General features: G+C 37.8%; 125 protein-coding genes, 3 pseudogenes and 1 other annotated feature (1 of these 129 running past the window's edge). Of the genes and pseudogenes, 97 read left to right on the top strand and 31 right to left on the bottom strand.

Going from position 1 to position 114,148, the window contains the following annotated elements; all coding sequences use genetic code 11:
• The first annotated feature begins 204 nt into the window (after positions 1–204).
• Complete coding sequence (locus ACN6NE_RS26730) at positions 205–663, top strand: hypothetical protein (protein WP_474328300.1); 459 nt, start codon at positions 205–207, stop codon at positions 661–663.
• A gap of 41 nt (positions 664–704) precedes the next feature.
• Here the strand turns inward: ACN6NE_RS26730 and ACN6NE_RS26725 are convergent, their stop codons facing one another.
• Positions 705–1,925: a DUF418 domain-containing protein gene (locus ACN6NE_RS26725; protein WP_474328298.1), complete on the bottom strand. Its 1,221-nt coding sequence runs from the start codon at positions 1,923–1,925 to the stop codon at positions 705–707.
• 165 nt (positions 1,926–2,090) lie between these two features.
• On the opposite strand from ACN6NE_RS26725, the gene ACN6NE_RS26720 reads away from it, so the two are divergent.
• The 6 genes from ACN6NE_RS26720 (at position 2,091) to odhB (ending at position 10,431) form a co-directional block, all read left to right on the top strand.
• Positions 2,091–2,987, top strand: a complete 897-nt coding sequence (locus tag ACN6NE_RS26720) for an NAD-dependent epimerase/dehydratase family protein (RefSeq protein WP_025751263.1) — start codon at positions 2,091–2,093, stop codon at positions 2,985–2,987.
• Between the two features lie 123 nt (positions 2,988–3,110).
• Positions 3,111–3,557 carry an OsmC family protein gene (locus tag ACN6NE_RS26715; RefSeq protein ID WP_129710340.1) on the top strand — a complete coding sequence of 149 codons (447 nt, stop codon included), beginning with the start codon at positions 3,111–3,113 and terminating at the stop codon, positions 3,555–3,557.
• A gap of 138 nt (positions 3,558–3,695) precedes the next feature.
• Complete coding sequence (locus tag ACN6NE_RS26710; protein ID WP_474328295.1) at positions 3,696–5,240, top strand: MDR family MFS transporter; 1,545 nt, start codon at positions 3,696–3,698, stop codon at positions 5,238–5,240.
• A 66-nt stretch (positions 5,241–5,306) separates the two neighbouring features.
• Complete coding sequence (locus ACN6NE_RS26705; protein WP_129710338.1) at positions 5,307–5,894, top strand: PadR family transcriptional regulator; 588 nt, start codon at positions 5,307–5,309, stop codon at positions 5,892–5,894.
• 363 nt (positions 5,895–6,257) lie between these two features.
• On the top strand, positions 6,258–9,119 hold the full coding sequence (gene sucA, locus ACN6NE_RS26700) for a 2-oxoglutarate dehydrogenase E1 component (RefSeq protein WP_129710336.1): 2,862 nt from the start codon (positions 6,258–6,260) through the stop codon (positions 9,117–9,119).
• A 16-nt stretch (positions 9,120–9,135) separates the two neighbouring features.
• A complete protein-coding gene (odhB, locus tag ACN6NE_RS26695) occupies positions 9,136–10,431 on the top strand; it encodes a 2-oxoglutarate dehydrogenase complex dihydrolipoyllysine-residue succinyltransferase (RefSeq protein WP_474328292.1) in 1,296 nt (431 codons plus the stop codon).
• Positions 10,432–10,472: 41 nt separating this feature from the next.
• Here the strand turns inward: odhB and ACN6NE_RS26690 are convergent, their stop codons facing one another.
• Positions 10,473–11,081, bottom strand: a complete 609-nt coding sequence (locus tag ACN6NE_RS26690; protein ID WP_129710334.1) for a TetR/AcrR family transcriptional regulator — start codon at positions 11,079–11,081, stop codon at positions 10,473–10,475.
• A gap of 197 nt (positions 11,082–11,278) precedes the next feature.
• On the opposite strand from ACN6NE_RS26690, the gene ACN6NE_RS26685 reads away from it, so the two are divergent.
• The 8 genes and pseudogenes from ACN6NE_RS26685 (at position 11,279) to ACN6NE_RS26650 (ending at position 19,085) form a co-directional block, all read left to right on the top strand.
• Positions 11,279–12,454 (top strand): YhgE/Pip domain-containing protein, encoded by a 1,176-nt coding sequence (locus tag ACN6NE_RS26685; RefSeq protein WP_474328290.1) that lies wholly within the window; start codon positions 11,279–11,281, stop codon positions 12,452–12,454.
• 35 nt (positions 12,455–12,489) lie between these two features.
• Positions 12,490–14,004 carry an FAD-dependent monooxygenase gene (locus ACN6NE_RS26680; protein ID WP_240702727.1) on the top strand — a complete coding sequence of 505 codons (1,515 nt, stop codon included), beginning with the start codon at positions 12,490–12,492 and terminating at the stop codon, positions 14,002–14,004.
• A 131-nt stretch (positions 14,005–14,135) separates the two neighbouring features.
• Positions 14,136–14,828 (top strand): response regulator transcription factor, encoded by a 693-nt coding sequence (locus tag ACN6NE_RS26675; protein WP_474328518.1) that lies wholly within the window; start codon positions 14,136–14,138, stop codon positions 14,826–14,828.
• Entirely contained in the window at positions 14,825–16,294 is a 1,470-nt protein-coding gene (locus tag ACN6NE_RS26670; RefSeq protein WP_474328287.1) for a sensor histidine kinase, read from the top strand. The genes ACN6NE_RS26675 and ACN6NE_RS26670 overlap by 4 nt, the downstream gene beginning before the upstream one ends.
• A gap of 25 nt (positions 16,295–16,319) precedes the next feature.
• The gene (locus ACN6NE_RS26665; RefSeq protein ID WP_474328285.1) at positions 16,320–16,775 is read left to right on the top strand and encodes a hypothetical protein; all 456 of its coding nucleotides are present in this window, start codon (positions 16,320–16,322) and stop codon (positions 16,773–16,775) included.
• 53 nt (positions 16,776–16,828) lie between these two features.
• Entirely contained in the window at positions 16,829–17,386 is a 558-nt protein-coding gene (locus ACN6NE_RS26660; protein WP_474328283.1) for a TolB family protein, read from the top strand.
• Between the two features lie 161 nt (positions 17,387–17,547).
• A pseudogene (locus tag ACN6NE_RS26655) lies at positions 17,548–18,298 on the top strand (M15 family metallopeptidase).
• A gap of 115 nt (positions 18,299–18,413) precedes the next feature.
• On the top strand, positions 18,414–19,085 hold the full coding sequence (locus ACN6NE_RS26650) for a DUF421 domain-containing protein (RefSeq protein WP_047932399.1): 672 nt from the start codon (positions 18,414–18,416) through the stop codon (positions 19,083–19,085).
• A gap of 30 nt (positions 19,086–19,115) precedes the next feature.
• On the opposite strand, the gene ACN6NE_RS26645 is transcribed toward ACN6NE_RS26650, so the two are convergent.
• The 3 genes from ACN6NE_RS26645 to corA all read right to left on the bottom strand — a co-directional run bounded on the left by ACN6NE_RS26645 (position 19,116) and on the right by corA (position 22,319).
• Positions 19,116–19,850: a polysaccharide deacetylase family protein gene (locus tag ACN6NE_RS26645; RefSeq protein WP_474328281.1), complete on the bottom strand. Its 735-nt coding sequence runs from the start codon at positions 19,848–19,850 to the stop codon at positions 19,116–19,118.
• Between the two features lie 83 nt (positions 19,851–19,933).
• The gene (locus tag ACN6NE_RS26640; RefSeq protein ID WP_474328279.1) at positions 19,934–21,211 is read right to left on the bottom strand and encodes a polyamine aminopropyltransferase; all 1,278 of its coding nucleotides are present in this window, start codon (positions 21,209–21,211) and stop codon (positions 19,934–19,936) included.
• 145 nt (positions 21,212–21,356) lie between these two features.
• On the bottom strand, positions 21,357–22,319 hold the full coding sequence (corA, locus tag ACN6NE_RS26635; RefSeq protein WP_474328277.1) for a magnesium/cobalt transporter CorA: 963 nt from the start codon (positions 22,317–22,319) through the stop codon (positions 21,357–21,359).
• 130 nt (positions 22,320–22,449) lie between these two features.
• Between corA and ACN6NE_RS26630 the strand changes: the two genes are divergently transcribed.
• The 15 genes from ACN6NE_RS26630 to ACN6NE_RS26560 all read left to right on the top strand — a co-directional run bounded on the left by ACN6NE_RS26630 (position 22,450) and on the right by ACN6NE_RS26560 (position 31,036).
• Positions 22,450–23,325 carry an STAS domain-containing protein gene (locus ACN6NE_RS26630; protein ID WP_474328275.1) on the top strand — a complete coding sequence of 292 codons (876 nt, stop codon included), beginning with the start codon at positions 22,450–22,452 and terminating at the stop codon, positions 23,323–23,325.
• Between the two features lie 221 nt (positions 23,326–23,546).
• Positions 23,547–24,617: an FMNH2-dependent alkanesulfonate monooxygenase gene (gene ssuD / locus ACN6NE_RS26625; RefSeq protein ID WP_129710314.1), complete on the top strand. Its 1,071-nt coding sequence runs from the start codon at positions 23,547–23,549 to the stop codon at positions 24,615–24,617.
• A 120-nt stretch (positions 24,618–24,737) separates the two neighbouring features.
• Positions 24,738–25,511, top strand: coding sequence for an alpha/beta hydrolase (locus ACN6NE_RS26620; RefSeq protein ID WP_129710312.1), 774 nt, complete (start codon positions 24,738–24,740; stop codon positions 25,509–25,511).
• A 79-nt stretch (positions 25,512–25,590) separates the two neighbouring features.
• On the top strand, positions 25,591–25,791 hold the full coding sequence (locus ACN6NE_RS26615; protein ID WP_013057578.1) for a DUF6501 family protein: 201 nt from the start codon (positions 25,591–25,593) through the stop codon (positions 25,789–25,791).
• A 280-nt stretch (positions 25,792–26,071) separates the two neighbouring features.
• Entirely contained in the window at positions 26,072–26,311 is a 240-nt protein-coding gene (locus tag ACN6NE_RS26610; RefSeq protein WP_013057577.1) for a YiaA/YiaB family inner membrane protein, read from the top strand.
• A gap of 123 nt (positions 26,312–26,434) precedes the next feature.
• Positions 26,435–26,956: a hypothetical protein gene (locus ACN6NE_RS26605; protein WP_129710310.1), complete on the top strand. Its 522-nt coding sequence runs from the start codon at positions 26,435–26,437 to the stop codon at positions 26,954–26,956.
• A gap of 109 nt (positions 26,957–27,065) precedes the next feature.
• Entirely contained in the window at positions 27,066–27,284 is a 219-nt protein-coding gene (locus ACN6NE_RS26600) for a spore germination protein (RefSeq protein WP_013083687.1), read from the top strand.
• A gap of 8 nt (positions 27,285–27,292) precedes the next feature.
• Positions 27,293–27,496 carry a hypothetical protein gene (locus tag ACN6NE_RS26595; protein WP_129710308.1) on the top strand — a complete coding sequence of 68 codons (204 nt, stop codon included), beginning with the start codon at positions 27,293–27,295 and terminating at the stop codon, positions 27,494–27,496.
• A gap of 185 nt (positions 27,497–27,681) precedes the next feature.
• The gene (locus ACN6NE_RS26590; protein ID WP_013057574.1) at positions 27,682–28,023 is read left to right on the top strand and encodes a DUF1033 family protein; all 342 of its coding nucleotides are present in this window, start codon (positions 27,682–27,684) and stop codon (positions 28,021–28,023) included.
• 97 nt (positions 28,024–28,120) lie between these two features.
• The gene (gene sigY / locus ACN6NE_RS26585; protein WP_129710306.1) at positions 28,121–28,651 is read left to right on the top strand and encodes an RNA polymerase sigma factor SigY; all 531 of its coding nucleotides are present in this window, start codon (positions 28,121–28,123) and stop codon (positions 28,649–28,651) included.
• Entirely contained in the window at positions 28,648–28,968 is a 321-nt protein-coding gene (locus ACN6NE_RS26580) for a YxlC family protein (RefSeq protein WP_129710304.1), read from the top strand. The genes sigY and ACN6NE_RS26580 overlap by 4 nt, the downstream gene beginning before the upstream one ends.
• The gene (locus ACN6NE_RS26575) at positions 28,968–29,168 is read left to right on the top strand and encodes a hypothetical protein (RefSeq protein ID WP_013057570.1); all 201 of its coding nucleotides are present in this window, start codon (positions 28,968–28,970) and stop codon (positions 29,166–29,168) included. Before ACN6NE_RS26580 ends, ACN6NE_RS26575 begins: the two co-directional genes overlap by 1 nt.
• Complete coding sequence (locus tag ACN6NE_RS26570; protein ID WP_057235575.1) at positions 29,169–29,360, top strand: PLD nuclease N-terminal domain-containing protein; 192 nt, start codon at positions 29,169–29,171, stop codon at positions 29,358–29,360.
• A 12-nt stretch (positions 29,361–29,372) separates the two neighbouring features.
• Entirely contained in the window at positions 29,373–30,263 is an 891-nt protein-coding gene (locus ACN6NE_RS26565; RefSeq protein ID WP_474328267.1) for an ABC transporter ATP-binding protein, read from the top strand.
• On the top strand, positions 30,260–31,036 hold the full coding sequence (locus ACN6NE_RS26560) for an ABC transporter permease (protein ID WP_129710300.1): 777 nt from the start codon (positions 30,260–30,262) through the stop codon (positions 31,034–31,036). Before ACN6NE_RS26565 ends, ACN6NE_RS26560 begins: the two co-directional genes overlap by 4 nt.
• A 27-nt stretch (positions 31,037–31,063) precedes the next feature.
• Here the strand turns inward: ACN6NE_RS26560 and ACN6NE_RS26555 are convergent, their stop codons facing one another.
• Both ACN6NE_RS26555 and ACN6NE_RS26550 read right to left on the bottom strand, forming a co-directional pair.
• Entirely contained in the window at positions 31,064–31,867 is an 804-nt protein-coding gene (locus tag ACN6NE_RS26555; RefSeq protein ID WP_474328265.1) for a lipid II flippase Amj family protein, read from the bottom strand.
• Positions 31,868–31,975: 108 nt separating this feature from the next.
• Positions 31,976–32,122 (bottom strand): YuzK family famiily protein, encoded by a 147-nt coding sequence (locus ACN6NE_RS26550; RefSeq protein ID WP_014459567.1) that lies wholly within the window; start codon positions 32,120–32,122, stop codon positions 31,976–31,978.
• A gap of 243 nt (positions 32,123–32,365) precedes the next feature.
• Here ACN6NE_RS26550 and ACN6NE_RS26545 point away from each other — a divergent pair, with 243 nt between their 5' ends.
• The gene (locus ACN6NE_RS26545; protein WP_043981572.1) at positions 32,366–33,013 is read left to right on the top strand and encodes a VC0807 family protein; all 648 of its coding nucleotides are present in this window, start codon (positions 32,366–32,368) and stop codon (positions 33,011–33,013) included.
• 132 nt (positions 33,014–33,145) lie between these two features.
• Positions 33,146–33,418: a hypothetical protein gene (locus ACN6NE_RS26540; protein WP_240702726.1), complete on the top strand. Its 273-nt coding sequence runs from the start codon at positions 33,146–33,148 to the stop codon at positions 33,416–33,418.
• A gap of 59 nt (positions 33,419–33,477) precedes the next feature.
• Here ACN6NE_RS26540 and ACN6NE_RS26535 read toward each other — a convergent pair whose 3' ends face one another.
• Entirely contained in the window at positions 33,478–35,178 is a 1,701-nt protein-coding gene (locus ACN6NE_RS26535) for an L-lactate permease (RefSeq protein WP_129710294.1), read from the bottom strand.
• A gap of 381 nt (positions 35,179–35,559) precedes the next feature.
• Here ACN6NE_RS26535 and ACN6NE_RS26530 point away from each other — a divergent pair, with 381 nt between their 5' ends.
• The 7 genes from ACN6NE_RS26530 to ACN6NE_RS26500 all read left to right on the top strand — a co-directional run bounded on the left by ACN6NE_RS26530 (position 35,560) and on the right by ACN6NE_RS26500 (position 45,136).
• Positions 35,560–36,885, top strand: a complete 1,326-nt coding sequence (locus ACN6NE_RS26530) for an FAD-binding oxidoreductase (RefSeq protein WP_474328262.1) — start codon at positions 35,560–35,562, stop codon at positions 36,883–36,885.
• Entirely contained in the window at positions 36,886–38,247 is a 1,362-nt protein-coding gene (locus ACN6NE_RS26525) for a (Fe-S)-binding protein (protein ID WP_129710290.1), read from the top strand.
• A complete protein-coding gene (locus ACN6NE_RS26520; protein ID WP_129710288.1) occupies positions 38,231–39,682 on the top strand; it encodes an FAD-linked oxidase C-terminal domain-containing protein in 1,452 nt (483 codons plus the stop codon). Before ACN6NE_RS26525 ends, ACN6NE_RS26520 begins: the two co-directional genes overlap by 17 nt.
• Before the next feature lie 171 nt (positions 39,683–39,853).
• The gene (locus ACN6NE_RS26515) at positions 39,854–42,031 is read left to right on the top strand and encodes a malate synthase G (RefSeq protein ID WP_474328259.1); all 2,178 of its coding nucleotides are present in this window, start codon (positions 39,854–39,856) and stop codon (positions 42,029–42,031) included.
• A 106-nt stretch (positions 42,032–42,137) separates the two neighbouring features.
• Entirely contained in the window at positions 42,138–42,914 is a 777-nt protein-coding gene (locus tag ACN6NE_RS26510; protein WP_474328257.1) for a fumarylacetoacetate hydrolase family protein, read from the top strand.
• A gap of 51 nt (positions 42,915–42,965) precedes the next feature.
• Positions 42,966–43,760: an IclR family transcriptional regulator gene (locus ACN6NE_RS26505; RefSeq protein ID WP_013057552.1), complete on the top strand. Its 795-nt coding sequence runs from the start codon at positions 42,966–42,968 to the stop codon at positions 43,758–43,760.
• 143 nt (positions 43,761–43,903) lie between these two features.
• Positions 43,904–45,136 (top strand): aminopeptidase, encoded by a 1,233-nt coding sequence (locus ACN6NE_RS26500; protein ID WP_129710281.1) that lies wholly within the window; start codon positions 43,904–43,906, stop codon positions 45,134–45,136.
• A 151-nt stretch (positions 45,137–45,287) separates the two neighbouring features.
• Here the strand turns inward: ACN6NE_RS26500 and ACN6NE_RS26495 are convergent, their stop codons facing one another.
• Positions 45,288–45,668, bottom strand: a complete 381-nt coding sequence (locus tag ACN6NE_RS26495) for a DUF4183 domain-containing protein (protein WP_129710650.1) — start codon at positions 45,666–45,668, stop codon at positions 45,288–45,290.
• 134 nt (positions 45,669–45,802) lie between these two features.
• On the opposite strand from ACN6NE_RS26495, the gene ACN6NE_RS26490 reads away from it, so the two are divergent.
• On the top strand, positions 45,803–46,165 hold the full coding sequence (locus ACN6NE_RS26490) for a DUF4183 domain-containing protein (protein ID WP_240702725.1): 363 nt from the start codon (positions 45,803–45,805) through the stop codon (positions 46,163–46,165).
• Between the two features lie 57 nt (positions 46,166–46,222).
• Here the strand turns inward: ACN6NE_RS26490 and ACN6NE_RS26485 are convergent, their stop codons facing one another.
• Together ACN6NE_RS26485 and ACN6NE_RS26480 are read right to left on the bottom strand one after the other, a co-directional pair.
• On the bottom strand, positions 46,223–46,357 hold the full coding sequence (locus tag ACN6NE_RS26485; RefSeq protein ID WP_165351756.1) for a DUF4184 family protein: 135 nt from the start codon (positions 46,355–46,357) through the stop codon (positions 46,223–46,225).
• Between the two features lie 80 nt (positions 46,358–46,437).
• Complete coding sequence (locus tag ACN6NE_RS26480) at positions 46,438–46,929, bottom strand: hypothetical protein (protein ID WP_028409022.1); 492 nt, start codon at positions 46,927–46,929, stop codon at positions 46,438–46,440.
• A gap of 407 nt (positions 46,930–47,336) precedes the next feature.
• Between ACN6NE_RS26480 and ACN6NE_RS26475 the strand changes: the two genes are divergently transcribed.
• From ACN6NE_RS26475 to ACN6NE_RS26465, 3 genes are all read left to right on the top strand, one after another.
• Complete coding sequence (locus ACN6NE_RS26475) at positions 47,337–47,756, top strand: hypothetical protein (protein ID WP_129710279.1); 420 nt, start codon at positions 47,337–47,339, stop codon at positions 47,754–47,756.
• Between the two features lie 72 nt (positions 47,757–47,828).
• Positions 47,829–48,845 carry a glycine-rich domain-containing protein gene (locus tag ACN6NE_RS26470; protein ID WP_474328252.1) on the top strand — a complete coding sequence of 339 codons (1,017 nt, stop codon included), beginning with the start codon at positions 47,829–47,831 and terminating at the stop codon, positions 48,843–48,845.
• 126 nt (positions 48,846–48,971) lie between these two features.
• Positions 48,972–49,550 (top strand): HAD-IA family hydrolase, encoded by a 579-nt coding sequence (locus ACN6NE_RS26465; RefSeq protein WP_129710275.1) that lies wholly within the window; start codon positions 48,972–48,974, stop codon positions 49,548–49,550.
• Positions 49,551–49,552: 2 nt separating this feature from the next.
• Here the strand turns inward: ACN6NE_RS26465 and ACN6NE_RS26460 are convergent, their stop codons facing one another.
• From ACN6NE_RS26460 to ACN6NE_RS26450, 3 genes are all read right to left on the bottom strand, one after another.
• Positions 49,553–50,149 (bottom strand): mechanosensitive ion channel family protein, encoded by a 597-nt coding sequence (locus ACN6NE_RS26460; RefSeq protein ID WP_129710273.1) that lies wholly within the window; start codon positions 50,147–50,149, stop codon positions 49,553–49,555.
• An 844-nt stretch (positions 50,150–50,993) separates the two neighbouring features.
• A complete protein-coding gene (locus ACN6NE_RS26455) occupies positions 50,994–52,016 on the bottom strand; it encodes a hypothetical protein (protein WP_129710271.1) in 1,023 nt (340 codons plus the stop codon).
• A gap of 969 nt (positions 52,017–52,985) precedes the next feature.
• Entirely contained in the window at positions 52,986–54,449 is a 1,464-nt protein-coding gene (locus tag ACN6NE_RS26450; RefSeq protein ID WP_025751313.1) for a hypothetical protein, read from the bottom strand.
• A gap of 325 nt (positions 54,450–54,774) precedes the next feature.
• Here ACN6NE_RS26450 and ACN6NE_RS26445 point away from each other — a divergent pair, with 325 nt between their 5' ends.
• The 14 genes and pseudogenes from ACN6NE_RS26445 (at position 54,775) to ACN6NE_RS26380 (ending at position 69,361) form a co-directional block, all read left to right on the top strand.
• Positions 54,775–55,656, top strand: a complete 882-nt coding sequence (locus tag ACN6NE_RS26445) for an HAD family hydrolase (protein ID WP_474328249.1) — start codon at positions 54,775–54,777, stop codon at positions 55,654–55,656.
• Between the two features lie 566 nt (positions 55,657–56,222).
• Positions 56,223–57,047 carry a pyruvate, water dikinase regulatory protein gene (locus ACN6NE_RS26440; RefSeq protein WP_474328247.1) on the top strand — a complete coding sequence of 275 codons (825 nt, stop codon included), beginning with the start codon at positions 56,223–56,225 and terminating at the stop codon, positions 57,045–57,047.
• Between the two features lie 120 nt (positions 57,048–57,167).
• Entirely contained in the window at positions 57,168–58,670 is a 1,503-nt protein-coding gene (locus ACN6NE_RS26435; protein WP_129710265.1) for a malate:quinone oxidoreductase, read from the top strand.
• Positions 58,671–58,920: 250 nt separating this feature from the next.
• Positions 58,921–59,580 carry a 2OG-Fe(II) oxygenase gene (locus tag ACN6NE_RS26430; protein WP_129710264.1) on the top strand — a complete coding sequence of 220 codons (660 nt, stop codon included), beginning with the start codon at positions 58,921–58,923 and terminating at the stop codon, positions 59,578–59,580.
• A gap of 420 nt (positions 59,581–60,000) precedes the next feature.
• The gene (locus tag ACN6NE_RS26425) at positions 60,001–60,825 is read left to right on the top strand and encodes a thermonuclease family protein (RefSeq protein ID WP_129710262.1); all 825 of its coding nucleotides are present in this window, start codon (positions 60,001–60,003) and stop codon (positions 60,823–60,825) included.
• Between the two features lie 368 nt (positions 60,826–61,193).
• Positions 61,194–61,748, top strand: a complete 555-nt coding sequence (locus ACN6NE_RS26420) for a GNAT family N-acetyltransferase (RefSeq protein ID WP_129710258.1) — start codon at positions 61,194–61,196, stop codon at positions 61,746–61,748.
• Positions 61,749–61,945: 197 nt separating this feature from the next.
• Positions 61,946–62,506 (top strand): hypothetical protein, encoded by a 561-nt coding sequence (locus ACN6NE_RS26415; protein ID WP_474328244.1) that lies wholly within the window; start codon positions 61,946–61,948, stop codon positions 62,504–62,506.
• 199 nt (positions 62,507–62,705) lie between these two features.
• A complete protein-coding gene (locus tag ACN6NE_RS26410; RefSeq protein ID WP_129710254.1) occupies positions 62,706–63,536 on the top strand; it encodes a YitT family protein in 831 nt (276 codons plus the stop codon).
• A gap of 312 nt (positions 63,537–63,848) precedes the next feature.
• Positions 63,849–64,261: pseudogene (locus tag ACN6NE_RS26405) on the top strand (DUF4395 domain-containing protein).
• Positions 64,262–64,507: 246 nt separating this feature from the next.
• On the top strand, positions 64,508–66,031 hold the full coding sequence (gene nikA / locus ACN6NE_RS26400; protein WP_129710252.1) for a nickel ABC transporter substrate-binding protein: 1,524 nt from the start codon (positions 64,508–64,510) through the stop codon (positions 66,029–66,031).
• A 2-nt stretch (positions 66,032–66,033) separates the two neighbouring features.
• On the top strand, positions 66,034–66,975 hold the full coding sequence (nikB, locus tag ACN6NE_RS26395) for a nickel ABC transporter permease (protein ID WP_474328241.1): 942 nt from the start codon (positions 66,034–66,036) through the stop codon (positions 66,973–66,975).
• Entirely contained in the window at positions 66,972–67,778 is an 807-nt protein-coding gene (gene nikC / locus ACN6NE_RS26390; RefSeq protein WP_129710248.1) for a nickel transporter permease, read from the top strand. Before nikB ends, nikC begins: the two co-directional genes overlap by 4 nt.
• A 5-nt stretch (positions 67,779–67,783) precedes the next feature.
• Complete coding sequence (locus ACN6NE_RS26385) at positions 67,784–68,581, top strand: ABC transporter ATP-binding protein (RefSeq protein WP_129710246.1); 798 nt, start codon at positions 67,784–67,786, stop codon at positions 68,579–68,581.
• 9 nt (positions 68,582–68,590) lie between these two features.
• Positions 68,591–69,361 (top strand): ABC transporter ATP-binding protein, encoded by a 771-nt coding sequence (locus ACN6NE_RS26380; protein WP_129710244.1) that lies wholly within the window; start codon positions 68,591–68,593, stop codon positions 69,359–69,361.
• A gap of 65 nt (positions 69,362–69,426) precedes the next feature.
• Here ACN6NE_RS26380 and ACN6NE_RS26375 read toward each other — a convergent pair whose 3' ends face one another.
• Entirely contained in the window at positions 69,427–69,723 is a 297-nt protein-coding gene (locus ACN6NE_RS26375) for a hypothetical protein (RefSeq protein ID WP_057244640.1), read from the bottom strand.
• 133 nt (positions 69,724–69,856) lie between these two features.
• Here ACN6NE_RS26375 and ACN6NE_RS26370 point away from each other — a divergent pair, with 133 nt between their 5' ends.
• On the top strand, positions 69,857–70,363 hold the full coding sequence (locus ACN6NE_RS26370; protein ID WP_129710242.1) for a P-loop NTPase family protein: 507 nt from the start codon (positions 69,857–69,859) through the stop codon (positions 70,361–70,363).
• Between the two features lie 37 nt (positions 70,364–70,400).
• Here ACN6NE_RS26370 and ACN6NE_RS26365 read toward each other — a convergent pair whose 3' ends face one another.
• Entirely contained in the window at positions 70,401–70,691 is a 291-nt protein-coding gene (locus tag ACN6NE_RS26365; RefSeq protein WP_474328237.1) for a hypothetical protein, read from the bottom strand.
• Positions 70,685–71,719 carry a DUF2254 domain-containing protein gene (locus tag ACN6NE_RS26360; RefSeq protein WP_474328235.1) on the bottom strand — a complete coding sequence of 345 codons (1,035 nt, stop codon included), beginning with the start codon at positions 71,717–71,719 and terminating at the stop codon, positions 70,685–70,687. Before ACN6NE_RS26360 ends, ACN6NE_RS26365 begins: the two co-directional genes overlap by 7 nt.
• A 174-nt stretch (positions 71,720–71,893) precedes the next feature.
• On the opposite strand from ACN6NE_RS26360, the gene ACN6NE_RS26355 reads away from it, so the two are divergent.
• Complete coding sequence (locus ACN6NE_RS26355) at positions 71,894–72,340, top strand: DUF4385 domain-containing protein (RefSeq protein WP_025751329.1); 447 nt, start codon at positions 71,894–71,896, stop codon at positions 72,338–72,340.
• On the opposite strand, the gene ACN6NE_RS26350 is transcribed toward ACN6NE_RS26355, so the two are convergent.
• Complete coding sequence (locus tag ACN6NE_RS26350; RefSeq protein ID WP_129710240.1) at positions 72,341–73,654, bottom strand: hemolysin family protein; 1,314 nt, start codon at positions 73,652–73,654, stop codon at positions 72,341–72,343.
• 269 nt (positions 73,655–73,923) lie between these two features.
• On the opposite strand from ACN6NE_RS26350, the gene ACN6NE_RS26345 reads away from it, so the two are divergent.
• Positions 73,924–75,957 carry a Na+/H+ antiporter gene (locus ACN6NE_RS26345; RefSeq protein WP_129710238.1) on the top strand — a complete coding sequence of 678 codons (2,034 nt, stop codon included), beginning with the start codon at positions 73,924–73,926 and terminating at the stop codon, positions 75,955–75,957.
• Positions 75,958–76,004: 47 nt separating this feature from the next.
• Here the strand turns inward: ACN6NE_RS26345 and ACN6NE_RS26340 are convergent, their stop codons facing one another.
• On the bottom strand, positions 76,005–76,541 hold the full coding sequence (locus ACN6NE_RS26340; protein WP_474328232.1) for a histidine phosphatase family protein: 537 nt from the start codon (positions 76,539–76,541) through the stop codon (positions 76,005–76,007).
• Positions 76,542–76,804: 263 nt separating this feature from the next.
• On the opposite strand from ACN6NE_RS26340, the gene ACN6NE_RS26335 reads away from it, so the two are divergent.
• Positions 76,805–77,686 (top strand): M23 family metallopeptidase, encoded by an 882-nt coding sequence (locus ACN6NE_RS26335; protein WP_129710234.1) that lies wholly within the window; start codon positions 76,805–76,807, stop codon positions 77,684–77,686.
• A 30-nt stretch (positions 77,687–77,716) separates the two neighbouring features.
• On the opposite strand, the gene ACN6NE_RS26330 is transcribed toward ACN6NE_RS26335, so the two are convergent.
• Positions 77,717–78,175: a hypothetical protein gene (locus ACN6NE_RS26330; RefSeq protein WP_129710232.1), complete on the bottom strand. Its 459-nt coding sequence runs from the start codon at positions 78,173–78,175 to the stop codon at positions 77,717–77,719.
• A gap of 178 nt (positions 78,176–78,353) precedes the next feature.
• Here ACN6NE_RS26330 and ACN6NE_RS26325 point away from each other — a divergent pair, with 178 nt between their 5' ends.
• Positions 78,354–78,581, top strand: coding sequence for a hypothetical protein (locus tag ACN6NE_RS26325; protein ID WP_474328229.1), 228 nt, complete (start codon positions 78,354–78,356; stop codon positions 78,579–78,581).
• Between the two features lie 30 nt (positions 78,582–78,611).
• Complete coding sequence (locus ACN6NE_RS26320; RefSeq protein ID WP_129710230.1) at positions 78,612–78,971, top strand: hypothetical protein; 360 nt, start codon at positions 78,612–78,614, stop codon at positions 78,969–78,971.
• Between the two features lie 44 nt (positions 78,972–79,015).
• Here the strand turns inward: ACN6NE_RS26320 and ACN6NE_RS26315 are convergent, their stop codons facing one another.
• The gene (locus tag ACN6NE_RS26315; RefSeq protein WP_013057513.1) at positions 79,016–79,246 is read right to left on the bottom strand and encodes a hypothetical protein; all 231 of its coding nucleotides are present in this window, start codon (positions 79,244–79,246) and stop codon (positions 79,016–79,018) included.
• A gap of 263 nt (positions 79,247–79,509) precedes the next feature.
• Here ACN6NE_RS26315 and ACN6NE_RS26310 point away from each other — a divergent pair, with 263 nt between their 5' ends.
• Positions 79,510–80,022 carry a P-loop NTPase family protein gene (locus ACN6NE_RS26310; protein ID WP_129710228.1) on the top strand — a complete coding sequence of 171 codons (513 nt, stop codon included), beginning with the start codon at positions 79,510–79,512 and terminating at the stop codon, positions 80,020–80,022.
• Positions 80,023–80,099: 77 nt separating this feature from the next.
• On the opposite strand, the gene ACN6NE_RS26305 is transcribed toward ACN6NE_RS26310, so the two are convergent.
• Positions 80,100–80,771, bottom strand: coding sequence for a glyoxalase (locus ACN6NE_RS26305; RefSeq protein ID WP_129710226.1), 672 nt, complete (start codon positions 80,769–80,771; stop codon positions 80,100–80,102).
• 39 nt (positions 80,772–80,810) lie between these two features.
• Entirely contained in the window at positions 80,811–81,212 is a 402-nt protein-coding gene (locus tag ACN6NE_RS26300; protein ID WP_474328225.1) for a hypothetical protein, read from the bottom strand.
• 129 nt (positions 81,213–81,341) lie between these two features.
• Between ACN6NE_RS26300 and ACN6NE_RS26295 the strand changes: the two genes are divergently transcribed.
• Together ACN6NE_RS26295 and ACN6NE_RS26290 are read left to right on the top strand one after the other, a co-directional pair.
• On the top strand, positions 81,342–82,580 hold the full coding sequence (locus tag ACN6NE_RS26295) for an MFS transporter (RefSeq protein WP_474328223.1): 1,239 nt from the start codon (positions 81,342–81,344) through the stop codon (positions 82,578–82,580).
• Positions 82,577–83,005, top strand: coding sequence for a GNAT family N-acetyltransferase (locus ACN6NE_RS26290; protein WP_474328221.1), 429 nt, complete (start codon positions 82,577–82,579; stop codon positions 83,003–83,005). The genes ACN6NE_RS26295 and ACN6NE_RS26290 overlap by 4 nt, the downstream gene beginning before the upstream one ends.
• A gap of 123 nt (positions 83,006–83,128) precedes the next feature.
• On the opposite strand, the gene ACN6NE_RS26285 is transcribed toward ACN6NE_RS26290, so the two are convergent.
• Positions 83,129–84,040, bottom strand: a complete 912-nt coding sequence (locus ACN6NE_RS26285) for a DMT family transporter (protein ID WP_129710220.1) — start codon at positions 84,038–84,040, stop codon at positions 83,129–83,131.
• Between the two features lie 167 nt (positions 84,041–84,207).
• Positions 84,208–84,354: a hypothetical protein gene (locus ACN6NE_RS26280; RefSeq protein ID WP_165351754.1), complete on the bottom strand. Its 147-nt coding sequence runs from the start codon at positions 84,352–84,354 to the stop codon at positions 84,208–84,210.
• Positions 84,355–84,579: 225 nt separating this feature from the next.
• Here ACN6NE_RS26280 and ACN6NE_RS26275 point away from each other — a divergent pair.
• Together ACN6NE_RS26275 and ACN6NE_RS26270 are read left to right on the top strand one after the other, a co-directional pair.
• Positions 84,580–84,751: pseudogene (locus tag ACN6NE_RS26275) on the top strand (helix-turn-helix domain-containing protein); the annotation flags it as partial.
• A gap of 15 nt (positions 84,752–84,766) precedes the next feature.
• Positions 84,767–85,111 carry a hypothetical protein gene (locus ACN6NE_RS26270; protein ID WP_438616527.1) on the top strand — a complete coding sequence of 115 codons (345 nt, stop codon included), beginning with the start codon at positions 84,767–84,769 and terminating at the stop codon, positions 85,109–85,111.
• A gap of 36 nt (positions 85,112–85,147) precedes the next feature.
• Here ACN6NE_RS26270 and ACN6NE_RS26265 read toward each other — a convergent pair whose 3' ends face one another.
• Positions 85,148–85,480: a hypothetical protein gene (locus ACN6NE_RS26265; RefSeq protein ID WP_129710218.1), complete on the bottom strand. Its 333-nt coding sequence runs from the start codon at positions 85,478–85,480 to the stop codon at positions 85,148–85,150.
• 198 nt (positions 85,481–85,678) lie between these two features.
• Here ACN6NE_RS26265 and ACN6NE_RS26260 point away from each other — a divergent pair, with 198 nt between their 5' ends.
• The 6 genes from ACN6NE_RS26260 to ACN6NE_RS26235 all read left to right on the top strand — a co-directional run bounded on the left by ACN6NE_RS26260 (position 85,679) and on the right by ACN6NE_RS26235 (position 90,146).
• Complete coding sequence (locus ACN6NE_RS26260) at positions 85,679–86,140, top strand: hypothetical protein (protein WP_474328217.1); 462 nt, start codon at positions 85,679–85,681, stop codon at positions 86,138–86,140.
• Between the two features lie 22 nt (positions 86,141–86,162).
• Positions 86,163–86,726, top strand: a complete 564-nt coding sequence (locus tag ACN6NE_RS26255; RefSeq protein ID WP_474328215.1) for an EAL domain-containing protein — start codon at positions 86,163–86,165, stop codon at positions 86,724–86,726.
• Positions 86,727–86,898: 172 nt separating this feature from the next.
• Positions 86,899–88,143 carry a YeeE/YedE family protein gene (locus tag ACN6NE_RS26250; protein ID WP_474328213.1) on the top strand — a complete coding sequence of 415 codons (1,245 nt, stop codon included), beginning with the start codon at positions 86,899–86,901 and terminating at the stop codon, positions 88,141–88,143.
• Positions 88,144–88,439: 296 nt separating this feature from the next.
• The gene (locus ACN6NE_RS26245; RefSeq protein ID WP_474328211.1) at positions 88,440–89,546 is read left to right on the top strand and encodes a CapA family protein; all 1,107 of its coding nucleotides are present in this window, start codon (positions 88,440–88,442) and stop codon (positions 89,544–89,546) included.
• A 92-nt stretch (positions 89,547–89,638) separates the two neighbouring features.
• Complete coding sequence (locus tag ACN6NE_RS26240; RefSeq protein ID WP_050690497.1) at positions 89,639–89,824, top strand: DUF4083 family protein; 186 nt, start codon at positions 89,639–89,641, stop codon at positions 89,822–89,824.
• A gap of 100 nt (positions 89,825–89,924) precedes the next feature.
• A complete protein-coding gene (locus ACN6NE_RS26235; protein ID WP_129710210.1) occupies positions 89,925–90,146 on the top strand; it encodes a hypothetical protein in 222 nt (73 codons plus the stop codon).
• Here the strand turns inward: ACN6NE_RS26235 and ACN6NE_RS26230 are convergent.
• Positions 90,143–90,565, bottom strand: coding sequence for an RrF2 family transcriptional regulator (locus ACN6NE_RS26230; protein WP_474328208.1), 423 nt, complete (start codon positions 90,563–90,565; stop codon positions 90,143–90,145). The two genes, ACN6NE_RS26235 and ACN6NE_RS26230, sit on opposite strands and share 4 nt — an antisense overlap.
• Before the next feature lie 194 nt (positions 90,566–90,759).
• On the opposite strand from ACN6NE_RS26230, the gene ACN6NE_RS26225 reads away from it, so the two are divergent.
• From ACN6NE_RS26225 to ACN6NE_RS26210, 4 genes are all read left to right on the top strand, one after another.
• Positions 90,760–91,236: a cysteine dioxygenase gene (locus ACN6NE_RS26225; RefSeq protein WP_129710206.1), complete on the top strand. Its 477-nt coding sequence runs from the start codon at positions 90,760–90,762 to the stop codon at positions 91,234–91,236.
• A 51-nt stretch (positions 91,237–91,287) separates the two neighbouring features.
• Entirely contained in the window at positions 91,288–92,721 is a 1,434-nt protein-coding gene (locus ACN6NE_RS26220) for a 4-hydroxyphenylacetate 3-hydroxylase family protein (RefSeq protein WP_474328206.1), read from the top strand.
• 170 nt (positions 92,722–92,891) lie between these two features.
• Positions 92,892–93,377: a GNAT family N-acetyltransferase gene (locus ACN6NE_RS26215; protein WP_129710202.1), complete on the top strand. Its 486-nt coding sequence runs from the start codon at positions 92,892–92,894 to the stop codon at positions 93,375–93,377.
• 126 nt (positions 93,378–93,503) lie between these two features.
• Entirely contained in the window at positions 93,504–94,835 is a 1,332-nt protein-coding gene (locus ACN6NE_RS26210; protein WP_014459643.1) for a TIGR00366 family protein, read from the top strand.
• Positions 94,836–94,905: 70 nt separating this feature from the next.
• On the opposite strand, the gene ACN6NE_RS26205 is transcribed toward ACN6NE_RS26210, so the two are convergent.
• Positions 94,906–95,745: an SDR family oxidoreductase gene (locus tag ACN6NE_RS26205; RefSeq protein WP_474328202.1), complete on the bottom strand. Its 840-nt coding sequence runs from the start codon at positions 95,743–95,745 to the stop codon at positions 94,906–94,908.
• Positions 95,746–95,975: 230 nt separating this feature from the next.
• Between ACN6NE_RS26205 and ACN6NE_RS26200 the strand changes: the two genes are divergently transcribed.
• The 3 genes from ACN6NE_RS26200 to ACN6NE_RS26190 all read left to right on the top strand — a co-directional run bounded on the left by ACN6NE_RS26200 (position 95,976) and on the right by ACN6NE_RS26190 (position 99,119).
• Positions 95,976–96,938, top strand: coding sequence for a carbohydrate ABC transporter permease (locus tag ACN6NE_RS26200; protein ID WP_047750673.1), 963 nt, complete (start codon positions 95,976–95,978; stop codon positions 96,936–96,938).
• Positions 96,938–97,765 carry a carbohydrate ABC transporter permease gene (locus tag ACN6NE_RS26195; RefSeq protein WP_013057493.1) on the top strand — a complete coding sequence of 276 codons (828 nt, stop codon included), beginning with the start codon at positions 96,938–96,940 and terminating at the stop codon, positions 97,763–97,765. The genes ACN6NE_RS26200 and ACN6NE_RS26195 overlap by 1 nt, the downstream gene beginning before the upstream one ends.
• Before the next feature lie 70 nt (positions 97,766–97,835).
• A complete protein-coding gene (locus tag ACN6NE_RS26190; protein WP_129710197.1) occupies positions 97,836–99,119 on the top strand; it encodes an ABC transporter substrate-binding protein in 1,284 nt (427 codons plus the stop codon).
• Between the two features lie 82 nt (positions 99,120–99,201).
• Here ACN6NE_RS26190 and ACN6NE_RS26185 read toward each other — a convergent pair whose 3' ends face one another.
• Positions 99,202–99,525 (bottom strand): YnfA family protein, encoded by a 324-nt coding sequence (locus ACN6NE_RS26185; protein WP_129710194.1) that lies wholly within the window; start codon positions 99,523–99,525, stop codon positions 99,202–99,204.
• A 311-nt stretch (positions 99,526–99,836) separates the two neighbouring features.
• Between ACN6NE_RS26185 and ACN6NE_RS26180 the strand changes: the two genes are divergently transcribed.
• Positions 99,837–100,823, top strand: coding sequence for an MBL fold metallo-hydrolase (locus ACN6NE_RS26180; protein ID WP_129710192.1), 987 nt, complete (start codon positions 99,837–99,839; stop codon positions 100,821–100,823).
• A 42-nt stretch (positions 100,824–100,865) separates the two neighbouring features.
• Here ACN6NE_RS26180 and htpX read toward each other — a convergent pair whose 3' ends face one another.
• Positions 100,866–101,738, bottom strand: a complete 873-nt coding sequence (htpX, locus tag ACN6NE_RS26175; RefSeq protein ID WP_013057489.1) for a protease HtpX — start codon at positions 101,736–101,738, stop codon at positions 100,866–100,868.
• Positions 101,739–101,988: 250 nt separating this feature from the next.
• On the opposite strand from htpX, the gene ACN6NE_RS26170 reads away from it, so the two are divergent.
• The gene (locus tag ACN6NE_RS26170; protein ID WP_013057488.1) at positions 101,989–102,327 is read left to right on the top strand and encodes a PadR family transcriptional regulator; all 339 of its coding nucleotides are present in this window, start codon (positions 101,989–101,991) and stop codon (positions 102,325–102,327) included.
• A complete protein-coding gene (locus tag ACN6NE_RS26165) occupies positions 102,317–102,994 on the top strand; it encodes a DUF1129 family protein (protein ID WP_013057487.1) in 678 nt (225 codons plus the stop codon). The genes ACN6NE_RS26170 and ACN6NE_RS26165 overlap by 11 nt, the downstream gene beginning before the upstream one ends.
• A 182-nt stretch (positions 102,995–103,176) precedes the next feature.
• Here the strand turns inward: ACN6NE_RS26165 and plsY are convergent, their stop codons facing one another.
• Positions 103,177–103,764 (bottom strand): glycerol-3-phosphate 1-O-acyltransferase PlsY, encoded by a 588-nt coding sequence (gene plsY / locus ACN6NE_RS26160; RefSeq protein ID WP_129710188.1) that lies wholly within the window; start codon positions 103,762–103,764, stop codon positions 103,177–103,179.
• Positions 103,765–104,298: 534 nt separating this feature from the next.
• Between plsY and ACN6NE_RS26155 the strand changes: the two genes are divergently transcribed.
• The 13 genes from ACN6NE_RS26155 to ACN6NE_RS26095 form a co-directional block, all read left to right on the top strand.
• Positions 104,299–104,487 carry a hypothetical protein gene (locus ACN6NE_RS26155; protein WP_474328196.1) on the top strand — a complete coding sequence of 63 codons (189 nt, stop codon included), beginning with the start codon at positions 104,299–104,301 and terminating at the stop codon, positions 104,485–104,487.
• Between the two features lie 305 nt (positions 104,488–104,792).
• Complete coding sequence (locus tag ACN6NE_RS26150; RefSeq protein WP_013057484.1) at positions 104,793–105,104, top strand: hypothetical protein; 312 nt, start codon at positions 104,793–104,795, stop codon at positions 105,102–105,104.
• Between the two features lie 128 nt (positions 105,105–105,232).
• A complete protein-coding gene (locus tag ACN6NE_RS26145) occupies positions 105,233–105,973 on the top strand; it encodes a glycoside hydrolase family 25 protein (protein ID WP_474328515.1) in 741 nt (246 codons plus the stop codon).
• A 34-nt stretch (positions 105,974–106,007) separates the two neighbouring features.
• Entirely contained in the window at positions 106,008–106,334 is a 327-nt protein-coding gene (locus tag ACN6NE_RS26140; protein WP_129710184.1) for a nucleoside triphosphate pyrophosphohydrolase, read from the top strand.
• A 38-nt stretch (positions 106,335–106,372) separates the two neighbouring features.
• On the top strand, positions 106,373–107,347 hold the full coding sequence (locus ACN6NE_RS26135) for an HNH endonuclease (RefSeq protein WP_474328193.1): 975 nt from the start codon (positions 106,373–106,375) through the stop codon (positions 107,345–107,347).
• Positions 107,348–107,485: 138 nt separating this feature from the next.
• On the top strand, positions 107,486–108,430 hold the full coding sequence (locus ACN6NE_RS26130; RefSeq protein WP_026106623.1) for a sugar-binding transcriptional regulator: 945 nt from the start codon (positions 107,486–107,488) through the stop codon (positions 108,428–108,430).
• Positions 108,431–108,435: 5 nt separating this feature from the next.
• Positions 108,436–108,759, top strand: a complete 324-nt coding sequence (locus tag ACN6NE_RS26125; protein WP_474328191.1) for a hypothetical protein — start codon at positions 108,436–108,438, stop codon at positions 108,757–108,759.
• 182 nt (positions 108,760–108,941) lie between these two features.
• Positions 108,942–110,243, top strand: a complete 1,302-nt coding sequence (locus ACN6NE_RS26120; protein ID WP_474328189.1) for a pyrimidine-nucleoside phosphorylase — start codon at positions 108,942–108,944, stop codon at positions 110,241–110,243.
• Between the two features lie 21 nt (positions 110,244–110,264).
• Entirely contained in the window at positions 110,265–110,939 is a 675-nt protein-coding gene (gene deoC, locus ACN6NE_RS26115; protein ID WP_474328187.1) for a deoxyribose-phosphate aldolase, read from the top strand.
• 59 nt (positions 110,940–110,998) lie between these two features.
• Positions 110,999–111,397: a cytidine deaminase gene (locus tag ACN6NE_RS26110; protein WP_013057475.1), complete on the top strand. Its 399-nt coding sequence runs from the start codon at positions 110,999–111,001 to the stop codon at positions 111,395–111,397.
• Positions 111,398–111,416: 19 nt separating this feature from the next.
• Positions 111,417–112,598 (top strand): NupC/NupG family nucleoside CNT transporter, encoded by a 1,182-nt coding sequence (locus ACN6NE_RS26105; RefSeq protein WP_129710178.1) that lies wholly within the window; start codon positions 111,417–111,419, stop codon positions 112,596–112,598.
• Positions 112,599–112,746: 148 nt separating this feature from the next.
• Positions 112,747–113,361 (top strand): AmiS/UreI family transporter, encoded by a 615-nt coding sequence (locus ACN6NE_RS26100; RefSeq protein ID WP_474328184.1) that lies wholly within the window; start codon positions 112,747–112,749, stop codon positions 113,359–113,361.
• 41 nt (positions 113,362–113,402) lie between these two features.
• Positions 113,403–113,647: a binding site (T-box leader), on the top strand.
• 67 nt (positions 113,648–113,714) lie between these two features.
• A protein-coding gene (locus tag ACN6NE_RS26095) for an MFS transporter (RefSeq protein ID WP_474328183.1) crosses the window boundary here: on the top strand, positions 113,715–114,148 show its beginning. It continues 796 nt past the right edge of the window; 434 of the gene's 1,230 nt are visible here — the first part of the coding sequence; the start codon lies at positions 113,715–113,717; the stop codon falls past the right edge of the window.

Here is a 114,148-nt window from a genome sequence, read left to right as displayed (position 1 = left end):
AAGTCTTGTATTTTGTCTTTATTTCGATTATGATAAGTTTACACCCTTCGTATTCACTTCTTTGGAGGTCAGTACCTCTATTTTTACAGTACAGAAAAGAGGTGAAGCTATTTCTTCAGTTTTCCTGCTAGCCTGCATACTAACCCTTTTAGCTATTTTATTTAGTAGCAACTACCCTCAAAATTAAAGGAGAGATCCGCGCTTATGTCAAAAGCTCCTGTAAAAAACGATATTGAACTTCAACTATCTGAAACGCACTTTTTTCAACTGCTTAATTTAATTTATTTAGGTAACTGGATGGTCACAGCATGTTCTGGAGTGGAAGATGAGCATGCCCAAGAATATACGGATGTAGAAAAACAAATGTTTTCTCACGCAGAGCCTTTCCTTGAAAAAGGACCTTTTCACATGCTAAACAGTGAGGTTATGTTTACAGAAGAACATGAAGATTCTCTTCAAGATATTATTGGAGAATACGATAACGAAGTGTTTTGGGAAGCGCTAGCCTATCGCATGGCTAAACGAGATGTAATAGAACAAATAGGACCCATTAAAGAAATAAAAAATGAAGTTTTTATGCAAATTTTCCATCGAGAAATGGATTATATACGAGAGTTTGAGACAAATGGAATTAAACGAATAACCATACCGCCTTTGCAGTAAAGGAGACAAATCGGCTTTCAAACTTGAAGGCCGATTTGCTGTTAAGCTGAAGCTTTTCTATTCCGTCTGAGAGGCCGGAAAGATCGGTATGTAAAGCTCCGCCATAACCATTCACACGGACCGTAATAGAAATAATAAAGCCACCACTTATTTAAAAAAAGCTGGAGTGTATATATAATGAGACAAATAATCGTGCTTTCTGTTAAGGTAAGAATTCCGTATAAACCAAAGGCTCGAACCATCCACAGGCAAATTAAAGTTTGGCTAAGGTAAGTTGTTAATGCCATTGTTCCACTATACTTAAAAAGACCCAGCATCGAAGCGTAAGGAGAAAATTGCAGGAATAACAGTAAGGTGGTAAGATAAAAAAAACATAGAAAAATGCCGCTCAAACTTGTAAAAAGGTGAATGGCTGCCTGCTGATAAAGTCCATATTTTAAAATTTCTAGTTTTAAGATAGCAAGAATGATAGTTAAAGTAAAACCTGCTGCGCCCGTTATTAACTGAATTTTCTTAAAAAAAGAACGATTTTGTTCGATACTATGTACTAATCCTTTTTTAGCGCTATATAAGCCAAATAAAAACATAGAAAATACGGGAAAGATAGAAAACGGTAGATTTAATAGCATAGGCACCACTTCAACATTCAAACGATAAAACAGCCAAGATAAATAGTCTGCTTGCCTGTAGGTGGATAAATATTGAGTTAAAGCATGTTCATGTAAAACCTTATACTTCAACTGAGCCTCCTGCAAGACGTGGACCGGAATAAAAAACTGCATGCAAGCCAAAAGATAAAAAAAGCATAGCAAGCCTATTGCCCAGAGCAAAATCGTCTTGGTTTTTCGATTATAAAAAAACAACACTAAAAAACCGCCGACAGCATACACATGCAAAATGTCTCCATACCAGAAAAAGACAAGATGAAAAAGCCCGATTAATAGCAAAGAAGCCATTCTTCTTGACCATAAAGCAGCGGCAAAGTAATGCTTTTCTTCAGCTCTACGCAAAAAGATTCCGCACCCAAGTCCAAATAAAAAAGAAAAAATCGTAAAAAATTTTCCTTGAACAAACAGCAGCAGGAATAAATCAATATAAATATCAATTCCTTTATATTCATAAGGAATATCGTACAGCTGAAAAATAAATATCGGAGAAGCAAAAGCAGGGATATTTACTAAGAAAATGCCTAGCAAAGCAATGCCCCGAATAATATCAAGAACAACAAGGCGTTCGTTGAGGAGAAGTGGAGAAGGCTTCATCACTGTCACTCCTTTTTGTTAGATATGTACATCTTAACACGACAGTGGCGAAAAAATAGGTAGGAATATAAAAAAATAAGCGGAAAGATTCATAGCTTTATGAACAAAAAAGTTGGATAATAATGGTATGGTTATCCATATCAAATACGAAAGGTGGAGAAAAGGATGAAAACAGCACTTGTGTTAGGTGGAACTCGTTTTTTTGGAAAAAATTTAGTCCAGACATTGCTCTCTAAAGGAGTTAAGGTTACGTTAGCAACGCGAGGTAAAACACCAGATGATTTCGGCGACCGAGTTGAGCGAATTTTTCTGGATCGTGTAGAAAAAGATTCTGTAATCGAAACAACACGAGGAAGAAAATGGGATGTTATCTTCGATCAAATATGCTATTCTTCACACGGCGCAGCTGTGGCTGTTGAAGCTTTTCGTCATAGTACGAGTCACTATGTACTCACCTCGACTCTTTCAGTATACGGTTCTTTAGAAAAAACGTGTTATGAAGAAGATTTTGATCCATACAAGTATCCTATTTCATATACACGCCGTGAAAATATTTCCTACCAAGAAGGAAAACGCCAAGCTGAGGCGGTTTTTTTTCAAAAAGCACCGTTTTCGGTAACGGCTGTCCGTTTTCCAATTGTAATGGGAAAAGACGATTATACGGATCGCTTACGTTTTCACGTAGAAAAAATTATGCATGAAGAAGAAATTGGTGTACCGGCTATTGAAGCAGAAATGAACTTCATTTCACAGGAAGAAGCAGGTGAATTTTTAGTCTGGTGTGCAGAACAGAAGCTAAAAGGGCCGATTAACGCTTGTTCAAATGGTACTATTTCACTCAAAAATTTATTTTCATATATTGAACAAGCAGCGAATAAAACAGCAAAAACAACTTCTCGTTTAACAGATGAAAATAGTTCTCCTTACGGAGTAGATCATTCTTGGACGATGAGCAATGAAAAGGCTAGCTTTTGGGGATATTCATTTACAAACCTGCAGGACTGGCTGCCATCATTAATCAAAGCTTTCGTTGAAAGCGAAAAGAAAGTGCCTTTAAGCTAAGAAAAAAACAAAGACTGCACCGTTTAGCAGTCTTTTTGCTGTGACAAGCAGAACATTTTTATTTTATACATAAAAAGGGTACGCTAGGTACACATCATTATATAGAAGGAAGAAGGATAAACTATGGCAAAACATCACTTTCATTTGCAAGCAAATTGGCCAGGAGGCCGAAATGAAGTAGGTACAATTGAATCAGGACAATTAAAAACAAAAATTTCTATTCCACCAGAAATGGACGGGCCAGGAGTGGGAACAAATCCAGATGAAATGCTGCTAGGGGCAGCAGCCACTTGCTACATCATCACGCTTGCAGCGATGTTCGAAAGAAGCGGAATCCGTCAGGAGGCTTTAACGATGGAATCAGAAGCTATTGTGGACGTGACGAACGGTGTATTCACATACGAAAAAATTATTCATAAACCTCATGTTATCATCACATCTGAATTTGCGGCTCAAGAAGAAAAAATCAATCGACTTATAAAAAAAGCAGAAACATCCTGTATGATTTCAAGAGCAATTCAAGGAAATGTTGAGATTGAATTAGAGCCTCAGCTCACAGTAAAAGTGTAATGGACCCATTACGCTTTTCTTATGCTTATTTCTAAAAAAAGCACATTTAAGATTGTAAAATACTCAAATTTGAATATAATAATTTAAGTAGCTATCATTTCTGTTCATCAAAAAGATGGCGCGAAAGGAGGAACTGAAATGGTTTCATCAGAAAAAAATATTCGTTTTATCGTAGCAGGATTGCTGCTCGGTATTTTTATGTCAGCCATGGATAATACCATCGTAGCGACGGCTATGGGGAAAATCATTTCTGATCTAGGCGGGTTAGATAAGTTTGTTTGGGTTACGTCCGCCTATATGGTTGCCGTGATGGCAGGTATGCCGATATTTGGTAAACTATCTGATATGTACGGCCGTAAACGGTTTTTTATTTTTGGATTGACGGTATTTTTACTGGGATCTGCATTGTGTGGCCTAGCGCAAAGCATTGTGCAGCTAAGTATTTACCGGGCGATTCAAGGAATTGGAGGAGGAGCGCTTCTTCCGATTGCTTTTACCATTGTATTTGATATTTTCCCTCCTGAAAAACGCGGGAAAATGACGGGATTATTAGGTGCCGTTTTTGGTTCAGCAAGCGTATTTGGTCCGCTTCTTGGTGCATACATTACGGAATACATCAGCTGGCACTGGGTGTTTTATGTGAACGTGCCGATTGGACTTTTATCATTATTTTTTATTGTGCGCTTTTATAAAGAATCAACAAGTCATAAAAAACAAAAAATTGACTGGGCTGGTGCAGCCACTCTTGTAATTTCAGTAGTCAGTTTAATGTTTGCTCTTGAACTTGGAGGGAAAGAGTACGATTGGTCTTCTCCGCAAATTTTATCTCTTTTTGCTATCTTTGCTGTGGCGCTATCACTCTTCTTTTTTGTGGAAAAACGCGCGCAAGAGCCGATTATTTCATTTTGGATGTTCAAACGCCGTTTATTTGCAACATCACAAATTCTCGCTTTCTTATACGGAGCAACATTTATTATTTTAACGGTATTTATTCCTATTTTCGTTCAAGCTGTCTATGGAGGTTCTGCTACAAATGCAGGTTTAATTTTAACTCCGATGATGTTAGGCTCGGTAGCAGGAAGTGCTATCGGCGGGATTTTTCTTACAAAAACAAGCTTTCGAAACTTAATGATTATGTCCGTTTTTTCATTTGCAGTAGGAATGTTTTTATTAGGAACAATGGAACCTGATACACCTCGTTGGATGCTAACGGTATTCATGATTTTGACTGGGTTTGGCGTAGGATTTAGCTTTTCTCTTTTACCAACTTCGTCAACGCATAAGCTGGATCCACAGTTTAGAGGTTCCGCCAACTCCACGAACTCATTTGCGCGTTCCTTAGGAATGACGCTGGGGGTTACGATTTTTGGAACGATTCAAAGCAATACATTTACAAATGAGCTGCAGCGCAATTTTCAAGGTATGGGAAATGGATCACAAGGAGCATTTTCTCAAATAGGAGATCCGAGTGCAGTTTTTCAATCAAGTGCCCGAAACAGCATTCCGCCTCAAATATTAGATAAGATTGTTGATGCTATGTCCACATCGATCACGTATGCATTTATGCTTGCTCTTATTCCGATTGCAGTAGCTATCATTACTGTCTTTTTAATGGGAAATGAACGAGTGGAAGTTCCCCCTAAAAAGCGGATAGAAGCTAAGGAACCTGCAGCTCAAAAATAGAAAAAGCACGAAGATGTTCGTGCTTTTTTTACTAAATAAGATGCATGTCAAGAGGTGAAAGGTGTTATGAGTGTTAAATTAGTCATATTGGGTTTATTAATGGAAGGAAATAAGCACCCTTATGAAATTCAGCAAACCATTAATGAAAGACAAATGAAGCACTATATTAAACTTGCAAGCGGCTCTTTATATTATGCTTTTGATACGCTTGAAAAAAATCAGCTGGTGAAAGTAGTAGATGTGATTCGAGAGACGAACAGACCTGAAAAGACCGTTTATTCTATCACGGATGCAGGAAGAGAAGAATTTGAGCGCCTTTATTTTGAACAGCTATTAAAAAAAGAGCATATGCATAGACCAGTTTATGCTGCTCTTTCATTTACTTCTTACGTCGATCAAAAAAAAGTGGCTTCTGCTTTAGAAAAAAAGATTGAGGAAACGGCTGCTTATTTAGAAAAAATGCAAAATTTGTACCAAGTTAAAAAGGTGGATCATTCCATTGCAAATCTGTCGATCATTATGCGCACGATTATGCATTTGAAAGTAGAACTAACTTGGTTCACTCATTTGCTCGAAGCGGCTAAAAGCAACAAGCTTACAGAAGTAGATGATGGTTATTTTGAAGACGTTGAAAAAATCGTAGATGAGTTTTAAAAAAGAAGCAAAACGCTGCTTCTTTTTTTTAATAGCCATAAAATATATTTTAAACAATTTAATTTTGCCAAAAGCTAGGTCAATAACAATTAATTAACACCTGATTCGACCTTTAATCAGCTTTACTTATAAAACGCTTTCAAAAAGTAGTAAGACTATTAAAAAAGTAAAAAAAATTAAAGAAATATAGCGATTTCATTTTGATTGACGAGTAAAAGAGTGGTAAAATATAAGCAGATATCAGATACACACGCAGTGAGATTTATCACTCGTTGTAAAGATGTCAGACGATAAGGTAATCGACATTCAAAATGGAAAGATTGTTGAGTACGACAATTATTATAACTCGTTGGGGGTTTTATCATGGGTAACGAAACGTCGAATAGAGGGGAGCCTTGGCAAGGATTTTTGGGTCCGAACTATGGCTATGTATTAGAACAGTATGAGTTATATGAAGAGCAGTCAGATCTAGTAGATCCAGAGTTAAAAGAATTATTTGATTATTGGGGTGCTCCTCCATTAAACGAAAGTGAGCAAGTTCAGCAAGCTGAATACGCACAGGCTGCACCTTCAGCTAACACATCTAAAATTGCATCGGCTATTAAGCTAGCGGAAAACATCCGTGCTTATGGTCATCTATACGCATCAATTAAGCCTCTTGAAAGCGAGAAGAAAGATCCTGTCTTGCTTCACTTGGAAGATTACAATTTAACGCAAGAAGATTTAAAATCAATTCCGGTTGATATTTTATGTACGAATGCGCCATCACACGTCAAAAATGGTTTAGATGCAATTAACTATTTAACAGATGTCTACACAAAAACCATTGCGTTTGAATTCCATCACGTACATAACATGGAAGAGAATAAGTGGCTGACTGATATGGTCGAGTCAGGTTCTATTTTCCAACCTCTTTCAAATGAGAAAAGAACTTCTGTATTAAAGCGTTTAACAGAAGTAGAAGGCTTTGAACAATTTTTACACCGTACATTTGTCGGACAAAAACGCTTTTCTATTGAAGGCGTAGATATGTTAATTCCACTTGTAGATGAACTGATTGCACGCTCAGTGGAAACAAGCCCAAAAACGGTTAATATCGGTATGGCTCATCGTGGACGCTTAAATGTATTGGCACACGTATTAGGCAAGCCGTATGAAATGATTTTTGCAGAATTCCAGCATGCACCTAACAAGGAATTAGTTCCTTCAGAAGGTTCAATCGGTATCAACTACGGCTGGACGGGAGACGTAAAATATCACCTGGGTGCCGACAAACAAATTAAAGCAGAGAACACAGTTCGAGCTCGTTTGACATTGGCTAGCAACCCTAGTCACTTGGAGTTTGTTAATCCGGTTGTGGAAGGGTTTACAAGAGCGGCTCAAGATGAGCGTGATGTGAATGGATACCCAAAACAAGATGTAAAAAAATCGTTCGCGATTTTAATTCACGGAGATGCTGCGTTCCCTGGTGAAGGTATTGTACAAGAAACGCTGAACTTAAATCAATTGACTGGTTATCAAACAGGTGGAACAATCCACATTATTGCTAACAACATGATTGGATTTACAACAGAAAGCGTCGATTCTCGTTCAACGAAATATGCAAGTGACTTAGCAAAAGGGTTTGAAATTCCAATTGTTCACGTAAATGCGGATGATCCGGAAGCCTGTTTAGCTGCTGCTTACTTTGCTTATGAGTATCGCAGACGCTTTAACAAAGATTTCTTGATTGATTTAATTGGATACCGTCGATTTGGCCACAATGAAATGGATGAACCGTCTGTAACGCAGCCGAAGATGTATGAAATTGTGACAAAACGTCCAACGGTTCGTGCTATGTATGCAAAGCAGCTTGAAGAACAAAACGTGATTCAAAGCGGCCAAGCAGATCAAATTAATGAAGAGTTACAAGCGAAGTTAAAAGCAGCTTATGAGAAAGTACCGCCAAAAGCTGAAAAGCAACATAGAATTATGGAAATGCCACAAGCAGTCTTCAAAGGAATTTCAGATATTGATACATCTGTTACAAAAGAAGAGCTGTTTGAAGTGAATCAAGAGCTAGTGAAATACCCTGAAGGATTTAACGTATTTCCAAAACTTGATCGCATCTTATCTAAACGTGCCAAAGCGTTTGAAGAAAATGAAAGCGTAGATTGGTCATTGGGTGAAGCATTTGCATTTGCTACGATTTTAAGAGACGGCACGCCAATTCGTCTTACAGGCCAAGATTCTGAACGTGGTACATTTGCACATAGACATCTTGTTCTTCATGATCATAAGACAGGGGATGTTTACTCACCACTACACGCAATGAAGAACGTAAGCGCTTCCTTTGATATTCGTAACAGTCCATTATCAGAAGGATCCGTTCTTGGATTTGAATACGGCTATAATGTATTTGCTCCTGAAACGCTTGTTCTTTGGGAAGCACAGTTCGGTGATTTTGCCAATGCAGGTCAAGTTATTATTGATCAGTTTATTGCAGCAGGCCGTGCTAAGTGGGGACAAAAATCTGGAATGGTCTTATTGCTGCCACACGGCCATGAGGGTCAAGGACCAGAACACTCAAGCGCTCGTCTAGAACGTTATTTACAGCTAGCTGGAGAAAACAACTGGACAATCGCAAACGTAACAAGCGCTGCACAATATTTCCACTTACTTCGACGACAAGCTGCCATTTTACAGCGCGAAGAAGTAAGACCGCTAGTAGTTATGACACCAAAAAGTTTGCTTCGTAATGCTTTTAGTGTGTCAAACCTTGAAGAGTTTACAAAAGGCTCTTTCCGCTTAGTAGTAGAACAGCCTGGATTAGGCAAAAAAGAAGATGTAGTTGAACGAATCGTTCTGTGCAGCGGAAAAATCAGCAGTGAATTAACGGAACGCTTAAACAAAGCAGAAGATGATAAAGATTGGCTACACGTCCTTCGTCTAGAACAAATTTATCCGTTCCCAAGACGCGTAATTGCTGAAATCTTTGCTCGCTATAAAAATTTAAAAGAGATTGTCTGGTTGCAAGAAGAGCCGGAAAACATGGGCGCATGGAACTATGTAGAAGATCGACTGCGTGAAGTAGCACCAGAAGGAGCTACGGTTGACTACATCGGCCGCACAAGACGCTCAAGTCCAGCTGAAGGAGATCCAACAGTTCACAGACAAGAACAAGAACGTATTTTACAAGATGCATTAACTAAAAATGAAATTGCTAACGACGTTGTTACACGATAAGGAAGGGGAATGAACCATGGGAGAGATTAAAGTACCGGAATTAGCAGAATCAATTTCTGAAGGAACAGTTGCACAGTGGCTAAAACAAGTAGGAGATTTCGTTGAAAAAGGCGATTATATCGTTGAACTTGAAACAGATAAAGTTAACGTTGAAATTACAGCTGAAGACTCTGGTGTGCTAACGGAACTTCTTGCTGGCGAAGGCGACACAGTGCAAGTTGGTGAAACAATTGCACGTCTTGAAGCGAAAGAAGGAGCTTCAGCACCAGCAGCACCAAAAGCTCAAGAAAAACCAGCAGAGGAAGCACCAAAGCAAGAAGCGGCTCCAGCTCAGCAAAAAACTGTTGAAGAAGTAGCGCCAGCAGCTGAAGCGCCTCAGCAAGGAAATCAAAAACAATGGCTAATTGCTTCTCCTGCAGCTCGCAAAGCAGCAAGAGAACGCGGGATTAAGCTAGATCAAGTGCCAACTACTGATCCTCTTGGCCGTGTGCGCAAACATGATATTGATTCGTATGCAGACAAAAAATCAAATGAGCAAAAGCAGCAGGCACAAGCAAGTAAGCCAGCTAACCCGGTATCTCCGTCTCCAGCGGCAAGTGAAAATAGCGACAAACCTGTTGAACGCGAACGTATGTCACGTCGTCGTCAAACAATTGCCAAACGTCTTGTTGAAGTTCAGCAAACAGCGGCTATGCTAACAACGTTTAACGAAGTAGACATGACTGCTGTTATGGCTCTTCGCAAACGACGCAAAGACAAATTCTTTGAACAGCACGACGTAAGACTTGGCTTTATGTCATTCTTTACAAAGGCAGTAGTAGCAGCACTTAAAAAGTATCCGTTATTAAATGCTGAAATTCAAGGAAACGAGTTATTAATTAAAAAATTCTATGATATCGGTATTGCTGTGTCAGCTCCAGACGGCCTTGTTGTTCCAGTTGTACGTGATGCTGACCGCAAAACATTCGCTGGTATCGAAGGATCTATCGTTGATTTAGCGAAAAAAGCGCGCGACAACAAATTAGCATTAAAAGATTTACAAGGTGGAACGTTCACAATTACAAACGGCGGCGTATTCGGTTCATTAATGTCTACACCAATCCTAAACGGGCCTCAAGTTGGTATTTTAGGAATGCACAAAGTTCAGCTTCGTCCGGTAGCAATTGATGAAGAGCGCATCGAAAATCGTCCGATGATGTATATTGCACTTTCTTACGATCACCGTATCGTTGACGGCAAAGAAGCCGTAAGCTTCCTAGCTACTGTTAAAGAACTATTAGAAGATCCAGAATCTTTATTACTAGAAGGTTAATAAAAAGAACCTGCTATTCTCTTAGAGAATAGCAGGTTCTTTTATGTTCGCTTAATGCCTGCAACATAAGCAGGGCCCAAAAAAGTCATGCTAGCGAGTGTCAGGGCCATTTCTCGCGGTGACTGCTTCATACCTTGTTCTAACCAGTGCTGAATAACTCCAAGATGTGCTGACGTTACGTAAGACATTAAATGTTCAAGTGGAACAAGCGGAGGCGTTTTATTATCAATGAGCTCTAATTTTTCGAGCATATTGGTTTTCATAACTTCTTTAATTTTAAGATGAAAGCCAGGGTTGCCTTTTGGACCAAGCATAACCTGCATAAAACGTGCATTTTCTTGAATATATTCAAAAAGTGCAATAATAAACGGCAAAGGCTGTTCTTTTAAATTAGCAGACACGATCTCATTGGGATTTGCCTTTTTGATAAATTCTTTTACTTCTTGAATAACTTCATTTTCGCTTTTTTCAAGCAAATCGTATTTATCTTGGTAGTGTAAATAAAAAGTTCCGCGATTAATATCCGCTTTTTGTGTTAGATCTCTGACCGTTACGCCTTCAAACCCTTTCTCTTCCATTAATTCTGTCAAAGCATCTCGGATAAATCTTTTCGTTCGAATAATTCTGCGATCTGTTTTTGAATTCCCCAAAGCTTTTAAACACCTACTTTTTTCTTTAATAATGAACAGTTATATGCTTTGTGTTAAGTAATCGACATTCCCGCTATTATTGCATATTGAGAATACAGGTAAATTCATTATAATTTACATAGTGATCACTAATCAACATCATGTACATTATCTTTTCGTTAACGTGTATATCCTTAAAACAAAAAGGAGAGATCTATATGAAATTAGGTAATCAAAAGCTTATATATTTTTCACCAATTATAGTAGTAGCTGTTATTTTTATCTTTATTCTAACCTTAATTCCTTCGGCAAGCTCAGCACCTAAGAATTTGCCAATCGCATTCGTAAATGCTGACAAAGGAATGACAGTTCCAGCAAAGGGTAATGTAAATATAGGAAATCAAATGGAACAAAATATGAAGCGGGCAAGTACTGAACAATCTTTAGTTAAATGGATTTTTGTCTCAAATACTAAAGAAGTTGAAAAAGGATTAAATAATCAAAAATACTATGGGGCGCTCATCATTCCAAAAAATTTCACCAAAAAACAGGCGACTCTTCAGACGGCTCAGCCTGATGCACCTGCTATTAAATTATTAGTGAATCAAGGAATGAATACAGCTGCTTCAACCCTAGCAAGTCAAGTGCTAAACGGGGCAGTTGATAAAATGAATGAAAATATGCGCTTGCAGCTAGTGAAAAGATTTGAACAAAACGGAACGCAACTAAGTGCAAACCAAGCATTAGCACTCGCTGCACCGATTCAAAAGACAGTGATAAACGTAAACGAAACAGGGACTCATAGTGTCAACGGAAATGCACCCGTTTCATTATTTCAGCCGCTGTGGATGGCAAGTATAGCCGGTGCTGCAATGGTCTTCCTCAGCATTCAAAAAATCACGTTTTCTTCTCGTAAAGAGAAAATCATTAACCAAGTAGGATTCGTAATCATCGGGGTTATACTTGCTTTAGCTGCAGGTTTCGGGCTCGTGTGGCTGGCTGAAGTAGTTGGAATAAGCGTTCCTTCATTCTTGGATACAGCACTATTCTTAGCTATTGCTTACTTCAGTTTTTTCACCTTGATATCAGCCGTACTTTCATGGCTAGGACTAAAGGGACTTCCAATTTTCGTTATTGTTCTATTTTTTGGCGCACCTTTGCTTTCAATGGCCCCAGAAATTATGCCTGATTTTTATAGAGAGTGGATTTATCCATGGCTGCCAATGAGATTTATGGTAGATGGCGTAAGAAAACTATTTTTCTTTGGAGAACATCTGACATGGAATCCTTCTGTATCTGCTCTAGCTCTTATCTCTTTAATAAGTTTGTGTGCTCTGTTTGCTTCTGCTTTACCTGCAGCTTCTGTAAAAAAAGAGAAGTCTCGCTCAATATAAAAGATACTGTAACTGAATGAAAAGGAGAGATGATGATGAATCCACAAATCCTAATCGTTGGTGCCGGCCCTACTGGCCTCGTTATGGCCTACAATTTAGCCAGACATAACATTCCTTTTCGAATTATTGATAGAAGCGGCGGGCCTGGGCAAGCCTCCCGGGCAATGGCTATTTTACCGCGAACCCTTGAATTTTATCAGCAGTTCGGCTTTGCAGATGAAGTCATAGACCGCGGGATTAAGATGGAAGATGTATACGTCCGAGTAAAGAATAAAATAAAAGCAAAAGTTCATCTAGGATCTTTAGGAGAAGGATTAAGTCCTTTTCCTTTTGTTCTTACATTTCCACAGGACGACCACGAGCGGTTTCTGCTTGAAAAATTAAAAAATCTTGGGATTGAAGTAGAATGGAAGACGGAGTTACTATCTCTAGCTGAACACGGAGAAAGGGTAAAAACTTTATTAAAAGCCCAACAAGAGGAAATGGCTTATTTTAAGTATATTTGTGGATGTGACGGAGCACACAGTACAGTTCGCAAGCAAATGAATATAGAGTTTAAAGGAGAAAAATATAAACAGCATTTTTATGTGATGGATGTTCACGGATCTGGTGAAGTGATGAAGGATCAAAAAATCAGTATTTCATTTAGCAATGAAGAATTTTTGATTTGTATGCCTGTTAGAAGTAAAGGAACGTATCGAATGATCGGCATTATTCCTTCAGCTTTTGGGGATCAAAACGATGTAAAAGCTGAAAACATTCACGCTTTTATTCAACGAACATTTGGTGCTCAGGTTGAGGGTATAAATTGGTTCTCGACATATCATATCCATCACAGAGTAGCAAGTCGTTTCCGACAGGGGCGTATTTTTCTAAGTGGAGATGCAGCCCATATTCATAGTCCTGCAGGCGGACAAGGAATGAACACAGGAATTGGAGATGCAATCAACCTTTCCTGGAAATTAGCAGCTGTCCTTCAACGCAAAGCGGCACTTTCCATATTAGATACATACGAAGAGGAAAGGCTGCCTTTTGCAGAGCTGCTTGTAAATACAACTGATCGCGCTTTTAAGCGAATGGTGGCACGAGATAAAACGAGTCAATTTTTTAGAAAGCATATCTTTCCGCCTGTACTATCCTTTTTATTTCGTTTCCCTTATCCCCGTCACAAAGCATTTACGATTTTATCTCAAATCCGTATTAAGTATCGAAATAGTGACCTAAGCAGCGGGCAAGGGACAAATGTGCAAAGTGGTGATCGATTACCTTATGTAGAAGGGAATTTTGAATCTTTACAGTCTTTAAACTGGCAAATACATGTCTATGGAACAGCAGCAGAGAAGCTAAAAAAGAGCATGCAAGAAAAAGACTTCTCCTTGCACGAGTTTTCTTGGAACCCTTACTTGAAGAAAGCAGGGCTTCAAAAAGATGCTCTATACGTTATTAGACCGGATGGATACATTGGTTTTATTAGCAGCGAGCAGCGTATAGATCTGCTTCATCAATATTTGCATACGCATAAAATCCTTCCTTTTACAAATGAATATTAAATCTTAAAAAACGCCATCTTATGTGGTGTTTTTATTTTTGTTTACAATTTCGAAACAACTTGGAGATGTTTTTGGGAAAGCTGTTTGATAAGATAGACGAATAGAAATATCAAATGAAAGTACGTGATACATTGAATAAAAGGATTTTAGTAGTTGATGATGAAAAAAGTATTGCTACAGCGGTATCTTATGCTTTCAAGCGCGAAGGATATATTGTAGACACAGCATCTGACGGTGAAGAAGCACTTGAAAAAGTAAAAAGCTTTCGACCTGACGTGATGATATTAGATGTGATGATGCCAAAATTAACCGGCTATGAAGTATGCCGAAAACTTGAGAATCGACGAGGAATGGGGATTATCTTGTTAACGGTTAAAAATGATATCGTCGATAAAGTTCTAGGCTTAGAGTTAGGCGCAGATGATTACATGACCAAGCCGTTTGATGTAAGAGAACTTGTAGCTAGAGCTAAAGCACTTGTTCGGCGAATAAAAAAAAATGAAGCTCCTGAAGCTGTGGGAGAAATCACAGTGGGAAAAGTGAAGGTGAACTTAATTCAGCGCACGTTACATGTTGCCAATGAGTTAGTTAAGCTTACACCAAAGGAGTTTGATCTTATTGCTTTATTACTTGCCAATTTAGAGAGAGTGTACACACGAGAAGATTTACTAGATCTTGTCTGGGGGATGGATTATGCAGGCGGTACACGTACGGTAGACATTCACATGCAGCGCCTTCGAAAAAAAGTAGGAGAAGCAGAGCCTTATTTGCTTCAAACGGTATATGGCGTTGGATATAAAGCGACAGCAGGGATCAATGAATGAAAATCAGCCTAAAAGCTAAGATGGGGCTCGTTCTTGCTTTTTTAATTATTTTAACAGTAACCGTACTGAGCGTACTTGTGTTAAAAGGAATTGAGACAAATCAGCGTGATCAGCTAGAAAGTGAACTTATTCAAAAAAGCAAAGCAGCCGAGCAAACAATTCATCAAAGTTATGTAACCGGTGACCCGTCTCTGAATACAGATTCTTTTCTTCAGCAAAAAGGACAGCGCCTTGCATCTTCGATTGCATCACAAAGCGGAATGCAAACAGTCCTGTATAATCAAAAAGGACAGGAAGCAGGAAGCTCTATTCCCATCGGCCAAAAAGATGTGGATGTTTCTGATACGCTTAGCTATGCTTTGAAAGGAAAAATAGCCTATCAAACCTCGGGTTCTTCCCTTATTTACTTCGCACCTGTGTCAATCGATAATCAATTTATTGGAACCATTCGTTTTGACCATTCCCTGAAAAATAATCAGCAGTTTATAGCTGACATTAGGCACTTATTTCGTATGGGAGGAACGATTGCAGCAGCAGCAGCTTTTTTAATTGGCTACGCTTATTTTTACCGCATTGCTTCGCTCATCGCTACGCTTCAAAAAACTTCACAGCAGATTCGAAAAGGCTATTATTTAACTGATGTGCCGTTCAAACGACGCGATGAACTTGGAGAGCTTAGTCAAGGCTTGTTTTTTATGAGTACGTCGATTGAAAAAAATATCGATCAAATGAATGAAGAAAAAAGAAAGCTTGAGTTCGCTATTTCGAAACTGAAGTCTCTTGAACAGCAGCAAAAGCAGTTTATCGGTAACATCAGCCACGAATTTAAGACGCCTTTAACATCGATCAAAGCTTATGTTGACTTACTTGATATGTATCGAGATGATCCTCAGCTTATGGAAGACGGTGTGCAGAATATTCGTAAAGAAACGAATCGCCTTCATGAAATGGTAGATAAAATCTTAAAGCTTTCAGCTCTTGAGAAATATGATTTCGAGCAGCGGCCAGAGCAAGTTGAATTGAAGCGGCTTCTAGAAGACATATGCGATCGTATGAAAGGAAAAGCAGCTAAATTTGATTTGACTCTTCATACAAATATCAAAGAAGCAGTTGTTTGGGCTGATCGTGAAAGCTTAATACACATTTTTATCAATTTAATTGACAATGCTATTAAATATAATGAACCAGGCGGAAAAGTGGAAGTAACGTCTTACACTTTAGAGAATTCTATTATTGTGGATGTAGCTAACACCGGAATAGGGATTCCACCCGAAGCAGAAGAGAAATTATTTCAACCATTTTTCACCGTAAATAAAGATCGGTCGCGTTTATCCGGAGGTACAGGCCTTGGCTTAGCATTAGCCAAAGATTTAACTGAAAAACAAAAAGGCGTTATCAAGCTGCATCATTCTGACTCTAAATGGACGATTTTCAAAGCGTCGTTTCCTTTGAAAACAGAGAAATGAGTTAGCTAAAAGGAGTGAACCGTTATTGAAACGGTATAGATTAATGATATGTATAGCAAGCACTTTTCTTATTTTAACATCATGCGGACAAGAAGAAAGCCATAGAGAAACCGTTGAAAAACCCGACAAGAAAATTACTGTATTGGACCAAGTAGATAAAGATGGAAAAATAGAAGTGAAAGACGTTCAAAATATTAACGGCGTAAGGGCATTTCAATTTTTCAACGAAAACACAATAATTGTTAGTAAAGAAAATAAACAATTTCGTTCGCACGATTTCGGTCCTAAAGAGGTATATACACAGAATCTAGCTACTTATAATCTAAAAGACAGGTCTACTTTTGTGTTGCATCCAAGCAATGAAATTCACCATGCGGCGAAGCTTTCTCCGAATGGTGAATATCTTTTTTATAAAGTAGCAAAAGGCGAAGATACATTTGGTTATATAATGAACCTTCAAACAAAAAAACAGTTAAAATAAAGAATGTTCTTCTCTATCCATCAAGCGGAGAGTGGCTTAATAATTCAGAAGTAATGTTTATTACAATGGAAGGAAAGCTTTCTAAAGCAAATGTAAAAGGAGAAGCAGAACCTCTGTTGCACAGAAACCATCGAATCTTAGATGCAGTTAAAGGAATAGGTGGCATTTATTATATTGGTGTAAACAACCAGCTTTTTTTTCTTCATAACGAACAGACGGACCCTGAAAAAATCCGAGATAATGTGGTTTCTATTATCCCGTCTCCAAACGGAAAACAATTAGCGCTCGTTCAGCAAAAAGATGCCCAAACGAGAACGCTGTCTATCACAGATTTAAAAGGATCAGAAGCCTTTCAGCTTGCTCTGTCCACTCAAATTTTTGGTGTAAGCTGGTCTCCCGACGGTTCGAAATTAGCTTATAACTTTATTTCTGAAAAAGAGGGAGATAAAGGGATATTCATAGCAGATGGATTAACAGGAGATGTTACACACTTAAACGTAAATTTAGACTATGCCGCTGATCAGCTTGCTTGGAGTCAATCAGGAAATAAACTAGTTGCATCGAGCTTTACGCAAAATCAAGTTCATACGTATATTGTCTTTTTGGAATAGACTGCTTAGGCAGTCTATTTCTATTTTTTTCACACCTTAAATTTTTTTAGAGTGTTTACAAGTTTGAAACAACTGAATAACAGACAGAAACATTTATATTTTATCCTTTCTTTATAGGCTTTTGTAGCGCATCAAAAGCCGTTTGAAAGGAGTAAGACATCATGAAATACTTTTTATTTATTTGTTCTTTAACTTTTACGCTGATGATAGCAGGGTGCGGAACAAGCAATTCTTCATCAAAGCCTGCCAGAGAATTCACAAAAAATGGACAGCCTCAAAAACTAGAAAGCTCATCAGCTTCTTCATCTTTAACGAAATCTAATGTAGACGAAACAGTGGTAATAGCCAATCCAGAATCGGTTACGGCTTTAGTTAATAAAAAGCATCAGCTTCCTGAATCCTATCAGCCTTCTGATTTAGTCTATGCCGACGTTCCGTTTATCTTTAACGAAAAAATAGAAAAACGAATGCTTAGAAAGCCTGCGGAACAAGCACTTGAAGAACTTTTCCGAGATGCTGAAAAAGAGGGAATCAGCTTACGGTTATCGATCCCACGAGCGTCAAAAAGAGCTTTTTGCATTTTATGCAAAGCGAGACGGTGAAGAACAAGCACGCACCTATAGCGCCTACCCTGGAACAAGTGAACACGAAACGGGACTAGCAATCGATGTCACGGGAGGAAGTGGAATGTGTGCTGCAGCGGACTGCTTCGCTGATACACCAGAGGCTCATTGGCTTTCAAAAAATGCGTATCAATACGGATTCATTATTCGATACCCTGAAGGTGAAGAGCAGGTTACCGGCTATAAATACGAACCATGGCACCTTAGATATGTAGGGAAAAAAGCAGCCGCATCCATTTTTAATCAATATGCAACGTTAGAAACCTATGCAAGTAAGAAAAAAGCTTAATCAAAAGTTCTATAACTGGAGAAAGAAGGAAAGAAAAATGAAAAGTCAGGTTTATCACTCTCACATATGATACAAACTGATACTATAACATGCTTGCTATAGAGGAAGGGTATCGATGTATAAAGATATTGCGATTGAACTGATATGTGGATTTTTAGCGCTATTTATTATGCTGAAGCTTTTAGGTAAGACGCAGTTTGCTCAAATCACTCCGTTTGACTTTATTACCACGCTTGTCCTGGGAAATATTGTGGGAGATGCAGCTCTTGAAAAAGGAGTAGAGTTAACTGAAATTCTGTACAGCGTTTTGATTTGGGGGCTTCTGATCTACGCAGTGACAAAGCTCTCTCAAACTTTTACAGGGTTTAGAGGAATTCTTGAAGGAAAGCCTTCAATGATTATTTATAAAGGGAAAATCCTTTATAAAGAGCTTAAGAAAAACAACTTGGACTTGAATCAGCTTCAGCATCTGATGAGACAGCAAGGGTATTTTTCACTATATGAAGCAGAATACGTCATTTTAGAAACAAATGGAGAGGTGAGTGTCGCTCCTAAACACGAATTCGGCCCTCCGACGAAAAATGATTTAAACATCCCTTATTCTCAAACCAATTTACCTATTGCTTTAATCATGGATGGAAAAGTAGTGCCTGATAATTTGAAAGAAGCAAACGTAGATGAAAAATGGTTAAAAAAACAGCTTGCAATCAAGAAAATTAAAAAATACAGCGAAGTTTTTTATGCTGAATGGCAGCAAGAGCGAGGACTAGAAATAACAAAATTCTAAAAAACCCTTTCCTTTTAAGGAAAGGGTTTTTTAGCTTTCTTTTAATAGCTTAGCAAAATCTTCAATCGTTGTAGAATACGTAACGTACAGACGCGGAATAAGATAGTTTTCATTCTTTTGTCCGCTTTCAGTGAAAAATTTTGGAATCGTTGAAAGACCAAATGTATAATTCTTTTTTGTTTCTTCCACTACGCGGCTATTGACCTTTCCATAGGGGTAAGCAAGAGCAATAACGGGCTGGCTCGTAATGGCTTCAATTTTTCGTTTTGAATCAGCTAGCTCATAGGATAAATTTTTCGTCTTAGTTAAATCCGGATGAGTAGCGGTATGAGACTGAATAGAAAAAAATCCTGAATCAACAAATTTTTTTAAATCCGCTGGCGACAAACGGTTGGGACGACCGATAAAATCTGAAATCACAAAAATTGTAGCAGCTGGATGAAATTGAGGACTCGCTGCTCGTTGAAAAATAGGCAAGATAGTAAGATTATTTTTATATCCATCGTCAAATGTAATAAATATAGGTTTTTTCACACGCTTTAGTTCCTGCCATTTTTCAAATCTTAGCGGCGTATATCCTTGCTTTTTAAGATAATGAAGTTGTTTCTCAAAATTTTCAGGCGTCACATACAGTTCTTTTTCCCCGTGGCCTGTGTAGGCATCAATAGAATGGTAAATCAGAACAGGCACTTTCACTTGGCTAAAAGCGGGGGAAGGGAAAATAACAGTTAGCAATAAGATAACAAAAACCGAAATTTTTCTCATAACAATCCTTTCTGTTGCACAGTGGTGACGAGACTGTTTTAGTATGTCAAAAGAAAAGGAATGTATAAGCCAAGCTTTCTTTTTTACAAATATAAGCCTTCTTTTTTAAATATTTTATGCAGAACCAAATGCTCAGCAGAGTTCACAACTGCAAACTGTTTTTTAGAAAGAGAATGGGGAGAAAAACGTATTAGCTTAGTAAAGTCTGATGGCAGCGTAGTAGATGAAACATCAGTAGAGAGTATAGGGGCAGACAAAGGTGTTTTCGAGCCGATGTGAAACCCCCAATCTCCAAAAGAGGGAATAATGGTGTGGTAGCTCAACGTATAAAACTGAGAAGCTTTCATCGTCTTATTGATGCTCCAAAAAACGATAGGTGTGTCTCTAGGGAAATTTGACTGACATACGACCAAGCCGCTGCGCGATAGTGAACGTTGGAGAAGTACGTAAAATTCTTTTGTATAAAGAGCACTTATTTTTTTGTTAGTAGGATCAGGAAAGTCGATAATGATAATATCATAACACGCTGAATTCAAAGAGAGGTAGTCAACAGCATCTTGGATATGAACGCTGACACGAGAATCTTCAAATGAGCGTTGATTTAACTTCTTTAATTCTTCTACATTCATCGCAGCATTTACAACGTCAGCATCTATTTCCACAAGGTCTATTTCTTTAACTTCTTTATATTTAAGGACTTCTCGTAAAGCTAAACCATCTCCACCGCCTAGAATAAGAATGCGGTGAGGACGTAAGGAAGCTGCAAAGATAGGGTGTACAAGAGCTTCATGGTACGCATGTTCATCCAATGAACTAAATTGCAGCTGTTCATCCAAATACATTCGAATATCAGGTGCTTTAATCAGCTGAATATCTTGAATACGATTTTTTTGATGAAACAAAATATCATGCTGGCCTGATAAGATCTGCTGTAGACTAACGTGATCTGAGTCATCTCCACGATTGAGAAGGCCCGTTCTCCTCGCATGCTGACGATTCTTTATTGACATTTCAGCGTTTTGAATTCCGCGAGAAATCGAATACACAACAGCTTTTTTTGCAGCTAATTGCTTCAGCAACGCATAACCAATTTCAATTATTTCTTTGTCTCCGCACGTATAAAAATCTAATGAAGCATAGTTTTCTTCAGGCCAAGTATGAATAGACAAGTGAGAGGTAGCTAATACGAGAATGCCTGTAATGCCTTGGGGCGTAAACTGGTGAAAATAACAGTGCAAAACTTCCATCTCTGCATCTAGGGCAGCTTCAATAAGAATTCGCCTTAAAAGTGAGGGGTCATTTAATATCACTTCATCGCATTCGAACGCATCCATTAGCAAGTGTTCGCCTTTAATATCCACTAATTCAGCCTCCTTTCTGAGCATTATTTTCATCATCTTATGAATTTTTTTATAAAAGGGAAACGCGAGTATGTTATTTTATAAATATTTTCGGGAAATAAGTAGTTATCGTCACATAGAAAAGCACCTCTGTTTGAGAAGTGCTTTATTCTTTATCCGCATTAAACCAGCCTTTTCGCTTGAACCATAGAATTAATCCAAGCGTTATCAGTCCCATGAAGCTAAGCACAAAGAAATAGCCATAGTGCCACTTTAGCTCAGGCATATTTTCAAAATTCATTCCGTATACGCCAACGATAAAGGTAAGGGGAATAAAGATAGATGAAATAACGGTCAGTGTCATCATGATTGAATTCATCCGGTTTGAATTAAGAGAAAGATAATTATCGCGCATATCAGATGTCATTTCCCGATTTGATTCAATCATATCGGCTAATTTTAATAAGTGGTCATAGACATCTTTAAAATATCTTTTTTGTTCAGGATGAACATCTAGGCGTTCAGAGTTTATAACACGGTACAATAAATCGCGCATAGGCAAAATGGTTCTTCTGATTTTCAGCAAATCACTTCGAAGTTTGAATACATCTTCCATTAAAACAGAGATGGATTTTTTTGCATCTATGTTTTCTATATCATTCAGCTCATCTTCAATCTGATATACAGTGGGGAAATATTCATCTACCACTTTATCCATCACAGAATACGCAAGATAGCTTATCCCTTTTTCTTGAATCGAAGGTGTATGAAGCAGCTTTTCCCATACTTTATCAATTGCAGCCGACGGGTGAAAATGAAAAGTAACGATATAGTTTTCTCCGATAAAAAGGTCAACTTCTTCAGCTTCTAATGTTTGACGATTTAACGAATGAAGGACAAAAAAACTGTATCCTTCATAATAATCGAGTTTTGGACGCTGCAGAAAATGAAAGCAATCTTCAATCGCTAACGGATGAAATTGAAAGGATGATTGAAGCAGCAGCGCTTCTTCTTCAGAAGGGCAGTTAAAGTCAATCCAATAGTACTGAATAGAGGGATCATGAATCTGATCTAATTGTATACCTTTCACAAGTTTATGATTGTTCGTAAGAGCTAACGTTCGTATCATTTGAAAACTCCTTTGTGTTTTTATAGCTATTTTCAATGTAGCATAAAATCATAAAATACACGTATTTTTTAAAAAAATTTTCTCTCTTCTCTTTTTATAAAACTAGTAAGGGTGAAAAACTTGAATTATAATGACAGTAGTAGCTCGTATGGAAAGGGGAATCGTTTTGAATAAAAATGAAGCACTTCGAATGTTTTTTTTAAAACATGCAGATCAACTAACGGAAGAATGGTATGAAAGCATTGAAGACAATGACCCAGAATCGGTTTATGCATCTACTCATCCGGAAGTCATTTCAGTATTAAAAGATCAAAATAATGAATTTCATTTATACATAGCCGATGTATTTATAAAAAGTGAAAAAGAATTTTTTGATTCATTTGAAACGTGGATTTTAAAGATTGCGAAAGACGGAGAGCATGTAAGAACGCCTATTCATTATATTATTCGAGAATTTTTCCGAGTTAGAAAACAGTATTTAATGTATTTAAATCAATTTGTAGAAGAGTACGAGAAAGATATTATGCAAGAAGAACTAGACGAATGGAACGAATTGATTGTACGTGTATTTGATATCACCGTTTATAAATTTGTAGAAGAGCATCATCAGCATTCAAAGCGTTTGCTTGAGGCTCATAAAGAGCTAATCAATGAGCTGAGTTCCCCAGTTATTCCATTAAGCGATCATATTGCAATTCTTCCGCTTGTTGGGGATATCGACACGGCAAGAGCGCGTCGAATTTTAGAAAATACGTTAACTCGCTGCGCTGAGCAGCAAGTGAATCACCTTTATATTGATATTTCGGGAGTGGTTATTATTGATACGATGGTTGCTCATCAGATTTTCCAGCTGATTGATGCTTTAAAATTAATAGGGGTAGAATCAACTATCTCTGGGGTACGTCCTGAAATCGCGATTACAGCTTCTCATCTAGGTTTATCATTTGAAAATATATCAACAAAATCAACCCTTGCAAATGCGATGGCTTCACGTATGAAAAAATAAAAAAAACAAGAATTACTTATAATTCTTGTTTTTTTTTATTTTAATTCAGACTTGACATATAGGTTAAAACGGCATTATGATTTTACTAATTTAATAAATAAAAAGAGTAGTATTACATACGCTAAGATAAAAATGTACATCTGTAATTAGCGGACAAGAATTGAACAAACAATATGAAAACGCTTTATATAGAATACGAGAATATTTAGGAGGAAATAGAAATGAACATCTTATGGTTTTTCCCTACAGCAGGCGACGGACATTATCTAGGCACAACCGAAGGAAGCAGAACAAGCGACATTCACTACTTAAAGCAAATCGCACATGGGCTGGATTATCTAGGATATGACGGCGCTTTGTTGCCCACTGGTTCAAATTGTGAAGATTCATGGGTGATTGCGTCGGCACTTGCTTCCGTTACGAATCGACTGAAGTTTTTAATTGCACTTCGCCCGGGTGTAATGTCTCCAACACTTTCAGCACGGATGGCTTCGACATTCGATCAAATGTCAAACGGCCGACTTATGTTAAATATTGTGACGGGAGGAGATCCCGTAGAGCAAGCAACGTACGGTAACTATTTAAGCCACGATAAACGCTATGAGTTAACAGATGAATTTTTAACGATTTGGCGAGATGTAATGGAAGGAAAAAAAGTGGATTATAAAGGAGAACATGTTGATGTAACAGGTGCGTACATTCCATCGCCTCCTGTCCAAAAACCGTATCCTCCGCTGTACTTTGGTGGATCTTCTCCAGCAGGAAAAGAAGTAGGAGCAAAGCATGCAGATGTATATTTGTTATGGGGAGAGCCGCCCGCAGTGATTAAAACAAAAATTGATGAGATGAAAGAAAAAGCTGCAAACGAAGGTCGGGACATTCGCTTTGGTATTCGCCTGCACGTTATTGTAAGAGAATCGGAAGACGAAGCGTGGGAATCTGCAGATAAATTAATTAAACATGTTAATGATGATACGATCAAAGCGTTTCAAGATAAGTTTGCGTCATTTGACTCCACTGCCCAAAAAACACAGTCAAGTTTGCACAGCGGCACAAAAGATCGAGGTGCACTAGAGATTGCTCCGAATCTATGGGCTGGAATTGGCTTAGCACGAGAAGGAGCTGGAACCGCTCTTGTTGGAAGTCCTGGAATTGTAGCGGATCGTTTAAAAGAGTACAAAGAGCTAGGAATTGATACATTTATTTTATCAGGTTACCCCCATCTAGAAGAAGCATATACGTTTGCTGAGCTAGTATTTCCACATATTCAAAAAGAAAGAAGCAAGAGATAATTCTTGCTTCTTTCTTTTTGAATGATAAAAAACAAATACCCCAGTTGACTCATAGGAATTATAGGTGTATTATAAAGATAGTTCATTTAGTCAGAAAATTTTTGATAAAGGGTGAAGAAAATGGAACGTTATGACGTAATTCAAGGCGCAGAATCTTTTTATTATAAAGGCAGCGACATTGGTATACTTGTTTCTCATGGATTTATGGGGACTCCTCAAAGCATGGAATATATCGGAAAAGAATTAGCTAAAAAAGGTTTTACTGTGTACGGTTTGCGACTAACGGGACATGGTACTCACTACTATGATATTGAACAAACAACGTATGAGGAATGGAAGCAAGACTTTTTAAATGGGTATCAGCGTTTGAAGCAAGAATGCCGTCATGTATTTATCTTGGGTCAGTCCATGGGAGGCACTCTTACCTTTCATACAGCGAGTCAAGGACTAGATCTTGACGGAGTTATTGCAATCAATCCGGCTATGACGTCAATTCCTTCAATGGAGCCTTATCGTTCTCGTCATACGCCTCGTTATTTAAAAGAAGATCATCCTGATATTAAAGATCCAAACGTACATGAAATTACGTATGATAAAGTACCCGTGCGCTCTATGCGTGAGCTACTTTCTTTAATGGACGAAACAAAAGAACGCTTATCTCACGTAACATGCCCGGCTTTAGTACTAACATCAACCGTGGATAACGTAGTACCGCCTGAGAATTCAGCTTATATCTTAAACCATATTCAATCATCAGAAAAAAGACAGCATATGCTTCGAAACTCTTACCATGTTGCATCAATGGATTTTGATAAAGATACAATTGTTGCGCAAACAGCACAGTTTGTACAAGCAACGGTTGCCAAAAAAAAAGTGCATGAGCGAATTTTTTAATTTTTAAATTCGCTCCGTTTCTTTTTTACTTCAAGTAAGATAAAATGAATCTTGAATGAAAACAAAGGAGTGTACATACATGATTCATTTAGAATGGAACGATCGTCCAACAATTAAACAAGTAAAATGCATACATACAGATGCGAAAAAATTCGTGGTTGAAAATGTATTAACAGCAGGAAAAACATATGATGTAAAAAACGAAACAGAAGAGTTTTATTTTGTTGTTGATAACACTGGCCAAGTCGGCGGCTTTTATAAAGAATACTTTGAAGGCTAAACAAAAAATCATCGTCTCGGCGATGATTTTTTTTATTGCAATAATTACCTGGAGCTTTTCTTAATAAAAACGAATGAACATACTTCTAAAGAGAAATTTCATATATCTAATCATTTCGAAAAAAAAGCTTTATGACAAAAATAGAATGTAAGACCTAAATTCTTCCGTTTCTTGTTCTGATTAAAAGGGTAACTGACCATAAATACCCATGACAACAATTATTTTACAATGTAAAATGAAAGCGACGCTTAACAGAAAAAGGAAAAGAGGAGGTCATACGATGAAAAAGCGTAATACAGCAGCTTTTACATTTTTAGCATGGACAGCTTTTATTACCGCACTATTAGCTATGTTTATAGGAATTTATACCTTAGATGCATCATTACCGGTAAAAGGTTATTATGCCGTTGGAACACTATACTTAACGATGTCTGCTTTCGTGCTCCAAAAAACCATCCGTGATAACGAAGAAGATACGGCGCACGAACGCAAATATGACAAAGCAGAAGAAGAATTGTAAGACGAAAAAAGCATTTTTCTAGCTCTTTGAAAAACATCCCCATTTTTGGGAGATGTTTTTTTATATAAAAAAACAGGGAACTTGTCACTCCATGTCGTATTAATAAAGAAGGAGGCGATTGAATTGACACAACTAATGATTAATAACGTGAGCTTTCACGTTGATATGTTTGAAGAAAAAATGATTACTGATGCGAATACAGGTGAAGAGTTGAAAAGGCTAAACTTTTCTTTTTCGGTTGTAGGCAAAGCAGCTTATGATAAATATGATGCATTTTTTGAAGATCCGTACTTTGAAGTAACAAATATGGAGACAAAAGAAACGCTGACACTAAAAAACATTTCGCACAGCACATTTTATCAGTCACCTGAAATTACAGATCATACAAATATTGTTTTCAGAGTGAAGCTGCAGCAAGAACCTGTTAAAGTAAAAGAACAAATAAAAAATGAACAGTCAACAGAGAGCACGGTAAACGAAATGCTTTTATCTAGAATAAAGTTTAAGGCTCTTGTCGAAATACTTGAAGAAAAAGGACTTCTAACGGAGAATGAATTGTATACTAAAATTGAAGAAGTAGCAGAACGAGATTTTGATATTCTGCGAGATGAATTAAGTCATTCGAAAAAAGAGGTAAAAGCGTAAAAATACCCCACTCTGCAGGGGGATTTTTTATTTATATCCATTAATGTATAACCCTTTTGATAAATCGTTCATATATTACATCACGATGAAAATAAAAAGGGTGAGGATAATGCCGATTGTTATTAATCATGTAGTGATTCCAAACGTTACAGGAGGAGTCGTTACGTTTGGCGATACGTACTATGTTTCTCCAAAAAGTAACAGTAAAACTGCACAAGGTTCAGGGTCTTCAAATACAGGAATTTGTGTAAATACAAATTCAGGACTTTCTAATACAAATACGCTCGATCCCGATGGTTCTGATCAAAACGGCTTCGGAAACGGATAAGGAGAGAGATGTTTTACTCTTCTTTCTATACGCCTTTTCAGTATTCGTTCTATCCGTATTTTATGCCTTCGTTTGCACGTCCAATTGGATTTGTCGTTTCACCTGATGGAGCGATGGACAACTGGTGGGGCAAAAAACCATCTTGGTGGGGAAAATCACGCCTTCAGCAGGCGTTTTCCCTCCCATTACCCAGTATTATACGGGCAGTTTAGTTCCTTATAGTTTAAGGAGCTATTATTAATATAAAAAAAGGAGTTTAGATTAAGCTACCTTGTTGGCGCCTATTTCCTGAAAATAGGCGTTTTTTTCCGTTTTACTTGATTCAAAGTTATTTTTGCTGAATAATAAGGAAAAGAGAAATTTTAGAAGTAAGCTGTAAGTAAGGAGATGTTCAATCATGACAGATAAATGGAGAGTTCATAAAATAAAAAGTGATTGTGAACCTTGGCTGTTTTTAGAAGGCTGGGAAAAAGATATTATTGAAACCATTGAATTTGAAAAAAAAGAAGAAGCGCTTCGCTACTACGCGATGATGATTTATGAATTTCATCAAAAATACGCAAGCGTACGAAGTGATGAACTAGCGCTCTTTAGCTTTTGGAACGAAGGCGAAAAGGAATTTTGCGAGGCCTGTGATGATGATCTTCAAATCTTCCACGGTGTTTTATTCGCTAAAAACGATGAAGTCTATTCATTAGAAGAAGATGAAGAAGGATTAAAAATGCTTCGTACTAAATAAAAACGTCCTGCGGGGCGTTTTTTTTATATAAAAAATGAACGATTTCAATCGCTAAAGCGTCATATAGGTGATGAAACAAAAAGGAGGGGTGACCGCTTTGGAAGAAGATGATTTCATCCTTGTCCAAAAAGCATTACAAGGTGATGATGATGCCTTTTCATTATTATTTCAGCGCTATCATTCATTTTTATATAAATACCTTTTAAAGCTGACATTAGATGAGGACTTATGCAGTGAATTGTGTCAGGAAGCAATGATAAAGTGTTACGTAAATCTTTCTTCATACAAAAATGAAGCAAAGCTTTCGACTTGGATGATATCCATTGCTTCAAGACTGTACATGGATTATTTGCGTAAGCAAAAACGTGAAAAAAGCAGTCTCCAGCGAATAAAGCAGTCTTTATCGCATCAGCTTCAGTGGAAAGCTAAATACAAAGGAGTGGAATGGAGCGAGATGTTTTCCGATTTTAATGAACTCGATTCGCGCTTTCGAATTCCTGTCTTGCTTCGACATTATTACGGATATACATACGATGAGATTGCCCATATGCTGAATATGCGAGCAGGAACGGTCAAATCAAGAGTAAATAAAGGAGTAAACATACTGAGAAAGGAGTGGAAAGAATGAAAGAAGAAAATGACAATCAGTCCTTACATTCTTTAAAAAAAGATTGGGAGCAGCTAGAGAGTTTAGCAAGTCATGAACGTATTTCTCTTCATGTAATTCAAGAACAGCTTCTCATTCAAAAACAAAAGCAGAAAAAAGCTTTCCGGAAAGAGTTATGCTTATTTACATTAACAGCACTTGTTATTTTAACGGTAATGGCAACAGCTATTTTACAAATACCTGCCTTATTTATCGCCATTGAAGTAATTGGGATCATTGTTGCTCCTATTTCTTTTATCGTTTTTCACTATAAACGAAAAAAGGAGATGTTTTTATAATGAATGAAAAATGGATTCTTGTGCTGTTTATTTCACCATTTCTCCTTCTTCAAAGCTTTCTACTTTTTATCAATGCAAAAAAACGCGGCGCTCATCCATGGTTTTGGGGAATATGGGGACTGATTCAAATTCCAATGCCAACGCTATTTTATTGGTTTTTTATTATTTGGCTTCCAGCACGAAGAAAAAGGGGGATGTAAATGAAGGACATTAACTGGTTGTTAATTGCTCCAATTCTATTATTACAATTGCTTTTAATGATTCCAGCATTGATAAGCTGTATAAAGCAAGAAGAGACAAACGGGCCAAAATGGTTATGGGGACTCATCATTTTATGTGTAAGTACAGTTGGCCCTGTTTTATATTTTGTTTTAGGACGTAAAAAACAGTGAGGTGGAACGAAGATGTTTATGCAAGTAGAAAGACTGACAAAAGCGTATCGTAATATAACCGTTGTAAATAACCTTTCATTTAATCTCGACAAAGGAAAATGTGCAGCTTTGTTAGGCCCTAATGGCGCAGGTAAGACGACTACTTTGCATATGATTGCAGGTCTTACTGCACCTAATAAAGGGAAAATTTCTTTTGAAGATAAACAGCATCAAGACGTACGATCATTTATTGGCTTTCTGCCACAGCATCCTACGTTTTTTAATTGGATGACGCCTCAGCAGTATTTAACTTTTTTAGGTCTTTTATCTAACATTTCAAAAAATGTGCTTTCCCACCGAATAGATGAAGTACTTGAAACTGTAGGTTTAAAAGGAAAGGAAAAGCAGAAAATTGCTGGCTTTTCTGGAGGAATGAAACAACGTTTGGGCTTGGCGCAAGCCTTGTTACATAAACCTGAACTGCTAATTCTAGATGAACCGGTTTCGGCTTTGGATCCTGAAGGCAGAAAAGATGTCCTAATGATTATCGAAACATTAAAAAAAGATACAACCATCCTTTTTTCAACTCACATTTTGCATGATGCAGAACAAATATGCGATAACATTATTATGATTAAAAACGGACGTATGAAATGGAATGGAACAAAGAGTTCGCTGCGCCAAGAGTTTACGGCTCCTGCTTTTACGATTGAAACAGAAGAAAGGCTTCCTGCATCACTTAGCAGTCTGCCAAGTGAACAGGTGCTGTTTCATTCTCCTTATAAAGCCACTGTAGGTGTAAAAGATACATCTCAGCAGCAGCAACTGCTTCAACTGCTTGTTGATCAACAAGCAAACCTTGTTTTATTTGAACGAAAACAGCATTCTCTCGAAGATGTGTATCTAGAGGTGATGAACAAATGAACACATTTGGAGTCTTATTAAAAAAGGAACTTCATGAATTATTTTCCAACGGCAAAGGAATTTGGCTGCCAATCTCTCTAATTTTACTAGGCATCACTCAGCCTTTAACAAGTTACTATATGCCGCAAATTCTTGATATGGCAGGGAACTTGCCAAAAGGAGCAATTATTCAACTTCCTACGCCCACCGGTCAAGAAGTAATGCAAGGTGTCCTTTCACAATATAGCACAATAGGAACCTTACTGATTGTACTCGCCAGCATGAATATGATTTCAAATGAACGACAAAATCATGCTGCTGTACTTGTTATGATGAGACCGGTGAGCGTCATTCAATACATTATGAGTAAATGGGCTGCGCAAATCGTACTGGTCATTGGCTCAACGTTTATAAGCTATATAGCAGCGTGGTATTATACAAATCTTTTATTTTCATATGTGGATTGGACTCATATGCTAGTTAGCTTTCTTTTATACAGCCTGTGGCTGATTTTTATCTTGTCCGTTTTAGTGGCAGCAGGAACATTTCTTTTACAAAGCGGAGGGATTGCTGGAGTAAGCATTTTGATCATTGCGTTACTTTCATTTTTGAGTACTTTGTTTACGAATCAATTAAAGTGGAGTCCTGCAGCGCTGTCACAATACGCCGCTCGTCTGCTTGAACAATTGCACTGGTCACAAAGTGTCACCTATACCGTAGTTGTTACGTCAATGAGCAGCTTTTTTCTTTTAATCGCTGCTGTTCGTAGATACAAAAAAGTGGAATATGTATAAAAAGACTTCTTTAATGAAGTCTTTTTTCTAAGGGATTAATTTGCAAATCCATGCAATATAAAGAGCAGCGGGGACTAAGAGAATCTGAGCACAGATGGTCCCGCACAAACGAGAGATGACAAGTGTACCAACCATTTTGTTCATAGATTGCTTAGTGGATTCACCTTTCATTACCTTTTCAGTTAAAATGGCTACTTGCGGATCTACAAACACAGCAAGGGTAATCATCGCTAGTCCGTTAATAAGACCAGAAGACATCAGTATTGATTTAGAAAGAGTAGGCTCGAGCGTAGAAGCATAAAGAGTGGAAAGAACACCTACTGTATAAATGGTCGTAGCCATTAAATTCAAAAGAAGCAACCGCTTGGGCACTCCGCCTATTCGCAGCTGAGACAGCATAATCCACCTAGGACGCTTCACGTGTTTTTTTGCTTTCTCAAGCGTATGTATGGAAGCAATGTTTTTCATCATTTTGGGTACAGATCCCGCTACTTCTAAATGTAAAATCATTCGAGAGAAGATTGATACAAAGCTAGGAATTAAAAGAGCACCTGCGATTGTCCCAATAGAAGCCGCGAGCAAGATAGTTTGAAGCTGATGAAGCAGAACGGGCAAATCTTCTTTAGACTGGACCACATCTCCTAATTTGCCGGTCAGCGGAGCTTGCACCATATTAGCTGTTCTTGAAACAATGACAATAATATTAAAAAGAGATAGAGCTACGACTAGCTTCCGAGTTTTCAAGCCCGCAAGTCTCACAGAGTAGGCTAGTGTTTCAATCATGTGAATAATTCCTACAAATACACAAATAATAAGTAATTTTTCTATCATAATAAGCAAGTTCCTTTCTTTGATACACGCACTTCCTTATTATGTATAAATTTGGTTCATTTGTAAATAAAAAGCCGCTTGCTACAAAAAGTAGCAAGCGGCTTTTTATTATCGATGCTGGTTAATATCACGCAATATATCTTTGCTAGCCTGATAATCTTTTTCCCGTTCTTTTTCCACCTGTAGACGTTTGTCTAGTTTACGGCTATATTCAGCATACCCCACGCCGTGAGAAAGCTGCATGGCCTTTTCCATTTCTGACGTGTACGTTAGGTGAAGTGCGATAATGAATCAATCCTTTCAGCATTTTTCACTTGTGCTGCTGCTCAAGTGTTTGGATGTTTATAATTCTTGAAGTCTTTCTAGAAATCGTTTTCCCTGTCGCTCTGGATCTAAACATCAAATGATTAAAATTTCATAACATTCCAGGTAAAAGCCTTTTTTTCTTGCGTAGTATCCCATATAATAGCAGGAACAACGTTTTTAAAGGAGTTATATATGAACAATACAAAACGAGTATGGTTTGATTTACTTTTTTATATCGCTATTCCTTACCTAATATGGAACCAAGGAAAAGACATTATTGGTGATTACTATGCCATTTTGCTTTCAACAGCACCAGCGTTTGTGTATACCATTTATACATTTATTAAAGATCGCCAGTTTAATGTAACAGGATTGTTTATTGTCATTACGCTGCTGGCACGTACCATTATTGATTTAATTTCAGGAAACGCAGCGACGATGCTAAACAATCAAGTATACTTTATGATTGGACTGGCTGTAGTTGTCCTTTTTACCATTGTGATAAAAAAGCCAATTGGTTTGTACTTTTTTGTAGATACGGCGTACTTAATGGGCTATAAGCGAGAAGATTCTCTTAAGCTCTTCCACCAGCCTGATTTATTCAAAATGATGAACTGGCTTACAGTACTGTTCGCAGGTCGCTATGTATTTTTAGCAATTGTAAAATACGTATTGATTCAAAAGTACGGAGTAGAAGGGTACGGGAACATGATTGTGTTCCGTCAGGCCGTTACGTGGGCATTCTCCATTTTAATTGCCATTTACACGTATTTTATTTATAAAAAAATTCAAGATAAAACAGGGATGGATAACCCAATGAATCCAAATGTAAATGAATAAAAAGAAGCGTGCGTTTACCTAACGTACGCTTTTTTGTTACAAAACAGTGAACAGTGCTCGAAACACTAACATCTCATTTAAAATTAATAGTAAAATAACGCTATTAAAAACGGGATGAAAGTAGGTCAAGAAATGAAACTATTATTAGCATGTCAAAAGCAGCCTTATCGGATTTTAGAAATGATTATGGTGTTTTTCACCTTAATTTTTGTTGTACTGTCGTTTTTTGATTACCGTCAGCTGTTTTTTCTTGTGTTTACACTTGGAATTGTATTTGCTATTCGAGCGTTTGAAATGCAAGAAGGAGAGAAAAAGATTCAAGGAAACATCTGGCTGCTTGTCGGTGTTGTGATGATTTTGCTAGACATAGTTTTATTTGTTGTATATGCCATTAATCAATCTTAAATAGAAGAAAAAAAGCTTCCGTTCAGAGGGGTACCTCTAGATACGGAAGCTTTTTTTGATTAAGGAATCATCCACGATAATACATTAGATTGTAAAAATGTTAATACGCAGACAATCAGCAGTAAAAATAAGCTGTGCTTCACCGTGAAACGAAGCAAATCGGACTCTTTTCCCGCCAACCCAACCGCAGCACAGGCAACGGCGATGGACTGCGGTGAAATCATTTTACCGGTTACTCCACCAGAAGAGTTTGCTGCAAGCGCAAGAAGCGGGTCCATTCCAATAGACGTAGCCGTGATTTTTTGCAAGTTGCCGAATAATAAGTTGGCTGAAGTATCTGATCCTGTAATAAAAACACCGAGCCAGCCGAGTACAGGAGAGAAAAAGGGAAATAACGCGCCTGTTTTAGCTAACAGCAGTCCTAAGGTTGTACTCATTCCAGACGCATTTGTCACGTAAGCAAATGCCACGACGGACATAATGGTAAGCAGCGGCAACGCTAATTCTTTGCACGTCTCGTTAAACGTAATAAACCAGTCTTTCCAAGAGATGTTGACGATAAATTTTGTGACCACAGCAGACAACAGGATAGCTGTGCCCGCAGCGCCTAGTAATTCTAACTTATACACTGCCGCAATCGGTTCTCCATTTCCATTTAAAATTAAATTATTTAACCAAGGTACTTCTGGCATAAACGTTAAATAATGTCCGATGGAATTGATAGCGCTCAAAAAAGCGTTAGCTCCTTCATAATGTCCTGTCAAAGCGGTTTTAATTTGAGGAATTCCCCATATAGAAATAAAGATCGTTAAAATTAAAAAAGGTGACCACGCCTTTGCAATTTGAGCCCCCGTGAATGCGGGTTGATCTTGAGTTTCTCTTGGCTCAGCTGAAGCGGAAGCTACTTCATATGCTGCTTTTTCAGATTGAAAACGGAACGTTGTTTTCGGTTTCCAGAATTTTAAGAAAATAGCGAGTGCAAAAAGTGAAACGAGTGCCGATAAAATATCAGGAAGTTCCGGTCCTAAAAAGTTAGAGCTGACAAACTGGGTAAGGGCAAAAGAGACGCCGGATACTAAAATAGCAGGGAGTACTTCTACTGTTTTCTTAAATCCTGCCATTACAAAAACCAAATAGAGCGGAATAAATACAGAAATAAAAGGAAGCTGGCGGCCTACCATTTTAGAGATTTCCATTGCCGCTACTCCAGTAGGACCTTCCATAGCCGTGATAGGAATACCGATTGCACCAAAAGCAACGGGTGCTGTGTTTGCTAATAAACATAAGCCAGCGGCATACAGCGGATTAAAGCCTAAACCTACGAGCAGAGCTGCTGAAATAGCAACAGGTGCGCCGAAACCAGCGGCGCCTTCAAGAAAAGCCCCAAACGAAAAAGCAACCAACAAAGCTTGAAGTCTGCGATCTTCTGTAATAGATACGACAGAGGTACGAATAATATCAAACTGACCGGTTTTTACGGTTAGTTTGTAAAGAAAAACGGACGTAATGATAATCCATCCAATTGGCAGTATACCGTATACGGCTCCTTGACTGGCTGACATAAAAGCCATGCTAGCCGGCATTTTATAAGCAAATATTGCAACGGCAAGTGCGACCAGTAAAGTTGTAACTCCAGCCATATAACCTTTCATTCGTTTAATAGCCAGAGCCCAAAAGAAGTAAAGAATAGGAATCAAAGCGATTAATGAAGACCAAATGACGCTGTTTCCTACAGGAGTGAACTGCTGTGTCCATGTCATAACTAACACCTCATTTTCAAATTAGTGAACTATAAATTTAGTAAAACGAAACCATTAAAACTACGATGATAAGGTCATCTGATGACTTATGTAAAAATGAATTCGCTTACATTATATTCTAATCCTTTTAGGATAGGCAAGTACTAAAAGAAACTTTTTTTCAAAAGAACGGACATTTTTTTGTTAATAAGAAAAAATACTGGTTGAAAATCCCAAGAATAGGTGATTAAATGATTGTAAGCGCTTAAAATATATCTTTTCATCTATTCTACTAATTATCCTTCTTATTAATCTACTACTTTTAGTCGTATTATATATGGCACTTCTTTATGTTATTAGTGAAACGTTGTTTGCTATTACAAAACGAGAGGAGTCAATTTATTGAGTACGTTGAAGCTTCCAGGTCATTTAAAATCCATTTTATCTCATCCTTCCACACTTGAAGAACAGCATATGAATCACTTCCTTGGAAATAACGGGTCCCTGCATATTAAGCCAACTTCAGAACAAGAAATAGCAGCCGTTTTAAAGTATGCGACGGAACACGGAAAAAAAGTCGTCATTGAAGGGAACGGTACAAAAAAAGGGTTTGGGGGACTTATAGATACAGCAGACCTTTTGCTTTCGCTGACTGAATACAGCGGAATTGTTGAACATACAGTAGGTGATATGACGGTTACTGTAAAAGCTGGTACGCCGTTTGGAGAGCTCCAAACGTATTTAAAAACGTACAATCAGCAAGTTTCACTTGATCCAGCTCTAGGAGACTACGCTACAATCGGCGGAGTTATTGCAGCGAATGAAAGTGGTCCAAAGCGCTTGTCTTATGGATCGGCTCGAGATGCAGTAATCGGTATGAGAGTCGTATATTCAGATGGAACCATTGTTCGTTCAGGGGGAAAAGTCGTCAAGAACGTGGCTGGCTATGATATGAATAAGCTGTTTATTGGTTCAATGGGAACGCTCGGCATTATATCCGAAATAACGTTAAAGCTGCGTCCGCTGCCCAAGTATCAAAGCATTGTCTTTATTTCTTTTTCAACAGGCAATATCGAAGAAATTCATGCGTTTGTTAGCAAAGTCTTAGATTCCATGATAGAGCCCGTTGCTTTGGAATTATTAAATCCTTCTCTAGCTGAAGATGTAATAGGGCAGCATCTGTTTACACTTGTAATCAGCTTTGAAGACGTAGAAAGTTCCGTTCATTATCAAGAGAATTACATCAAAAGTATTCAGCCAGCTGATACGATTTTAAAAGTGCTGCAGGAAAAAGAAGCCGAGGTGTTCTGGGGATTTTTTAGTAACATTAGTCCAAATGGTGCACGTTGTTCTTCCGAAGAAGAAACGGAAGCCACTTTAAAAGTCGGCGTACCAAATATGAATGTACTCGATGTAATAAACAAAAGTACTGCATTAAAAACGTCCCGTCCAATGCTGATAAAAGCACATGGAGGAGTTGGACATGGTCTTTGTTCGGTCTACATAAAAGGCTCAGAAGATGCCATTCTTTCCGTTATTACTTCATTTACTGAAACTGCTAAAACGTACGGAGGATATGTGGTCGTTAAACATTTGCCTTTTATACTACGCCAAAAAGTAAATGTATGGGGAGAAGAACCTTCTCATTTTCCGTTACTAGCAGGAATTAAAGCAAAGATGGACGCTAAAAACGTGCTTAACTATAAACGATTTATAGGAGGAATCTAAGTGAATTCAGCGAAAGCGGATATCAAAGATGCTCCATGTCAAAGCGTTAGCAATTATTTGTGGAAAGACGCGCCAGACGAAAAAAAATGGGCGGATTGTGTACACTGCGGAATGTGCTTGGAGTCTTGTCCTACTTATGAAATAACGGGGCAAGAACAGCATTCACCAAGAGGACGCGTGCACCTTATCAAATCGGTAGCAGAAGGAAAAATAAGCGTGAATGAGCAGTTTACAGACCCTGTGTTTGCCTGTTTGGATTGCCGGGCCTGTACAACTGCTTGCCCTGCAAATGTAGACGTTGGCGGACTCATTGAAGAAGCTCGCGGCCAAATTCGTCAGGCGATGCCTTTGACGGGATGGAAAGGCATGATCAGCAAGTTTTTTCTAAAAGAACTTTTTCCTCACTCTCATCGCTTAGAAGCTGCAGGAAGCTTGTTGAAGCTGTATCAAAAAAGCGGAATGCAAAAAATGATGCGCACAACAGGCATGTTAAATATGATGCCGACACATTTAGCGGAAATGGAACATGTAATACCTAAAATTACCCGTTCTGTTCGAAAAAAATATAAAAAGAAACGCGTTCTAAAAGCAAAAGCCGAAAGAAAAGCAGAAGTTGCTTTTTTAACCGGCTGCATCATGGACGTCATGTTCAGTGATATTAATGAAGCGACTCTTAATGTATTACGAAGAAATGGAAACGACGTCGTTATTCCTCCATCTCAAACGTGCTGTGGTGCTTTGCACGTTCATGCAGGAGACCGAGACATGGGAAGACAGCTTGCCAAAAAAAATATAGAGGCGTTTCAGCATGCCGATACCATTATTGTAAACGCTGCGGGATGCGGCTGCATGTTAAAAGAGTATCCTGAACTATTTAGAGAAGAAGAGCAAGAGTGGCTTGAAAAAGCCGAAGTCTTTGCTGAAAAAGTCCAGGATATTTCAAAATACCTTCACGATACGGGATATCGACCCCCGCAGACAAAGCTGCATAAGCGCATTACGTATCACGACGCTTGCCATTTAGCTCATGGTCAAGGAGTTAGGGAAGAACCAAGAGATATTTTGCTTTCTATTCCGGGAGTGGAAATGGTTCATATGGCTAATGCGGACCGATGCTGTGGAAGTGCAGGAATTTATAATTTAACAAATCCTGATATGGCGGGAGCTGTGCTTCAAAGTAAAATGGAACACGTGCCTCATGACGTAGAAATGATTTCAATGGGAAACCCGGGATGCATGCTGCAGATGGCAGTAGGAGTAAAAAAATATGGACGAAGTCAGCAAATTGTTCACACGGTACAGCTTTTGGAGTGGGCCTATCAAAAAGAAGAGGAGGAAGCACATCGTGTTGAAGAAAAATAGAATAAAAGATCTTCACGTAAAAAATCTTTCTCAACTAGTAGATGCTCATTCTATTTTGCATCATAAAGAAGATTTGCTTGCGTACGACTGCGATGGGTTTACTATTCATAGGCATTTGCCTAAAGCGGTGTTATTTCCTCAAAATACGAAGGAAGTTTCTAGCATTGTTAAATACTGCAATGAACATGATTTGCCTTTTCTTGCAAGAGGAGCAGGGACAGGTCTGAGCGGAGGAGCGATTCCTCTTAATAATGAAGTGGTTATTAGTTTAGTGAAAATGAAGCGCCTTCTTAGCGTCGACTATGAAAACAGGCGTGCCGTTGTAGAGCCGGGATTTATTAATCTTAAATTAACCAATTCAATCTCTAAAAAAGGATATTATTATGCACCGGATCCTTCGAGTCAATATTGCTGCACCATTGGTGGAAATGTAGCGGAAAACGCAGGAGGGGCACACTGTCTTAAATATGGAGTAACCACCAACCATATTTTAGGGCTAGAGGTGGTGCTTCCAAATGGAGATGTGATTGAGCTTGGCAAGCAAGGTATTCCAGATGAACCAGGATATGATTTATTAGGGCTTTTAACAGGATCAGAAGGGACGTTAGGAATCGTTACAAAAATTACGGTACGCATTTTGAAAAACCCCGAAGCAAAACAAACGGTTCTTGCCTATTTCGACCGCATAGAAGACGGCAGCCAAGCGGTATCAGACATTATATCAGCCGGCATTGTGCCTGCTGCGCTTGAAATGATGGATAAAACCGCCATTGAAGGAGTGGAAGCTGCTGCGTTTCCAGTCGGACACCCTAGAGATATTGAAGCTCTTTTATTAATTGAAGTAGACGGCATTTCAGCCGGTATCGAAGAGCAAATCCTTCGTATTTTAGACGTATGTAAAAAACAAAACGTACGGGAAGTGAAAGTAGCTGAAAGTGAAGAAGAACGCGCGAGGTGGTGGGCAAATCGTAAAACAGGATTTGGAGCGATGGGAGCTATATCCCCTGACTATCTCGTACAAGACGGGGTTATTCCAAGAAGTAAACTGCCTCAAGTACTGAAGCGAATTAACAAAATTAGCGAAGAATCTGGCCTTCGCATTGCCAATATTTTTCACGCCGGAGACGGGAACTTGCATCCGCTTGTATTATTTGATGCTAGAAAGCCGGGGGAAACTGAAAAAGCACTAGACGCCGGAAGCGCATGTTTGCAAGTATGTGCAGAAGTAGGAGGAACGATTACCGGCGAACATGGCGTGGGCATTGAAAAAAAAGAAGAAATGCGATTTGTTTTCAATGAAGATGAAATTCAAGTACAAACGAATATACGAGAAGTATTTAATCCTAAAAATCTATTAAATGCAGGAAAGCTTTTTCCAAGTCCGAGCCGCTGCGCTGAAGTCAAAAAAGAAAAGAAAAAAGCAGAATATTTTTAGAAAATTCTTGAAAATATATTCGCTCGATGATATGATTTTTTTAACAAAAATAAAACGCTGTTTCGTAATAAGGAACAGTACCTCATATGTTCGTCTTAATCATTTTGGCAAAAAGAAATGAAAGCGCGTCCAATTTTAAAAATGTAAAAGAGTAAGAGGAGGAAACAGACGGTGACAAACTACAAACAAGTTGGAAATCTGAAAGTAGCTCCAGTTCTCTATCAATTTATCAATGAGGAAGCTCTTCCGGGCAGCGGCCTAAGTACAGAAAATTTTTGGTCTGATTTTGAAGCGTTAGTAACCGAGTTAACACCCGTAAATAAACGTTTGTTAGAAAAGCGTGATCAGCTGCAAGCTCAAATTAATGCGTGGCATCAAGAAAATCCTGACGGTGACTTTAACGAATATAAATCGTTTTTAACGAGAATTGGCTATTTAGAAGACAAGACAGAAGATTTCCTTATTGGTACAGAAGGAGTAGACAGCGAAATTGCCTATCAGGCAGGACCGCAGCTTGTTGTACCAGTAAATAACGCCCGGTATGCTATTAACGCTGCTAATGCACGTTGGGGAAGTCTCTATGATGCTCTTTACGGCACTGATGCAATCAGCGAAGAAAATGGAGCTTCGCGCACGAGTTCTTATAATCCAATTCGAGGAGAAAAAGTTATTGCGTTTGCGAAGAGTTTTCTTGATGAAGTTGTTCCGCTCGTTCAGTCTTCTCATGCGGAAGTGGTTCAGTACAGCCTTGAAAATGGAAAGCTTGTAGCTCAATTAAACGATGGCAGTTTAACCGAATTACAGGAAGAAGAGAAATTTGTAGGGTATCAAGGAGAAGAAGAAAGCCCTGATGCCCTTTTATTCAAAAACAATGGCCTGCATTTTGAAGTTCAAATTGATCGTACGGATTCGATTGGTAAAACAGACGATGCGGGTGTAAAAGATATTTTAATGGAAGCAGCTCTTACGACGATTATGGACTGTGAAGATTCAGTAGCGGCAGTAGACGCAGAAGATAAAGTAGATGTTTACCGCAACTGGCTGGGATTAATGAAAGGTGATTTGACGTCTACTTTTAAAAAAGGAAGTCAAAACATGACAAGGCGTTTAAATCCAGACCGTACCTATGTTTCTCCCGACAAGAAAAAGATTTCGCTGTCTGGCCGTTCGCTTATGTTTGTTCGAAACGTTGGGCATTTAATGACAAACAGCGCTGTTTTAGATAGAAATGGCAACGAAATCTATGAAGGTATTTTAGACAGCGTGATTACTAGTTTAATTGCCAAACACACCTTGCTTAAAAACGGTACGTATCAAAATTCTAAAAAGAGCTCTATCTATATCGTTAAACCGAAAATGCACGGCTCCAAAGAAGTGGCTTTTGCCAACACGTTATTTAATTCAATTGAAGATATGCTAGGGCTTGAGCGTCATACGATTAAAATTGGCGTAATGGACGAAGAGCGCCGCACGACGCTTAATTTAAAAGCGTGTATCAAAGAAGTAAAAGACCGAGTAGCTTTTATTAATACTGGATTCTTGGATCGAACAGGTGACGAAATTCATACCTCAATGGAAGCGGGCGCTGTTATCCGTAAAAATGATATGAAAACGTCTAAATGGCTTCAAGGCTACGAGCAGTCTAATGTAAATGTAGGATTAGCAAGCGGATTCCAAGGCCGCGCTCAAATTGGAAAAGGGATGTGGGCGATGCCGGATATGATGGCGGAAATGCTTAAACAAAAAGTGGGGCATTTAAAAGCAGGAGCGAATACGGCATGGGTGCCTTCACCAACTGCAGCAACGCTTCATGCTCTTCACTATCATCAAATTGATGTAAGAGATGTTCAAAACGAATTGCTTACTCAGTCTACTGATTTACAAGATGACATTTTGCAAATTCCTGTAGCAGAAAAACCAAATTGGAGCAAAGATGAAATTCAGCAGGAGCTCGATAACAACGCTCAAGGAATACTTGGGTATGTAGTGAGATGGGTCGACCAAGGAGTAGGGTGCTCAAAAGTACCGGATATTAATAATGTAGGGCTAATGGAAGACCGGGCAACGCTTCGTATTTCCAGTCAGCACGTAGCTAACTGGCTTCATCATGGAATTTGTACAAAAGAACAAGTAACGGAAACGCTAAAGCGAATGGCAAAAGTAGTGGATCAACAAAATGAAAATGATCCTCTGTATCAGCCAATGGCATCGAACTACAGCACATCCATTGCTTTTCAGGCAGCCTGCGATTTAGTATTTCAAGGCTATGATCAGCCAAACGGCTATACGGAGCCAATTTTACACCGCCGCCGTATCGAAGCAAAGGCAAAAGCAGCTATAAAACAGTAAAAAAACGGCCTGTCAGCATAGAGATGGCAGGCTGTACTTGCATCTTAAGAATCTGACTATCTACTATCCTTATTAAAATCAACCAAATAGGAAAAGGAGTTATGTCATGAAATTTGTAAGGTTCGCTGTACAAGATAGCCGTCATACAGGTGTACTAAAAGAGGATACGATCAGCGTCATTAAAGGAAATATATTTGAGAAATGGGACTATACAGGACAGACTTTTTCACTGAGTGAAGTAAGGCTTTTGGCTCCTTTAGAGCCGAGTCAAATTATTGGAATAGGTGCAAATTATGCAGCCGCGAAGTCGGAGCTGCCACGAGAACTGCCTTCTATTCCTGTCTTCTTTTTTAAGCCCGTATCCTCTGTGATTGGTCCAAACGAGGACATTGTCATTCCAACTGCGATTAAGCACGTCAAGTTTGAGTCTGAGCTTGCAGTTATTATTGGAAAAGAAGCAAAGAACATCGCAAAAGAAGACGTGCTGGACTATATATTTGGGTATACAATTGGAAACGATGTAACGGCTCCGGATTATTTTCATGAAGACGGGCACTGGACCATTGGAAAATCCTTTGATTCATTTACGCCTCTTGGCCCCGTAATCGAAACGGAGCTTAACTTTAAATCCATTCATGTAAAAGCGTTTTTAAATGGCGTTGAAAAACAAAACAGCTCGACAGATTTAATGATTATTTCCGTTGAGCAAATGATTGCTTACCTTTCTACTGTTATGACCCTTAAGCCGGGAGATGTGGTTTTAACAGGAAGTCCGGTCGGCGCGGAGCTGGTGAGCGCAAACGATGTCATTGAATGCACCATCCAAGAAATTGGAACCCTCCAAAATCCGTTTGTTGCAGAGAAAGAACGTGCAAACGTATAAGAGTGATAAAAAATGCCCGGCAGTAACACAACACATAAAGGAGAGAGAAAAATGGAGAGAGAAAACATGGTGAAGTCTGTAAGCCGGGCGTTGGATATCGTCACAATTGTCAGCATGGAAAGAGAAGGGGTAGGCGTCACAGAAATTGCAAAGCAAATGGACATCAATAAAAGCTCCGTATACCGTATTCTAACTACTCTTGCTCAGTACGGCTATATTGAACAAGATCAAGAAACCGGGCGGTACAAGCTTGGGTATAAGTTTTTAGAAGTAAGTTCAAAACTTTTAGATTCTATTGATCTACGAACGGAAGCAAAGCCGTTTTTGCAAGAACTTGAAAGTGAAACAAATGAAGTTATTCATCTTGTTGTCTACGATCAAGGTGAAGTAGTGTATATTGAAAAATTAGAAGGCAATCAGACGCTGCGCATGCATTCAAAAGTGGGGAAAAGAGCGCCTATGCACTGTACGTCTGTCGGTAAAGCTATCCTAGCTTTTTTACCACTTAACACGGTAACAAGCATTCTTGAAAGAAAAGGCTTACCAGCTCATACCGATCATACCATTACAGATGAAGAAAGCTTTCTTCGAGAACTTTCAGAAGTAAAACAAAAAGGATATGCGCTGGATTTAGAAGAAAATGAATATGGAATTACCTGCATCGCAGCGCCTATTTTTGATCACCTTGGTCAAGTCGTTGCCGCAGTCAGCATTTCCGGTGCTACGATGCGTATGACAAATGAGCGATTAACGTATCTTCAAGAACGCATGGTTGATATAGGCAAGAACATTTCGGAGCGGCTCGGCTACAAAACTGAATCTGTGAAAGACAAAAGTTTGTTCTGATTCTTAGAGAACAAACTTTTGCTATATAATAATCTGTAAAATAACGTAATTATATTATGTAAACTATAGGCTAGGATTTTCAATTGATGTTTTATTCATGATACAATAAAGTCGTTAGAATATATACGTAAAGGAGATAAATTATGGAACAGTTTGAGCGCAATATTGAAAAGTACGCCGAGCTAGCTGTAAAAGTCGGTGTAAACATTCAAAAAGGGCAAGTATTAAACATTAATGCCGATATTTCTTCCGCTGATTTTGTTCGTGAAATTGCGAAAAAAGCGTACGAAGCCGGAGCAAAGTCTGTTGATGTAGACTGGCATGACGATCATTTAGTTCGTTTGAAATACGAAAAAGCGGATGAATCTGTATTTAATGAATTTCCTGCTTGGAAAGCTCAAGCAAGAGAAGAGCTTGTGAAAAACGGAGGCGCTGTTTTATCTGTGATTTCAAGCGGTCCTGACTTACTAAAAGGAGTAGACGGCAAACGTATTGCTGCGTTCCAAAAAGTAAGCGGAAAAGCAATGAAAAAATTCCGTGAAGCGATCCAATCCGATAAAATCAGCTGGTCCATCGTAGCTGTTCCTTCAAAAGACTGGGCAGCTAAAGTATTTCCTGACGTTCCAGAAGAACAGCAGCAAGAAAAACTGTGGGAAGCTATTTTTAAATCTGTGCGCGTAGACCAAGAAGATCCAGTGGCCGCATGGGAAGAGCACAACGCTTCATTACATACAAAAGTAGACATTTTAAATGAAAAGAGATTTGCTAAGCTTCACTATAAAGCGCCAGGAACAGATTTAACAATTGAGCTTCCTGACAAACATATTTGGGTTGGCGCAGGCAGTGTTAATGAAGACGGCAACTCGTTCATGGCCAATATGCCAACAGAAGAAGTATTCACACTTCCGAAAAAAGACGGCGTAAATGGTCAAGTAACGAGCACAAAACCGCTTAGCTACGCAGGAAACTTAATTGAAAACTTCACGCTAACATTTGAAAACGGAAAAATTGTTGATGTAAAAGCAGAAGAAGGCGAAGAAACGTTAAAGCACCTAATTGAAACAGATGAAGGTGCCAAATACTTAGGAGAAATAGCCTTAGTCCCGCATCAATCGCCAATCTCTCAGTCGAACATCATTTTTTACAACACGCTGTTTGACGAAAATGCATCCAATCACTTAGCCATCGGCAGCTCGTATTCTTTCTGTTTAGAAGGCGGAAAAACGATGTCTAAAGAAGAGCTATCACAAAACGGAGCAAACGACAGCATCACCCACGTTGACTTCATGATTGGCTCAGCTGAAATGGACATCGACGGCATTAAAGCTGATGGTACAAGCGAGCCTGTGTTTAGAAAAGGGAACTGGGCGTTTTGAATTAAATAAATAGCAATAATAAAAGCTTCTGCGCTACATCCGCAGAAGCTTTTATTATGACCTCTAAATTTCTGTAAAACTGAGATTTATATGTCTTCCACGTAATTACGCTTTAAAACAAAACGATAGCATAATCTTCACTTTATTACTTTTAAGTTTGTACATCTGTATCAGAAGCAGGCGCAAAGTTTGTAACTTCTAATACTATAGGAGAACCAACCAAAATGGTAGATCCAGCAGGCACAGTAATAGCTAAAGAACCGACACCTGCAGCTCCTGCTGTATAAGCTGAAAGGCCAGCCATTTGTAAAACACCGTTAATATACACATTATAATAGCTGTTATCGGTAGCTAAAGCAGGGAGTTCGGTAGCAGCTGCACCCGTATCGCCAAAAAAGTCAGCGGCATCGATTGTTAAAGTGGCTGCACCTGTCGTTGTAGCAGTTGCTGTATAAAAGAAACGTGAGACGGTTGGGCTGGCTGTTACAGTGGTAGTAGCGGCTATAGCGAGTTTCATAATTTGAAGAGGCATAAACGTGTTACCTCCTTTCATGTTCTATCCTTCAATATATGCATTTGTTCCTTCTGAGGAATAGGTTTAATGGCATAAATTTAATTCTTAAAGACTATAACTAAACTAAGTACATCTGTGAAGGAGAGTTTTTCTTGAAGAAAAAATCTTACGGCTGCGATCAGTATGCAACCTCTTGTTCAACACCTTTTATTAAGCTTCCCGTGTTGCCCCAGCAGGAATTCAGGTATATATTTCCGAAAAAAGTTCGCATCTTTGAATACTATACGGTAGCCGGAGGCAACAAGCGTATCTTTACAGATCAAGATGCGTTAAAAGAATACGGCACTCAGCATATATTGGATCCTGAGAGCTACTCATACAGTAATCTATTCATAAACGGTGTGTTACAGCCTTCCTCCAATTACAGCGTCCAAAAAGGACTTCTTATCATTAACACAGAGGATATTCCTTTAGAAAAGTCACCCGTGATTTTACAAATGATTAAAGTAATCTAACTTTCACCCACAAAATGCGAAGTACACATGCCTGCACATAAAAAAACAAGGTGAACGTTAGTCAGTTCCACCTTGCTGTGGTTCTTCTTTTTTAACCGGAGCGTCACGCTTGAACATGTGATAGTAGGTAAACCCTAAGCATAGAGCGCCGGCGATTGAACAAAAATATTGCAAAAAACGGACGAAATCCATTGGAATGACCTCCCATTTTCAGTTTCGCTTCTAGTATGTACAGGGAAGTGAAATAATATGTGAAAAAGGGAGGTTTTCTCTTATAGTTCGTATGGTTCTTGAAGAGTAAGGTAAGGCTGCTGATCTTCAAGACCAAGACGCTTATTTAATTGTCTTTTCATTAAATCGTACTGGTAGATGAGGTGAAATTGATTTTTTTTCGGTGTTTCACAGCGAATGTATGTTTCTTGCCCGTTCTTGTCTGTGAAATGAATGGTTAGTTCACCGAAATAGCGTTGAACAGGAGCTCCGTGAAGGCCTTTTTCATTTTTGACAACCTTTGAAAATTCTGCTCGTTGAATACGGTTAAATGGAATAATAGCTACTTGATTGATAACAAGACGCTGATCGTACATGTCAATTTTAGATATGGAAATTTGATTGATTCCTTCTGCAAATTTAACATGCCCGTTTACAGAAACAAGCGGTTTGCGATCCTCAGGATCAACAGCGCCTTGAGGCCGCTTAATGACGTAGAAGCTAGCTACGCCAAGTGCTACGATACCAACCACAACAATAAGTGCAAACATCATTTTGCATTCCACCTCCTGAGTATAGATGTGTAATCTGAATTTAACAGCAAGCTGTTTCAGTTGCCATATTGCCTCAACAATGAGGGTAGAGAAAAGCAGTTCGGCAGTTCATTATAAGTATATACATACGTTCGACAATATGGTGTGATATTCCTTCTTATTATGACTTTTTTACGACAAAATGGGCAAAACTCTTTTCGAAAATGAAGTGAATCAGTTACAATTTAAGGATAAGGTACCAAATTTCTTTTCTATCTCAAAAAAGTGCAGAAAAGCGTAAAAAATTCTAGGTACTTTCTCATATTTTTACTATTTTTATAGAATTTATTCCAATTTCTAATCCTTTATCGTGTATAATCTCTTGTGTGCAGCATGATATACATAAAGGTGTAAGGAGGCACAGTTCATTGTCTTTATCAGCAAAAAAGATATTATTATTAGTTTTATTAGTTATATGTTTAGTGTTAGTTGTGATGCAATTCATAAATCGATCAGCAGAGCCGACTTCTGAACAGGCCCAAGAAACACTGAGTAAGCTTCCTGAACAAGAAACCGTTAAAGAAAAAGCGAAAGGCGACGAGGAAGCACACAAATATCGAGTGTATTATATTACTATTGAAAAAATCGAAAATGGTACATACAGTGGAACAACAAAAGAAGGAACGGGCATTAAATTTTCCGATAAAAATTTAAATGAACCGATTCCAAGCAATTTGAAAAAAGGGGATATCGTTAAAGCATACTTTGATCTTGAATATAGCACGAAAGGTCTAGTCAAAGTAGAAAAGGTAGACAAGATACCCGATGATGACGAGAGCTCAAGTTAATTGAGCTCTTTTTTTGTATTTTACGAATGTGGTAAAATATTGAATATATAGACGCGGTATAGGGGGAAGAAGATGATAGCAGCAATTATAGTAGGAGCGGTAATTCTTTTAGCTTTAATTATTAAAGGAATTGCAAAGCCAAGGGGATTCCGCTTGTACAAAGAGGAGCTTCCAGATGAGCTCGGAATACATGAAGGTAATGGTTTTGAAGATATTGTTCATTCACTAGAAGATTCTTTACCGGCAGCCTATGTTCAACAGGTGAAACAGCGTATGAAAGGGCGAAATACAAAAGCCGATGAAGCAGAATGGACGTTTTTTGAGATGAAGCGCTACTTTTTATTAAATTCAGTCATTAAAGACGTACCGATGTTTAGTGAAAAAGTGGATGAAGTGTGGCACGAAATGATTATGTTTACCGTAGATTATGAGCGTTTTACAGAACACTTTTTCAGCCGCTTTTTGCATCACCAGCCAAATGTAGATACAACTCCATCCCCGCAGCCGGATAAGCGCGCCTTCTTTGATTGGATGTATGCTCATTTGTTTGACATAACAGGCAACAGCCGACTGCTTTGGGGGAAATTTTTTCAGCATCCGCTTGATAAAAGTACACTTCAAGATTTTCAAAGATTGTCAGAAGATGAATTGCTAGATCGCTATTTTTTAAGAAACGGCAAATGGGAAAAACAGCAGAGAGCCCTGATTCAAACGTTAAAAGAAGAAGTCACTGCTGCACGAAAAAGAAAAAAAACGGGCGAATCAACTTATTTTAAAAAAGCGGCTAAAAAAGGAAATGTATCAAACGAACTTCTTCTTCAAGGCTTTGTTTTTTATTCTCTCTACAAAGCCACCAGCTTTTCAAGCCATATGAATGAGCTGCTGCTATATAAAAAGACGATGTATGCGGGAGATACAGCCTCTTACAGCGGGTATAGCTGTTCAAGCCCCTGGGAAGACAACCGCCACCATCACCACAACGATGGAGGTCATCACCATCATGACGGCGGCAGCAGCTGTTCGAGTTCCAACTGCAGCAGCTCAAGCTGTTCAAGCTCCAGCTGCGGGAGTGGGTGTAGCAGCAGCTAATAAAGTAAAAAAACTCGTATAAAACGAGTTTTTTTACTTTAAATGAAACGATGGCAATAAGGTTCACTGACAAGCAATGAAAAGTTTGGTATAATCGTTACGTTTCAAAAAGGAGAGAAAATGAGTATGAATATTTTGTGGGATTTTGATGGAACCATCTTTGATACCTATCCAACAATTGTAAAAGCATTCAAAGAACTACTAACAGATCAAACGATTTCAGAAGACGATATTTTAAAACAAATGAAGATATCTTCTGACGTAGCAATTAAGCATTTCGATATTGAAAAGTCTTTGTTTGATAATCACTTCCATGTGCTCGAACAGAAAATCAACCCTAAAGATAAGCCTGCTTTTCCTCACGTGGAAGACGTACTGAGCTTTGCGGATACAAATGTAATTGTTACGCATAAATCTAGACAGTCTACTCTTGATATTCTGGCATTTTTTAATATGGAGCACTATTTTACAGAGATTATTACAAAAGATGATGGCTACAAACGAAAGCCTGATAGCGGCGCTTATGCCTATCTTCACGATAAGTATCAGCTCGATTTAGTGATTGGAGACCGTGAGCTCGACTTGAAACCTGCCCGTGAACTGGGAATCAAAACATGTGCATTTCAAAATAACGACATCGAAGCAGATTATCACCTTACCTCATACGATCAATTCTTTACAACTGTCGTAAATAAAAACTCGTGAAGCTATTCTTCACGAGTTTTTATTTGTTCAGGGTTATGTACTTCGGGAATTTCACCGAGCGTATAGTTCGCTACTTTTGTAATGTTACTATTAGCAAAGAAGTAAAACTCTCCGTCAACTCCGCGAATTTTTGTCGTGCGCAATCCAATTTCTTCAACAGTTCCTTTCGTATCATTTATGGATACGTGATCTCCTACTGAGAATTGATCTTCAAATAGAATAAAAAAACCGTTTAAAATATCTTTAATCAAATTTTGTGCACCTAAGCCTGTAATAAATCCTGCTACGCTAATACCAGCTAAAAGTGCTTTCATATTAATTCCGATTGCTTCTAAAGATGTGATAAGTACAATAAAATACACGACGTACATAACAATGCTCAGACAAAGCTTTTTCAGCGTTATTTCTTTACGTTCGTTGTATCTCAGCAGCTTAGTTTTAAATCTGAAATCAAAGATTTTGTTAATTACGCTACGAGCAAACCGGATGACAATTTGAGCAATGATAAAGATGAGGATAATTTTGATGATTACTTCACTAATGTCAATCCACTTACCGGTATTAAATAAAGTTTGCTGCACCCACTGTATGTCTTTCATGACTAAGTCCCTTTCTTGCTTTATAAAATTTTCTCTACTGAATAGTATAATTTATTTTGAAAAATATACTACTAGAATTTATTAAGAATCGTTTGAACTATTGTTTTATTTTAATTTATTTGTATTTGGTATATGTAATGAAAACTCCTTAATTTAAAAAAAAGAGAAAATCCTCAGGTATAGATATTTTTAAAACATTTCTTTATACAAATATTAAATAAAACCTTATAGCAGAGATTAGTATAGATCTTATTAACAAACATTATATACAGATATTAAAGAGAGAAAAACCCTCTAAAAACCCAATGGTATCAAGGGTTAGAGAGGAAATAGCTTTTCAATAAATAACTGTGTGGAAAATAGACCTTTTTTGTGAACAGAATCCTTTAGCTAAAGGATGTTTTTTTATAACAACAGATATGGAAACTATTTTATTTACTATGTTTTTCTTTTGCAATAGATGGATTTTAAAACCAATAGTATGAAGATTGCTGTTAAAAGTATGAATTATTTCCACTGTGGATAAAAGTAGTCGTGTTAAAGAGTAAATAACCTGGAAATCATCGTTAATAAAAAAGTAAAAGGGATGTTTTTATTAACAAGGAGGATGATATAACAGTCATTGAATATGTTTTCTTTCTTTTGTGGATAAGTATGAAGGTGTTTTTTTAGTAATATTCCGTAGTTGTACACAAGAAATATCATTTATTTGAACTCATTACGTTTATATAGATAGGATAATGGAATTGGATAGCTGCAAAAATGGGTGCTTGTTTGCGCTATTTGTATCAAAAAGAGAAGAGAAGGGAGATAAAACAAAAAAAAGGCATGCCAAATAAGCCCCTTATGAAGCTGTAAGTTCAGCAGGGACTTGATCTTGAAGATTTTTTGAAAGCTCTTTTCGAATGAGCGTACGGATTTTTCCACCGTAATTTTCAACGACTTGAGCATTATGGCTGAAGAAGGCCTGTTCAATCAGAGAATAAAGGACAGACTTCACTCGTTCAATACCATATTCAAAAGAAAGCTGAACCAAATCAGCGATGTCTTCGTTTTGGAATGAAGACATAACAATTCCGGTAGAATCTGTGCTGTGTCCAGATAATTTTACAAAAGTCTCTTCAATAGTACGTCGAATCGCCGCATCGTATTGATCTTTCTTTTCTTGTTTTGACATCTTGCCATTTTTAGCTCCGTCTTTTAAAACAAAGAAAATAGTAGATCCTTGGACAACGGTTTTAAATGCGCTCGTCTGTGTTTCAGCTATTTTTTGCATCATACCTTTGTAGTGAGTATATTTCGGTGTAAAAATTTTATAGTCATTAAAGCTAATTTTTGAAGTGTTTTCTCCAGGATTAAACTGACGCTTAATCGTATCGTTGTCATAAACCAATTCTTTGCGCAGCTCTAAGCGAAGGGCATTTACATTTTCAATTAGAATAAGTTCTTCAAAGCGAGTATATTCTAATTCCATAAACCCAAAGCCGTGTTCTTCAAAATATTGAGGATAGGGAATAATACAAATATTGATTCCTTTGCCGCTGCGAGAATAGGAAATTAATTCTGTTTCTGCTAATACTACATTGTTGTTGCGAACTGTTCGAACTGTACAATTCAAAGCGGCTGCAATCTCTTTTTCAGAAACATCACAAATAATACCTCTTTCATCAACGTGAAGGAAGTGGTAAAAAATTAATTGTGAAATTTGAGATTTAGATAAACGATGATGTTCTGCTACTGTTTTGATTGTAGGATTCCCATGAGCGTCTAGGTCCATGTGATCTTCAATATCTTTATATTTTTCTACGGTGCTAGACAATTGGCGAATAATTTGTTTTCCAATCTTCGCAAATTCTTTTTTTATCATGAGAATCCCTCCAATCTATTTCATATCAACATTAATTTATTAGGGTAAAATAACAAAGAATACCTTGTGAAAATTATATCAATAAGAAATAGAATCGCAAACGAACGAGTAGTACGCTAAAAACGGCAAAAGGTTCAAAGAATGCCGTCATATCAAGGGGTTCAGCATATAGGTTTTTTAGTACGACAAAAACGGCAAAAGCAAGCAAGCGCCGGTAGAACAGTGTTTGTTACGATCAGTAAAAATCAAAAAAAACTTTATGCGTTTTAGTACGTAAAAAACGGCAAAAGGCTCAGTATAGTACGCCAAAAATAGCAAAAGTGAAGAGTGGTACGCTAAAAACAGCAAAAGTTATCTCGATTCACCTAAAAAAAGGTAAAAAAATCACTTCTCTGATCGTTGTAAATAACACAATGAATTTTATTAGTACGTCAAAAATGGCAAAAGCTATTTTTAGTACATGAAAAACGTCAAAAACGACGTAGTAGTACGACAAAAAAAGCAAAAGTTTTCGTTTGGTACGTCAAAAATGGCAAAAGCTTTATATATGCTGCGAAAAAAATAAAAAATGGGGTTTGAAAACGCAATAACAAAGGGAAAAGCAATGTTTAGTACGCAGAAAACGGCAAAAGTAGTGAAGGAGTACGTAAAAAACGGCAAAAGGTAGGATTGTTTTACGAAAAAAAGAGAAAAATTAACAATTTATATGGGATAATTAGCAAATGAAACGAATTTAGTACGTCAAAAACGGCAAAAGAAGCAAAGTGGTACGTCAAAAACAGCAAAAGACAGTAATTAGTACGCAGAAAACGGCAAAAGCATCGGAGGAGTACGTCGAAAACGGCAAAAGCTATTGTTTAGTACGTTAAAAATGACAAAACTTCCAAACTATGAAATGAAAATAGAGGGAGATTTTGTATCAAAAAGACGAAAATGGCAAAATGTCAAATGAAAAAGGAAGGGAATGATTTACCCTTCCAATGTTTCTCTATGTTCTCCTCCAAAATAGTCTTGAATTTCATAATTTTGAAGAGGAATAAAAGAGATTTCAAATCCTTGAAGTTTTTGCTGATAACTTTGGATCAGTACTTGATTGCTAACAAATTCTGCTAGAGATTCATTAATTAATTTTAGGTTTACATCAATTTTCTTTGAACGAAAACGAACTTTTGAAGCAAAATATTGATACGGATAAAAATGAGTGTAAGACTTTTCTTGTAAATAACAATCTAAACGCTCTTTTTGAAATGCATAAAGCAGTAAAGAAGAAAGCGAGTTATCTTTAAACTTTTTAATAACATCACTGTAAATTTGTACAAACTGCTGATTTAAAAAGCCTTGATGCGTATCATCGCTAAATACAATCGTTGCATATCGTCTGCCCGTTACTTCATCGGTTTCAATGACAGCCTTTTGGAAGAAGTTGATCGCAAATTTTGTATCTCTGGAATTTTTCTTCTTCGCTACACCTTCTACGTGATATCTGGCAATTTTCATAATGCGGGCTTCAACCGCTTCGTAGTTTTTTACACCTTTTGAATTATAAATTTCTTTAACAATATCCGCTAAGTCAAGCGTCACCGTTTTTTCTTTATAAAACATCTCGTCGCGCTGTGAAAGGGCAAACTGGATAATTTGAGAATCTTTTGGATCTAATACCATATTTCGTTTGGAAAGAACTGTTTGATTATCATTCACAGGGATAATGGTACGAATGAAATATTCTTCATCAACTTTATAGTCATTATATAAAACGACTTCTTGGGAGTTTGTTTTAACTTCCATATTAGTTTTAAGAGAATGACTTTCATTTGAGAAGATAGGGGCCTCTACCCACGAATTTAATCGTTTATCAATCCAGTTGCTTAAATTTCCATTGTATTTTTCTAATATGATTTCAGCAATTAAAAAAGTAAAGTCCGTGTGAAATGCTTTCTCTATTTGATAATTCATTTTTGAATCTAAATAAGGAAAATCGGTAATGTTTGTTTTTTTGCTTTTAGCCCATGCCTCTACTTCTTTTAACTTTATCTTTAAAATATCTTCAGGTTTTTCCACGCCAAACAGCTTTTTTAAGTGTTCGGTATCCACTTTTTTATCCATCACTTTTTTGGCTAATTCAATGTCTTCAAAAATAGGGTTAGGCTTTTCTGATTTAATATCTTTTTTTAACGTTTGCAGCCAGTTTTTCTTATTTGATTGCCTTCTTTTGTAGGCCGGGTTTCTTATTTCCTTAGGGTTTATTAATTTATTCTCTAAAACAAACGTATCTTGCAATATATTTAAAATGTAGTCTTCTATAAAATCTTTTTCATTCGAAAAAAACGAATGAGAATCATATAAAAAGTCTATGCACTTTGCTTTGATATTGTCATCGATCGCATCGCTGATTTGTTTAATAAGATAAGGAGAAAAATTGGATGGTTCGTTCATGTTGACCTCCTCTGTATGTATTTAATCTGTAACAGTCTTATTATATCTTTTTTGAACGATACTCTAAAGGCTAAAAGGAAAATTCGTTTTTGTGAATGCTGTTTTATATCAAATTAGCCTAGCCAGTTATTAGTATATAAAGGCATATTGCAAATATAAAATTCTTTCTTTATAGCGCTTGTACAATATAAGTATGTACTTTAGATGTAAGGAGAGTATTATAGTAGTTTTATAAAAGAGAAAAGCAAAGTACATTCATTGAGTTTAAAAATGGAAAAGTTTATACTTGCCAAGTACACTCTTTTTACAAATAGGGGGAATAAGTATGTTGTTAAAACCTAAAGCAATTTTTTTAGATATGGATGGTACGATATTAAACCGTGCTAACAAAGTAAGTATTCAAACAAAAGAAATCATTAACGAATTACGAAAACAGGGAATTTTTGTTTTTATCGCTACGGGAAGAGCGTTTGATGAAATAGAAGAGTTAGTTCCTGAAGGCTTTCAAGTGGATGGATTTATCACGTCAAATGGTATGGCAGGGTACGTAGGAAAAGAAGCAGTCTTTCAGCATTCGCTTTCGCTTCAGCTGGTGGAAACCATTATTGAAAAAGCAAGAGCTAACAAGGTATACTATGAGCTTTTCCCGTACGGCACATCTCGCGTGACGTTAAAACAAGATCAGTCCTATGTGGAAAATGAAATTAGAGAGCCAAAGCCAGACAGTGTGGAAATTAACGAGTGGCTTTCCCGTAAACAAGCAATTAAAGAAGAAATTGACTGGAAAGATTCCGTAGAAGGAAGCGAATTTTCAAAGTTCTATTTCTTTGCAAGAACGCACGAGCATATCGATAAATGGAAAGAGGAGCTTGAAGAACTAAAAAAAGAAATCGACTTTACAACTTCTACTTCATCTAAACACAATGTTGAAGTGATGGTGGCAAACGTAAATAAAGCAACGGGAATTCAGCAAATGCTAAAACATTTTAATTTGCCCGAGCAAGACATTCTAGCAATTGGCGACAGCAACAATGATTTACCAATGTTTCAGTTTGCCAGCTATGCTGTAGCGATGAAAAATGCGCCGGATCATATTAAAGAAATTGTGGATGACGTAACGGAATTTAACTGTGACGAAAACGGCGTATCTCATTATCTTTCTAAATTTTTATTGCAAAAATCTACTAGAAGTAATCCCGTTTTATAAAAATTAATCTATTTCACGACAATGCATTATAACCAACTATTCAAAACATCGTCTTTTAGGCGGTGTTTTTAGTATACATAAGGTGAAAAGTAAATCGTTCATTATTTTTAGTTATAGCACTCTTAGCTAAAAAGAATAGATAAGAATAAATCTTCTATAATTTAAAAATCATGTTATAAACAACATAACTATATAACTATCCTCGTACCTATCGCTGCAAAACGACTTTCAGCCCTGATGAGTGCCACCATGCCAAAGCATAAAACATTTTAAAATTTAAACCTTTTCTTTCTTTAAACTTTTTATAAAATGCGGAGAAAAGGGATTGTATCTCCGTATATTTAATGCTAATATAACATTTAATGAAAATAGTATAACATATTTATCTTTATTTTATAATTAGTATGACATAAATTCTTAATTTAATCGTTTTATTAAGTGTTTATAATCACAGCGACCAGCATATTTGTCTATTCATTACTATTAAATTGTGTATCTTGTAAGCTGCTAAATAAAAAATACTAGCGTTATTAAACTATTAAAACCAAAGAATAGGAAGATTTAATGTGAATAAAAGAAAAATTGTCTATATAGTTTCCGACTCAGTAGGTGAAACGGCTGAGCTGATGGTAAAAGCGGTTTTAACTCAATTTAGTGGAGAAGATATTGAAATTCAAAATACTTCTTACGTAGAAGATGAGGGAAATATTGATAATATCATTGCTGAAGCAAGGTGTAACGAGGCCATCATTGCGTATACTATCGTCATCACACCTTTAAAACAGTATCTTGACCAAAAGGCACAAGAAGAAGGAATTGTAGCCATTGATTTAATGACCCCTCTTATGAGTGCCTTTAGCCAAACCTTTAATAAAGAACCTAACCTTCAACCCAGGTTAACGAGAAAATTAGACGATAACTATTTTCGAAGAGTAGAAGCAGTTGAATTCGCTGTTAAATATGATGATGGACAAGACTTCAGAGGTATCAAGCGAGCTGATCTAGTGTTGATTGGTGTTTCGAGAACATCTAAGACGCCACTTTCTATGTATTTAGCTCATAAAAGTCTTAAAGTAGCGAATATACCGTTAGTTCCAGAAGTGACGCCTCCTGATGAACTTTTTACTATTCCGAAAAATAAATGTATTGGTTTAGTTATTACACCGGATAAGCTCAATGAAATCCGAAAAGAAAGATTAAAAAATTTAGGTTTAGCGTCTCAAGCCAATTATGCCAATGTAGATCGAATCCTTGAAGAGCTGGACTATGCTGAGAAAATTATGAAGCGTATTGGTTGTCCTATTGTTAATGTCTCAGGTAAGGCAGTTGAAGAAACCGCTGAAGTGATATTGAGCATGTTAAAAAAGGACAAGATGAAAGGGTATGTATAAAAACTCCCATTATGTAAGATAGACAACTTGTCAGACATACTTAATCTATAGAGAGTCAGGTAGAACAGGCGTGTTGCTAAAAGGTGCTTTTTAAAAATATAAAAGATAAGGAAGATTGTGATGAGCAATGTATATAAAAAAACAGACGTTATCTTAATTGGGGCCGGAGTTATGAGCGCAACGTTGGGATCTTTACTAAAAGAGTTAGCGCCGGAATGGGAAATCAAAGTATTTGAGAAACTCGCAGATGCAGGAGAAGAAAGCTCGAATGAATGGAATAATGCAGGGACTGGCCATGCTGCACTGTGCGAGTTGAACTATACATCTGAACAAGCTGACGGATCTATAGATATTACGAAAGCAGTGCGAATTAATGAACAGTTTCAGCTTTCAAGACAGTTTTGGTCGTATCTTGTAAGCAGTAATTTAATTCATCATCCGCAAGAGTTTATTATGCCAATCCCTCATATAAGTTTCGTACAAGGAGAAAAGAACGTATCCTTTCTGAAAAAACGTTTTGAAGCGCTATCAAATAATCCGTTGTTTCAAGGGATGGAGTATTCGGATCGTCCTGAAAAGTTAAAAGAATGGATGCCGCTTGTTATGAAAGGCCGTACATCGACTGAAGCAATTGCGGCAACCAAAATTGACTCAGGGACGGACGTGAACTTTGGAGCTTTAACTCGTATGTTGTTTACACATTTAAAAAGTAAAAGCGTAGAAATAAACTATAACCACAGCGTTGAAAATCTGACACGTAACGCAGACGGCTCGTGGGAAGTAAAAGTACATGATATTCATAGCGGCAAACAGGAATATCACACGGCGAACTTTGTTTTTATCGGAGGAGGAGGCGGAAGTCTGTCTTTACTCCAAAAAACGGGTATTCCTGAGTCCAAACATATTGGAGGGTTCCCGGTAAGCGGATTATTTATGGTATGCAATAACCCCGAAGTTGTAGCGCAGCATCACGGGAAAGTGTACGGAAAAGCAAAGGTTGGTGCTCCGCCAATGTCGGTTCCGCACCTTGATACACGCTATATCGAACGCAAAAAAACACTGCTGTTTGGACCTTTTGCCGGATTTTCACCAAAGTTCTTAAAAACGGGTTCAAATTTGGATTTAATCAATTCTGTAAAACCGAATAATATCTTAACAATGTTAGCAGCAGGCGTCAAAGAGATGGGCTTAACGAAATACTTGATTCAACAGGTGCTGTTGTCCAATGAAAAGCGTATGGAAGAACTTCGCGAGTTTATTCCAAACGCAAAAAGCGAAGACTGGGATATCGTCGTAGCGGGTCAGCGTGTACAAGTAATCAAAGATACGGAAGCCGGAGGTAAAGGAACTCTTCAATTTGGTACAGAAGTTGTGAGTTCAGCTGATGGTTCCGTTGCTGCATTGCTCGGGGCTTCGCCAGGTGCTTCGACTGCTGTTCATGTCATGCTTGAAGTGCTAGAAAAGTGTTTCCCGCAGCATATGAAGAAATGGGAATCAAAAATAAAAGAAATGATTCCTTCTTACGGCTTATCTTTGGTAGAAAATCCAGCGCTTTTTAACGAAATTCATGCTTCTACAGCACAAACGCTTGATTTAAGTAAAAAAGAACTTGTGTACCGATGATTTTAGGCAGCCTTTGACACGTATGCTTTAGATTAAAAGAATTTTTTAGAAGCTGTTGCAAAGTATTCAAAATATAGGTGAAACATATAAGAAAAAACGAGGGAGCTTCGTTATATAACGGGCTTCTTTTTATTTATTTCCTTTGCTAGCAGAATTTACTTCGTATACATGATATAATTCTTATTAGTAAGCGTTTACATGCAATGAAGTGAAGAAGTGGAAAATAGCTATTTCGAGGAGCCGATAAAAGATGATTCTAACTAATACATCTTTACTAACGAAAGAACAAACGATTTTTAGCCATTCAGGGAATAAAATTAAATTAGAAGACAGAGAGATTGATATTGTTGCTCGATTTGAAGAGCCTCTTGTTCTAGTTTTAGGAAATGTTCTAAGTAACGAAGAATGTGATGAACTTATACAGCTATCTAAAGATAAAATGCAGCGATCAAAAATTGGCGCTGAACGTGAAATAAACAGTATTCGAACGAGCAGCGGCATGTTTTTTGAAGAAAGCGAAAATGAGCTTGTACATCAAATTGAAAGAAGACTTTCTAAGATAATGGGACCGTCTATTGAATATGCTGAAGGTCTTCAAGTTTTAAAATACTTGCCTGATCAAGAATACAAAGCACATCACGATTATTTCACTTCTGCAAGTAAAGCATCTAAAAATAACCGTATTAGTACATTGGTTATGTACTTAAACGATGTCGAAGAAGGAGGAGAAACTTATTTTCCTAAGCTGGGTCTTTCCGTATCTCCGACAAAAGGAATGGCCGTGTACTTTGAATATTTTTATAGTGACGCTGAACTTAATGACCGTACTCTCCACGGGGGAGCTCCTGTTATAAAAGGAGAAAAGTGGGTCGCTACCCAGTGGATGCGCAAACAAAAAATTCGATCGTAAAAACAAAGGTTTGAAGAGCCCTATTAGCTATTGTTAATGAGGGCTCTTATTTATGTTACAAAAAAATAGTAATCATGTTAGTCAGTTATTATATTGAAATATTCATACTTATTCTATTTGTGCGGCTATTCCTTATTCTTATAAGCTGGTAGACGATAAATGTATTTGTAGTGTAAAATATCCTCATGATTAAAAATCTGGATACACGAAAACGAAAAATGTGTTCGTGAGGTAAAAATAAAATAGATGCTATTTAAAATAATGACTTTAAAACAGGTAACCAATTTTTATAATAGTTGCACGAAAAAACTCGTGAAAGGTATTTTCACGAGTTTTTGTTTTTAGGTGATTTACACTATTTATAAAATCATTTTACTTTTATATAGTAGATAGGGAACGTGTTAAAGGAGGACTCGGGTTTTGAAAGAAATAAAAGCAATTATTTACGCGATGCTCGCGACGTTTATGCTGCTTCTTACTGGATGCAGCGATGAGCAGGCAAGTCATTCAAGCACATCTTCTACCGATACAAAACAAGCAGTTCAAGTAGAAGATTCATCAGATCAAGAAGACGATCACAGTCCTTCTAAAGCAAGTCGTGAAGATGTAGTAGGTGAGGCAGCTACGGTAGAAAGAGTAGTGGACGGTGATACGCTTAAAGTGAAAATGCTGAACGGAAAGACGGACCGAGTGCGACTACTTCTTGTTGATACCCCCGAAACAAAGCATCCCAAACTAGGCGTACAGCCCTTTGGTCCAGAAGCATCTGCTTACACCAAAAAAAGGCTAGAAGGACAGGAAATTACCCTTGAATTTGATGTGCAAGAGCGTGATCAATATGGACGCTTGCTTGCTTATGTATGGATAGACAATGAGTTGTATAATGAAGAGCTGCTAGCAAAAGGGTTAGCCCGCGTAGCAGTATTTCCTCCTAATACAAAGTACGTAGATGAATTTAAGAAAATACAGGAGCAGGCTCGAAAAAGCGAAAAAGGCATCTGGAGTATTGAAAACTATGCACAAGAAAGAGGATATAATACGGGTGCTGTAAAAAATCAGTCCTCTTCTAAACAAAAGGATACTCAGTCTGCCAAAAGCTGTGAAAGTAAAATAAAAGGAAATCAAAACTCTAAAATTTATCACGTGCCAACAGGGGCACACTATAATCAAACCATGAACAACGTCATTTGGTTTTGTACCGAAAAAGATGCGCAAGAAGCGGGATACAAAAAAGCAAAAAACTAACAAAGAAATTCAGTAGCTGCTGAGTTTCTTTTTTGTGAGTTCAGTAAGGATGTGCATAGGACTGGCTAAATACCATCCAACAAAGAGCGACCGATCCGTATAAGAAGACGCAGTGGCCATATGAGCAGGTGAGGCACTTGAACAAGAATTTCTGCTAAAACTCCCCATCCGCTCATCGTAGTATCTTTCTGCTGACGGCGTTTTTTCATAGTCATCATCCATTCATTTGAAAATATACATTAATTATACAATGAAAGGAAGATTAGGAGTTAATTTTTTCTTTCTTTTCTTTTTCGTGTTAAAGTAGATAGGTAAGAAGGTTTGCTACAAATAACGCAAGCGAAGAGAATAAAGGGAGTTTGAAAATCGTGAAAATAAGGAAAGCAAGAAAAGAAGATGCTTCTGCTGTAACGGAATTACTTTATGACATGCTTGGCAGTATTGCATGCTCTCATACGGCGGCTACAACGAATGAAGAAGCGCTTTTAAGACTTAAAGCGTTTATTCTGTCTGAGAAGAATCGCTATAGCTATCATCATATTACAGTCGCAGAAGTCGACGAGAAGGTAGTTGGACTTATGCTTTGCTACGAAGGAAGTATGTTACAAACGCTTTATGAACCAGTTAAGCGTTTTGTACGTGCTAAACTTAATAATCCAGCGTGGGAAATTGATATAGAAACTGAACACGGAGATTATTATATTGACTCTCTATGTGTAGATGAAGCTTACCGTGGAAAAGGGATAGGAACGGCTCTTTTAAATGTAGCCAAGCAAGAAGCCAAAAAGCGTAAGATGTTTTTATCGTTAAACGTTGAATATAATAACGTAGAAGCCAAAAAATTGTATCAGCGTATAGGCTTTCAAGAGCATAAAACCATTTTTATTGATAAAAAACCATTTTTTTATATGAAGACTGCCTGAGCATCTTTACGGTAGTATTTTTTGTGATAAAATGGATATATAAGTAAAATAATAAGAACCAACAGCTCAGCACTTTTGCTGAGCTTTCCTGTAAATCGCGTAAACGTATCAAAATGGAAAGAATCCTACATCCAATGGACCATAAGCAAGCGGTCATGAAAGTATGTTTGCTGATGTGCCACATGAAAGGAGCGTGCATGAACATCAGAGATCTTCCGTTTAATATGAGTTATCGATTTAATGAACAGCTTCGAGAAGTTCCGATTAACCCCCACCAAATGAAGCAGGGAATTATCTATTTAAAGAAACGAGCTCTTGAAGAAGAGGATGAGTGTGCCGCTGCTAAAACATATGGACATATTGGTGTATATGAGCGCATACTTGGAGAATTAACGAGCAGTGAAAGACATCTGCTGCTGGCCATTTATCTATATGACCGACATGTTGATACAATAGGTGAATTTTTGAATACGATCAGACTTGGACATACATATCACTGGCAAGAACAGTGGGATAAAGCGAATGAAACGTTTCAGCTACTCATTGAACAATTAAAAGCAGATGAAGACCTTCACATATATGAAGACTTTGTCTATCAGCATTATGGAAAATGTTTACTTGATCAGCGGGTTGTTTCCAGAGCACATCACTATTTTCAACGCGCGTTAGAAATTCGATTGAAAAAAGGCGATAAAGAATTAATTGAGTCAACTAATTCCTGCATCCGTCTTTGTTTAAATAAATTAAAACATTCCTAGTATACATAAAAGATAAATGGCTCATAGCCTTGGTTACACATAATGCATAAACTTTCCGTTTGACAAACGTATGTGAACATATTATAGTCATACATGGCAATTTAAGAATACGTAATATAAAAACTAAACATAAGCGTCTCTTCTCTTTTGGAGAAGGGGCTTTTTTATGTGAATTTTTATGCCGAGGAGGGTTTAATCGATGAGTAAAACAGTAAAAGATGTCATCTTTTTATTAATAGGTTCGTTTGTATTTTCACTTGCAGTTAACATGTTCGTCATTCCAATAGGACTAGGTGAAGGCGGCGTTACCGGTATATCAATTATTTTATATTATACAACGCATCTTTCAACGGGCGTCACTAACTTTATTTTAAACGGTATCTTGCTTATCGTAGGGTATAAATTTTTAGAGAAAAAAACCATCGTCTATACGATGATTACGATTATCGCTACATCTATTTTTCTTCACGTAACTGAAGGCTGGGGTCTTCATCTTCATGAAGAGCTCATTGGCATGGTTTTTGCCGGTGTACTGCTAGGCGTTGGAATTGGGATGATTTTGCGAGTTGGTGGAACAACAGCAGGTTCAGCCATTATTGCTCGAATTCTAAATAAGTTTTTAAACTGGAAAGTCAGTCATGCACTTTTAATTGTTGATTTACTAGTGGTATTGGCTTCTTATTTTATTATTGGAATCGAAAAGCTACTATTTACGATCGTCATGCTGTACATTACAACAAAAGTAATTGACTTCGTTATTGAAGGGTTTGATGCTAAAAAGGCCGTTACCGTTATTTCAAGCAACAAAAATGAAGTAGCGGATCAAATCAATGAACAGCTTGATCGCGGAGTAACGATTCTAAACGGTCGAGGGAACTATACAAAAGAATCAAAAGAAATCTTGTATGTGGTCATTAATAAACAAGAGCTTATTAAACTTAAAAAGCTGATTAAAAAAATTGATGATGAAGCATTTGTGATTGTACACGATGTACGAGATGTAATTGGAAAAGGCTTTCTAAGCGCATAGAGCTGTGGTTCTTGGCAATTTTTTCTGACGTTGGTTTTTTTCGAAAAAGTATGATATAAGTGTGTCTAAAGACAATTCAATATACGAAAGGAAGAACCCATATGCGTAATAAAAGGCATGTAAAACGTCTTCTTCAACGTCGAATTCGTTCTTTACGATACGTTGTCTTGGTTTTATTTACGATACTGATCTTAAAGTACGTTAGTGAAATCATGTAACTTTTTTATATGAGTCTTATCGCTCATTTGGAGTGCTTTTTCTTTTAAATTAGTAAACCAATTTGTATAATGGGTTTTAAGAAGGAGGAGTTCCATGAGCATTCCCAAACCATTAGTTCAGCTTAATCAACTCTTTATCGTTATAACGGTTTTGCTCGCTTTACTTGCGGCAAAGTGGCTTTTACTTTTGCCTTTTCTCGTTGGAGTAGTCACACTTGCAACAAAGCGTAATCCCGTAATTATGGCAGGGAAAAAGCTTCTCAAAAAGCCTGCTTCTTCTTATCAAATGGAAGACCGGGATCAGCAGCTTTTTAACCAATGGATTGCAACGATATGTATGGGGGTTGCTTTCATTTCATTTTTAATGGGTTATCGCTTGTCGGCTATGTATTTAGTATAATGGTGATTCTTGCTGCTGGTGTAGCACTGATGGGATATTGTATAGGCTGCACGATTCGTTATCGATATATGATGTGGAAATATAAAAGAAAAAAACACGCTGCATAAACAAAGCCTTGAGAAGGCTTTGTTTTTTTTATGCTCATTTGTATGCGTTATCAATAAATTTAATCATCATAACGGGTGAAAACAAGTGTTAGAGCACCAATATCCTTTAAAAACCTTTGTTGACAAAGTAAGGTAAACAAATTAAACTTTTTATGATAATAATAATCGTTACGATTTAAAAGGGGGAAGTTATAGTTAGAGACCGTACATAAAAGAAAGATAGTTTTGAATAAAGGAGGGATTTGTATGAGAAAAAGGATAAGTCTGCTATGCTTAACGCTTGCTGCGATAGGTATGCTAGCGGCATGTTCGAGTAACTCTGCGAGTACCGAAGAAAAGAGTGAAAAGAAATCACTTACTTTTGTATCGAATTTTCCAAGTGACACGCTCGATCCACAGTTGAATTATACAACTGTACGAGCTGGTATTGCCGAAACGTTAGTAAAAGTTAATGAGCAATTACAGATTGAACCATGGCTTTCAAAAAAGTGGAAAACAGAAGACGATGGGACGACCTGGGTATTTGAGATTAGAGACGGGATTACGTTTCAAAATGGCAAGGATCTGAATGCTGAAGCCGTGAAAAATTCGTTAGAAAGAACGATAAAAGAAAGCGAAGCAATGAAAAGTGCACTTAAAATTAAAGAAATGAAAGCCAGTGGCCAAATCTTAACCATTACAACAACAGAGCCGCTTGCCACGCTGCCTTCTGAACTTGTTCATCCAAACACGGCAATTATTGATGTAGATGCTCCAGATACAAAAAGTAAACCCGTGGGAACAGGGCCATTTAAAGTAGCTTCGTTTAAACCGGATAATGAAATGAAAGTAAAAAAATATAAAGAATACTGGGGCGGGGAACCAAAATTGGATGAAGTTGTGTTAACATTTAATGATGATGAAAATGCACGCACTTCCGCTTTACAATCAGGTGAAGCCGATATTGTGTATCGTCCGGCTATTGAAAGCTTAAACACGTTGAAAAAGGATCCTTCAATTGTAGTCGATATACAGCCAAGTCTCAGAAATCAAATGCTTTTCTATAATTCAAGGCAAGAAGCTTTTAAAGATAAAAATGTGAGAAAAGCGTTTGATGTATTATTAAATCCCAAAGATGTTGTCGACACAGCACTCGCAGGTCAAGGGTCACCAGCAGCAGGTCCATTTTTAAAGAGTTTAGATTTTTCGAACGATCAAAAAACGAAAACCTATGGACCAAGTGAGGCTCAAAAATATTTAGAAAAAGCCGGTTATATACTCAAGGATGGAAAAGTAATAAAAAATGGAAAACAGCTTTCCTTTAAGCTTGTTACATACCCTTATCGTCCAGAGCTGCCTTTAATGTCACAACTGCTTCAGTCAGAAGCAAAAAAAATTGGTGTAAAAGTAGAGATTCAACAAGTAGAAAATATGGACGAGTATATGACAACAAAAGATGATTGGGGAATCGTTACATATAGTCTAGTAACCGCGCCTCGAGGAGACGCAGGGTATTTCTTTAATGCTCTTTATATGGATGGAGGAGCATTTAATGTTGGGCATTTTCATGAACCAGCGTTAACTTCCACTATTACTGAGTTGAACAGAACAGTTGATCAAAAACAGCGCAATAAGTTGGCAAGACAAGCTGGAGAAATAGTAGAAAAGGAAACGCTGCACTCTTCAATTGTTCATCCGAATAATTTTGTGGCCTATAGAAAAAATGTGGAAAATTGGGTTACAACTAAAAGTGAATACTATGTGATAACAAAGGATTTAGATGTGAAGTAGATATGAAATTAATTGGTAAAAGAATAATAGAATTACTCATTTTTTTAGTTATCCTATCGTTTCTCAGCTTTGTTTTGATGAAGCTAGCTCCAGGAGACCCAGTTAAGCAAATGCTCCGCGTAGATGACGTGGCAGTTTCTGAGGAACAAATAAATAGTTTAAGAACAGAGCTAGGGTTTAATGAACCTGTATATATTCAATACGTAAAATGGCTGAAACGCTTTTTTCAGTTTGATTTAGGGTCTTCGTATATGACAAAAGAGCCTGTCATCGATGAATTAGCCGAAAAATTTCCGGCTACGCTGCGCTTGACGGCTGCATCTTTGGTTGTGATGCTGTTAATAGCTGTGCCACTCGGCACGCTGTCAGCACTGTATCCGAACAAGTGGATTGATTATCTCAGCAGAAGTGTGTCCTTAATTGGAGCATCTATTCCCAGCTTTTGGCTCGGCCTTTTGTTTATACAGCTGTTCTCTGTACATCTTCAATGGCTTCCTTCAATGGGTACAGGCACAGCAGCCCATCTTGTGATGCCTTCTTTAACACTTGGTTTTGCCATGTCCGCTGTGTATATGCGAATGATTAGAGCTAGTCTGCTAGAAGGACTGAAACAAGATTTTGTACGATCCGCTCGAGCAAGAGGAATCAGTGAAAGCCGAATTTTTATTTTCCATGCGTTTCGGTATAGCTTAACGCCCATCCTTACCATTTTAGGGACGAGCTTAGGCAGTTTGCTTGGAGGAACAGTCATCATTGAAGTGCTTTTTGCTTATCCTGGAATTGGAAAGTTAGTTATTGATGCAATTATGAATCGTGATTATCCTGTGATTCAAGGGTATATTTTGTGGATGGGCCTGTTTGTTGTTTTCATTAATTCACTTGTGGATTTGAGCTACAAATATGTAAATCCCCAGCTCTACGTAAAGAGAGGGGATAAAACGTGAAAAAAACTCAGCTTCCTTTTGTAGTGATAAGCGTTTTTGTTATGGCGCTCATTTTATTTTGTCTGTTTGGAAGTCAGCTAACACCAACAGATCCCACACAAGTGAACATGCAAGACCGTCTTCAAAAAGCCACCAGTGATCACTGGCTAGGAACTGATCATTTGGGCAGAGATCTTTTTTCACGAATCATAGCTGGAGCTCAGACTACGATTGGAACGAGTTTTCTTGTCTTAGCTCTTTCTCTTTTGATTGGGGTCCCGGTTGGTTTAATTTCAGGGTATATTGGAGGAAAGATAGATCGCTTTTTAATGAGAATTGTAGATGCATTTTTAGCTTTTCCTGATTATATTGCAGCCATCGTCTTAAGTGGGCTGTTAGGGCCTGGATTATTTAACTTAATTGCCGCGATAGTTATTGTAAAGTGGGTTAGTTATGCAAGGGTAGTGCGCAGTATTGTGCTTCAAGAAAAGTCAAAAGAATATGTGATGATTGCTAAATTAAGCGGAGTGGGAACACTACCTTTAATCCTGCGCCATTTTCTTCCTCATGTAGGAGGACATGTTCTTGTTCTTGCTACGCTGGATATAGGGAAAATTATTTTAATGATGGCTTCATTGTCCTATATTGGACTAGGGACTCAGCCGCCTACTCCGGAATGGGGAACGATGCTAAATGAAGGCAGGGCCTACTTTTACAATGCTCCGCAGTTAATGTTGATACCAGGCACGGCCATTATTTTATTTGTGCTGACGTTTACAGCTTTAGGTGAATATATTCGAGGGAAATATCAAGTTAATCGATAAAAGAGGTGATCGTCATCGTTTTAGAAGTAAAGCATCTAGCCATTCATAATAAAACAAAACAAATCGTAAAAGACGTTTCTCTTACAATCGACCAAGGGCAGTGGATGGCGCTCGTTGGAGAAAGCGGAAGCGGGAAAAGCATCACTGCTGCTTCAATAGGAGGGCTGCTGCCGTCAGGTGTAACGCTTAAAGGAGGTTCTATTACTTTTAAGCAGAAAAGAGATGCGCCTATCCTTGGAAAAGATATTTCGTATATCTTTCAAGATTATCGAAGCGCTTTTACACCTTTTTTAACGATTGGAAAGCAGTTTGATGAAACGATTCGTACACATAGTAAACTGTCTAAAAAAGACAGGAAAGCGGCCATTTTTCAGGCTCTAAAAGCTGTGAATTTACCGAATGAACGCGTGTATAAAAGCTATGCTTCTCAGCTGAGCGGAGGACAGCTTCAGCGAGCGGCGATTGCTTTAGCGCTGATGATGAAGCCTGCCTTGATTATCGCCGATGAACCAACTACTGCTTTAGACAGTGTGGCAGCAGCTGAAGTTCTTCAGCTGCTCTATAAGCTGAAAGAAGAAGCAGGCTGTGCCATTCTGTTTATTACCCATGATTTGCGTCACGTGCGGAAATATGCAGACCGAGCAGCTATTATGCTAGCAGGAGAAATCGTGGAAGAAAACAGTATTGAATCTTTGCTTCACGCGCCGCATCACTTTTATACAAAAAAACTGTTTAACGCCATTCCTTCTTTACAGAAAACGCCTGATCGATTAGCAGATACTCAGGAAAAAGTGTTGATATAGGAGTAGGATATGAAAGAAAAAAGTATATTACGCGTCAAGCAGCTTGTGAAAAAATATAAAGACGTTAAAGCGCTGAATAATGTTTCTCTGCATATTGATAAAGGAGAATGTGTAGGGATTGTTGGAGAAAGTGGAAGCGGAAAAAGTACGCTTGTAAAAAGTGTGCTAAGGTTAACAGAAATTCAGCAGGGAGAAGTATGGTTTGCAGAGAAACCTCTTCATAGGTTAAAAGGAAAAAAACTGCAGCAAGCTCGTTTAGGCATGCAGGTTGTCTTTCAAAACCCCGCGGCTTCTTTTAACCCGAAAGTAAAAATCATTGATTCTTTACTCGAGCCTTTGCGTCAGCAGCGAACCGTTCCTCCATTTTTATCTCACGTGAGTAAGAGTGAAAAAGAAATCGCTCATTATTTGTTAGAAAAAGTGGGGATCAGCGCAGAATATGCGCTGAGTTATCCTCATGAACTCAGCGGTGGACAGCTTCAGCGTGTAGCGATTGCACGTGCTATTAGCGTAGGTCCTTCTCTAGTGCTGCTAGACGAACCAACAGCGAGCCTTGACGTTACGGTACAAGCAAAAATTTTAAATTTATTAAAAGATTTGCAGGAGACGCTTCAGCTGTCTTATCTGTTTATTTCGCATGATTTAGCAGCGGTAAATTTTATGAGCACCCGCATGATAGTTATGCAGCAAGGTGAGGTTATTGATCAGTTTGAACGTGCAAAGCTATTTGATAAAAACAGGCATCCTTATACAGAAAAGCTTGTGCGTTTATTTGAATAGAGAGTAAAGCTCTTCGTTTAGTATACTAAATGAAGAGCTTTTTTATAAATGAGACAGAGGCGAGTTCAGGGACGAGGCGGTGGAGTATGCATATGGATAAAATGATAGCCGGCTTGACAAAGCATGATAAAACTAATGCTGAGTACAATAAGAGGAATTAGCTTGTTTTTTCCTCGTTCTTCGTAAAGTCCCGCTGCGCTTAAAAGAAACCCAATAGCAGCTAAAGGAGGAGAAACGCGAAAGAATAAATCATCAGCGGTAAAACCTTGGTTTGTATACTTATAATAAAAAAATAGTCCTGTAATCAATAAAAATAGTCCAATCCAAAACAGCGTAAGTTTTCCAAAAAGGGTTTTAGGCACTGTAGTTTCACTCCTTTTGTCAGTCAAGTACCATAAAATACTAGCATAAAACGTTCTCGTTTGCATTAGAGAAAAAGAACTTGAATTATACAATATGTGTAAAAAATAGGTTGGAAGTAGGGGGACATGAAGTATGCAAAACTCTCAATGTAAAAAAATACATATCGTTGGAAGTGGAAAAACGACTTTTGCTCGTTTACTAGCTCATAGATTAAAACTTCCTCACTATGAACTTGATAATGTTATGTGGGAACGAACACAGGAAGGAGATAAAAGAAGAAGTGAAGCGGATCGAAAAAAGTGTTTACATCATATTGCAGCTTCAAAAGAATGGATCATAGAAGGCGTACATTATACGTGGGTGAGAGAAAGTTTTGATAGAGCTGATCTTATTATTTTTCTCGATACGCATTATTTAAAAAGAGTTTGGTTTATTCTAAGAAGGTATGTTCTGCAAAAGGCTAAAATAGAAAAAGCGAATTATGCACCCACGCTTTCTATTTTTATTAAAATGTTTCAGTGGGATTCAGACTTCGAAAAGCAAAGTAAACCTGAAATTTTGCATATCCTTCGTACGTCATATCACGATAAACTGATAGTCGTGAAAAAGAGAGAAGAAATAGAGCACTTTATATCGTAAAAAAACGCCGCTCAGTGAATGAACGGCGTTTTTGTTTTTATTCTATCAGCATAGAATCATATTTTTTCTCACAAGCTTTTGCAAGGTTTTTGAGGAGCTGATTGAGAAACTCTTTGTCCATTTTAAGCCACTCTTCTTTTTGCAGCCCTTCTACGATATAGGAAGAAAAAACCCAGACGTCGTTTTTGATGGCAGAGCGATTTGTTTCAGCGATTACGGTTAATGCCTTAATGACAGCAGACATCACTGAAACATCTTCTTTCCCATAATGGCGAATTTGATAGATTGCTTTGTACAAATAATCCATAAAAGAAGGTTTTTCTAGCATACTCGAATGCACCCTTTTTCATCGTAATAATAAGGAGAAGAAGAATAGCTCTTTCCAAGTTTAATAAACACTTGCGTGAGCTGTTCAATACAGTTAATGGCTGTTTCAGGATCATTAATAGCTGGTGAAATAGCTCTTAATGCAATTTCACTTAGCTTTTGGATGCCTAATTTTACGTCTTGAATTGATTCCTGGTCATTTGTAATAAACAAACAATGAAGAAATTTTTCCTTTTCTAACGATTGATTGTGATGCATCACGCTTAACAGTGGTGTATCAGCTTCTACATACTCACCGGGTGCTTTTTCAAGTTTAACAATGACATTTAATTTAGATGCTAGGGTTGTTAAGTGGTTGAGTTCAATATATTGAATATATCCTTGTTTGTTACTTTTAATTTGCAGCGTTTTTTCACTATCAAAATTAAGCTGTTTTTCATTCTTTGATTGGGGGGTCCTTTGTTGTTCTAGCTGTCTCTCTTCAATAGTAAGCATCGTTTTTTTAGCAATGTTTGAAATTAAATTTCCGACTTTAATCCAGTTAATAACGTGGTGAATCAAAAACACAAACATCCCTAGGCAAATGAATGCTACCACAATCGCTAATGAAGGAACAATAAAGGTATTGCTGACTTGATTGCTGCGAACTTGAATAAGCAGTACAAGCACGTATACGTATCCACCGATAAAAGTGCCAAGCACACGCTGAGTTTTGGCATCTGTATTAAAATTTTGAATCGTTCTAGGGGAAAACTGGCCTACGAACGTGGTCAGCACCACTAAAACAGAAGAAAAGGTAATCGTTGTCATCGTTAATAAAGAATTTGACACTGAGCTTAAAATGGTATGAGCAAGCTCTTTATCTGTTAGAAACACAGAAGGAACCAATTTTAACCACTGTTTGTGAGCGGTTAAATACCGATCTAAAAATGTACTAATAGTGGCTAAGACAAAAGCAATAATGCCGTATAAGGCAGGAGTGATCCAAAAATTAGCCTTTATTCGGTTTTGCTGTAGCTTTATTGACATAACAAAATCTCCCGTATCATGATTTAATAAGTTCGGACTTCTTCTAACAAGGAGAAAAAAGTTTAGTCATACTTATCCTCCTATTATTACCCGCATCTGCATGTGCAAAACTTCTCTAAGGAAAGTTTCATCATTCGTTTGTAAAGGGTAGAGACCAAAAAGGAGGGAAGAGCCATGGCATTTGATTATTCACTTGATTTTGAGCATATAGATTTCAGAAAACATCCTGAAAAATATAGAGTAGGAAAAGGTGAACAAGGAGTTCTCCTTGTTGAGCCATATAAAAGTGAGATTCTTCCTCATTGGCGTTTTCGAACACCAGAAATTGCTGAGGAATCCGCGGACGCTATCTATCAGCTTTTTTTGACCTATAAAGAAAAAAAAGATTTTGTTGGAATGGACATGGCCCGGAAATTTCTCCAAATGGGATACACGCGATCCAGGCGCTATGCGAACTACAAAGGTGGAAAGAAATATGGCAAAGACGGAGAGCGCAACGAACGGAAAATTGATGAACAAAAAGCAGAATCGGCAGCTATTTTTATGAAAAAATGGAAGGAGGTACGAGAGAATAAGGAGTACTTGAAATTTAAAAAAGAGCATCAAAAAAAGTACGGATAATCAGCTGTTATCCGTACTTTTTTCCTTTGTTATTTCGATTCGTTTAATATGGTGATGTTCAATATCAATAACTTTAAATGAAAAACTTTCGTTTGTGATGCTATCACCTTTAGCAAGATCAAACTTTTCGGTCAGCATCCAGCCGCCAATGGTATCAACGTCTTCTTGTTCAATATTTGTTCCGAGTAAATCATTTACTTCTTCAATCAACACCTTCGCATCGAGTACGTAGTGATTTTCATTAATTTTGTGTACGTCCGGTATTTCATCATCATCAAATTCATCACGAATTTCACCAACAATTTCTTCTAAAATGTCTTCTACCGTTACAAGCCCTGTTGTTCCTCCGTACTCGTCTATTAAGATGGCCATGTGAATTCTGTCTTTTTGAATTTTAAGCAATAAGTCGTAAATGGCGATGGAATCAATGACTTGAATGATGGGTTTCATATACGTTTGCACGGTACGTGGTTTAATATCATCTTCTTTTATGTAATCCGCTAATATTTCTTTAATATTAACTAATCCCACCACTTGATCTTTGTTTCCATCTACAACTACTGGATAGCGAGTATATTGCTCTACTCTAGCCATTTTTAAGAATTCTTCTATCGTTTCACCTGCTGATACGCTAACAATTTCTGTACGAGGCACCATGATTTCTTTGGCCGTACGATTATCAAATTCAAAAATATTATTCATAAACTTAAATTCCGATTGATTAATTTCACCGCTCTCATAGCTTTCAGATAAAATAATTCTAAGTTCTTCTTCACTATGAGCTACTTCATTTTCAGAAGCTGGCTTCAGGCCGAATAATCCGACTACGCCTCTTGCTGAGTGGTTTAAAAGCCAAATAAACGGATAGAGTAACTTAGAAAAAAGAATAAGAGGACGGGAAAATAACAGCGTCACTTGTTCGGCTTTTTGAATCGCCACTGTTTTGGGCGCAAGTTCCCCAGCTACCACATTTAAAAATGTGACAATCGAAAAAGCAAGAACAAAAGATATGACATGCGAAAGTGATGTAGCAAAAGGAAGCATGTCAATAAGCGGCTCTAATAAATGACCTACCGTAGGTTCACCTATCCAGCCTAGACCCAGTGCGGTAACCGTAATGCCCAGCTGTGTGGCTGAAAGATAACCATCTAAATTTGATACTACTTTTTTTGCCGCTAAAGCGTTCCGGTTTCCTTCTTCAATTAACTGGTCGATTCTAGTCGACCGTACCCTAATGACGGCAAATTCCGTTGCAACAAAAAAGGCTGTTAATATGATTAATACGATGAATAAAATGACATTTACTGTTTCCAAATTTATCTCCTTACCCCGTTGAAACGGATAAGGGAACACCTCCCTTATAAAAGTTTGATGAGCTGATTTATATGGTAAATAAAGAATATCATGTATACTGTTCCCTTAATGTCCGTAGAAATAAACTTACCGAAAAGAAAGAGCACTTTTTAATAACCCGCAACATTTTTTGGCAGAAAAAGCGTAAACTAAACACTATAAAATGAACGAAAAGAGATAACGTGATACCTTTAAAAGGATGTAAATAGAAGTAGGAGTCGATTGTTTTTATGGAATTTTTCCTGACGATATTAGTCTTATTGGCTTTGATTGGTCTATCTAATATCATTAATCATTTTGTTCCATTTATTCCTGTTCCATTAGTTCAAATAGCTTTGGGAGCAGGGCTTGCTATCTTACCATTTGGCGGAGATGTACATTTAGAGCCTGAGTTATTTTTTATTTTATTTATTGCCCCGCTATTATTTAATGATGGGAAAAACGTGTCAAGAGCTGCTCTTTGGAAGCTTCGTACACCTATTTTATTACTAGCGCTGGGACTGGTTTTTGTAACGGTGGCAGTAGGGGGATATCTAATCAATTGGCTCATCCCTTCCATTCCGTTACCGGCGGCATTTGCACTAGCCGCTATTTTGTCCCCAACAGATGTAGTGGCTGTTGGAGCTATGGCGAGCCGAGTAAAACTGCCTAAACGAATTATGCATTTGCTTGAAGGCGAAGGGCTGATGAATGATGCCTCTGGTCTTGTAGCGTTTCAAGTAGCAGTAGCTGCTACCGTAACGGGCGTCTTTTCGATAGTAGATGCTACATTTCAGTTCCTTTGGGTAGCGCTGGGCGGTTTGTTTGTAGGAGCATTTATCGCTTTTCTGATTATTAGACTGCGCGTACTTGTTCGACGTTTAGGAATGGAAGACATTACGATTCATATGTTAATACAAATTCTAACTCCATTTGTTGTCTTCTACATTGCTGAACATTTTCATTTATCAGGAATCTTGGCAGTTGTAGCAGGCGGCATTGTGCATGCGATTGAGCGAGACCGAGAGGAGTCACCTAACCAGCAGCTTAAAGTAGTATCAAAAAGTACTTGGACGGTTATTTTATATTTGTTAAATGGCTTGGTGTTTGTACTGCTTGGTCTGCAAATACCAAAAGTGGCGAAAGCAATTATTCAAGATCCAAACTTTAATAATGGACAAGTGCTTCTTTATATTTTGATTATTACTGTCTTTTTGTTTGTACTACGATTTATTTGGGTGATGGTGTCATGGTCAGTAGGCTGGTATTACAAAAATAACAAGCATCTAAAACCTGAGCCTCGGTCTATTGGCATTATTACGGTTTCAGGTGTACGAGGAGCTGTTACGTTAGCCGGAGCGTTTTCGATTCCTTATACGCTTGATAACGGCAGTGATTTTCCGGAACGCTCTCTGATTATTTTTCTAGCAGCAGGCGTTATATTGTTAACCTTAGTTGCGGCAAGTATTCTTTTACCTGTCATTGCGAAAACAGAAAAGGCGCCGAAGAAGCCTGAGCGCAATACAAAAGAGGTTAAAGCACGCATTAAAGTGCACAAAGCTGCTATTCAGCGGTTAAAAAGGGAAATGACCGAGGAAAATCGTGGAGCAGCCCTTTCGTTAATTTCAACGTATAATACAACGATTAATAACATCATCGTTAAAACTCATCCTTTAGAAGCCTCTGAAAACAAACAGTATGAAGAAGAAATTCGATTGCTGGCTCTTCAGGCCAAAGGGAAATTGGTGGAAAAGCTATTAAAAGAGGAAAAAATAGACCGTGAGACAGCGTATATTTGTTTGGAACATACGCACAAGCTTGAAATGGCTGTAACCAATCGTGTAAGGTACAAATTATTGGTGAGCTGGATGAGGTTTAAAAAAGTTTTATTATTACTAGTCCGAATTTTTTCACCGAATAAGCAGGCGTTAAGAAAACAAAGCTTGCGAAGAAGAAGCAAAGTGAATAAAGTACGTATTCAAATGATTGAAGAAGCGATAAAGGTCATTAAAGAAAATATGAACGAAGAAAATCGAATGATTTCACTTGCTATTATTAGTGAATACCATAGATCCATGGCAAGACTTAGAAAAGAGAGTACGGAGTATAATTCACGCAAACGTAAAAAAGCAACGAGAGATTTATGTTATAAAGCGTTTCATACCGAGCGGGAAACAGTACAAGAACTTTATGAAAAAGGAGAAATCACGCGTGAAATCGCTCATAATATCCGAAAAGATATCGCTTTGCGTGAAGCATTAACAATTGAAGAAAATGGTTATTAAAAAGTCGCAGAGAGTAGTCTCTGCGACTTTTTCTAGTAAGTTTCATTCTATTGCTTTTCAAAAAGATAAAGCTTTCCGTTAACAGCAATATCAAACCGAGGCCCTTTAAAGCCGCGTTTTATAAGTTCTTTACGCATAAACTTCATAATTCCTCCGTGGCTGACAATCAGCAAATCGTCTTCTGACTCAGAAATAGCGCGATCTAGCACTGCTGCTACTTTTCTCTTAGCCTCAGCCATATCTTTACGAGCTTGTTTGTTGATGAGTCCGGACAAGCGAAACAGTAATACCCATGGGATAAAAGGAAGTTTGAATTTTACTGGAATAATAGGCATAGGTATTTCTCTAAGTTCCGAAAGAAGAGTGATCTCTTGTTTATAAATATGCTTTGCCGTTTTATGTGCACGCGGCATATCGCTTGAAAAACAGCGTTTCCATTCAATATTATTTAAATCAGTCTCTCCATACGTAATATCTGATTCATCATATTCCTGAAACCAAGTTACTAGTTCATCGGTGGATAAGCGGTGATTTTCTGGAAGCCCTTTGTTTACTTTGTAATGACGTACTAATGCTACTTTCATTGTATGATCTCCTTAAAAGCTAAGCGCCAAAAACGCATACTCGGCGCAGCTTGATTTTCTTATTTAACATTATTTTCATCATGCTGCACCTCCTTTCAAATATTTGTAAAATAAGTATAAAATGCATTGGGAAAATTGTAAATACGGCATAGAAGAAGATTTTGGGATAGAATAAATGGAAAATGAAACCTTTTTACAACATAAAACGTATTACTTATAGATAATTCAAACAAATTGAAATACATATAAAAGGGTGGATTACAATGATGGATACAGAGAGAAAAGTGAACATCAGAGAAGAGTTTGGAACTTTATTTGCAGAAGGAGATTTTAACAAGCTTTATGCTTATGTAAGCGAAGAATTTAAACGTCAAGTTTCAATTCAGCAATTTTTGGACCAGGGTGAATTGTTTAATCAAGGAGAACAGTTCTATAGACTAGAAACAAATCTTCATTTAACTCCTCAAATTGAACAGTTTATTTGGATGAATCATAAGCAAACAAAAGCAATCAGCGTTATGTTTGATGAACATAGCATTATTCAAGCACTTGTGCTTGCTCCTATAGAATCATTTTCAGATAGAGACCAGTGGAGTACAAACAAATATACGATGCCAATTCAAAGCGAGTGGTTTGTTTACTGGGGAGGAAAGAATGAGGTATTGAACTATCACTATTCAGTTGAAAACCAAAGGTATGCGTATGATTTAGTCGTGCGAAAAGGAAAGCAAAGCTATAAAAATGATGGAATGAAAAACGAAGATTACTATGCCTATGGAAAAAAAGTTGTAGCGCCGCTTGAAGGAGTCGTTATCACAGCAGTTGATGGCCAAGAAGATAATGAAATCGGACAGACAAATAATAAAAGTCCTTTTGGAAATCACGTTGTCATTGAGCATGAAGGAAAAGAATACAGTGTGCTTGCCCATTTGAAAAAAGGATCGGTTTCTGTGAAAAAAGGAGACGTGGTTCGTAAAGGAACGCTGCTTGGAAGGTGTGGAAATTCGGGGAATTCATCCGAGCCCCACATTCATTTTCACGTTATGGATGCCTCTGACATCGAAACTTCAAAAAGTTTGCGAATTCAGTTTCATGCAGCTGTTGAACCGATTCGAGGAGATACGGTCATTCCATTTTTCTATTAATTAAAAAGCCACAGCGTTTGCTGTGGCTTTTTATGCAAGGCTTTCCTCAAATATAAAGTCAAGCAGCCGTTGAAACAAGTAAAGGATAATGGCTACGGAAGTCATGACAAGGAAAAGCCCAAAATGATTGATATCATACAGATTATAAAGCCCGATTTTAGCGAGAAAAGGAACAATGATATAACCATGAATTAAATCTAAAATAACGTTAACAATTATGTACAAGATAAATCCGGGATACGTGAGGTAAAAGACAAAGATCGTAATCACAATATGAAGGCAATAAATCGTTGCTCCCATGCTAGTAAGAAAAAATACGTTTTCTTGAACCGTCCACCAGTGCATTTTTTCCGCTATTTGATAGGCGATTGTCATCATTAATGCAGCAAATAACCCTACAGTAAAAAATCGTTTAACACGCTGTTTATCAAGCAGCAGCAGTAAAAACCATGGAATAACAAGAATCCCCCATAATATCATTTGCTTCATTCATCTTCCCACCTTTCATTTATCAGTAGTTCTTAGTGTAAGAAAGTATTGTAAAAATATACATTTGGGCAAAGAGAACGTTTACAATAAGGGATCTTATCTATATCCTAGTTATTGGAAACGAATTACAGCAAAGCAAATAATTGAAACAAGCCGTATTCAAGGAGATATTGCTGTGGTGAGCGTATACAAGAACGCCCTGGAAATGGATTTAGCAGCGATGCATTTTAAAGAAATTTCATTAATTACAACGAGATGCTATACAAAGGAAGGGTTTCAGACAGCTATCAATTTATTGGCAAGCGGTAAAACGCGCAGCAGGCAAATCATTGAACGTATTCCCGCAGGTAGATGGGGGATGGCTAGGAAGATAACGCATGAACGAATGAATTTTTTCATATCATGAACAAACTTAATTAAAAGGAGCGTTCGTGGTATGAAAAGGTGGATGTTAAATGTGAGTATTGCTGTCACAGTGCTCATAACTGCTTGGGCGGTGTATACAAAGCCTGAAGAGAAAGAGGTTTCGCTATTTTCTTACGATCAGCCTTCTATAGTTGTTCAAAAAGAAAGCACAGACTTTGAAAAAGCGTTAAAAGCTTTTTTGACGCAGCATGGCTTTCAAGAAGTTAGGGTGCTGAATAACTATGCGGAAGCTCAAATTCTGATTCTTCTGCCCCGCGAACACCTTTCTTCCCATAAGAAAAGAGAAATTCAGCAAATGGTAAATCAAGTTGCCAAACAGTATCACGTTAATCCTGATGTAGTTAATGTTCAGTTATATGAAAAAAAGTAAAAAGCCTTTTAGAAAGGGGAATCCCCCTTAATAAAAGGCTTTTTTTACTCTTTTTTCTTCTCTTGTTCAGCGAGCTCTTCTTGTCTTTTAAAATGTGATTTTCCTAACGCATACACAAAACTAAAAAACAAAGGAAGTAAAATAGTCAGCAGCACAAGGCGGGTAAGCATATCGCCCAGATCATTTCTTGTTAAGTAAATATTAATAGCTGCAATGACAATATAAATAAAAATACCGAGGTTTCGTAAAAATCTCTTTAGCATAGATGCATTCATTTTTTTCACCTTACTTTTATATACTCACATTTAAGGTAAAGGAAACGATTCATAAAAGCAACCTATTTACTACAAAGCAAGAAGGAATATAGGAATTTATAATGAATATTTATAGGTTGCCTGAAAATCATGGAAATAAAAAACCTAGCATGACGCTGTTTTATAAAGCAGCCCGCTCCGAGTACACTGAATGCGCCGAGTCAGCTATAAACAGTTGCCTTCTCTTCAATCAGCTTTATTTCTTAAAAAGGTAAGGTGATAAGATGAAAAGAGTACTGGTAATGGGCGTTTCTCCAGGAGTAGGAAAGTCTACATTTGCCAAGAAATTAGGGGAAAAGCTTGATCTAGAAGTATATCATTTAGACAGCCTGTATTGGCAGCCTGGCTGGACGGAAAGAGACAATGATAGCTTTAGAGAATTGCAGGAGCACATTGTAAAAAAAGACAGCTGGATTATCGATGGGAACTACAGCAATTCGTATGACCTGCGAGTGAAGCGTGCAGATACCGTTATTTATTTAGAGCTGCCGCTAATCGTTTGTGTGTACCGAGTAATAAAGCGGAGAATCGTATATGCAAGAAAAACGCGTGAGGATATGGCAAAAGGATGCCCTGAAAAAGTAGATTGGTCATTTTTTACGTTTATTCTTACTACGTATCGAGAGCGGCAAAAAAAGATGAGAAACCGGTTTGAAAAGCTTAAAAATGATGAGGATTGCAAGGTTTTTATGCTGATGAACAGAAAGGACATCGAGAACTATATACAAAACCTATAGGGGGAGCATGAGCTGAATTTTGAACAAAAATAGCCACGTAACAAGTTTACTTGTTACGTGGCCTTATTGAAAAAAAATCATTCTTGCGTAATCTTCAACATTCCTTTTTCATCGAGCGCAACCGTTAGAGAATGATTGACCTTTACCATTAATGGATGAACTTCAGAGTCTCGGTTCGAAAAAAACCACCGTCTTTTAGGCGCACCTACAAGAAAAAACGCACTGCCGCTTCCTAAAAAATTAAATGTATTGTTTAATAGCCTGTTGTTGCGCACGGTGATACCGGAGTTAATAAGCTGTGTCCCTACAGAGTGGACATGAGGAGTTGTCAAGTTGATTTCTCCTATGCTTAAAAGCGACTTAGAAGAAAAGGGGACCTTGGATGAAGGGCAGTCCGAATGTCTTGAAATATATTCAACAATATTATGAGCAGGGTCTTCAAAATAAAACGAATGAGCATCAAATGCTTCAAAATAAATCTCATCTTTCTTCTCTTCCGTATTGAGGAAGACTCTCTGAGTAGCCCATTGCTTTGCTTCCATAAAGCGGTTTGCTGGAACATTAAAAGCAAAATGGTAAAAGGGCTTTGTATGTAGAGAACTTTCTTTAAAGGTTAGCTCACTTTCACCAACCTTGATGGAAAAAGAACGCGGTGAAGCGGCGGTTAATGGAAAATCGAGAGAATTTACATAAAAATCCTTCATTGTGTCCAATAAGTGGGTGTACAGGACAGCTTGATTAATAATCATAAACCATTCCTCCTCGTTTAAGCGTTGTCTAAAATGGTATTACACAAATCTTTCGCTCTCTTTTTGATTACTGCTTTTCCAGTGAAGCTGAAAAGAGCCTTTATGCTCGAATCCTACAAAATTAATACGATATCTCCTCGTTTTTTCAGGTGTTAAATAAAGAGAGTTATTAGTGATTTCAAAAAATCGTGTCTGTTTTGGATCTTCTACGTACAGGGACAGGTCTCCGCTTTTGGTGTTTTTAGATAGCGTAAAAGCGTAGGTTACGCCTTTTTTGAGTTTAATGCTCCGGGAGTAGCGGCCCGTAAAGCTGTCGTATTCGCCAAAGAAAACCTCATTTCGTTCCTTTTTTATTTTGCCTCCTACAATTTGATTTTCCTGACCGTTAAAGTTAATAAGTAAAAAAGCGATAAGAACAATAAGAAAACTATATTTAAACATAAAAACCTCCATCTACTAAATTATAGATAGTTTTGGATTTCGTCAAATAGTGTTATAGTTTAAAAGGGAAAAATTAACAAAAACGAATTATCTTTTTGCATGTTACGTTTAACAGAAAGGAGAAAAGAATTGACTCAGCGTTTTTATCTTTTAGCAGCAAGTCAAGTAACCGCAAATGTAGGTTTTGTTCTTTATACAATGGCCGTCACTTCTTATATAAAGGAAAATACCGGTTCAACAGCTCTTGCGTCGATGATTACAGTGACGAGCTTACTTGCACGGCTCCTTAGCGGCCTTAGTGTACCTTTACTAGCCGATACGTATAAATCGATTCACATTATGCGGTCTGTTCAAATGATGCAGATAGGGATGCTTATTGGATTGTATGTGCTGCTTACACAAGAATTTACAGTTACAGTACTAACGATGGGTTTTATCATTGTTGGAATCATTTCTTTTTTCAACGGCTTTTTTTCCATTTTTAAAACGTCAGTTGTACGCAGCTTAGTAAATGATAGTCAAAGAATGCAGGCGAATAGCTTGCTTTCAATAATTGACCAAACTTTTCTGTTTGCAGGGTGGTCGCTTGGTGGTTTCGTTTTGTCCTTAACGGGATCCACTCAGTCTCTATTTATAACGGCAGGTCTTCTATCGATCTCATTTGTTTGCTTACTGTTTATAAAAGAAGTCCATACATACAAACAAACACAAAATCGAAGAGCGGCAAAACTAATGGAAGGATGGCGCTTTTTATGGATACATAAACGCATCAGAGCCCTCGTTATAATGGACATAATTGAATCACTCGTTGGAACCATTTGGATTGGAGCTATTACTCTTTCTTTTGTGAAAGAAGTGCTTGAAAAAGGAGAAGCGTGGTGGGGATATATAAACGGTGCGTATTATTTTGGAAGCATAGTCGGAGGAATTATTGTGTACCGAATGTCTTCTATGGTAAAAGGAAGGCTTTTGCTTTTTATGTTCTTAGGCTCACTCGGTTATGCTGTTTTAACCGGTTTTTACGGTCTAGTAACGAACCCGTATCTAGCTTTAGTACTTTTGATAATGATGGGTCCTGCCTATCAGCTTCGAGACGTAGCTCAGGAAACCATTTATCAAAATACCTGCAGCAATAATGGGATGCTTCCTAAAGTAATAGCGGCAAAATCAACTCTTGTCCAGGCTATGTTTATACTTTCCCTCGCATTTGTCGGGACAGTAGCCGATCTGTTTGGGGTAAGGTTTGTATATCTATTTTCAAGCTTCATTTTGCTGTTGACAGCTCTAACAGGCATGGCAGCATTAATGTATAACAAGCATTCTATCGAAATAGACAAGACACCTGCTGAACGGAGAGGAGGTATATGAGAATCATCAGGCTAACGTATCTTATGGAGCATGATATAAAAGAGCTGTTAATAGAAAGCCAGGAGGGAGGCTTTTTCTTTCTTACAAAGCTAGTAGCGGAGTATAAAAACGTGCAAAACGTATTTAACAAAACAGGCGAAAGGTTGTGGGGCGTTTACGGTGAACAAAACAAATTAACTGGCGTGGCCGGCCTTAATCAAAATCCTTACAGCCAGTATGTTAACGCTGGAAGAGTAAGGAGGTTTTATGTTTCAGCTCAGTTTCGCAGAAAGGGTATAGGCAAACGACTTTTAAAAGAAATTATTCACTATGCAGAGAATTATTACGACAGTCTCGTTCTCTATACAGACACGGACGAAGCGAAGTTATTTTATGAACGAAACGGTTTTAAACGCGTATACAATCAGCATAAAATTATAAACTGAAAAATGTTCATTCATCAACCTAACGGGTGTTTAATTCAATTAGGGCATTAAAATAGTATACTAATAACGCTCAGAAAAAATCTGAGCGTTATTAGCATGCATCAGCTGAACCCATTACTCTTTTTAATTTGCTTTTTTAAGTTTAAGAGCTGTTTTAGGACCAGGGCTTTTTTTGACAATATACAAACCGCTAAAAATAATAAGTCCTCCAAGCAGCTGCATAGCATTGATGGTCTCTCCAATGGCTACAGCAGCAAAAACAACGGCGAACAAAGGAATAACATACATGTAGACCATTACTTTTGTAGAGCCAATTTTTCCAATTCCTACATACCACATCACCAGCCCGTACACCGTCACGAACAACACAGAGTATGCCAGAGAGCTCCAGCTGCCTATATCTGTTGGCCAGATAAGCGTTTGATAGGTGAAAAGACAGTAGACAGTAAGCGGAATAGCTCCTATTAAAGCAGACCAGGCAGTCACGCGCAAAGCAGAATATTTTAAGACTAAAGGTTTTGCTAAAATCGGGTACCAGCCCCAAGCAATGGCTGCCACAATCCCCATGATGTTTCCGAACCATGCAAGCTGCGACAGCGCATGACTAGAGTGACCAAACAGCAGTACAAACGCAGCCCCGAAAAAAGCAAGTATAGAGCCTAGCTGTGTTTTTAACGAAAAAGCTTCATGCTTATATAATATAGCTAAGATTCCTGTGAAAATAGGGGACATCGAAATAAGTAAAGAAGCATTTGTAGCTGTCGTATACTTAACAGATACCATAAACAGCGTTTGGTAGAGGGTAACGCCTACTATACTAACGGCTATTAAACGCCCCCAGTCTTTTTTTTCAATATGAATGCTCCGCTCTATTATTTTTGCAATAAGTAAAAGAATAGGAGCAACCGTTATAAAACGCAGTGCGCTAAATTGGATGGAGGACATATGAGCAACTCCAAATTTTCCGATTGTATAATTGGCTCCCCAAATTAACGCAACGGACAATAACATCCATTCCAGCCAGCCTTTTTTCATGTAATCACCTCAGGTAAGTATAGAAATTAAATAAGTGCGGATATCCTTAGTTACAAAGTATACAGGAAGAATTTGTGTAAAAGGCCAGCCAATTCAGCTGTTTTTATCTCATCCACTTGTTTATCATCCAAATAAAAACGCAGCTGCATTAGCTGCGTTCCCAACTGTTATCCGCATTCTTCTACCTCATCTAACCGCACGAGCTCCACTTTAAAAGAATGATTAATCGGTCGAATTTCACAGTATCCTGAATCATATACGTGAATCAGTACAAAGCGTTTTCCTTTATATAATACTTCTTTATAGGCTGTCACAAAATACACCCTTTCTTTTCATAGGTTTTGGTTGTTTTTCATTCTATGAACAAAAGGCTGGGTAATTGCCTGATATAGAAAGAAACTTTAGGGCTGGTAAAATTGCTTGGCAAAACGAGTTCGTTTATACTGTACTGTGATTCTATTTGTGTATAGGTTCTGGCTACTAGAACAGCCTTAGCACAGGGATAACGAAACAAAACAGCGGTACATAAGGAGCAGCACATGGATATTAATTATTTATATACATTTAGAAGTAGCGAAGTGGGGGAGCTATATACGAACGGGTGAGGAGTTAGGGTATGCTCAGTCAAGCGTTACCACTCATATAAAAAAGTTAGAGAATTATTAGGACCAAAAGCTATTTGAACGAACAGGACAAAAAATGAAGCTGACTTAGCCTGGTGAAGAATTGCTTTATTATGATATTCCTCACGGAGGCGGTCTTGCCATTTTGTTCCCTAATTGGCTGGAGCATGTGCTAAAAGAAGATCCTTCTTGTGTAAAACAGTTGGCTGTCAACGTATTTGGCATTGATCCAGAAGGAAAAAGAAATGAAGAAACAGCAATGGAAGGAGCAAAAGCGCTTTATACTTTCTGGAATAACTTAGGAGCCCCGAACTGTTTGCGTGACTATCATATTGACGATCGTGAATTTGCTGCCATTGTGGAAAAGCCCTTTGTAAAACCAGGTGTTGGCACTTATAAAGAGCTTGATTATGCAAGCGCTCGAGATATTTTAGAAAGATCCAAATAAAAAGACGAGCTGTCTGCTCGTCTTTTTTGTATGTACTTAATAATCCATTAGAAAATAAAGAAAAAGAAAAAAGCACAGCAAGATACATCCTGCTCCTACCGTTATTTCGGAAAAACCTTGAATAAACGTATTTTTGGGACTGCCCCCTTCATTTTGCAGCTGAAATACGCGTTTTCTTTTGCGCTCACTGATGATTACCAACGAACCAAAAACCACCGATAATAATGTAAAAAGTGGCACCACGATTAAAAACAGCTTGATGGAATACGCCCAGTACGGTATATACAGCATATAATACATTGCTCCGGTACTTAAGGCAAAGAGCGTTAAAGACAATAGAAACCACTTAGTAAAACGGTTTTTGCTCACGAATCATTCACTTCCTTATATCAAGTTCTTCATATGATCTAGACAATAAAAGACGTCTATCATTTTACCAAAACTTTTCGGTGCGTTCTATTTTAAAAGGAAAATAGGGTTTGTGAATTTCTTAAAAGTGGTATATTTCCTAGAACTATACATGTTTACATACAAAAAAACGATGGTAAATGAGGGAGAAGATGAACTATGGGGTGTGACGCGTGTCTGCCAATTAGGACGGGATATACAGTTTCTGTTCAGAAAGCAACCGGTGTAAAAGAAGTGGAAAAATACTTTAAAGATATTTCTCAAAATCAATGGAAAAATCTTGGAGAAGGTATGTTCTGGATAAAAGAAGATATCTTTTGGGTATTTATGGAGTATGTTCATCAGCATTTAGACCCTCGGCATGTGTGGGCTGTAGAAGCTACGCAGCGGCGCCCGTTTGACAACCTGCCGCGTATGGAGCCGATCACCGTTTTTCAAAAAACGAAAGATGCTTTATGGATTGATGAGCTGATTGAAGACAAGCAAATTTGCTCATATTATCAGTCGATTGTCTCAGTGGATAACGAACGCGTGAACATTATTGGCCATGAAATTTTATCAAGAGGACTAGAAGAAGATGGAACGATTATACCGCCTTTTAAAATGTTTGAAGCTGCTTAAGTAAGAAATAAAACCTTCGCCCTTGATCGAGCTTGATCGAGTCTGCCGCTTAGAAGCTGTAAAAAACGCCAGCGTTATTGATCATCAGCTGATTTTTATTAATTTTATTCCTACAGCAATATATAACCCCGAGCATTGCTTGGCCTCTACATTTGCGTTAATTAAAGAATTGAATATAAAACCAGAGCAAATAGTGTTTGAAGTTATTGAAACGGAGGATGTTCAAGATATTGAGCATTTAAAAAATATTTTGAATTATTATCGCTCCCACGGATTTAAATATGCTTTAGATGACGTAGGGGTTGGCTATAACACGCTGAAGCGGCTTTTAGAAGTTGAGCCTGATGTTGTGAAATTGGCATTTGAATTCACAAATGGAGTCAGTAAGAATGAGAAACAGAAAAAAGTCGCCCAAGAAATGTTAGCTATCACCCATAAAATGGGGGCGCAGGCTCTTGCGGAAGGGATAGAAGCAGAAGAAGATTTAAAGTGCCTTATAGAGATGGGCTATGATTTGTTTCAAGGCTATTATTTTGCAAAGCCTCAACCCACCCCTGTAGAAGAGATTCATTCTATTTACGTTTAGCAGTAAAAAGCAGAAGAACAAAAACTTCTGCTTTTTATACGATTAAAAGTAAGAATACTCAAAAAATAAACAATTCACTTTTATTTTGCTAAATAGTTTACAAAGGGAAGGAAGTGCTATAAGATGATAAATATTAATTCTTAGTATTTCTATCAGAAAAGGAGTGGATGATTTGGCACAAACGTTGCACTCATCATATAAATCAAAGCCAACCACTGTTGTAACAGAATTAAGCCCTATGCAAAAGTCGCTATTTGCAGGAGGGGTTATAGCAGCGGTTATTTTACTTCTTGCGATTGTGCTAAAGACTGATTGGACACAAGGTACTTTATTCATTATCGGTCTAACGTTAGGAATGACGCTTTTGTACGCACGCTTTGGCTTTACATCAGCATTTCGCCGACTCGTATCTGTCGGCAATGTTCAAGGCTTGCAAGCACATATGCTTATGCTAGCTATTGCTTCAACGCTGTTTGCTATTATTTTAAGTACAGGCTTTAGCTTTACAGGCGTAACGCCAAAAGGATATGTTTCACCTGTAGGAGTAAGCGTAATAGTTGGTTCGTTTATGTTTGGAATTGGAATGCAGTTAGGAAATGGATGTGCGTCAGGGACGCTGTATTCTTTAGGCGGCGGCTCTTCTTCCATGATTTTAACGCTTTTATCCTTTATCGTAGGTTCTATGTTCGGGGCGTATCATTTGCCATTTTGGCAAAAACAACCTTCGCTTCCGCCTATCTCATTAGCTGAATCGACAGGTCTTGGTTATTTTGGTGCTTGGATTGTACAGCTCATCGCGTTCGCAGCCATTTACTGGATCACCATTCAAATTGCCAAAAAGAAAAACCCGCCTATGATGAAGCAGCTTCCTACTACAAAAGGGTGGAAAAAAGTTATTCGCGGCTCTTGGCCTCTATTCACCGCAGCGATTGTGCTGGCTGTATTAAATGCATTGACGCTTGCTGTAAGAGGAAATCCTTGGGGAATTACTTCTGCTTTTGCTTTATGGGGCGGAAAAGCGATGATGGCAGCTGGGATAGATGTATCGAGCTGGGGATTTTTCCAAGGTGCGAATGGAGAAGCACTAACGCAAAGTGTGCTAGCGGATTCTACTAGCGTATTGAACTTTGGGATCATACTAGGCGCCTTCATTTCAGCGACGGCGCAAGGGACGTTCAAACCAGGAAAAATTAAGCCCGGCGTTGCAGGAGCAGCTGTTGTGGGCGGCCTGCTAATGGGGTATGGTGCCCGTCTTGCTTTTGGCTGTAACATCGGCGCTTACTTTGGCGGCATTGCTTCATTTAGTCTTCACGGCTGGGTATGGATGGTTATGGCGATGCTTGGCACAGGTTTAGCACTATTCATTCGTCCATTATTTGGACTCAAAAACCCTAAATCTAATGATTCGATTTGTTAAATATAGATAAAACCTTCTTTGCATGAGCAAAGGAGGTTTTTTTAGGTGATGTTTGAAAATCTCTATATTTTTGTAAATTCCTTGACGTTTATCAAAGATCATCAGCTTTCTTCATAGCGCTTGTATTATAAAAACCTCTTGTTTTAACTCAAAAAGAAGATGAAAATTTCCTTTTTTATAAAAATTTCACTTATTTTGCCGATATAACAGGATAATTGTATATATTTGGCGAAATGGATATGAAACACCAAGTCCATACACAGTTATCAAAACGTAAAAAGGGGTTTTAACGTTACATGAACAAGTATTTAAAAAAAGCTGTTATTTATGGAAGTTTGTGTTTTTTACTGGGAGCATGCGGAGGAGCAGGAGAACAAACGTCTTCTGAACCGCAGAAAAAAGAAGAGGCTGTAAAGTCTAAAGAAGAAGCAATAAAAAAAGAAAAAAAAGAAGGCATTAATACAACGATTAAAATTAGCGCAGCAGGAGATTTCACCTTAGGAAACGATGAAAGCTTTGGGTACGATTCTACCTTTAATGACGTAGCGGCAAAAAATGGCCTGCCGTACTTTACGCAAAATGTAAAATCGATTTTTGAACAGGATGATTTAACAACGGTTAATTTAGAAACTACGCTGACGACTGCGACAGAAAAAGCAAGTAAAACATTTCGTTTCAAAGGTGACCCTTCTTTTGTGAATATTTTAAAACAAGGAAGTATTGAAACCGTTAACTTAGCTAATAATCATACGCATGATTACTTACAGCAAGGATATGATGATACAAGAGAGAACTTAAAGAAAAGCGGGATAGGCTATTTTGGCTATGAAGATACATATATCACAGCGGTAAAAGGAGTCAAAGTAGGGTTACTTGGATATCCGGGCTGGGATGACACAAAAGAAATCAGAAGTCAGATTAAAGGAGGAATTAAGTCTTTAAAAGAAAAAGGGGCTAAAATTATCATTGTGCATTTCCACTGGGGATCTGAACGACACTACGTTCCCGATACAGCGCAGCAAGCATTGGCAAAATATACAATTGATAACGGAGCAGATTTAATTTTAGGCCATCATCCTCATGTTGTTCAAGGAATCGAAGAGTATAAAAATAAATTTATTGTCTATAGCTTAGGAAACTTTATGTTTGGTGGAAACAAAAATCCAAGTGATAAAGATACATTTGTATTTCAGCAGACGTTTACGATTAAAGATGGAAAGCTAACGACAAATAAAGACATCAATGTAATCCCATTCCGTATTTCTTCCACAACAGCGCGAAACGACTACCGACCTACGCCTTTAACAGGAGCGGAAAAGGATCGAGTGAAAAATAAACTGATTGATGTTTCCAATCACATCAAACAGGAAAAGTGGACGGTTTACGATGAAAATAGTAAGTAAAGCTCTCAGTATTGAGAGCTTTTTTTATAAACTAAAGCGAAAACAACCAAAAAAAATGATATAATGTAAAAAAATAGATTAAAGGTGGAGCTATGGTTAATACAGGTGATATTATTTTTCAAATTCTTATGCTGCTGATTCTCATAGGCGGAGCAGGGATAATTATTGCATTTATTATAGGCGTAAAAAGATTGATTCAAAGGCAGGGAGCAAATGAAAAAAGGCTTCAGCGAATAGAGCAAAGGTTAGATGATATGCTGAAAAATAAAGAGTCTTGACTATACAGAGGCACTGTCAGCATATCAGTGCTTCTGCACTTGACAATGTATAAAAAAGCAGTAAGATATGTATACATCATTTATATAGGGAGGAAGTTACATGGCAAAGTCGAAAGCAAAAAAAATGCGTGATAAAATGACGCGTGAAGGAAAAAGAAATCCAGAATTAAACCGCAGCCTGTTTGTATTTGCAGACATGGAAACGCGCAAAACCAAAACAAAGAAGGAAAAACTTCAGCATCAGCAAACAAAACATAAAAAACGATTATCAGACGGAGCGTACAGTACCGGAGATGATCGTTTTTTTGATTTGAATGGTTAATTTTTGTAAATATGACCTTTTACTAAATCTTCCAAAGTCGTATCGTCCAACAATTGTGCAATTGTATCTCTAATCAGCGCCCAAAGAGGTTTTAACAAACAATTTTTGTCTTCAAGAGGGCAGTACTCATAGGCCGTAACGCTTACACAACCCATAGGAGCAAGCGGACCTTCTAAGTCTCTGATGACTTTTCCAATCAAGATTCTACTAGGAGACTCCTTTAATGTATATCCGCCGTAAACCCCACGCTTGCTTTTTACATAACCATGGCTTTTTAATTGTAATAAAATGTGTTCAAGGTATTGAGATGAGACGAGTGTTTCACTGGAAATATCTTTAATTTGCATGAGGTCATTTTTGTTCGTAGCTAAAGTAATCAAGGCTCTTAATGCATATTCCCCTTTGCTTGAAATTTTCATAGTATGTTCATCCCCCTCTGTACGCTATTTTATGATTAAAAATACTGTGTATGCGTGGAATTTTGTCTATTTCATCTCTTAAAGTACACTTCCTTATTCATTTGTTCATATACTATTTTAAAAAGTCGACTAAGTTCATCATGTTACTTATGAATGTATTAAGGTAATTACATGGTGGAAAGAAAGGAGAAAAAATGAAATTGATTGAATCTATTAAACGTATATTTGATAACATACCCTCATATGAAGATGTGCATTTAGTACAAGCCGTTCAAGATTTAAACCTAACCATCGAAGATATCTCTGAATATGTAGTTGAACCTAAAGAATTAGAGTATGGTAGAAAGGTTATGTATAAATCTAAAGATGTGGAAGTTATAGTTGTTCATTTGCCAAGTATGGCTAAAACACTCATTCACGATCATGGCGTATCATCCGGGTGTATTTTAATAGTGGAAGGTCATGTATTAAATGTGTTATATCAGTTGAAAGACAAAGAGCCTTGTCCTATATACAACCAAGCGCAAGGATTTGCAAAAAATGATTTTTTTCTTGTTAAGAAAGATACGATTCATATGATGTATAATCCATCTACTTCTCCGACCATAACTTTTCACGTATACAGCCCTCCGCTAAAAGGCGGTACAGTCTATCATCCTCCAGCAAAATAATCCTTATTATGATCTATCGCATTATTAAAAAACGAGTGTAAGGAGAATACGATGAGTTCTGAACAAAATAAATTTATTAAAAGCCTACGAGATGAAAGAAATATTTGGTTGAATGGTAAAAAAATTGATATTACAACAGACGAGAATTTTAGCGGTACGCTTAAGACAATTTCTGAATTGTTCAGTATGCTTGACCACCCTGAGCAAAGAGAACAGGTAGGGTATCTTAGCCCTAAGACTAAGGAATTTGTCCACACGGCTTTTTACGTTCCACATTCCTATGAAGATGTAGTAAAAAGAAGAACTGCTTTTGAAACATGGAGTCAATCAACAGATGGTGTTATGAGCCGACTCTCAGATTATGCAAGGTCTAGGCTAACGGGATGGTATGCTTCTCGAGACGACTATAAAAAATTTGATAAGCACTTTCCTGAAAAACTAAAGGCTTATTATGAAAAAGCAAGAGATGAACATCTTTTCTTAAGCATCATTCAACGGGACCCTCAAATCAATCGAGCCTCTCAATCTTCTAACGACCTAAAAGATTTAGGGTTATTAAGAGTCACTAAAAAGACAAGTGACGGTGTCTTCTTGGAGGGAGCCAAAATGATTGGAACAGCCGCTCCTTACTCCAATGATTTAATTGTTTATCCTCTTTCACCACTGAAGGAAGAACAAAAATGTTTAGCACATATGCTTGTCGTAGCACCTAACTCACCTGGTCTGCACATGGTCTGTAGAGAATCATTTGCTTCCTTTAAAAAGCAGCAAGTAAATGCTCCATTAAGTACAAAATATGATGAAATGGACGCTTTATTAATTTTTGACCATGTGTTTGTACCTTGGGAGCGTGTGTTGCTTTACGATAATTCAGAAGCTTTATGGCAAATTAAATTAGATTCGGCATCTAATAGTTTAGCTTATCATCAAGCAATTGTGCGTTTATTAACCAAGCTCGAATTTGTAACAGCGATTGCTTTAGAAATAGCGGAAGTAATAGGAGCTGATGGTTATTTGCATGTACAAGAAAAAATTGGAGAACTAATCATGCAAGTAGAAACGATTCGAGCATTACTCATCGCTTCAGAAAGAGAAGGGCAAATAAATCACCACAACACGTATATTCCAAACTTTACGTACATTGAAACAGCAAGAAACCTGGGCGCTAAATACTATCCTCGGGCGCTAGAAATTTTACAGCTTATCGGAGCAGGTGGATTTATTCAGCTGCCTTCAAGTATAGAAGACTTCCAAAGTCCTTTATCTAGTTTGATGAGTAAATATTTTGCAGGAGCAAATATAGGTGCAGACAAACGCACCAAGTTATTTAAGTTAGCATGGGACCTTGTAGGAAGTCCCTTAGGATCGCGACATGAATTATATGAACGATTTTATGCAGGAGATCCTATACGTAATACAGCCAATCAATATCATCATTATGACAAACAAAAATTAAAGCAAATGGTAAAAAAATATATAGGCTAATAACTCTTTATCAAGAGAAGAGGCTAAAGCTATAAACCTATACCTATAAATGATGCACAAGATCTTTAAAAAGCTCTTCATATGATGCAGAGCTTTTTTCATTCGGTATTTAACACTGTAAACTTTCACAAAAAAACCTTATGATAGTAAAAGGAGGGGATGAAATAAGAATGCTTACTATTGAAGAAGTACCTAAAAACCAAGCGGGCGTTTTGCAAAATTTGTATTCACTTTATCTCCACGATTTATCTGCGTATACACCTTCTTTAGATATTCGCGAAGATGGAGCTTTCCATTTTGAAGAGCTGCCGCTGTTTTGGAAAGTAGAAGGCCTCTCGCCATACTTTATTAAAATAGATGATAAGCTGACGGGCTTTTTTTTACTTCTTGAACAGCCCGCACTTCAGCAAGAAGCAGATTACTGCATCAATGATTTTTTTATCTTAAACAAATACCGAGGGCAGGGCATCGCTTCCAAAACGGTAAAAGACATTTTCTCTCATCGAAAAGGAACATATATGATTATTGAGCTTGCAGGCAATAAGCGGGCTATTTCATTTTGGAAACATATTTATGAAAGCTTACATATTTCCTTTCAAGAAAAGAAAATTGAACTTGACGGAGAGCCAACTCTTATTCAAACATTTAGTGTGTAAAACCCTTCTGAAAAACAGAAGGGTTCTTTATTAAACTAAATATTAACAATTTTCAACAAATTATGTATAATTAAAGATGCTTGTCGACATTTATTCACAGGAGTATTCCTGTAAAGGAGGAGTAAAATGAAAGCGTTATCTAATTTCTTCACGGCGCTTGTGCAGCGTTTTTTACCTGATCCGTTTGTATTTGCTCTAATCCTGACGCTGATTTTATTTGTATCAGGTATTGTTTTTACTCCTCACGGGCCGATTGAAATGGTTCAGTTTTGGGGAAGTGGCTTTTGGAACCTTTTGGCATTTGCGATGCAAATGAGTTTAGTGCTTGTCACGGGACATGCGCTTGCTAGCTCGCCGCTTGTAAAGAAGTGGCTTGTGAACATAGCACTGTTAGCCAAAACTCCGGCGCAAGGGGTAATTCTTGTCACGCTCGGCGCAGCTATGGCCTGTATGATTAACTGGGGGTTTGGCTTAATTGTAGGTGCGCTGTTTGCGAAAGAAGTAGCGAAACGCGTGCCGGGATCTGATTACCGGTTTTTAATTGCCTGTGCTTACATAGGGTTTTTAACATGGCACGGAGGCTTGTCAGGTTCGATTCCTCTTGTCGCTGCTACCCCTGGAAACCCAATGGAAAAAACCGCTGGACTTATTCCGCTGTCAGACACGATTTTTACAGGATACAACTTATTTATTACCCTCGGATTATTAATTGTCCTTCCTATTATGACAAGACTGATGATGCCGACGGGAAAAGAAGTGGTAGAAATTGATCCAAGACTGTTGGCAGAAGATGAAATGGCTCCGGCTACAGTTGTTGAGACAACTTCTTCTAAGCCAACATTTGCTGTACGCATGGAGAACAGCAGATTTTTAAGTCTGACGATTGCGCTGCTTGGGTATTCATATTTAATTTATTATTTTGCTACAAACGGTTTTAAAATGGATATTAACACAGTGAATTTATTGTTTTTTACAACAGGTATTTTGCTTCACCGCACGCCTTTATCCTATATGAATGCAGTTTCTAATGCTGCGAAAGGAACCGCTGGGATTGTGATTCAGTTTCCATTTTATGCAGGTATACAAGGCATGATGGAGCTATCAGGCTTAGGCGGGAAGCTAACGAACGCCTTTATCTCGATTTCAAATGAAACGACATTTCCGTTTCTTGCGTTTTTGAGTTCCGGCGTTGTGAACTTTTTTGTTCCGTCGGGAGGAGGACACTGGGTTGTACAAGGGCCTTTTATTATGCCGGCAGCTGAACAGCTCGGCGTAGATCCGGGAGTCGCTGCGATGGCCATTGCCTACGGAGAAGCATGGATGAATATGGCGCAGCCGTTTTGGGCACTGCCTGCACTAGCTATCGCAGGACTCGGAGCACGCGATATAATGGGCTACTGCGTGACAACCTTAATTGTATCAGGCTTTATTTTTGCTATAGGACTAACGTTTTTCTAATAAGAAAAGGTCAGCTGAAAAGCTGACCTTTTTTCATTATTTTCTTCTTTTCCAAGCGTATCTATCTACTTTATAAGCCAACCTCGCACTCACTCCAGTCCCAAAATTCTTCTGCGAGCCGCTCATCTTTTGCTCTTGAAGAAGGGGGAGTCACGCGTTTTTTATAAAAATAAGCACCGCTAATATGCGTTACTTCAGGGCTATCTGCTAAATAAATAGCTGTTTCGGCACCTTCAAGAGGCGTTAAAAAGAAAGGGCGAAGCACGGCGTGAACGCTTTTTCCAAAACCCGTTTGGCGGTTAACGCCGATAGCAGTAGAAACTGCTCCCGGGTGAAGGCAATTTACGGTTATAGAAGTGTCTTTTAGCTTTTTACTTAATTGGACCGTAAATAAGTTATTTGCTAATTTAGACTGAGAGTATCCTCGCCATATTCCGAACCCTGTTGTTAAGTGAGGATTGTTGAAGTCTATTTTTCCAGACTTATGAGCACCGGAGCCAACATTTATAATGCGTCCTTGCTGAGCTTTTTTTAACGGATCTAAAAGTAAATTAGTTAATAAAAAGTGACCCAAATGATTGACACCAAGCATCATTTCGAATCCGTCTTGTGTTGTTTCACGCTTGATTGTCACAACGCCCGCGTTATTAATCAGCACATCAAGCACGCTATAGCGAGACGTAAAGTCTTCAGTGAAAGCTCGGATACTAGCGAGAGAAGCCAAGTCACAGGTCATAAGAGAGATGGAGTCCGATCCGCTTTGGCGCTTCGCTTCTTCTAAAGCGGCATTTCCTCTTTCTTCATTTTGGCACACCATAATGACTTCGAAGCCTTTTTTTGCTAATTCAATCGTTGTAGCTAGTCCCATTCCTGAATTGGCACCCGTAATTAACGCTCGTTTTGCTGTCATGAGTATGTTCCTCCCAACTACATCTTTTTTCTAGTGTATAAGATAAGAAGATCCGTCGTCCACTTCTAGCTTTTTCTTTTATTTCTTTCATGCTTTAGAAAAGTATGTAAAATGTGCACAGGGGAGAAAATGTTGCACAAAGGTCAATATTTTACACCCTACTCGTCAATTAAAGCGGTTTCATAAATAACGAATTTCGCTAAAATAAGACATAGGGAGGTGCTAGTAAGATGAATAGCCAAAGTAAATTACAGGAGACAGAATATGTTCCTTTAGAGCAAGAACTTAAAAGAGAACCATCAATTAATACGAAAAAACGTAAAAATTTGAAAAATGCAGGTTTATTTGCTCTATTTGTAGGGCCCGCACTTTTAGCGTTTTGTGTGATTGTACTTATACCATTTTTTACAGGGATTTATTATTCATTTACAGACTGGAACGGAGTAAATGGTACGATTAACTGGGTGGGACTTGATAACTTTAAGTATTTATTCACTGAAGATAAGCAGTTTCAGCAATCGTTTTGGATTACAACGAAATACACGGTCGTTGCGATTATCTTAACGAATGTGGTCGGATTCGTATTAGCGATTCTGGTTACTCAAATGTTAAAAACACGAAACATTTTACGTACAGTTTTCTTTATGCCGAATTTAATTGGCGGACTTTTACTAGGATTTGTATGGCAGTTCATTTTCGTAAAAGGATTTGCATCTATCGGACAAATTACGGGAATTTCGCTTTTTGAACTTCCTTGGTTGGGAGACGCAAAAACAGCATTTTGGGGCATCGTGATTGTAAGTGTATGGCAAGGAGCAGGCTATATCATGCTTATTTACACAGCAGCACTTCAAAACGTACCGCAAGAGCTGATTGAAGCAGCAAAAATTGACGGCGCAAGCAGATGGCAAATTCTTCGTCACATTACAATTCCAATGGTAGCACCGGCAGTAACGGTTTGTTTATTCTTAACGATTTCATGGTCATTCAAAGTATTTGATGTCAACTTATCATTAACAAACGGTGGACCATTTAAATCAACAGAAATGTTAGCGCTTAACATTTATACAGAAGCATTTGTTAATAACAGATACGGTTTAGGTGAAGCAAAAGCCTTAATTTTCTTCATCGTCGTAGCAGCGATTACAATTATTCAAGTAACATACACCAAGAAGAAGGAGGTTGAATCGTGATGGGAAACAAATATACGAGCAAAACCTTTATTGTTGAAATTTTAGCGGTCCTGCTTGGATTGGTATTCTTGGTTCCATTTTATTACGTGCTTTCAAACTCGCTGAAGTCATTTGCAGAAATTTTATCAAACACATCGGCACTGCCGACAACGATTCAGTTTCAAAACTTTGTAAATGCATTCAACCAAATGAATTACTTAAAAGTGCTTAGCAACTCGCTGATCATTACAGTCATCAGTAACGCAGTTCTAGTCATCTTCTGTTCAATGGCAGCTTACATGCTGGTTCGAACAAAGAAAAAAATCAGCAGCATTATCTTTATGGCATTCGTAGCGGCAATGGTTATTCCGTTTCAATCTATCATGATTCCGCTTGTAAAAGTAGCAGGAAACTTAAATCTGTTAAACAGCATTTGGGGTATCGTGATCATGTATTTAGGCTTTGGTTCTGGTATGACGATTTTCTTATACCACGGATTTATTAAAGGAATTCCAGTCGAGCTAGAAGAAGCGGCAATCATCGACGGATGCTCACGTCTAGGCGTATTCTGGAGAATTGTATTCCCGTTATTAAAGCCAATTACAGTAACTGTAGTTATCTTAAACAGCCTATGGATTTGGAATGACTTCTTACTTCCATCTCTTGTTCTGCAAGATCCTGAACTAAGAACGATTCCGCTTGCGACATTCTTCTTCTTTGGTCAGTATACAAAGCAGTGGGATTTAGCACTAGCAGCACTTGTGATCAGTATTATTCCGCTATTAATCTTCTTCTTTGCAATGCAAAAACACATTGTTAAAGGAATTACAAGCGGTTCAATTAAATAATAGAAGCGGCAACAGGGCTGGTTTTGATGCCGAGGCGTCAAAATCAGCAGCAAATAGGGAGGAACGGAAAATGGCATTTAAAATGAAAAAATGGCCTTTAGCAGCAGGTGTTTTATCGGCTACGCTTTTATTTTCAACCGCATGTTCAAACGAAAGCGCATCTGGTAATAAAAAAAGCGGCGGAGATCAAGTAGTAGTAGATGTATTTCAAGGAAAAGTAGAGATTGCAGACCAGCTAAAAGCTCTAACTGATCAATATACAAAAGAACATCCAAACGTGAAGTTCAATATCCAAACGGTCGGTGGAGGGGCTGACGGCGCAGCAGCCTTAAAAGCGCAGTTTGCGTCGGGCAATGCACCTGACCTTTTCACAAACGGCGGATATCAAGAGGCAAAAACGTGGAAAAATAAATTAGAAGATTTATCGGATCAGCCTTGGATTGATGACGCGTACGAAAACACACTTACACCAATGACTATGGACGGTAAAGTGTATGGACAGCCGATCAGTCTTGAAGGCTATGGATTTACATATAACAAAAAACTGTTCAAAAAAGCAGGCATCAAAGAACTTCCAAAAACGTATTCAGAATTAGAAGCAGCGGCTAAAAAGCTAAAAGCAGCCGGCATTACGCCATTTTCTATCGGCTACGGCGAGTGGTGGGTGCTTGGAAACCACGGCTTAAATATTCCATTTGCCAGTCAAAAAGATCCGGATGCATTTATTAAAGGATTAAATGACGGCAGTACGAAAATCGCAGGAAACGAGCAGTTCAAACAATATGTAAAGCTGCTTGATTTAACAGTGAAATACGGAAACAAAAATCCGTTAACGACGGACTACAACACGCAAGTAACGAAATTTGCGAACGGTGAAGCAGCGATGATTCAGCAAGGAAACTGGATTCAGCCAATGCTTGATAAAATTACGCCGAACATGGATGTAGGGATTCTGCCTATGCCTTTAAGCGATGATGCAGCTGTAGCTGACAAGCTTGCAATCGACGTTCCAAGCAACTGGGTTATTCACAAACAAGCACCAGCGGCAGATAAAAAAGCAGCCAAAGATTTCTTAAACTGGATGGTCACATCTAAAGAAAGCCAAAAAGCACTAGTAGAAGACTTTAAGTACATTCCAGCCTTTAAGTCAATTGAAGCAAAAGACATCGGACCTTTAGGTGAAGAGCTTCTTAAATATTCTAAAGATCAAAAAACGATTCCTTGGGAATGGACAAAGTTCCCGGAAGGCGTAACGCAAAAATTCGGAGCGGATGTACAAGAATACATCGGCGGCCAAACATCTGAAGATGAGCTGTTAAAATCATTAGATAAAAGATGGGCTGAGTTGAAGTAATAGAAAAGACAACATAACTGTATCTATATAAAAAATAAAAGGCGGCAGAATTTATGTATTCTGCCGCTTTCTGCATTATCACTTAACTTCTTGGCCAAAGCATAACCGCTACGCCAATCAGACACACAAGTCCGCCAATCCAATCGTATGTATCGGGCATTTTTTTATCAACCCACCACCCCCAAAACAGGCTTAAAACAATAAAAATACCTCCGTAAGCTGCATATACACGTCCAAAGTCCGGGAACGACTGCCACGTAGCAATGACGCCGTACAGCACCAAAGCAATACCGCCCAGAAGTCCTAACCAGCTTGATGCTCCCTCGCGCAGCCACTGCCAAATCAGATAGCCTCCGCCAATCTCAGCAAGACCCGCTAGGATAAAAAGAAAAATCGCTTTAATCATACCCTATACTCCTTATTTCATCATATCGTCTCTTTATTCTATCTTACTTTCTTAGTTTGATGAACCATTCGTTTGCTTTAAATAAGTACACTGGAAAGCATTCCTTTATCAATTTGTCTTCAAACCTGCTAAACTATTAATAGTATGAATTCATGTAAAATGGTTGTCAGAGTACAAAGAGCCATTTAATGATTGATGCTCAGCGCACTTTTACAAAAGGTAGAAGTTAGTAGTAGATGGGCTATTTAAAAGAATGAAACGTTTAATAAGATAAAGCAGTAAAAAGAATGCAGATATAGGGGTTTGGTAAAATGAGTTTAGATAATAAAGTGATACGAATTGAGCTGCCTACACCATTTCCAATTGGACCAGTGAATGTGTTTTTACTAAAAGCAGATAAGTTAACGTTAATCGATGCAGGTATGAAAACGAAAGAAGCCTGGAATGTTTTTGAAGAGGCATTACGTAAAGAAGGATATGAAGTAACAGACATTGAACAAATTATTCTTACTCATCAGCATCCGGATCACACTGGATTTTTAGAATGGCTGCCTAGTGATATACCGGTTTATGGTCATAAGCTTGTGGAGCCTTGGATTTACCAAGATGAAGAGTTTGTTCAGCAGCATAATGAGTTATACCGTAATTTCCTTATTGAGTTTGGAGTCAGTGATGATGTAATGGAAGAATGGCTTCGTAAAGCAACGGCTGCAATTCAAGTATATTCACCTAAAGGGCAAAAGCTAACCGGGTATTTAAAAGAAGGAGATACACTTCCCTATGCGAGTGAGTGGGAAGTAATTGAAGCACCGGGACATTCGTTAAGTCAGCTTATGTTTTACAATCGCAAAGAAAAGGTGGCGTTTGGCGGAGATCATATTTTGCCAAAAGTGCCGTCAAATCCATACTTGGAACCGACGATCCAAAATCCTAAGCCAACGCCGCTATTGGACTACTTGGCGTCTCTTGAAAAAACGTTGAACTACGACATTGATTTGATTTACAGCGGACATGGTGAACCGCTTAGCGACATTCATTCTTTAATTATGGAACGTATTCAAAAGCAGCATAAATGGGCGCTGCGCGTGTTACAAGCGATGGGGGAAGGAAAGAAAACAACGCTTGAAGTAAGCGCAGCTTTTTTCCCGGATATGTATCAAAAAGCACCGGACTTTATTTTCTCAGAAGTGTACGGCCAGCTTACGTATTTAGAGAAAGAAGGATACGTTGAATTAACAAAAAATGAAGACGGCGTCTTGCTGTGGGAAACTACACGTGTGCTTACTCCTCAGTCATAACATAAAAAAACCAGCTTCTTTAATGAAGCTGGTTTTGTCTGCTTATAGTGAATGCAAGCGCTCAATGCGTTTTTCAAGTGGCGGGTGAGTAGAAAATAAGCGTGAGAACTTTTCTTTGCCGCTAATCTTAAAAGCAGCAATTGATTTTTGACGGTCATCTACTAATGAAGTAGTATGACGAAGCGATTCTAACGCATAAATCATTTTTTCTTTACCACCGAGTTTAGCTGCAAGCTCATCGGCTTTGAATTCACGTCTTCTTGAATGCCAGAAGATAATGGGGCTGCTTAAGATACTAAAGAGAATCTCAAATACAATCGATGTAAGGAAATAAACAACCATCGCAAACTCTTCTCGCACAAAGTTTGACACCGCTTTGGCTACTAAACGAGAGAAGAAAATAACGAATGTATTTAAGACTCCTTGCAGAAGCGTAGTTGTGACCATATCACCGCTTTTAATATGCGCTATTTCGTGAGCGATAACGCCGCTGATTGCATCGCGGTCCATTCGTTCAAGCATTCCGCTTGAAACGGCAACAAGTGAGCGTCTTTTACTTGGCCCAGTTGCAAAAGCGTTAACTTCCGCTGAATGATAAATTCCGACCTGAGGCATTTTTCTTAATCCTGCAACAGATGCAAGTCGGTGCGTTTCTTCTAGAACAAATCGTTCGTATTCACCTTGAGGGGAACGTTCATCAATAACTTGAACACCCATCATCCACTTTGCCATCACGCGGGACATCATAAGAGAAATAATCGCGCCGCTGAAGCCGGCAATTACGCTAAATGCCAGCAGGCCGCCGTAACCGCTGCTCCCCATATAGCTTTGAACACCTAATAAAGATGTAATCGTTGTGATTGTAATTAATACTAAAATATTAACGAAAATAAATAGTGAAATTCGTTTTAGCACAAGTCTTCCTCCTTTAACTAATACGTGCATGATAGGTATACGGTTGGAGGAGAGAAAAGGTTTCATTTATTTATTCAAAGTTATTAAAAAGATTACTATGTTAAGTGGTTTAATAAAAAAGTAAATAAATGGTTGTGCATTTACCATAAATAGGTTATTATAAGTGGTATAAAGCTATCTTGTTTTGCAAGATAGTTTTACTTTAAAAATGTATCTTGTATAACAAGATAGTGAAAAGGAAGAAATCAATATGTCTTTGAGAAGTCAATTGTTAAAAGGGATTTTAGAAGGGTGTATCTTATCAATTATTCAAAAAGAAACGGTTTATGGCTATGAGCTATCCCAGAAGCTTCAACAATATGGATTAAATGATGTGAGTGAAGGTTCGATTTACCCCATTTTACTACGTCTTCAAAAGGAGGGATTAATAAAAGGAGAAATGAGAGCGTCGCCTTCGGGTCCTAAACGAAAATACTATCATCTTACGGCATCTGGTGAAAATGCATTATGTGAAATCCAAGAGGAATGGATCAACATTCAAAACCCTGTAGATAAATTGTTGAATAGGAGTTTTTACGATGAACGCTAAGGAATTAATTAAATTAAATAATAAGAAACGAAAAGAGCTGACCAAGGAAAATGAAGAGTACTATGATAATATGCTTGTTTACATTCGAACGAGTGTGTCAGTTTCTGAACAGCAGGCTGAGGAGTTATTAATGGAGCTTTTAGATCATCTTATTGACGCACAAGCGGAAGGGAAGCGTGCTGAAGAGGTGTTTGGAGAGAACCTTAAGACGTACTGTGATGAAATGATTAAACAGTTGCCTAAAGAACCCTTAAAAAGCACTGCTTTTTTTATAAGCTTTTTATTGTTACAGCTAGCAAGTTTAATGGCTATTGTAAACGGGGTAGGAAATATTGCTGTACATTATTTTAGGGATAGCAGTCAGACGGTTTATACCGGAACAGCAATCGTCACTTTTGTTATCGTTGCAGTTATTATTTCTCTTGATGTTTTTCTGCTTTTAAAATGGATACAAAAATCTGTTTACAAAATTAAGAATAAGATTAAGGACTTTTTTCTACTCTTTGTCTTAATTTTTGTTTCTCTTGCAGGGATGGTTTTTTTGCCAAAGCTTATTCCACCTTTTGGATATGTAATAGAAGTTGGAGGCTTCTTATATTTAGCTGCTGGTGCCGTAACACTCATCGTTTTAAGATGGTTAAATAGTAAATATCAAATTACAAAATGAGATACAAGAAGTAGCGGAATGTATGATTCACTCTATAACCAAGAGCGTTTTTTAAAAGAAATTTTATAATTTACGTCTATCTTCGGACGAGAAGTACTAAAATAATAAAAAAAGGTGTTCAAATCATGAACACCTTTTTGGTAAAAATATTTAAAGATTAATAGTAAATAACTTTATTACGCTTAAAAATTAACTTTTGGTTCTGTACCTAATTTAATGCGTTTGAAGTTTTTAATATGCTTCCATGTAATGAAAACAAAAATAACGGCTGCAAATACCATTAAAACTACATCGCCTACATAAATTGATGCTAAAAAGGCAACCAATGCGCCAATAGGTGAAGATAAGGATACGTATTTAGAAATTTTGAGAGAAATTAAAAAAGCAAGAACCCCTAGAATGAAAGCTAATGGTGAAAATGCAAGGAATACACCAGCGGCAGTCGCTACGGATTTTCCTCCTTTAAACTTTGCAAAAATCGGATAGCTATGTCCAAGAATAGCGATAAATCCAGGGACAAGCATATGCAAGTGGCTATTCATCATAAGCGGTAAACAGACAGCTAGCGAGCCTTTTGCTATATCGCCGATCAATACTATAATACCTGCTTTCTTTCCTAAAGTGCGAAAGGTATTAGTGGCTCCTAAGTTACCGCTTCCGTGCTTGCGAACATCGGTTTTGTAAAAGCCCTTTCCAATCACTAAAGCAAAAGGAATTGATCCAATTAAATAAGCTAATAAGATAATTATGGCGTTTGTTAATACGTTCATTGTTGGCACCTCAAATTGTGTTGTTATTATTTATTAAAATATAAATGCGGTAAAAGCAGCCTTTTATATGGCTAAAGGTTTCTCGTTTTTTCGACGGAGGTTCTATAAATTCAATTGGATTTTTAGTGGGACAATCCAATAACTTTTAGTATGTTAAGATGTTTTTGAATTTTCAAGCCTTCCTACGTATTAGGACGGATTGATATGTCCATTATAAATATGTAAAAAAAAGAAAAGAGGATAGGCGGAAAGGCAAAAATAAAAAAACTTGCTACAACACCAGCGAAGTTTTTTGCGCATAAGCTGTTCTGATTTTTTCTACAAAAATAAAGAACTTGTAATACAATTTTTAAAATATAACATAAATGTTTAAGGATTAAAAGATATTTAGGGTATATTGTATTAGAAAGAATGACTTTTAATATTTTTTTATAAAAAATAAGACAAATAAATTAACAAATCAAAAAAAATATAATAGAATGTAAAACGGTGTTTCGAAATATTAACTTCTTAAAGTTGAAAGGAGTCCTGCACTTGTTGTGGACAGATATCAAAGAACGAGAAGTAGTTATGTACAAAAACTGCCAGGCGAAAATTTTAGAAAAAAAGTTGCCAAATAAAATAGTCGTGCGCAATCTAGAATTCCCGGAAAAAGGCGATTGGATATCAGCCGAGCTTGATTTTGAAGCTGTTGAAAAATTTGAGAAGAGTCGAGAACACTAATACAAAAAACATTTTACAATAATTCTATTTATCATATAAGAAAAAGCCGAGCTTAAATTTTGAGTTCGGCTTTTTTGTTTATATCTCCTTCGTTCTCTTTACGAAGAGCTCCTCGTTATTACATTTACAACCATGCCTTTTCCTCTCATTTATTTTCCACTATTACATTAGTTCCTTATAAAAACTTATCTTTATACGGGACTATCGATTTATTTTTCGTACACGTATTTTTGCCACTTTTTCATATACAAACGTTCAGAAACAAAACCTCTTTGCATACATTGAAGACAAAGGGGGAGGATACAATGGGAAAAGCAAGTCGTATATTGAAATGGGTCAGCGGAGGATTGGAGGCCCTTTGGGGGATTCCACTTCTGGGTGGCACCTTGGTTATAAGCCTAGCCTACACGCCGCTTATTCTAATGCTCGCATTGCATATCGTAGGTTTAGTATTTGCCATTAAAACAAACAAAGTTCGGACAGGGCATATCATGGGAATTGTCTGTTCCGCTATTGCGTGGATTCCTGTGGTCGGCATGATCATGCACATTTTAACGGCTATTTTCTTACTTATAGAAGCAGCCAAAGATAATGAACCATCTGAAGACGCAGCATAAAAGAAGAGCCGCCTGATTTTAGGTGGTTTTTTATATTTCCAAATAAAGACTTGTAGGCTCTTTTGCTTTGGAAAATCCTTTTTATGTTAGAATATTAGAAGTACTTTCTAAAAAAGGGGGTAAACACAATAGATAAAGCAAATCAAAAGAACAAAAGATTTCTTGCTGTAGGAGTTATATTAGTCGTTCTTGTAAGCTTTATATTTTTACTATGGAGTAAAGGCTGGGTAATTCCTAATGCGATAAGTGCCAACCGCTATGACGTAAAAGGCGTAGACGTATCTTCTTATCAAGGGGAGATTAATTGGAATGTGCTGAGTAAACAAGATATTCAGTTTGCTTTTATTAAAGCAACGGAAGGAAGTTCATTTCAAGATCCTTTATTTAAACAAAACTGGGAACAAGCAAATCGCAAAAACATGCGGATCGGAGCTTATCACTTTTTTAGCTACGATAGCAAAGGTTCCACACAAGCGGCTAATTTTATCAAAGCGGTCTCTCTTAAAAATAACGATTTGCCTCCAGTGATTGATGTAGAATTTTACGGAGATAAAAAACAAAACCTTCCGTCTCAGAAACATGTATACAAGGAGCTTTCTAGCATGATTAAACGTCTTGATTCTCATTATGGCAAGCGCGTCATTCTTTATACGACGCCTAAAGCGTATGACTTGTATATTGAAAACAGATATCCTGAGTGTGATATTTGGATTCGCGATGTTGTGAAAAAGCCTACTCTTGAAGAACAGAAGAAATGGACGTTTTGGCAGTATACGGACAAAGGGCGGTTAAGCGGTTATAAAGGTAAAGAAACGTTTATTGATTTAAATGTGTTTAACGGAAATCAAGCAGAATTTGAAAAATACTAGTTTACTAGAAAGGTAAAAGATGGAGGAAAAAATAATGCCTACTTATAACAAGCTAGTGCGAGATAAAATTCCTACGATTATTGAACAAAGCGGAAAAACCTTCAAATCACGCGTGCTCCAGCGAGAGGAATATCAACATGAGCTGACGAAAAAGGCAAAAGAAGAGCTTCAAGAGTACATAGAAGCCCAAACGCATCAAGAGGCTATTGAAGAGCTCGCGGATTTACTGGAAGTTATGCACGCGCTAGCTGCTGTGCACGGGGCCACGCCAGAACAACTTGAGAAAGTGCGTGAGGAGAAGGCCAAGGAGCGCGGGAAGTTTGATGATCGGGTTTATTTAGTGGAAACAGAAGAAGCGTAGTTTGATGGTGCAATAGTGGAGGGAGTGAGCGGTGGCAGGTGAGTTTTAATTTAAAAGTAGGAGAAATAAAAAAAGCTTATTTAACAGAACAAGAAATTTGGAAGATCATTAATCAATTTTTCGCTAATGGTCACTTTACCACAACGTATAAATATGGATTAATGAAAGCTTTAATTGAAAGCCTATATAACGTTGACAATCGGTTAGTACTCACGTTTGATCAAGTGTATTTTTCATTTGCTAAAATATATTGGAATTTGGTTATTCATCATGATTTAAATCAATTAAATACACCCAATAGACAATCTGGAATTCAAAAAGAGTTAAAGGAATTTCAGTTAATGCATGGTGTCCCCAATAAAGTAGTATTTGATCGTTTACCAAGTAATCTTCAATTGCAATTAGTAGAAAGAACTAAAAAAGTGGGGGCAAGGTATGTAGTAGGGGCATTATACGGAGATATGGAAGGTTCTATTTATGAGTTTGATAAAAGAACAGAATACATAAAGTTTAATAGCAGTATGTATATTTTTTTACAAAAATATAGACAAATTGTTACTCATTTAACCAATTATCATTTGGCGAAATTTTTAGAAAAGCATAATGACAAAAATAAGTTAGAAGATGTCTTATTGAAAGTGGAAAATATTTCAAAACACGAATCGCTGCATGCATTCTATAACATACTTTGGAAATATGAAACAAAAGAATGTTTTTATTGTGGGAAAGTTCTTTCTGATAAACGCATCGCTACTCATGTAGATCATTTTATTCCATGGAGTTATATCCAATCAGATAATATGTGGAATTTGGTGTTAAGCTGTCAAAGTTGCAACACAAAAAAGAGCAATAAACTTGCTAAGAGTGTATACCTCGAGAAGATGTTTGTTCGTAACGATCATCTTAAATTAACAGCAGTTCATAATGATTTTAACTATTATTCGGAGCGTAAGTTAGAAGCTCTTTATGAGTATGCTGGAATGAATGGATACGTAGAAAACTGGGCTCCTTAACCGTAAGTAGCTCTCTTTTCATCTCGGTTACAAAATCCCCTCTTGAAATTTTGTTCACCAAACAAGTAAACTAAAGACATAAGTTTGGTAAAATAGGGATAAGAAATTCATGAGGTAAGGGAGAACAAGTCGATGGAGATGGATCAAGAGAAATTTAATAAGGTGATTGAAGCGGCAAGGATGTATTATATTCTTGATTATAATCAAAGTGAAATTGCAAAAAAGCTTGGTGTATCAAGGCCTACGGTTTCTCGATTGCTGCAGACAGCAAAAGAAGAAGGCATTGTTCAAATTAAAATTGTGGATTCATCTATCAATAGTGAAAAATTGTCTTCTCAACTTGAACAAAAATTCAATTTAAAAAAAGCAATCGTCACACCGGTGCCTCAATATGAAAATCACATTATTAAAAGTCATCTAGGCGTGGCAGCAGCTGACTATCTCTATGACATCGTAAAAGACGGAGACATTATTGGGGTGACGTGGGGAACAACTCTTTATCAAGTGGCCATCGATTTAAAACAAAAGTATGTGAATGACGTGCAGGTTGTGCAGTTAAAAGGTGGAGTAAGCCATTCGGAAACGAGCACGTATGCTTCTGAAATTATGTACTTATTTGGAAAGGCATACAATACGCCTCCTATGCATCTTCCTTTGCCTGTAATTGTCGATCACGTGGTAGTCAAAAAAGCAATGGAAACGGATCGTCATATTAAGCGTATTTTAGATTTAGGCAAACAAGCCAATATTGCCGTCTTTACTACGGGACCCATTAAAACGGATTCGCTGCTTTTTCAGCTTGGCTACTTTTCCGAACAAGATGTAGAGATGATTTCCTCCCGAGCAGTGGGAGACATTTGTTCACGTTTTTTTGATAAAGATGGACAAATTTGCAATGAAAGCCTGGATGAACGGACGCTTGGACTTGATTTGGAAGAACTAAAGAAGAAAGAGTACGCCATTTTAGTAGCCGGCGGGGATCAGAAAATTGACAGCATTTACGGAGCGCTGCAAGGGAAATTTGCAAATGTGCTCGTTACTGATCAGTTCACAGCGCGCTTTTTGTTAGATAAACAAGAGTAAGGGAGATGAAGACGCTGTTTTTTCAAGAGCAAAAGCTTCATCGGATTGAAATAGTAGAAGATATTGCATCTTATTCGGCGTCATCTCTGCAGGCACAGCGAAACCGGTATCCTTTTCAAACAGACGTTTCAAAGGACGGAGTGATTGCAAAAGGAACCACAGGCTATATCATTAAACGGTGGGGAAGAATGTACTTTTCTCCTGATGCTAATCAAAAAGGGATTGAACGATTTATCCCGTCTGATCAGCCATATGTATTAATTCCTTATAAAAAGGTAAAGAATAAGTACCGAATCATGTTGTCATTTGTGATAAAAGCTGAAAAATAAGGGAAGACTTCCGAGTGCGGAAGTCTTTTTTTATTCACTAAAACAGCGGCTATAAATATTTTTGAACAAATGTAAATATATCTGTTTACAATTGTTCAAAGCTATTATATAGTAAGGGTGTAAGTTGTTGAAAACGTTTTAGTGGATGCACAATATGCAGATACTTTTAGGGGGAAAACGTCATGAGAATGGTTGACTTAATTGAAAAGAAACGTAATGGACATGAATTAAATAAAGCTGAAATTGATTTTATTATTGAAGGTTATACAAAAGGGGATTTACCTGATTATCAGCTATCGGCATTTGCGATGGCAATTTACTTTCAAGGAATGACGCAGGAAGAACGCGTGAATTTAACGCAAGCAATGGTTGAATCAGGCGATCAAATCGACTTATCAAAAATTGAAGGTATTAAAGTAGACAAACACAGCACAGGCGGCGTAGGTGATACAACAACACTTGTATTAGGACCTTTAGTAGCTGCGGTTGATGTACCGGTTGCCAAAATGTCTGGCCGCGGCTTAGGACACACTGGCGGTACGATTGATAAACTTGAAGCAGTGCCTGGATTCCACGTTGAAATTACAAACGAAGAATTCATTCGTTTAGTAAATACAAATAAAATTGCCGTTATCGGTCAAAGCGGAGACTTAACGCCGGCGGATAAAAAACTTTATGCACTTCGTGATGTAACAGCAACGGTTGATTCGATTCCGTTAATTGCAAGCTCAATTATGAGTAAGAAAATTGCAGCTGGAGCAGATGCCATTTGCTTGGATGTAAAAACTGGGAACGGCGCATTTATGAAAAAGCTTGAAGACGCTGAAGAATTAGCAAAAGCAATGGTTGAAATCGGAAAAGGCGTAGGCCGAAACACAAAAGCAATCATTTCAGATATGAGCCAGCCTCTAGGTTTTGCGGTTGGTAATGCGCTTGAAGTAAAAGAAGCTATCGACACGTTAAAAGGCGAAGGCCCTGAAGATTTAACAGAGCTTTGCTTAACATTAGGAAGTCACATGGTTGTACTTGCTGAAAAAGCAAGCAGCTTAGATGAAGCGCGTGCAATGCTTCAAGAGGTGATTAAAAACGGAAAAGCATTAGAATCGTTCAAAACGTTCTTAAGCGCACAAGGCGGAGACGCTTCTGTTGCAGACGATCCGTCTAAATTACCGGATGCAGCGCACAAAATTGAAGTGCCAGCAAAAGAAGATGGCTACATTTCAGAAATCGTTGCAGAAAAAATCGGCGTAGCAGCAATGAAGCTAGGTGCAGGACGTGCAACAAAAGAATCTGAAATCGACTTAGCAGTTGGTATCATGCTAAATAAAAAAGTTGGCGACCAAGTGAAAAAAGGCGACTCTCTTGTTACAATTCACAGCAACAGTGAAGATGTACAGGAAGTAATGGATATCGTTTATGATTCTTACAGCACGGTCGCTGAAAAAGTGGAAGCTCCACCGTTAATTTATAAAGAAATTCATTAAGAAAGAGAGAGGAAGAACAAAATGAGTCACAACATTACGGGTATTATTGATCATACATTATTAAAAGCAGATGCAACAGAAGAGCAAATTACGGTTTTAGCACAAGAAGCAAAAGAATATTCATTCGCTTCGGTTTGTGTAAATCCAACGTGGGTAAAAAAAGCAGCTGAGTTATTAAAAGATGCTCCAGAAGTGAAAGTATGTACGGTAATCGGTTTCCCTCTTGGAGCTACTACTTCAGCAGTAAAAGCATTCGAAACAACAAATGCAATCGAAAACGGTGCAGATGAAGTAGATATGGTAATCAACATCGGCGCGTTAAAAGATAAAAACTATGACTTAGTGCAAAGCGATATTCAAGCAGTAGTAGATGCTGCAAAAGGCAAAGCGCTAGTAAAAGTAATTATTGAAACAGCTCTTTTAACAGACGAAGAAAAAGCAAAAGTTTCTGAGCTAGCTGTAAAAGCTGGAGCTGATTTTGTTAAAACATCAACCGGCTTCTCAACAGGAGGCGCAACGGTAGAAGATGTAGCGCTTATGAGAAAAACGGTTGGACCAGATGTAGGTGTAAAAGCTTCTGGAGGAGTTCGAGGCTTAGAAGATGCAAAAGCAATGATTGAAGCTGGTGCAACACGTATTGGTGCAAGCTCTGGCGTATCAATTGCAAAAGGTCAATTAAGCAACTCTGATTATTAATAAATGACAGCAGGTTAGTACTAACTAACCTGCTGTAAACTAAGCAAAGGATGATGACTGTGGAGCCAAAACAATTAATAGATGAAGCAATCGCAGCAAGTAAACAAGCACATGTACCATATTCTCATTTCCATGTTGGTGCAGCTCTTTTAACAACCGATGGGAAGATTTATCGTGGATGCAATATTGAAAACGCTTCCTATGGATTGACGAACTGTGCTGAGCGAACGGCTATTTTTAAAGCTGTTTCAGAAGGGGACAAGCAGTTTTCAGCTATTGCAGTTGTAGGAGATACGGACGGACCAATTTCTCCTTGCGGCGCATGCAGACAAGTATTAGCTGAGTTCTGTGATGATCATACACAAATTATCTTAGCAAACCTAAAAGGAGATTTTGTGATTACCAACATCAACGAAATCTTACCGGGCTATTTTTCATCAAAAGACTTACAAAAATAAGTAAGCAGTGGAGGATACTATGAAATATTTAATCGGCATCTTAGGGTTACTCGTTGTCTTTGGATTAGCGTATCTTGCAAGTAATAACCGTAAAGAAATCAAATATAAACCAATCGTTATTATGGTTGTGATTCAAGTTCTTTTATCAGCTTTACTTCTTAATACAAAGTTTGGCTTGATTATTATCAATGCGATTGCCAGCGTTTTTGGAAAGCTGCTTTCATACGCAAATGAAGGCGTAGAGTTCGTATTTGGCGGAATCGCGAATAAAGGATCAATGCCGTTTTTCTTAAACGTGCTGCTTCCTATCGTTTTTATCTCTGTCTTGATTGGGATTTTACAGCACTTTAAAATTCTTCCTTTCATTATGAAATGGATTGGTTTAGTTCTCAGCAAGATTAACGGAATGGGAAAATTAGAGTCTTATAACGCAGTAGCTTCTGCGATTGTAGGTCAGTCAGAAGTATTTATTACTGTTAAAAAGCAATTAGACAAACTGCCGCCAAACCGTTTATATACGCTTTGTGCATCAGCTATGTCAACTGTTTCAATGTCAATTGTCGGCGCTTATATGACAATGATTGAACCAAAATACGTAGTAACGGCAATTGTGATTAACTTATTTGGCGGATTTATTATTTCTTCTATCATTAACCCTTACACAGTAACGGATCAAGAAGATATTTTAGAAGTACAAACAGGTCATAAGCAAACGTTCTTCGAAATGCTTGGCGAATATATTATGGATGGATTTAAAGTAGCGATTATCGTAGGTGCGATGCTGATTGGTTTCGTTGCGCTGATGGCTGCGATTGATAACGTGTTTGAAATGTTGTTTGGTCTGTCGTTCCAGCACCTGCTTGGCTATGTGTTTGCACCGTTTGCATTCATCATGGGTGTTCCTTCTTCAGAAGTAGTAGCAGCGGGTGGAATTATGGCAACAAAACTTGTAACAAATGAATTTGTGGCAATGATGAGTCTGTCGGATATGGCTTCAACATTCAGTGCTAAAACGCTTGGAATTGTATCCGTATTCTTAGTATCATTCGCTAACTTCTCATCAATTGGAATCGTGTCAGGAGCTGTTAAAGGCTTAAGCGAAAAGCAAGGAAATACAGTAGCGCGCTTTGGTCTTCGTTTACTGTACGGAGCTACGCTTGTAAGCGTACTGTCAGCAATTGTTGTCAGCTTTATTTTATAAGTGTAATAGAAACAGAAAGAAAAGCAGTTTCCTTTTTAAAAGGAATTGCTTTTTCTTTTTTACATGTAAACCGCAACTCCGCACATCCTAAAGAAAAACATCGACACAGAGGAGGACAAGAAAAGCTGGGGGCTTTTCTTACTGAAAAATGGATCAAATTGGACTGTTGCTGTCAGGTGCAGCTTTATTTTTAAACGGACTGATGCTGCTTGGAAAAGCAGATGAAAAAAATGTAGGTGTGTTTAACTTATTTGTTGGAGCATTTCAAGTTATTGTTCCGTTTTATTTAATTATTACGTCAGATCAAAGCAACTGGATTTTGTATGAAAGCACGGCGATTTTTTTATTTGGCCTTACGTATTTATATGTAGGCGTGACGGTATTAAAAGGAATGCAGGGAACGGGACTTGGCTATTACTCACTTTGGGTATCCATTATCGCTTTAGTGTACGTTACGGTTTCTCTTGTTCACTATCATGACGTAGTGAATGCCATTACATGGATTCTTTGGTCGTTTTTATGGTTTTTATTTTACGTGCTGAATACGAGCAAAAAAGATGTATCTGCATATGTAGGGAAAGTCGCGATTGTACAGTCGTGGGTGACGTTAACGATTCCAGCGCTGTTTTCACTAACAGGCGTATGGGGAAATAAGGATATGTACAATATGTGGGGAATCGTGCTGGTAGCTTCCATCATTTATTTTGTATATCTAGGATATCGACTATTCTTTTCTCAGCCGCAAAAAATGATTTTAAAATAATTATTTACAAAAAATAGATAATAATGGTAAGATGTTAGAAATTAAATGCCGTGAAGAGAAAAGTAGACAGCGCGTATTCTTAGCAGAGAGCTCCGGAAGCTGAAAAGGAGCAAGAGAAACGCTGTTGAAACAAGCCTCTGAGCAGCGCATTGGATCTAACGTGATAGTGCGACGGCTGCTTCCGTTACAAAGCTAGAGTATAAGCGAAAGCCGTACTCGATAAGGTTTATATGGCGACATATGAACAAACTAGGGTGGCACCGCGATTCATAATCTCGCCCCTAAGACAGATGTCTTGGGGGTGGGATTTTTTTATTGACAAAAATCAATAATGGAGCGGAGGCCTTTATTTTATGAAAAATAAGCTGTTGTCTTGGAAATACCCGTTTTTATTACTGTTTGGAATTGGCACTAGCAATATTGGCGAATGGATTTATTTAATCTCCTTAAATTTACTGATGCTTGATATGACGAATTCGCCGCTTGTAGTTTCAGGGCTATACATGATTAAACCGCTTGCTGCGCTGTGTACAAATGTATGGTCTGGAAGCTTAATTGACCGTATGAACAAACGGAAGCTTATGATGTTTCTAGATTGGATGCGCGCGGGGGTTATTGCTTGCCTTCCGTTTTTTTCATCCATCCTTATCATTTATGCGCTGGTGTTTATCATCAGTATGGCAAGTTCGATGTTTCGTCCGGCATCGATGGTCTATATCACAAAGCTTATTCCACATGAAAAGAGAAAAAGATTTAATTCTCTGCGCAGTTTGATTGAATCAGGAGG

The sequence above is a fragment of the Priestia sp. 53B2 genome (genome assembly GCF_056099005.1).
Note: the sequence above shows the minus strand (reverse complement) of the source record. Positions and strands in the feature narration are given on the sequence as shown.

What these genes read in the sequence shown, in the direction of transcription:
- ACN6NE_RS26730 (WP_474328300.1), top strand. Translation starts at nt 205, where the DNA reads ATGTCAAAAGCTCCTGTAAAAAACGATATTGAACTTCAACTATCTGAA.
- ACN6NE_RS26725 (WP_474328298.1), bottom strand. Translation starts at nt 1,925, where the DNA reads ATGAAGCCTTCTCCACTTCTCCTCAACGAACGCCTTGTTGTTCTTGAT.
- ACN6NE_RS26720 (WP_025751263.1), top strand. Translation starts at nt 2,091, where the DNA reads ATGAAAACAGCACTTGTGTTAGGTGGAACTCGTTTTTTTGGAAAAAAT.
- ACN6NE_RS26715 (WP_129710340.1), top strand. Translation starts at nt 3,111, where the DNA reads ATGGCAAAACATCACTTTCATTTGCAAGCAAATTGGCCAGGAGGCCGA.
- ACN6NE_RS26710 (WP_474328295.1), top strand. Translation starts at nt 3,696, where the DNA reads ATGGTTTCATCAGAAAAAAATATTCGTTTTATCGTAGCAGGATTGCTG.
- ACN6NE_RS26705 (WP_129710338.1), top strand. Translation starts at nt 5,307, where the DNA reads ATGAGTGTTAAATTAGTCATATTGGGTTTATTAATGGAAGGAAATAAG.
- sucA (WP_129710336.1), top strand. Translation starts at nt 6,258, where the DNA reads ATGGGTAACGAAACGTCGAATAGAGGGGAGCCTTGGCAAGGATTTTTG.
- odhB (WP_474328292.1), top strand. Translation starts at nt 9,136, where the DNA reads ATGGGAGAGATTAAAGTACCGGAATTAGCAGAATCAATTTCTGAAGGA.
- ACN6NE_RS26685 (WP_474328290.1), top strand. Translation starts at nt 11,279, where the DNA reads ATGAAATTAGGTAATCAAAAGCTTATATATTTTTCACCAATTATAGTA.
- ACN6NE_RS26680 (WP_240702727.1), top strand. Translation starts at nt 12,490, where the DNA reads ATGAATCCACAAATCCTAATCGTTGGTGCCGGCCCTACTGGCCTCGTT.
- ACN6NE_RS26670 (WP_474328287.1), top strand. Translation starts at nt 14,825, where the DNA reads ATGAAAATCAGCCTAAAAGCTAAGATGGGGCTCGTTCTTGCTTTTTTA.
- ACN6NE_RS26660 (WP_474328283.1), top strand. Translation starts at nt 16,829, where the DNA reads ATGTTTATTACAATGGAAGGAAAGCTTTCTAAAGCAAATGTAAAAGGA.
- ACN6NE_RS26650 (WP_047932399.1), top strand. Translation starts at nt 18,414, where the DNA reads ATGTATAAAGATATTGCGATTGAACTGATATGTGGATTTTTAGCGCTA.
- ACN6NE_RS26645 (WP_474328281.1), bottom strand. Translation starts at nt 19,850, where the DNA reads ATGAGAAAAATTTCGGTTTTTGTTATCTTATTGCTAACTGTTATTTTC.
- corA (WP_474328277.1), bottom strand. Translation starts at nt 22,319, where the DNA reads ATGATACGAACGTTAGCTCTTACGAACAATCATAAACTTGTGAAAGGT.
- ACN6NE_RS26630 (WP_474328275.1), top strand. Translation starts at nt 22,450, where the DNA reads ATGACAGTAGTAGCTCGTATGGAAAGGGGAATCGTTTTGAATAAAAAT.
- ssuD (WP_129710314.1), top strand. Translation starts at nt 23,547, where the DNA reads ATGAACATCTTATGGTTTTTCCCTACAGCAGGCGACGGACATTATCTA.
- ACN6NE_RS26620 (WP_129710312.1), top strand. Translation starts at nt 24,738, where the DNA reads ATGGAACGTTATGACGTAATTCAAGGCGCAGAATCTTTTTATTATAAA.
- ACN6NE_RS26615 (WP_013057578.1), top strand. Translation starts at nt 25,591, where the DNA reads ATGATTCATTTAGAATGGAACGATCGTCCAACAATTAAACAAGTAAAA.
- ACN6NE_RS26610 (WP_013057577.1), top strand. Translation starts at nt 26,072, where the DNA reads ATGAAAAAGCGTAATACAGCAGCTTTTACATTTTTAGCATGGACAGCT.
- ACN6NE_RS26600 (WP_013083687.1), top strand. Translation starts at nt 27,066, where the DNA reads ATGCCGATTGTTATTAATCATGTAGTGATTCCAAACGTTACAGGAGGA.
- ACN6NE_RS26595 (WP_129710308.1), top strand. Translation starts at nt 27,293, where the DNA reads ATGTTTTACTCTTCTTTCTATACGCCTTTTCAGTATTCGTTCTATCCG.
- ACN6NE_RS26590 (WP_013057574.1), top strand. Translation starts at nt 27,682, where the DNA reads ATGACAGATAAATGGAGAGTTCATAAAATAAAAAGTGATTGTGAACCT.
- ACN6NE_RS26580 (WP_129710304.1), top strand. Translation starts at nt 28,648, where the DNA reads ATGAAAGAAGAAAATGACAATCAGTCCTTACATTCTTTAAAAAAAGAT.
- ACN6NE_RS26575 (WP_013057570.1), top strand. Translation starts at nt 28,968, where the DNA reads ATGAATGAAAAATGGATTCTTGTGCTGTTTATTTCACCATTTCTCCTT.
- ACN6NE_RS26570 (WP_057235575.1), top strand. Translation starts at nt 29,169, where the DNA reads ATGAAGGACATTAACTGGTTGTTAATTGCTCCAATTCTATTATTACAA.
- ACN6NE_RS26565 (WP_474328267.1), top strand. Translation starts at nt 29,373, where the DNA reads ATGTTTATGCAAGTAGAAAGACTGACAAAAGCGTATCGTAATATAACC.
- ACN6NE_RS26560 (WP_129710300.1), top strand. Translation starts at nt 30,260, where the DNA reads ATGAACACATTTGGAGTCTTATTAAAAAAGGAACTTCATGAATTATTT.
- ACN6NE_RS26555 (WP_474328265.1), bottom strand. Translation starts at nt 31,867, where the DNA reads ATGATAGAAAAATTACTTATTATTTGTGTATTTGTAGGAATTATTCAC.
- ACN6NE_RS26550 (WP_014459567.1), bottom strand. Translation starts at nt 32,122, where the DNA reads ATGGAAAAGGCCATGCAGCTTTCTCACGGCGTGGGGTATGCTGAATAT.
- ACN6NE_RS26545 (WP_043981572.1), top strand. Translation starts at nt 32,366, where the DNA reads ATGAACAATACAAAACGAGTATGGTTTGATTTACTTTTTTATATCGCT.
- ACN6NE_RS26540 (WP_240702726.1), top strand. Translation starts at nt 33,146, where the DNA reads ATGAAACTATTATTAGCATGTCAAAAGCAGCCTTATCGGATTTTAGAA.
- ACN6NE_RS26535 (WP_129710294.1), bottom strand. Translation starts at nt 35,178, where the DNA reads ATGACATGGACACAGCAGTTCACTCCTGTAGGAAACAGCGTCATTTGG.
- ACN6NE_RS26510 (WP_474328257.1), top strand. Translation starts at nt 42,138, where the DNA reads ATGAAATTTGTAAGGTTCGCTGTACAAGATAGCCGTCATACAGGTGTA.
- ACN6NE_RS26505 (WP_013057552.1), top strand. Translation starts at nt 42,966, where the DNA reads ATGGAGAGAGAAAACATGGTGAAGTCTGTAAGCCGGGCGTTGGATATC.
- ACN6NE_RS26500 (WP_129710281.1), top strand. Translation starts at nt 43,904, where the DNA reads ATGGAACAGTTTGAGCGCAATATTGAAAAGTACGCCGAGCTAGCTGTA.
- ACN6NE_RS26495 (WP_129710650.1), bottom strand. Translation starts at nt 45,668, where the DNA reads ATGCCTCTTCAAATTATGAAACTCGCTATAGCCGCTACTACCACTGTA.
- ACN6NE_RS26485 (WP_165351756.1), bottom strand. Translation starts at nt 46,357, where the DNA reads ATGGATTTCGTCCGTTTTTTGCAATATTTTTGTTCAATCGCCGGCGCT.
- ACN6NE_RS26480 (WP_028409022.1), bottom strand. Translation starts at nt 46,929, where the DNA reads ATGATGTTTGCACTTATTGTTGTGGTTGGTATCGTAGCACTTGGCGTA.
- ACN6NE_RS26470 (WP_474328252.1), top strand. Translation starts at nt 47,829, where the DNA reads ATGATAGCAGCAATTATAGTAGGAGCGGTAATTCTTTTAGCTTTAATT.
- ACN6NE_RS26465 (WP_129710275.1), top strand. Translation starts at nt 48,972, where the DNA reads ATGAATATTTTGTGGGATTTTGATGGAACCATCTTTGATACCTATCCA.
- ACN6NE_RS26460 (WP_129710273.1), bottom strand. Translation starts at nt 50,149, where the DNA reads ATGAAAGACATACAGTGGGTGCAGCAAACTTTATTTAATACCGGTAAG.
- ACN6NE_RS26455 (WP_129710271.1), bottom strand. Translation starts at nt 52,016, where the DNA reads ATGATAAAAAAAGAATTTGCGAAGATTGGAAAACAAATTATTCGCCAA.
- ACN6NE_RS26450 (WP_025751313.1), bottom strand. Translation starts at nt 54,449, where the DNA reads ATGAACGAACCATCCAATTTTTCTCCTTATCTTATTAAACAAATCAGC.
- ACN6NE_RS26445 (WP_474328249.1), top strand. Translation starts at nt 54,775, where the DNA reads ATGTTGTTAAAACCTAAAGCAATTTTTTTAGATATGGATGGTACGATA.
- ACN6NE_RS26435 (WP_129710265.1), top strand. Translation starts at nt 57,168, where the DNA reads ATGAGCAATGTATATAAAAAAACAGACGTTATCTTAATTGGGGCCGGA.
- ACN6NE_RS26430 (WP_129710264.1), top strand. Translation starts at nt 58,921, where the DNA reads ATGATTCTAACTAATACATCTTTACTAACGAAAGAACAAACGATTTTT.
- ACN6NE_RS26415 (WP_474328244.1), top strand. Translation starts at nt 61,946, where the DNA reads ATGAACATCAGAGATCTTCCGTTTAATATGAGTTATCGATTTAATGAA.
- ACN6NE_RS26410 (WP_129710254.1), top strand. Translation starts at nt 62,706, where the DNA reads ATGAGTAAAACAGTAAAAGATGTCATCTTTTTATTAATAGGTTCGTTT.
- nikA (WP_129710252.1), top strand. Translation starts at nt 64,508, where the DNA reads ATGAGAAAAAGGATAAGTCTGCTATGCTTAACGCTTGCTGCGATAGGT.
- nikB (WP_474328241.1), top strand. Translation starts at nt 66,034, where the DNA reads ATGAAATTAATTGGTAAAAGAATAATAGAATTACTCATTTTTTTAGTT.
- ACN6NE_RS26380 (WP_129710244.1), top strand. Translation starts at nt 68,591, where the DNA reads ATGAAAGAAAAAAGTATATTACGCGTCAAGCAGCTTGTGAAAAAATAT.
- ACN6NE_RS26370 (WP_129710242.1), top strand. Translation starts at nt 69,857, where the DNA reads ATGCAAAACTCTCAATGTAAAAAAATACATATCGTTGGAAGTGGAAAA.
- ACN6NE_RS26365 (WP_474328237.1), bottom strand. Translation starts at nt 70,691, where the DNA reads ATGCTAGAAAAACCTTCTTTTATGGATTATTTGTACAAAGCAATCTAT.
- ACN6NE_RS26360 (WP_474328235.1), bottom strand. Translation starts at nt 71,719, where the DNA reads ATGTCAATAAAGCTACAGCAAAACCGAATAAAGGCTAATTTTTGGATC.
- ACN6NE_RS26355 (WP_025751329.1), top strand. Translation starts at nt 71,894, where the DNA reads ATGGCATTTGATTATTCACTTGATTTTGAGCATATAGATTTCAGAAAA.
- ACN6NE_RS26345 (WP_129710238.1), top strand. Translation starts at nt 73,924, where the DNA reads ATGGAATTTTTCCTGACGATATTAGTCTTATTGGCTTTGATTGGTCTA.
- ACN6NE_RS26340 (WP_474328232.1), bottom strand. Translation starts at nt 76,541, where the DNA reads ATGAAAGTAGCATTAGTACGTCATTACAAAGTAAACAAAGGGCTTCCA.
- ACN6NE_RS26335 (WP_129710234.1), top strand. Translation starts at nt 76,805, where the DNA reads ATGATGGATACAGAGAGAAAAGTGAACATCAGAGAAGAGTTTGGAACT.
- ACN6NE_RS26330 (WP_129710232.1), bottom strand. Translation starts at nt 78,175, where the DNA reads ATGAAGCAAATGATATTATGGGGGATTCTTGTTATTCCATGGTTTTTA.
- ACN6NE_RS26320 (WP_129710230.1), top strand. Translation starts at nt 78,612, where the DNA reads ATGAAAAGGTGGATGTTAAATGTGAGTATTGCTGTCACAGTGCTCATA.
- ACN6NE_RS26315 (WP_013057513.1), bottom strand. Translation starts at nt 79,246, where the DNA reads ATGAATGCATCTATGCTAAAGAGATTTTTACGAAACCTCGGTATTTTT.
- ACN6NE_RS26310 (WP_129710228.1), top strand. Translation starts at nt 79,510, where the DNA reads ATGAAAAGAGTACTGGTAATGGGCGTTTCTCCAGGAGTAGGAAAGTCT.
- ACN6NE_RS26305 (WP_129710226.1), bottom strand. Translation starts at nt 80,771, where the DNA reads ATGATTATTAATCAAGCTGTCCTGTACACCCACTTATTGGACACAATG.
- ACN6NE_RS26300 (WP_474328225.1), bottom strand. Translation starts at nt 81,212, where the DNA reads ATGTTTAAATATAGTTTTCTTATTGTTCTTATCGCTTTTTTACTTATT.
- ACN6NE_RS26290 (WP_474328221.1), top strand. Translation starts at nt 82,577, where the DNA reads ATGAGAATCATCAGGCTAACGTATCTTATGGAGCATGATATAAAAGAG.
- ACN6NE_RS26285 (WP_129710220.1), bottom strand. Translation starts at nt 84,040, where the DNA reads ATGAAAAAAGGCTGGCTGGAATGGATGTTATTGTCCGTTGCGTTAATT.
- ACN6NE_RS26260 (WP_474328217.1), top strand. Translation starts at nt 85,679, where the DNA reads ATGGGGTGTGACGCGTGTCTGCCAATTAGGACGGGATATACAGTTTCT.
- ACN6NE_RS26245 (WP_474328211.1), top strand. Translation starts at nt 88,440, where the DNA reads ATGAACAAGTATTTAAAAAAAGCTGTTATTTATGGAAGTTTGTGTTTT.
- ACN6NE_RS26240 (WP_050690497.1), top strand. Translation starts at nt 89,639, where the DNA reads ATGGTTAATACAGGTGATATTATTTTTCAAATTCTTATGCTGCTGATT.
- ACN6NE_RS26235 (WP_129710210.1), top strand. Translation starts at nt 89,925, where the DNA reads ATGGCAAAGTCGAAAGCAAAAAAAATGCGTGATAAAATGACGCGTGAA.
- ACN6NE_RS26230 (WP_474328208.1), bottom strand. Translation starts at nt 90,565, where the DNA reads ATGAAAATTTCAAGCAAAGGGGAATATGCATTAAGAGCCTTGATTACT.
- ACN6NE_RS26225 (WP_129710206.1), top strand. Translation starts at nt 90,760, where the DNA reads ATGAAATTGATTGAATCTATTAAACGTATATTTGATAACATACCCTCA.
- ACN6NE_RS26220 (WP_474328206.1), top strand. Translation starts at nt 91,288, where the DNA reads ATGAGTTCTGAACAAAATAAATTTATTAAAAGCCTACGAGATGAAAGA.
- ACN6NE_RS26215 (WP_129710202.1), top strand. Translation starts at nt 92,892, where the DNA reads ATGCTTACTATTGAAGAAGTACCTAAAAACCAAGCGGGCGTTTTGCAA.
- ACN6NE_RS26210 (WP_014459643.1), top strand. Translation starts at nt 93,504, where the DNA reads ATGAAAGCGTTATCTAATTTCTTCACGGCGCTTGTGCAGCGTTTTTTA.
- ACN6NE_RS26205 (WP_474328202.1), bottom strand. Translation starts at nt 95,745, where the DNA reads ATGACAGCAAAACGAGCGTTAATTACGGGTGCCAATTCAGGAATGGGA.
- ACN6NE_RS26200 (WP_047750673.1), top strand. Translation starts at nt 95,976, where the DNA reads ATGAATAGCCAAAGTAAATTACAGGAGACAGAATATGTTCCTTTAGAG.
- ACN6NE_RS26195 (WP_013057493.1), top strand. Translation starts at nt 96,938, where the DNA reads ATGGGAAACAAATATACGAGCAAAACCTTTATTGTTGAAATTTTAGCG.
- ACN6NE_RS26190 (WP_129710197.1), top strand. Translation starts at nt 97,836, where the DNA reads ATGGCATTTAAAATGAAAAAATGGCCTTTAGCAGCAGGTGTTTTATCG.
- ACN6NE_RS26185 (WP_129710194.1), bottom strand. Translation starts at nt 99,525, where the DNA reads ATGATTAAAGCGATTTTTCTTTTTATCCTAGCGGGTCTTGCTGAGATT.
- ACN6NE_RS26180 (WP_129710192.1), top strand. Translation starts at nt 99,837, where the DNA reads ATGAGTTTAGATAATAAAGTGATACGAATTGAGCTGCCTACACCATTT.
- ACN6NE_RS26170 (WP_013057488.1), top strand. Translation starts at nt 101,989, where the DNA reads ATGTCTTTGAGAAGTCAATTGTTAAAAGGGATTTTAGAAGGGTGTATC.
- ACN6NE_RS26165 (WP_013057487.1), top strand. Translation starts at nt 102,317, where the DNA reads ATGAACGCTAAGGAATTAATTAAATTAAATAATAAGAAACGAAAAGAG.
- plsY (WP_129710188.1), bottom strand. Translation starts at nt 103,764, where the DNA reads ATGAACGTATTAACAAACGCCATAATTATCTTATTAGCTTATTTAATT.
- ACN6NE_RS26150 (WP_013057484.1), top strand. Translation starts at nt 104,793, where the DNA reads ATGGGAAAAGCAAGTCGTATATTGAAATGGGTCAGCGGAGGATTGGAG.
- ACN6NE_RS26140 (WP_129710184.1), top strand. Translation starts at nt 106,008, where the DNA reads ATGCCTACTTATAACAAGCTAGTGCGAGATAAAATTCCTACGATTATT.
- ACN6NE_RS26130 (WP_026106623.1), top strand. Translation starts at nt 107,486, where the DNA reads ATGGATCAAGAGAAATTTAATAAGGTGATTGAAGCGGCAAGGATGTAT.
- ACN6NE_RS26125 (WP_474328191.1), top strand. Translation starts at nt 108,436, where the DNA reads ATGAAGACGCTGTTTTTTCAAGAGCAAAAGCTTCATCGGATTGAAATA.
- ACN6NE_RS26120 (WP_474328189.1), top strand. Translation starts at nt 108,942, where the DNA reads ATGAGAATGGTTGACTTAATTGAAAAGAAACGTAATGGACATGAATTA.
- deoC (WP_474328187.1), top strand. Translation starts at nt 110,265, where the DNA reads ATGAGTCACAACATTACGGGTATTATTGATCATACATTATTAAAAGCA.
- ACN6NE_RS26105 (WP_129710178.1), top strand. Translation starts at nt 111,417, where the DNA reads ATGAAATATTTAATCGGCATCTTAGGGTTACTCGTTGTCTTTGGATTA.
- ACN6NE_RS26100 (WP_474328184.1), top strand. Translation starts at nt 112,747, where the DNA reads ATGGATCAAATTGGACTGTTGCTGTCAGGTGCAGCTTTATTTTTAAAC.